Genomic DNA, 111,744 nt, shown 5'->3' with positions numbered 1-111,744 from the left:
AGGGTGATCAGCGTGTCGATGCCGGCGGCCCGGGCGTTGGCGCCCAATTCAGTCACCAGCGTCTCGGCGCTGGGGCCCAATTCCCCCATGGCGCCCAGCACCAGAGTGCGCGGTGACGGCCGCCCGGCCAGCCAGGCGATGGCCGCCCGTACCGAGCCGGGGTTGGCGTTATAGGTGTCGTCCACCAGGGTGCCGCCCTGGCAGTCGATCACGTTCATGCGTCCCGGGACCGGCTTCAGCTGTGCCAGGCGCGGCGCCCGTTCCGTCAGGTCGACGCCCAGCGCCTGCACGGCGGCCAGCGCCATCAGCGCGTTGCTGATCTGGTGGGCGCCCACCAGCGGCAGGCGCAGGGTCAGCCCCAGGGGCTGCAGCACGAAGTCGCAGCCGTGCTCGTCCAGGCGCACCGCGTCGGCGTGCAGGTCGCCCTGCTCACGGCCCACGGTGACGATGTTCAGGCCGGCGGCGCGGGCCTGGTCGGTGAAGAAGGCGGCGTAGTGGTCGTCGCCGTTGATCACCGCGGTGCCGCCGGCGGCGCAGCCGGTGAAGATTTCCGCCTTGGCGCGGGCGATGCCGTCCATGGAGCCGAAGCCCTCCAGGTGGGCGCCGGTGACGTTGGTGATCAGCGCCACGTTCGGCTTCACCAGGCCGCTGGTCCAGGCGATTTCGCCGGGGGCGTTGGCGCCCAGCTCGATCACCGCCTGGCGGTGTTCGGCGGTCAGGCGCAGCAGGGTGAGCGGAACGCCGATGTCGTTGTTGAGGTTGCCGTGGGTGGCCAGGGTGCCCTCGCCCAGCAGCACGGCGATCATCTCTTTCACGGTGGTCTTGCCGGCGTTGCCGGTGACCGCCACACGCGGCACCGGGAACTGGGCGGCGTAACCGGCGGCCAGGCGGCCGAGCCCCTGGCGGGTGTCGGCAACGCGCACGTCGGCGTCGAACACGCCGGTGTCGCTGCCCTGTTCGCTGTCGTAATCAATCAGCGCGGCCACCGCGCCGGCGTCCCGAGCCTGGGCCAGGAAGGCGTGGCCGTCGAATCGCTCGCCCCGCAGCGCCACGAACAGGCTGTCCGGGCCCAGCGTGCGGGTGTCGGTGCTGACCGCGCTCAGGGTGCGGTCGCTGCCGCGCATCTCGCCGGCGGTCCAGTCACGGATCTGGGACAGGCGCATCATGCGGTCCCCCCTGCCGGGGCGGCCGGCACTCGCCACGCGGCCAGGGCCTCGCGGGCCAGGTCGCGGTCGTCCATGGGGTGGCGCTCACCGGCCACCTCCTGATAATCCTCGTGGCCTTTGCCGGCCACCAGCACCACGTCGTCGGCGCCGGCCTGGGACACCGCCAGCGCCACCGCGCGGCGGCGGTCGGTTTCCATCTGCACGGCGCTGGGATCGTCGAGGCCGGCGCGCATCTGGTCGATGATCGCGTCCGGGTTCTCACCGCGCGGGTTGTCGCTGGTGAACAGCACCCGGTCGGCGCCGCGCTCGGCGGCGGCGGCCATCAGCGGGCGTTTGCCGGTGTCCCGGTCGCCGCCGCAGCCGACCACACAGTGCAGGCGGCCGGGGAAGTGCTCGCGCGCCGCCGCCAGGGCTTTTTCCAGGCCGTCCGGGGTGTGCGCGTAATCGACGATGACGGTGGGCTTGCCCGCTTCGCGGACCGGCTCCATGCGGCCCGGCACCGGGGTAATCGCGGCCAGGGCGTCCGCCAGCGCGTGGGGCTCGACGCCGCTGCCGTGCAGCGCCCCGGCCACCGCCATCACGTTGCTGAGGTTGAAGGCGCCGAACAGCGGCAGGGTCACGTTCAGGGCTTCGCCGCCCACGGTGAGCCGCAGGTCCATGCCGTCCGGGTGCGGCTGCCAGGCCACGCAGCGCACGGTGGCGCCGGCCTGGGCGCCGTAGGTGATGCAGCGCACGCCGTCGTTGAGCCGGCCGAGCAGCACCGGGGCGGCGGCGTCGTCGCTGTTGATCACCGCTTCCTGGAGCTCCGGGCGGGTGAACAGCGCCACCTTGGCGAGCAGATAGGCGTCCATGTCGCCGTGGTAGTCCAGGTGATCGCGGCTCAGGTTGCTGAACACCGCGATACGCACCGGGGTGCTGCCCAGGCGGTGCTGGTCGAGGGCGTGGGACGACACTTCCATGGCGACGCTGTCGGCGCCGGCGTCGCACAGGGCGAGCAGCGCTTTCTGCAGGGTAATCGGGTCCGGCGTGGTGTGCCCGGTGCTGTCCTCGTGGCCCTTGAGGCCGACGCCCAGGGTGCCGATCAGACCGCAGGCGTGGCCCAGGGCATTGAGCGCGTCACGCAGGAACCAGGTGATGCTGGTCTTGCCGTTGGTGCCGGTGACGCCGATCACCTTCAGGCGGCGGCCGGGCTCGCCGAAGTAGCGCGCCGCCAGCACGCCGACCTGGCGGCGCAGTTCCGGCACGGTGAGGCGCACGGCGCCGTCGTGCGGATGCACGGCGAAGGTGTCGCCCTCTTCCACCACCACGGTGGCGCCGGCGCGGATCGCCGCGTCGATGAACTGGCGGCCGTCCGCGTTGTGCCCGGGCACCGCCAGGAACAGGTCACCGGGGGTCACCGCGCGGCTGTCCAGGCGCAGTGCGTTGATGGTCAGGTCGCGCAGCCGTTCCGGCAGCGGCTGATCGGGGAGCAGATGCCGCAGTGCGATCATGTGGCGTCCTCCCCGTCCAGGTTGCCGGCGATCAGGCCGTCGGTCTTGTCCGGCGGCACGTGCAGGGTGCGCAGCACGCCGCCGACAATGGCGGAGAACACCGGCGCGGCCACCAGGCCGCCGTAATAGGATTCGCCGCGCGGGTCATCGATCACCACCACGGCGGCCACCCGCGGGTTGGAGGCCGGGGCGATGCCGGCGAACAGGCCGATGTAGCGGTCGTCGGCGTAGCCGTTGGCGGTGACCTTGTGCACGGTGCCGGTTTTACCGGCCACCTGGTAACCGGAAATCTGCGCGCGGCTGGCGGTGCCCTCGATGCTGACCACGGTTTCCAGCATGCGCACGATGGACTGGGCGCTGGCCGGCGCGATCACCTGCTCGCCCTTGGGCGGCTGGTCCACCTTGAGCAGGGACAGCGGCACCCGGCGGCCGTCGTTGGCGAGGATCGCGTAGGCCTGGGCCAGCTGCAGGGCGGTGGTGCTGACGCCGTAGCCGTAGGACAGCGCGGCGCGCTCCACGTCCCGCCAGCGCGCGCGCAGCGGCAGCATGCCGTCGCTCTCGCCGGGGTAGTCGATGCCGGTGCGCTGGCCGAAGCCGAAGCGCTCCAGGTAGCCGGGCAGCACCATGGCGTCCATGGACAGTGCCAGCTTGCTGACGCCCACGTTGGAGCTTTTGGTGAGCACGGTGGTGACGTCGATGACGCCGTAATCGCGGTGGTCGCGGATGGTCTTGCTGCCCACGCGCAGGTAGCCCGGGTGGGTGTTGATCGCCGTGGTCGGCGTCACCAGGCCCTGCTCCATGGCGGCGGCAACGGTGAACGGCTTGATCGTGGAGCCCGGCTCGAACAGGTCGGTGACCGCCCGGTTGCGCAGGCTGGCGGTGTCCAGGTTACCCCGGTTGTTGGGGTTGTAGGCGGGCTGGTTGACCATCGCCAGCACTTCGCCGGTCTTAATGTCGAGCACCACGGCGGAGCCGCCCCGGGCCTTAAAGCGGCGGGTGGCGGACAGCAGTTCTTTGTAGGCCAGGTACTGCAGGCGCAGGTCCAGGCTCAGGGTGATGTCCTGGCCGGGCGCCGCCGGTTCCAGCACTTCGATGTCCTGAATCACGCGGCCGAGCAGGTCGCGAACCACTTTCTTGCGGCCCGGCTCGCCGGACAGTTGCTCTTCGAAGGCCAGCTCCACGCCTTCCTGGCCGCGCTCGTCGATGTCGGTGAAGCCGACCAGATGGCTGGTCACTTCGCCGGCCGGGTAGTAGCGGCGGTATTCGGTGAGCGGGTGGATGCCGGGCACCTGTTTGGCGAGCACGGTCTGCGCCTGTTCCGGCGCCAGGCCGCGGGCCAGGTAGATGAATTCCTTGCCCTTGTGGCTGTTGACCCGGCTGGCGAAGGCGCGGCTGTCGATGATCGGGTTGTTGCCCAGGCGCGCCCACTGCTCCTGGTGCTCCAGGGCTTCGCCGGGGTTGGCCCACAGGGTGGTGACCGGGGTGCTCACCGCCAGCGGCCGGCCGGCGCGGTCCTGGATCACGCCACGGTGGGCGGCCACCGGCTCCACCCGCAGATTGCGGATGTCGCCCTGGTCGGCCAGGAAGTCGTGCTGTACCACCTGCAGCTGCACCGCGCGCCCCACCAGAACACAGGCACAGCCGGCCCAGAACACCAGCATGAAACGCCAGCGCAGGGAGCTGTTGGCCTGGCGCGCCGACGCCTTGGTGGCGGCTTTGCGCGTTGCCTTGGGTGTGGTTCTACGGGCGCCTTTCATGGCCGTATCAACACTCGCTCGTCGGTCTTCGGTAATTTCATGCCCAGCTCTTCACGAGCCAGGCGCTCCACCCGGGCGTAACTGCCCCAGGTGCTGTGTTCCAGCAGCAGCTGGCCCCAGCGGGTTTCCAGCTGCGCCTGCTGCCGCTGCGCCTGCTGGGCGCGGTCGGTGAGGCGGCGCGATTCGTGCACGCTGTAGGCCACGCCCACCGCGGACGCCACCACCAGCACCAGCAACAGCGGCGGCAACCAGCCGGCGGCGAGCACCGAGCCCGTGGCCTGGCCGCGGGCCGCGCTCATGCCACTTTCTCCGCCACCCGCAGCACCGCGCTGCGGCTGCGCACGTTGACGCGCAGTTCGTCCTTGCCGGCGTAGCGGGCCTTGCCCAGCGGCTTCAGCCGCTCCGGCGGTTCGTCCATCATCGGCAACCCGCCCCGGCCTTTCGGCGCCTGGCCGGAGTGATCGCGGATAAAGCGCTTCACCACCCGGTCTTCCAGGGAATGGAAGCTGATAACGACAAGACGCCCGCCGATGGCGAGCGTCTCCAGGGCCTGGTCCAGCGTGTTGCGCAACGCGTCCAGTTCCCCGTTTATATGTATTCGTAACGCCTGAAAGCTGCGCGTTGCCGGGTGCTTGCCCGGCTCGCCGCGTCCCATCACCGATTGAATCAGGCCGGCCAGCTGCGCCGTGGTGCGGATCGGCTGCTGATCGCGGCGCTCGCAGATCGCCCGGGCGATGCGGCGTGATTTGCGCTCATCGCCGTACTGGTAGAGCACGTCGGCGATCTGCTTCTCGCGGGCCCGCGCCAGCCAGTCGGCGACGCTTTCACCGCTGTCCGGGTCCATGCGCATGTCCAGCGGGCCGTCGCGCAGGAAACTGAAGCCGCGCTCGGCGTCGTCCAGCTGCGGCGAGGACACGCCCAGATCCAGCAGCAGCCCGTCGATCTGGCGGTGCTCTTCCGCCACCAGCTCCGGCAGGCAATCAAAGCGGGCGCGGCGAATCCGGAAGCGGGTGTCTTCCAGGGCCAGCTTCTCGCCTTCCAGTACCGCCTCCGGATCGCGGTCCACACCGACCAGACGGGCGCCGGCGTCCAGCCGGGCCAGCAGCGCGCGGCTGTGACCGCCGCGGCCAAAGGTGCCGTCCACGTACAGGCCGTCGGTTCGGGTGGGCCACATTTCCAGTACCTCCTCCAGCATTACCGGCTGGTGTTCGTACTGCCTGTTGTCGCTGTTCGCCATGGCCGGTTGCCCTCGCTTGTTCGCTGCCAAATTCAGAACGAGAGGGACTGCACACTCTCGGGCATGGCGTCCTGATCCAGATCCTGTTGTTCCAACTGATTCCAGGTTTCCTCGGCCCAGATTTCGAACCGGTGCATCAAACCCACCAGCATGGCGTGTTTTTCCAGGCCCACCACGGACCGCAACTCCGGCGGTACCAGCAGGCGGCCGTTGCCGTCCATTTCCATTTCCACGGCCTGCCCCAGGAAACGGCGCTTGAGCGCCCGCACCTGGGTGTGGGAATCGCTTTGCGACGCCACCTGGCGGGCGATGTCACGCCACTCGGGGAAGGGGTACATCACCAGGCAGGCGTCGTAGGGGTGTTGCGTGAGCACAAGGCGACCGCCGCAAGCGCTGTTCAGCGACTCGCGGTAGCGGGTCGGCACGGTAAGCCGACCCTTGGCATCTAGATTGAGCGCCGTACGCCCGTTGAACACTGGCCTTCCCCTTGCGTTGGGATCCGTCCCACTTTGTGCGTTTCTGGCGGCGGGATGGAGGATTTTTCCCACTTCATCCCACTTTCCACCACAATGCGACACTCTAGGTCCACGGGAATTACCAAGTCAAGCTCGGCGAAACCGGCCAATGTAAAAGAAAGTCTTTGCAAATCAGTTTGTTAGCTGCGTCACACTGGGGGTGAGCAAGGCGGGGGAAGAGGAGTTGTCAACGTAATCAGGGCGCTGCGGGGCGCAGCTAAGGAATCACTTTAAGAGTTAGACTATTTTGGAATAAAGAAGGCGCAATAAATGAAGGGAATGCCATACTCAGGGTGAGTGCTGACTCTCGCCGCAGCCCACTGATGGCGGCGGGGGCGCCTTGTAGGAGCGGGCCCGCTCCCACAGGGAGCGGACTGTCGCTTCGAATAAGGTGGATCGGTCGATAAGCCGGGTTCTGTCGTGGACAGCCATTCATCTGGGACCCGCGTCGCCACGGGCCTCAAGCGACCTACCCGGACCCGGCGCGGGCCACGCCCATGGGTCCCTATTTGGTCTTGCTCCGGGTGGGGTTTACCCTGCCACCGCTGTTGCCAGCGGCGCGGTGCGCTCTTACCGCACCTTTTCACCCTTACCCGGTGGCTCGAAAGCCGCCGGGCGGTACCTTTTCTGCGGCACTTTCCGTAACCGCACCGTCACCAGCGCGGCCCCCAGGCGTTACCTGGCACCCTGCCCTATGGAGCCCGGACTTTCCTCCAGCGGCTTGCACCGCCAGCGGCTGCCTGACCGACCCGGGGCGGATCATAGCGGAGACAGTTGATAGTTGATAGTGGACAGTTGATAGCTCGCGGACGATGCCCCGGGAACCTGAGCGGCCGTACCCGCACCCCTTGCGTAAGCGCAAAACGTCAAATGCAAACTCGCAAACCTCCCAGCCCACGCTGTTTTCAGCTATCAACTGTCAATTATCAACTATCAATTGCCTCTAAGTAGTTGTAGAGCTCCTGCCGCTTCAACCCCGTGTGGGCGGCGAGCACCCGCGCCGCCCGAGAGACCGGCAGTTCCGCCAGCAGGGCCTTGGCGAGGGCGCGGTCCTGTTCGCTGAGCTGTTCGCCGCGGGCGGCGGGGGACAGCACCAGCACCAGTTCGCCGCGGCGCTGGTCCTTGTCGCCGCGCACCCACTCGAGCAGTTCTGCCACCGGGCCTCGGCGCACGGTCTCGAAGCGTTTGGTGAGTTCCCGGCAGAGGGTCAGTTCGCGGTCGGCGTCGACCAGGCCGGCCAGGCTTTCCAGCAGCGACACCACGCGGTGGGGGGCCTCGAAGATCACGCTGGTGACGTCCAGGCCCGCCAGCCGGCGCAGGGCGTTTTCGCGGGCGGCGCCCTTGGACGGCACGAAGCCTTCGAACAGAAAGCGATCGCTGGGCTGGCCGGACACCGCCAGTGCCGCCAGCAGCGCGGAGGCGCCGGGCACCGGCACCACCGCCACGCCGGCGTCCTGGCAGGCGCGCACCAGCCGGTAGCCCGGGTCGCTGACCAGCGGCGTGCCGGCGTCGCTGATCAGCGCGCCGCTTTCGCCGTCGCGCAGGCGCGCCACCAGTTCCGGGCTGCGCTCGGCTTCGTTGTGGTCGTGGCAGCTGATCAGACGGGCCTTGATGCCCAGATGGTTGAGCAGCGTCTGGCTATGCCGGGTGTCCTCGGCGGCCACCCAGTCCACCTGGCCGAGCACCTCAAGGGCGCGACGGGACAGGTCGTCCAGGTTACCGATCGGTGTGCTGACCACATACAAAGAGCCGCTCATGGGGGGCGTTTTCCTGATTGGGTGTAAAGAGTTGTGTGATGCCACCGATCCGTTCCGCAATCGTGGACCGTCGGGGGTGATTCGCGACTTGCAAAACGCCTACAATAGCGGCTTCTTTCCCGAAGTAGCAAAGGGGTTACCCTAGAGCCATGGAATTACGACAGGCCCGCCTGGCCGCAATGGCCCTCGTTCTGGTCCTTGCCGGCTGTTCTCAATTACCGAGCCCGAACGGCTCGACCGCCAAGGAACCGGCACCCCTTCGCGATGCGCCGCAACAGGTCGATAACGCCAGCGACCAGCTGGCCGAGCTGGCGGAACCGGTGCGCACCGACACCGCCCTGGCCTGGGCACGTTCTTACCTGGTGAATGAGCGCGCCGACGACGCCGGCGAATTGCTCGACCAGGTGGGCGACGGCGCCCTGTCCCGGGATCAGCGCTTCCGCTGGCTGCAGTTGCGCGCCCAGTCCTGGATGGCCGAGCAGCAGCCGGACCGGGCGGTGGCGTTGCTGGACGACTACCGGAGCGATATCGACGGCTTCGACGCCCAGCGCCGCGCCAAGCTGAACCTGCTGCACGCCGACGCCCAGGCGCTCAACGGCGAGTTGATGAAAAGCCTGCGCCAGCGCGTGGCGGTGGACCCGCTGCTCAATGACGACGACCAGGAATACAACCGCCAGCTGACCTGGGAAGCGCTGATGCGCTTGCCGCTGGAAACCCTGGAAGCCCGCGCCGAGGACACCTCCGGCGAGCTGCGCGGCTGGCTGGAGCTGGCGCTGCTGTACCGCGACCCGCAGGCCAACATCGACAGCCAGGTGCAGCGCCTGTCGCGCTGGCGCGAGGACTGGCCCGACCACCCGGCCGCCCGCCAGTTGCCGGAAACGGTGCGGGCCCTGCAGCGCGCCGCCCGCGAGCGCCCCCAGCGGGTCGCCGTGCTGCTGCCGGAGAGCGGCCCGCTGGCGCCCGCCGCCGAGGCGATCCGCGACGGCATGATGACCGGCTACTACAGCGCCGAGGAAGCGGGCAACCCGACCCCGGACCTGCGTTTTTACGACGTCAGCGACGCGGACGTGCGCTCGGTGTTCCAGCAGGCGGTGGACGACGGCGCGCAGTTCGTGGTCGGGCCGCTGGCCAAGGACAACGTGGCCGAGCTGGCCCGTATGGGCACGCCGCCGGTGACCGTGCTGGCGCTGAACTATCTGGATCAGGACAGCGAGGACGCGCCGATCTTCCAGTTCGGGCTGGCGCCGGAGGACGAGGCCCGGCAGATTGCCCGGCAGAGCCTGGAAGCCGGCGACCGGCTGGCCGGGGTGCTCTACCCGCGCAGCGCCTGGGGCCAGCGCGTGGCCGAGGCGTTCGTGGCCGCCTGGCAGGACGGCGGTGGCCGGATCGTGGTGGAAAGCTCGTTCACCGACGACACCATCGGTGAAACCGTGGAGAGCCTGCTGGACACCGCCCGCGCCGAAAAGGACCTGCGCCGCGACCCCTCGTTCTCGGATCTGGACTCCGAGCGGCCGGAGGAGTGGCCGCAAAGCCTGGATTTCCTGTTCCTGGTGGCCGACCCGAACGAGGGCCGGCAGATTAAACCGGCGCTGAATTTCCATTACGCCCGGGACCTGCCGGTGTTCGCCACTTCCCATCTTTATAACGGCACCCCGGCGCCGCGCCGCGACCAGGACCTGGACGGCGTCTACTTCCTGGACATGCCGTGGATTCTTTACGAAGGCACCAAGCTGCACCGTATGGCCGAGGAAACCTGGCCGGACGGCCACGGACGCTACGCGCGACTGTTCGCCATGGGCGTGGACGCCTACCGGCTGCAGGCGCGGCTGTACCTGCTGCGCAATCTGCAGGACAGCACCCTTCCGGGCGTCACCGGCACTTTGCGGCTGGACGGCGCGCGGCTGGTGCGTGAGTCGGACTGGGCGGTGTTTCGTAACGGTGAGGCGATACCGGTGCCCCGCGTTGGTGAAGGGCGGGGGGACAGCACGCAGTATTAGGATCGGGTGGCTGTAAGCCCCCCTTTCGCGGGCTGGGCCCGCTCCCACAATAGGAGGAAAGGAGGCCTCTATGTACTGGCGCAAGGAACGCGGCCAGCGGGCTGAGCACCGGGCACGACGCTGGCTGGAACAGCGCGGCCTGGTGCCGGTGATCGCCAATTATCAATGCCGCCTCGGCGAGGTGGACCTGATCATGGACGACGGCGAGACGCTGGTGTTCGTGGAGGTCCGCTGGCGTGCCTACAACCGCTACGGCGGCGCCCTTGCCTCGGTGGACGGGCGCAAGCAACGCCGTCTGATTCTGGCGGCGCGGCACTATCTGGGCCGCTACCCTTATCAGGCACAACGGCCCTGCCGCTTCGACGTGCTGGGCCTGGAACCGGATGACGACGGCGAAGTCCGTTATCATTGGGTGCAAAACGCATTTTACGGAGACCAGTAATGAGTGTGGACCGCATCAGACAGTTGTTCGCCGAAAGCATGGAAACCAAGGCCAAGGCCGGCGAAGTGCTGCCCGAGGTGATCGCCGCCGCCGGCCAGGTGATGGTGGAATGCCTGCTCAACGGCGGCAAGATTCTCAGTTGCGGCAATGGCGGCTCCGCCGGTGACGCGCAGCATTTCTCTTCCGAGCTGCTCAACCGCTTCGAGATGGAACGCCCGGCTCTGCCGGCGGTGGCGCTGACCACGGATTCCTCCACGCTCACTTCGATCGCCAACGACTACAGCTACAACGAGATCTTTTCCAAGCAGGTGCGCGCCCTGGGCAACCCCGGCGATGTGCTGCTGGCGATTTCCACCAGCGGCAATTCCGCCAACGTGATCCAGGCGATCCAGGCGGCCCACGACCGGGAAATGAAGGTGGTGGCGATGACTGGCAAGGAAGGCGGCGAAATGGTGAACCTTTACGGCCCCGGCGATATCGAAGTACGGGTCCCGGCCACTTCCACCGCGCGCATTCAGGAAGTGCATCTGCTGGTGATCCATGCGCTTTGCGACTTTATCGATCAACAGCTTTTCGGAGGCTCTTGATGCGTCACCCTGCCCTGCCGGCGTTGCTTGTGATGCTGTTCGCCCTGTCCGGCTGCGCCGCCCTGACCAAGAACATGGCCCAGGAACCGGTCGACCGGGACCACGGCTCGCGCACCTTCGGCGCGTTCGTGGAAGACGGCAATATCGAGCGCAAGATCAAGGTCAATCTGGCCCGCGCCAGCGAGGCCCTGGACCAGAGCCACATCGTGGTGGTGAGCTTTAACGGCAATGTGCTGCTGGCCGGGGAAGTGGCCAGCGACGAGCTGCGCGTGCAGGCGGAAAACATCGCCGCGCGGGTGCGTCACGTGCGCCACGTGCACAACGAACTGAAGCTGTCCGGCGACAGCGGGGTGTTATCCCGGGTCAACGACGGCTGGCTGACCACCAAGCTGAAAACCCGCCTGTTCGTGGACGGCGATGCGCCGGGCATGCGCACCAAGGTGGTGACGGTAAGCGGTATTGTCTATCTGATGGGGCTGCTCACCCGCGACGAGGCCGACGCCGTGGTGGCGCAGGCCCGTGAGGTCGGGGGTGTGCAGAAGATCGTTAAGATTATTGAGTATATTGATTAATCACTTCACGACTTTGAGGTGACTGCCCTTGGAGGGTTTGTCGTCGTCGCTGGGGTCGGTCGGTGACGGCTGCGGCGGCGGGTCCTCGGGTTCGAAGGCCATGCCTTGGCCGTTTTCGCGGGCGAACACGGCCATCACCGCTTCCACCGGCACGCGCACCGTGCGCGGCACCCCGCCGAAGCGGGCGGAAAAGGTGATTTCCTGGTTGCTGGCTTCGAAATTGGTCACCGCCCGCGGGGCGATGTTGAGTACGATCTGGCCGTCCTGCACGAATTCCTGGGGCACTTCCGCCCCGGGAAAATGGGCGTCCACCGCCAGATGGGTGGTCAGGCCGTTATCGCAGATCCATTCGTGCATCGCCCGTATCAGATACGGGCGATTGGGGGTCATGTCATCATTCATGGCTTACAGCTGGCGCAGTTCGCGCTCTGCTTCGGAAAGGCTGGCCTGGAAGGCGTCGCGGTCGAACAGACGCTCGGCGTAGTCCAGCAGCGGCTTGGCCTGCTTGGGCGGCAGTTCAATGCCCAGGGCCGGCAACCGCCACAGGATCGGACCCACCACGCAGTCCACCAGGGTGAATTCTTCGCTCATGAAGAACGGCAGCTCGCTGAAGATCGGCGCGGTGGCGATCATCGCTTCGCGCAGTTCCTTGCGGCGTTTGGTCAGTGACGCTTCCTTTTCGGTGCCCGCCAGCAGGGCGTCCACATGGGCGCACCAGTCGCGCTCGACGCGGTGAATCAGCAGGCGGCTCTGCGCCCGGGCCACCGGGTACACCGGCAGCAGCGGCGGATGCGGGAAGCGCTCGTCCAGGTATTCCATGATCACCGTGGATTGATACAGGGTCAGTTCCCGGTCCACCAGGGTGGGCACTTCGTTGTAAGGGTTCAGTGAGGCCAGATCTTCCGGCTTGTCACCATTGTCCACATCGACGATATCCACGGTGACGCCTTTCTCCGCCAGAACGATCCGCACGCGATGGCAGTAATGATCGTTCGGCGAGGAAAAGAAAGTCATTGAGGAACGTTTTGTCACCACACCCATGGTTGAATCATCTCCACGCTACGTCTCTATATAACACAAACAGGGTAGCCGCTCGCGCGGGTACCCTGTTGCTCGCTGAAAAGCGTTCCGGGCGGTAATTCCCGCTTAGTGAACGTCTTTCCAGTACTCTTTCTTCAGCAGGTATGCCGGAATCAGCAAAATCCCCAGGAACACCAGCACGTACACGCCGATGCGCTCGCGGGTGGGAGCCATCGGCTCGGCCGCGTAGGTCATGAAGTTGGCAATGTCGCCCATATTGGACTTGAACTCTTCCTCGCTCAACTCCTGCTGCATTCCGGCCATCACGTGGGGCATGCCCACGTTGGGGAACACATGGTTGTTGTAACCGAAGGGCCGTTCCTCGTCCTCGTAGAAGCTGATCAGGTAAGAATACACCCAATCGGCGGAGCGGTGGCGGGCGGCCAGCGTCAGGTCCGGCGGGGTAACGCCGAACCACTGCTTGCCGTCTTCCTCGGCCATGCCGTTTTCCATCGGGTCACCGATCTTATCGCTGGTGAAGTTCAGGTTCTCCAACACCAGGTCATCGGGGATGCCCAGATCTTCCGCCATGCGCCCGTAGCGCAGGTACTCCATGCTGTGGCAGCCCATGCAGTAGTTGACGAACAACTTGGCGCCGTTCTGCAGGCTCACCTTGTCCTGCAGGTTCACCGGTGCGTCCACCACGTATTCATTGTTGCCGCCGCCGGCGGCGAACGACATCACCGGCAGGCAGCTGAAAAGCATTACCGCGACTAGCTTTCTCATCAGTGACCCCCCGTTACGCGTTCAGGAACCGGCTTGGCTTTCTCGAATCGGTGCGCCAGCGGCAGCCCGATAAAGAAGAAGGCGAAGTAGTACACCGTGCCGATCTGCGCCAGGGTCTTGGCCAGGCCCGAAGCGGGCTGGGTGCCGAGATAACCGAGCATCACGAAGTCGGCGGCGAACACGAGCAGCAGGAGCTTGCTGAGCCAGCCTTTGTAGCGAATCGACTTCACCGGGTGACGGTCCAGCCAGGGCAGCAGGAACAGCACCACGATACCACCGCCCATGGCGATCAGGCCCCAGGCCTTGGACGACATGCCGAACCAGTCGATGGTGGTGGCCCGCAGCATGGCGTAGTAGGGACCGTAGTACCACACCGGTGCGATGTGATCCGGGGTCTTGAGCGGATCCGCCGGCACGAAGTTGGGCTTCTCGATCAGATAGCCGCCGCCGGTGGGGAAGAAGAACACCACCACGGCGAAGATGATCAGGAAGATGATCACGCCGGGCAGGTCTTTCACGGTGTAGTAGGGGTGGAACGGGATGCCGTCACGCGGAATGCCGTTCTCGTCCTTGTTCTGCTTGATTTCCACGCCGTCCGGGTTGTTGGAACCCACTTCGTGGAGCGCAAGAATGTGCAGGAACACCAGCGCCACCAGCACCAGCGGAATCGCCACCACGTGCAGGGCGAAGAACTTGTTCACCGTGGCGGTGGAGAGCAGGTAGTCGCCGCGCACCCAGGTGGTGAGGGCGTCACCGATCTCCTTGGCGTCCTTCGCATCGATGAACGGCAGGATGTCGAACGGAATCGCGCCGGCCAGGGAGATGATCACCTGGGCGCCCCAGTAGGACATGTTGCCCCAGGGCAGCACGTAGCCGAGGAAGCCTTCCGCCATCAGGGCCACGTAGATCAGCATGCCGAAGATCCACACCAGCTCGCGGGGCGGCTTGTAGGAGCCGTACAGCAGGCCGCGGAACATATGCAGGTAGACCACGGCGAAGAAGGCGGACGCGCCCACCGCGTGCATGTAGCGGATCAGCCAGCCCCACTGCACGTCGCGCATGATGAACTCGACGGACTCGAAGCCCTGGCTGGGGGAGTAGAACATGGTCAGCCAGATGCCGGTGAGCAGCTGGTTGACCAGCACCACCATGGACAGCACGCCAAAGTAGTACCAGAAATTGAAGTTCTTCGGAGCGTAGTACTCCGACATGTGCTTCTTGTAAGAGTTGACGACGGGGAGACGCGCATCCACCCAGTCGATCAGACCGTTCACCATTCTCATGCCTTGGTCTCCCCTTCTTCAGAGCCGACGATAACCACGGACTCGCTCAGGTAGGAATGGGGCGGCACCACCATGTTGGTCGGCGCCGGTACGCCCTGGTAGACGCGGCCCGCCAGGTCGAACTTGGAACCGTGACAAGGACAGAAGAAACCACCCTCCTTGAGTTCCACGGTGGGTTCTTCTTCGTACAGAGGAGAACACCCCAGATGCGTGCAGATGCCGATCAGAATCAGATATTCTTTTTTGATCGAACGCCACAGGCTGGACGCGTAGGCAGGCTGCTGGTCTTGTTCGGATTGCGGGTCCTTGAGCTGGTCGTTGAGCGCGTCGAGCGCCGAGACCGTCTCTTCGGAGCGGCGAATCACCCACACGGGCTGGCCTCGCCATTCCTGTACCACGCGCTGGCCCATCTCCAGCTTGCTGATATCCACCTGGACCGGAGCCCCCGCGTTTTCAGCTTTGGCGCTGGGCTGCCAGGATTTAACAAAAGGAACCGCCGCGCCTAATGCACCCGCGGCGCCGACTGCTGAGGTCAGGCCGATCAAAAAGGTGCGGCGGCTGGTGTTTACGCCGTCATTGCTCATTGAGAAGTTCTCCCCTTAAATCCCACGCTCGGGGGGTGATCCGAGACTCGAGGTCGGTCCTCGTGCTCCGGGCGGAGTAAGGCGGCGCAAATGTTAATGAAAAAGCCCACATCTGACAACCGGTTATTCCCCACGGGCAAACCGCTAAACCCCTGATTTGCACACAAAAAAAGCCCAGCAAAGCCGGGCTTTTTTCGGGCGTAAAACGGCTCTGGACGGCCGTCTTAGCGCTTGGAGAACTGCGGACGCTTACGCGCCTTGTGCAGACCCACCTTCTTACGTTCCACGGCGCGGGCGTCACGGGTGACGTACCCGGCGCGGCGCAGGGAACCGCGCAGCTCGCCGTCGTACTCCATCAGCGCACGGGTGATACCGTGACGGATGGCACCGGCCTGGCCGTTGTTGCCACCGCCGCTGACGGTCACGTAGACGTCGAACCGGTCCAGCGCGTCGGCCAGCTCGAGGGGCTGACGCACCACCATGCGGTTGGTGTCGCGACCGAAATAAACGTCAAGCGGACGACCATTCACGGTGATGTTACCGCTGCCCGGGCGAAGAAAAACACGTGCGGCGGCCGTTTTGCGGCGACCTGTTCCGTAGTCGGCGTTTGCAGTTGCCATCGACTGACCTCTTAAATTTCCAGCTGCTGCGGCTGCTGAGCAGTGTGCGGATGCTCGGTGCCGGCGTAGACTTTGAGTTTGCGCAACATGTCGCGACCCAGGGGGTTACGCGGCATCATGCCTTTAACGGCTTTCTCGATCACCAACTGAGGCTTGGAATTGATCAGCGTCTCGAAGTTGGCTTCCTTGATGCCGCCCGGGTATCCGGTGTGGCGGTAGTACATCTTATCGGTGGCTTTCTTGCCAGTGACCGCCACCTTTTCCGCGTTGATCACAACGATGTAATCGCCGGTATCAACGTGCGGGGTGTATTCCGGTTTGTGCTTGCCACGCAGCCGGGTGGCGACTTCTGAGGCCAGCCGGCCCAGCGTTTTGCCGGAGGCGTCTACCACATACCAGTCGCGCTTTACGCTTTCCGGTTTGGCGCTGTAGGTCTTCATGGGAGTCTTCCCTAAAAATTGTGCCCTGAATTCATAACGTTACGGGTAATACCAACCCTCCGGCGAGAGCCCGCCGGGCAAGAGGGTGCGAATTGTACTGAACGCCCCCGGCAAAGACAAGCGTAAAGACGCCCTTTCGCGGGCTGGGCCCGCTCCCACAATCGGGTATAGTCACCGTTTTGCCGAAGCAAACCTATTATAGGAGGGAGAGCATGGAATACCGTCCGCTGGGCAACACCGACCTGAAGGTGAGCAGCCTCTGCCTGGGCACCATGACCTGGGGCAACCAAAACAGCGCCGAGGAAGGCTTCGCGCAGATGGATCTGGCCCTGGACCGGGGCATCAACTTCTTTGATACCGCCGAGATGTACGCGGTACCCGCCAGCGCCGAGACCTCCGGGCGCACCGAGGAGATCATCGGCCAGTGGTTCGCCAGGACCGGCAACCGCGACAAGGTGGTGCTGGCCACCAAGGCCGCCGGGCCCGGCGACTACGTGAAACACATCCGCGGCGGCCCGCGCCTCAACCAGGACCACCTGGAGCGCGCCGTGGAAACCAGCCTCAAGCGGCTGCAGACCGACGTTATCGACGTCTACCAACTGCACTGGCCGGAGCGCACCACCAACTATTTCGGCCGTCTGGGCTACAAACACCGTGAAGACCAGGACGTGGTGCCCATCGCCGAGACCGTGGCCGCCCTGAAAAAGCTGGTGGACAGCGGCAAGATCCGCCACTGGGGCCTGTCCAACGAAACCGCCTGGGGCACCATGGCCTTTATCCGCGAGGCGGAGAAGATCGGCCTGGCGCCGCCGGTATCGATCCAGAACCCCTACTCCCTGCTCAACCGCAGCTTCGAAGTGGGCCTGGCGGAAGTGGCGCACCGCGAGAACGTGGGCTTGCTGGCCTATTCACCGCTGGCGTTCGGCATGCTCACCGGCAAGTACCGGGGCGGCCAGTGGCCCGCCAACGCCCGCCTGACCCTGTTCAAGCACTTCGCCCGCTACACCAACGACCAGGCCACTGAAGCTACCGAAGCCTACTGCCGTCTGGCCGAGGCGCGCGGCGTCAGCCCCACGCACCTGGCGCTGCAGTTCGTCACCACGCGCCCGTTCGTGACCAGCAACATCATCGGTGCCACCAACCTCAACCAGCTGCGCGAAAACCTGGACAGCGTCGACCTGCCCTGGGACAAGGACCTGGAAAAGGAGCTGGAAGCCATCCACACCCGCTTCCCCTACCCGGCGCCCTGATCGGTGGGTGAGAGCTTGTGCGAGCGGGCCTTGCCCGCGAAAGGCAAGCTCTGCTTGCCGGCGGGATACCAGAGGCCTGCTGAAGTCCCGCTTTCCAAGGTCTCTGGGATCCTGCCGGGAGCTTCGCTCCCTTTCGCGGGCCGGGCCCGCTCCTACAAACCTCGCTCTTGACCGGGCGGCTGGATTGGGTGAATGTGTACGCTGTACACTTCAAGGGAGCGCCCCCACCATGCCCAGTCCGCAGCCCAGTTCCATCCGCGTCGGCCGCCGCTACCGCGCCAACCGCCTGGACGGCCCCTATGACGTCCTGGTGATCGGTTCCGGCATCGGCGGCCTGTGCGCCGCCGCCTGCCTCAGCAAGCTGGGCAAGAAGGTGGCCGTGTTCGAGCAGCACTACACCGCCGGCGGCTTCACCCACAGCTACGAACGCAACGGCTACGAGTGGGACGTGGGCGTCCACTACATCGGCGACATGGGCGCCCGCCACACCCTCAGCCGCCGGCTGTTCGACCACATCACCGACGGCAAGCTGCAGTGGGCGCCCATGGACGCCTGCTACGACCGCATTTTCCTCGGTGACCGCCACTACGATCTGGTCGCCGGCCCGGACGCCTTTCGCGCCGAGCTGAAAAAGGCGTTTCCGGACCAGCACGGCGCCATCGACGCCTATATGAAGGCACTGAACAAAGCCGCCGGCGCCATCAAACCGTTCACCGCCAGCAAGCTGCTGCCCGCGCCGCTTACCCGTGTGGCGCGGCTGGCGCTGAACCGCGGCGCCCTGGGCCACTACAACCGCCCCACCCGCGAGGTGCTCGCCGAGCTCACCGACGACCCGGAGCTGATCGCCGTGCTCACCGGGCAGTGGGGCGACAACGGCCTGCCCCCGGCCCGCTCCAGCTTCCTGATTCACGCGCTGATCGCCCGCCACTATCTGTACGGCGGCTACTACCCGGTGGGCGGCGCCTCGGAAATCGCCCGCAACGTGATTCCGGTGATCCAGCAAGGCGGCGGCGAGGTGTTCACCTACGCCGATGTCACCAACATCCTGATCGAAAACGGCCGCGCCGTCGGCGTGCGCCTGGCCGATGGCCATGAAGAGCGGGCGGCCACGGTGATCAGCGACGCCGGCGTGTTCAACACCTTCACCGAGCTGCTGCCGGACACCACCCCGCAGCACGCGGCCTACCGGAAGCAGCTCGGGCAGGTGCGGCGCGCCATGGCCAGCGCCTGCCTGTACATCGGCCTCAACGACACCGCCGAGAACCTGGGGCTGCCGAAAACCAACTACTGGATCTACCCGGACAACGACTACGAAGGCCAGCTCGACCGCGCCCTGGCCGACCCGGACCACCACGATATTCCGCTCACCTATATCTCCTTCCCCAGCGCCAAGGACCCGGACTTCACCCGCCGCTACCCGGGCCGCGCCACCATTGAGATCGTCGCCGCCGCGCCGTTCGAGTGGTACCAGCGCTGGGCCGACGCCCCCTGGGGCAAACGCGGCGATGACTACGAAGCGAAAAAAGAGGACTTTTCCCAGCGGCTGCTGGAAAAGCTGTTCGAGAAGCACCCCCACCTGCGCGATCACCTGGACTATTACGAACTGTCCACGCCGCTCTCCACGGCCCACTTCTGCCGCTACCCGGAGGGCGAAATCTACGGCCTGGACCACGATCCGGAACGCTTCGAGCAGGACTGGCTGCGCCCGAAAACCAAGGTGCCCGGCCTCTATCTCACCGGCCAGGACATTCTCACCTGCGGGGTGGGCGGCGCCCTGGTCGGCGGCCTGATGACCACCCTGGCGATCAGCGGCCGGCGCGGGCTGCCGCTGGCCAAACGCATGCTGGTGTGAGGCCGGGGACACCATGCGCTTCTGGTTGATGTGCCTGCTGCTGGCGCCGCTGCTGTTCGTTCAGGCGCGGCGCGCCCGCCGGGACACCCCACGCCTGCCGGAGGCCGGCGGCGCCGACCGGGGCCGCGAAGGCAGCGGCGACGGCCCGCCGCTACGGCTGCTGGTGGTGGGCGAATCCACCGCCGCCGGCGTCGGCGTGGCCGAGCACCGCCAGGGCCTGGGCGCGCATCTGGCCCGTGCCCTGGCGGCCCGCCATCAGAACACGGTTACCTGGCAAGTGATCGGTGTGAACGGCATCCGCGCCCTGGGCCTCAACCGGCATCTGGGCGACCGGCCGCCGGCGGAGGCGGACCTGGCCGTTATCAGCCTGGGCGTCAACGACACCACCGGCGTCACCCGCCCGAGCCGCTACCGCCAGCACCTCACCGACCTGATCGGCACCCTGAGACGGCACCGGCCCGACCTGCCGGTGTATCTGCTCGCGGTGCCACCGATGCAGCACTTCACCGCCCTGCCCCGGCCGCTGCGCGACCTGCTGGGCCAGCGCGCGGCCCAGCTTGATCGCACCCAGCAAACCCTGGCGGCGCAGCTCCACGGCGTGCACCACCTGGCCTACCCGGCGATCGCCGACCCCGCCTGCCTGGCCGAAGACGGCTACCACCCCTCGGAGAAAGGCTACGCCTACATCGCCGACCAGGTCGCCGGGCAGCTGCGCCCGACGACGGTCAGCGGCGCCGGAGCGGACATCACGAGGTCACCGTAACCGGCACACGCCGGCGCACTTTCACCACCGGTTCGCGGGCGGGCTCTTCCCCGTCGCTCCCGGAAGGCGCCTCGCCAAAGGCGCACACCACGCTCGCCGATTCCGCGTCCAGCACACCCTGCGGCACACCGTCCTGGTTGTCCGGGTGCGCGCACCAGATTCCGGGTCCGTAGGGCGTGCGTCTCGCCCTGGCATCGCCGTACCGGCAGCCGCTGCAACATTTCAGTTTCATCCCTGGGCTCCCTTCCTTGCGCTGCTGCTATTCATGGTTATCCGTCCCCATTTTCACGGCGAAGATCGCCGCTTCAGGGGAACCCCAAGAGTCGCAGAGCGTGGCAGGCGGCGTAAAGCGGATGTGCGGGTTCGGCAAGGAACGGGTTATCGAGAATACTGTTGATACGGACAGTGTTCTGATGTTGGATGGGAGGTGCGATTTATTGATAAGCGCTGCCTCCGGGTGTTGGCCCACCCGAAAGCAGCTAACCACAACAGACTAGTGAGGAGTCTATTATGGCTGAGCGCAATGTTATGCCAGAGTATCGCGCCACCGAAAGCCCCGCCGAAAAACCGGCCCGGGCATTTCCCTATTGGCGCACCCTGAAGGTACACCGCAGCCGCGACAGCGTGCCCCTCAAACCCTATCAAGGCTTCCAGCCGGCACCCCCGGCGGTACCCCGCGTGCTCTTGAGAGGGCAATGGCTGAGCGAAGCGGGCTTCGGCGCGGACACGTTGCTGGACGTGGAGGTGAGTGAGGGCCGGATCGTGCTTACCGCTGTGGTGAATTGAGAGAGGATGCCTTCTGCCCGGGCATCGCTAGTCGACGCCCGGGCGACCTCCCAACCGTTTCCTTAAGTCCACTCGCTTTCCAGAGCACACATGTCCCCACAACGGTGCGGGCCACGTTGCCAAAAGCCCTTGCGCACAGCACTGGAGCAGCTATATCCCCACGGCAGTGAGGAACACAGGCCAGCATATCCACGCATCCTTCCCGAACCGATTTATCCCCGCAGGTGCGGGGAACACTTGATCGTTCTGCTCAGCTGGAGCAGCTATGGCGGTTTATCCCCGCAGGTGCGGGGAACACGAATCTACCTGGCTGGCCATGTTCCGCGAGCACGGTTTATCCCCGCAGGTGCGGGGAACACTACTCCCCGATCTCGGGAGGCTTCGTGAACTGCGGTTTATCCCCGCAGGTGCGGGGAACACCCAAGTGTAGATGGTTGTTTTTACTAAAGAAAATACAGGTAGGAAAATCCACCAATCACTTAGATCAATAAATGACCATATTTTAAAGGAGCGAAAACTGCGGAAGGAGGCCTACTCAGCAGGCAAGAAAGACACTAAGCGCAGGCCGTCGTGATCGATAGGAACGCGGCGGTTCTCGCCGCAGGTTTGGAAGTCGAACCCGGATTCCGTGTTGGTCGCCCAGCAAAGCGCGACGTTGCCGTCGTCGACCAACGCCTGTGCTTGCTCCCAGATCATCTCGCGAACCCGTTTACTGACATCGCCGACATAGACACCGGCGCGAATCTCCAGCAGCCAGACCGCCAGCCGGCCGCGCAGGCGCGGCGGCACATTCTCTGTAACGACCACTAGCATGCTCATGCCTAGCTCCGGTGACCGCTGTCGGCCATCGACTTAGGCTCAGGGATGGCGGGTGGTTGGCTATCCTCCGGTGGCGGAGGAGGCTCGGTGCCGCCGGCGGCCAGTACGTCTTCAATGGCGGGGATGATGCGTCTGAGCAGCTTGGTCTGTCGGAAAATATCCCGACAAGCAACACGCACAGCGCGATCCGGAGTGGCGGGCCGGGTAGCGGCGATGCGAAAAGCAGCCGGGACCACGGTATCGAACTTGAATAGGTCGGCGATATCGTAGACGAAGGAGAGTGGCTTCCCCGAGTGCACGAATCCAACCGCCGGTGCATAGCCCGCGGCTAAAACAGCCGCCTCGGTAACACCATACAGGCAGGCTGTGGCGGCGCTCAGGCATTGATTCGCCACGTCTGATTTATCCCATTCCTTAGGGTCGTAACGTCGGCCTTGCCAGGGTACGCCATATTGCTTTGCCATCATCTGATAAGTCTTGCGAACCCGTGCGCCTTCGATACCCCGTAGCTGATCCACACTACGCCGCTCCGGGGCCGGCTCGCCGAAGCGTAGCTCGAACATTTTACGGACGACCTTCAGCCGTAAATCCGGATCCAGTGCCAAGTTAGCCTGGTAGAGCAGTTTATCGGAGCGAGCCCCGCCCGGCTGACCGCTGGCGTATAAGCGCACGCCAGCCTCGCCAACCCAGATCAGCAGCGTCCCAGTGACGGCAGCCAGCTTTACTGCCGCATGAGACACCCGTGTTCCCGGTTCCAGCATGATGCAGGCCACCGAACCCACGGGAATATGCATGCGCTCACCATTGACGTCATCCACCACGACGAAGGCGCCGTCTTTCACGTCAATACGGCCGTAAGACACAAACATCATGGAGACCCGCTCCTTCATTGGTATCGGCTTCAAGGGTATGAAGGGCATCGTTGGCTAGCCGCGCTTTACCATGAACAAGCCACAACCAAAGGCACGGCTTCGGCCAACGCCGTGAAACAGCGCATCCCGCAACCGGTCCGGATCGGTCACCGTCATCACACCTTCGTAATCCACCGAGGAGAAGCGGATCTCACGCTTTTTGCGCCGTAACTGGTGCTGGCGGTAGCCGCCAAGCTGAGGGGACGTGGTCAGCTCAAACCCCCAGTCCGTGCTGCGGGCCCGAAGCCATTGCTCCGCACTTTCGTCCATGGCACGGCGAATGCTCCAGGGGTCCACACCGCTCTCGTTTCGGCATCGCCACTTGGCGTCCATGAGTACATCATGGCGACGCCCTCTGGATCCCTCAGCCTGCTTACGAGTGACCGTGGGATTGGCACGCAGCCGAAACAGGAGCCGATCTCCCACCGCCAAGCGAGGGTCGAAGCGTTTGGGTTCGCACTGTAAAAGCCCTGGCAGCGGGTCCGGCTTGAGCGACGACATGACGTAGAAGAGAGGCAAGCCTCGAGGTCGCACCCCTGCATCGAGCTGCTCGTTCTCCATCTCCTGCCGGAACAAAAACGGGCGTGACTCGGCTTCCGGAAACAGGCGCCATAGTAATTGGTGGTTGGCATAGGCATCACCGGACAAAAGCTTCACCAGGGCGTGGCGATCCAGCCCCTGGGTAGCCACTCTGACTCGGGACAAGTACATCAGCTTTCCTCCCTGATCCGAGCGTGATGCTCCTGGCGGCTGCCGAATTGCCAGCGCTCACGGCTGATCACTTCATCCGTCGGTTGCCGAGTGTCCTGCACGGCAATGTCACCGGCATCGCCTTCCCAGTAAAAATCCACACTGTTTTGGAGATGGAGCCAGCGGCCCTGCTGGTCGCAGATGCGTGGCGGCACCGCCGCAAAGGCTTCACGAAGGCCATTCGCCTGGACTTTTTGCGGGGCCAGGGGCGCTGCCAGTGGGCAGGCTTTGCGGCCTAGATAAGGCATGAATACCGGGGAGCGCAAAGCGCCTCCCAGTTCGTCCAGGCTCCAATCGCTTTGTGCATTAAGCAGCACCGCCACTTGCCACAGTCCGTCCTGGCGGTATTCACGGCTGGAAAGCACCGTGTTGAGCTTGTCCTTCGGCACGGCCAATTCGTCCTTACGGGTGAAGTAGCGGGCCTTCTTGTCTCTACCGGGCACCTGCACGGTGTGGTAATCACGCATCAGGCGACCGGCACTGTGTTGCTTCACAGCAAACCGCACTGACGAGGCCAGCGCCTGCTGACCCGGTCCGTCGTCCCGGCGAATACCCAGGGCCGACGCCAGCAGGCCCAGCAAAGCGGCACGGCCCGGATGATCGGAGCTCGGGCGAGTCTCACCCACCGCCGGCGCCCCCCAACTGGCCAGAGGGCCATAAAGTTGGAAAATCAACGCTTCCATGGGCCCCTCCTAGTCGTTTTTGAGAAATGCCATCAACTCTTGGAAGCTGCCTTCACCGGCATGGGCGTTGAGACTGTATCGCTTATCGGCACAGTCGCCATACACCTGATCAAAGCGTCGCGCCTGCTCTTCCAGGCCGGCAATGGCCTCCGCCGCCTGATCCTTCCCCTGCACCGGCTTAAGAAACGCCACAGAGAGTGAGCGCGGCTGTTGCGTGCCCTTCTCCGCCATCACATAGGACGCATAAGCACGCGATCCAAAGCTGTTCTGCTTACCGGTGGGTGATACCTTAATAGCCGCTTCCGCTAGAGCGGCGATAGCCTTATCTGCCAGCTCGACATCACCACGAAGGTTATCGATCAGTTGATCACGGTTGATGCACACATAGCTGTAAAACAGGCCGGCGGCAAAGCCGGTTTCGCCGATGTGAGCCGCGCCCCGGTCTTCATCGCCGCTATTGAGGTCATCTACGGCGGTGAAGTAGTCGTCCTCGATCACCACCGGATGCACGGTAATGGCATGGGCGACTTGGCAGGCGGCCTCCACGTTAAACGCCGGATCATCCGCCAACATCCGGCCAAACAGGCCGATATCCGCCGCAGAGGGGTTCTTTCTAAGTAAATTCAGTTCTTCATCTTTCGGGGCCCGCTTTTCTTCGATCAGGGCATCCGTGAGCGTATCCACGGCCTGACGCTCTTCCGGGCTGATATGAGCCAGTTGTGACAGCTCCACGCTGTCTTTTTCCAGCTTGCCGAACACATCGGCAATTTTCCCCGCCCAATCTTTTGCTTTGCCTTCAGCGACACCGCCATCCAGCAGGCGCTGCATGACTTCCAAACCCAGGCGCTTAGTACGGGTGCCGAGGTTGCCCGCCAGCGCTTCCTGAAACAAATCCGAGGTTCGCCAATGGCGCTTGAGCGATTGTGAGGAGACCCTCAGGCGTTCGGCACCGCCCATGAAGGCAGTCTTCGGCCTGCCCAAATCATCGCGGTTCAAATTGGCCGGCGGATAAGAGGTGAGAAGGTGGAGTTGAATAAAAGTGCTCATGATTTCAGTCCTTTGTGTTTCTCTTTCTCAACTGTGGGTTTGTTTTTCGTAGGCGCTTACCGCCGTGAAATAGTCTGTTGCCCAGCGCACCGCCAGGCGATCCGTAGGCGGGGCGTTCTGGTGGTCCCTTTGCTCGTAAAACCAATGCATAATATTGTCCGACAGGGACAGCACCGGGGCGGTCTTGTTGATCAACGCCAGGGCACGACGCACACGCATCAGAAAGTCATCGCCGCTACGGCTTTTTTGCAGCTGAGCGAAGCGTAGTTCGCTCATGTAGGGTCTGCCGGTTCGTTCCTTTTGCGCGCCGAGGCATTGAGCAAACGTGGCGCTCTCGTTCATTGGCTGTTGGCGTACTTCCGCCAGTGCCGCCGCAACGCAGGCCCAGGCAAGCATGTCCCGCTCCCGGCACTGTCCCGTTTCGAGCAGCGCCTGCCACAGGTTCCGAAATCCCTCGGTTAGAAGCACCGCATCCAAACTTTTGCTGCGACGTAATTCAGCGCGCGCACCGCGCTGATTAGCCTGTTGTGGAGCAGCTGACTTATTGTCGATCCCATGTAGACGTGCCCACCACGTAGCGACCACTTTCCGAACCTGGTCGTCTCTCAGGTAATAGAATTTCCTGCTCATGCGCTTTCCCCTTGTCTTTCCCTGGACGCTTTAGGCTGACCTTTTTCATCCAGGCGCCCAATCTTACGGAGATCTTTCGCCTCCCTACCGGTATGGAGTTTCTTCCGGAAGCCATTACGCGCCTTGGTGATGCGTTTCATATCAAGCTGTTCCGGTGGACCACTAAGGGCCAACTCATCGAACAGAGAGGCCGCTTGACGAGTCACGGTGCGATACCAACTTGCCGCCATTTCGGCGGGAAAACGTTGCGGGGGCGTATCACTTCTCAACAACTCCCCCAATTCCATCACGCGCTGATAAAACGCTTGCTCGGTGACTTGCCATAGGGATGCACCGATGTAGCTCACATCCCCCTTGGCATCCTTGGGCCGGCTGAACCAGGCCTCCTTGACCTGGGCTTGCAACAACCGAGCGCTACTGTCCGTCAGCTCAATCATCTGTCGCAGCCAGAGCTGCGCCAGAGCACGGGCATCCTCCTCCAGCGCCAGAAGCGGCATATGCGCGCCGTACCAACATCGAGCTTTCATGTTGTCCATGTCATAGCCGAACGCCCACAGGCCGGCGACCACCGGCAACGCGACATCCATGTCATCCGCTGTGTCACACTTGAGCGCATAGTCGAGTACCACCCGCGCAGGCAGAAAGCCTTTCTCCTTCTTGTCCTCCATGGTCAGCGCTTCCCAGTGCCGGTAGCCCAGCCCATCCGTCTGCGCTTTGCGCGAATAGGGCAATTGTTCCGGCTTCTTGGGGTCAAACCGATAGGGCGTCAGAGGGTGGGTCCAGGGGCCATCATAGTTAAAACCATAGTTCTTCGTGCGCAGCGACGAGACAGAGTATTCGCTATGCCGCCCACACAGATCACACTCACAGCTCGCCGACTCAATATTCAGTCGCATACGCCGAGGCATGGCCCAATACGAGTGCAAAGCGTGAACGTCGTCCGGATAAGTACCCTGGCCCTTGTCACTGATCTTGGTTTCCCCAAGCCAGGGAAAAACCTTGGCGTCGGAAGGGTTGGGCCTTTCGTAAGCCCAGTCCTCTGTATCCAGAACGTTGAGCCAAAGCCGATGCCAGAGAGAGCGGGTTGAGTCGGCGGGCATCACCAGAGTGGTGAGGGGGCCACCGCCTCGCAACCCGGTCCTGTGACCTTTGCCGCCGGACGGAGCATTAATTTGCAAGGTGAACAATGCTATAGCGGCGCAGTCCAGGCACAGATGCTCTACCCGGCCCGCTTTAACGAAATGATCGGTGTTATTCTTGACGGTAGAGGCGCCCGGGGAGTCAATAAGCAAGGCGGCAATATCCGTCGCTTTCTCTTCCGCTAATGCATCACGATCTTGCATGAACGCCGGGCTATCACTGTCCAGCACAAATGCTGGCGCCCACTTTTCCAGCATTTCAAGGCAGGCCTTCGCGGAGGGCGGCGTTTGATACCACGCCACCCACTCGCTCTTGTCCTCCGGTGCCATCGCCGTTTGCAGCAGGCCAACCAGAAATTGGTAGGCCGCGCCCTGAAAATCCGCGCGCGGCAAAGCCAAATCGACAATGTCAGGGTCCACCATGGCGGTGACAGGAAGAAATTCCTGGCTACCGTCGCGGCGCTTGAATGGCAGCCATGGACTGGTTAGCAAATTCATGTGCGACTCCTTTTTGAAATAGTGCCCATCCCTGGGCACCTTTGTTACTTCCGGGGCTTCCTGCCGGACTTGGCTTTACCACCTATGCGGATGGGCCATGCTTTGTACCCATAATCACGGGCATCCAACACTTCACCCTTTCGGGTGATATATCGCCTGAAAATCACTTGTGGCTTTTTACTGGCCATGTCCCTCACCTCCTTAGAAACAGAGTTTCGCTCCAACCGCGACAGGCATTGCCAGAAAAGCGCTTAAGAACTACCCTTCCGGTGCTACCAACGCGCGCTGCGGTAACACACCTGTTCCCAGCGCGTTTTTATGGAGCAAGGAAATATTAAAGGTTTTAGCTGTTGAAATTCAAACCCCCTCCTTTGCATGCTAAACTTGCGATCTCTTCCTCAAGCACTTGGGGATGAACCTGTTTTTGCTGTTGCCAGTAAAAACAGTCACTTACGTTCCCCGCGCTAGCGGGGTTTCTTATGCAAGCCAAGGACGGCGCTGTAAGCGATTTCCCCAACCCCGGCATCAGCCAACCACAACTGGCTGAACTTCAAGCCTGGAAAGCGTTCCACCAGCGCATCGCGCTGAGCCGCTAGCGGCTGCGGCCATTCGGGCAGACGTCTTGCGAGGGATTCGCGGGCTTGCAGTTGGCTTCGCTCCCAGGAGAACGGCCCCGCGTCGACCCAGGGCTTCAAGGCACCATCCTCATCTTGACGTACCAAGGTGACGGTGATGCTGGGCTCCTCGTTCAGACGGGTACCGATGTCGAGATGCAGGTCATCCATCCAGCCATGGCTAGCCTGGGTGATGTAGCCCTGGTCCATTTTCAAACGGTTGAAGCCCGCCATGGCTCGGCGGCTGCTGCGCTCGCCTTCCTGATCCAGATGGCGTTGTTGCAACCCTTCGGGAATCCAGGACTCAGCGTCTTCACCGAACACGGATTCGATCAAGTGACGGGCGCGACCGGGCATATCAATGCCGCCCTCATCGAGCAGGGTCCGCAGGGTTAGCCAGAGCTGGCCGTGGTCGCGGTATACGGCACCGGTCCCCGGCAAATGGGCGGAAAGCCAGTCAGAGGCCGGCCGGCTTTCATACGGCGGCGTGAACAGATGCAGCACCGGCGATGGGCGCTGATCGTCGGTATCCACGGGATTGCCGCTGCCATCCCGGCGATGTCGGTGCAGACGCCCGGCGCGCTGAATCAGCAAGTCCATGGGCGCCAGGTCGCTGATCATCTGATCGAAGTCCAGGTCCAGGGATTGCTCCACCACCTGGGTGCTAATCAGAATCCAGCCGGCGCGGGTTTCGGCAGTGGACGTCTTGCCGAACCGTTCCAGTGCCGCTTGTTCTATGGTCTGGCGGTCCGCCATGACAAAGCGACTGTGAAAAAGCACGACTTTGTCCGGGTCCGGCGCCCGTTCGCGGAGAGCCTGGTACGCCCAGATGGCATCGTCCACGGTGTTGCGTATCCAGCAACCGCACTGGCCGCTCTCTGCCGTATCCAGCAGATGCTCGATCACCGCCTCCGGTTTGCTGAACATTTCCACCGCCACCCGGCGAATCACGCTGTCACGGGTGGCGAGAGGCGTCTGTTCCAGGCTCTGATCGGTAACCCGGGTGGCCAGCGGGAAAGATGGCTGTTCTTCCACGACCTCCGCAGCCAGGCCCCGGCCTTTTTGGTAAGCCGCAACCAGGTTGCGCTTCATGGAGTGGGGCAAGGTAGCGGTAAGCAAAATGGCGCTGCCGCCCTGTTGGGCGTGGGCCTGCAGGACGGCTTCCAGTAATCCGGCCATGTAGTCGTCACAGGCGTGGACTTCATCCACCACCAGCACCTTGTTGGCCAGACCAATCAAACGCAGGGTCTGGTGCTTGAATGGCAACACCGCCATCAGGGCCTGATCCACGGTGCCCACGCCGACATCCGCCAACAAAGCCTTCTTGCGCGAATCGGCGAACCATTGATTACAGGCAGCGGATGCCGTTTGCTCGCCGTCGCCATAGGCATGATCCCGCGCCTGCTCGGACACCACCGAGTGAGCGAAATCAGTGTTCAGGTGACGCGCCCCATGGGCGAGTACCAGATTGGGCACCTGTTGTTCGTCGAACCAGCGACGGTAGATATCAGCCACGCGCCCATACATGGCGTTGGAGGTGGCCATGGTGGGCAAACCGAAATACACACCCCGCGCCTGGCCGTGCTCCAGAAGACGATGCACCAATGTCATGGCGGCTTCGGTCTTCCCGGCGCCGGTAACGTCTTCCAGAACAAACAATTGCGGGCCGGGCCGCCAGGGCAGATCCTGCGCCCACTGCTGCAACGGCGTCGGCTCAAAACCAAAGAAACGTCGTACTCCCGGAAAGGAAGACGGGGCAAGCGGCGCGCCAAAACCCAGTGCTGCCAGCGCCAGCTCAGCCCTGGGCAGCGCGCTGCCCTGCCAGTAATCACCCAGCGCCTGCGGCGTGGCCTGATAGGGGAATACGGACTGATCAGACCCCAGCCAGTCCGCCAACACCGCGAAACCCGCCAGATGCCAGGTCAGCCTTCTGAACTGCTTGAGCCAATTCCTATCCTGTACAAGCTGCTCAGGCCACTGCGGACGAAGCCAGCTCGCGACTTCGCATGTATATTCCCACGCGGCCTGATGGTCTTCGGAAAACCCCGGCGACGGTGTCCTATTGTTTCCGGCGTCCACCGGCTTGCCGTGGTGCCCGAATGCCATGCCCAACAAGACACGTAGAAAGCTTTTGGCATCACTGCCCGACTCACTCCATCCCCAGGCTCGCAGCCCCTCTCGCTTGAGTTCGTCTTTCAAGAAGGCTTTTAGGAACACGGCGCCCGCTTCACTGTGATGGGGCCATTCCGCCGTACCGTAAGCCAGGGAGGCATCTGGCTTAACCAGTTCCGGCAAGTCCGGGTCGGCCAGGGACTGAAACGCCCGAGCAAATTTACCCAAGTCATGCAGAGCCAGGCTGAATACAAACAGGGACCGTAGTTGTTCCGGCTCCAGCGACATCGCTGAGGCCAGTTCTTGGCAGCGAGCCGTATGCGGCGCCAGTAAGTGATAACCCACCGCCGCCACATCCAGACTGTGGAATGGCAGCAGGTGACAAGGATTCTCACCGTTCTGGTCTCCGCTCGGCTTCGCCTTCCCCCAGTAACGGAAGAAGCACGGTGCATCTTTCCAGTCCAAGTTCACGCCTCAATGTCCGTTGGTCGACAGCAACGTAGCACTCCCTCTGCCCACCAAACGGCATCACTGGATATCCTGCCAGTATTGTGGCTACAATATCGCAAATGTGGCCACAAGAGGGCTCTGTCAATGGATGTCTCGGTACGCGACCTTAAAAACCATCTGTCCGAATACTTGCGCCGAGTACAGGCAGGCGAGGACATCCGGGTTACCTCCCGTGGCCGCGTTATCGCGCGCCTGTCAGGTGATACCCAAGAAGCCGGCGACGAGTCAGACCAAGCGTTCATTGAGCGGCTTGAGTCGCAAACCTGGGTGAACCCCGCCACGACGCCCGGCGAGAAACCGCACGGTGTTCGGCACCCCGCGCCGGCCCGGCCCGGCACCCCTAGCAGTGACGACCTGATTGATTGGGTACGCGAATGATTGTGTATCTGGACACGTCCGCGTTCTTGAAGCTGTACCTCGACGAAGATGGCGGCGACCGGACTCGGGAGGCGATCGATAAGGCGGGCGTAATCTGTACGCATCTGATCACCTACGTCGAAATGCGGGCGGCTCTGGCCAGAGCCCACAGGATGCAGCGCATCACCGACGCGGAACTGATCCAGTATCAAGAGCAATTTGAGCGGGACTGGATCACGGTGCGCACCGTCAATATCGACATACCCATGGTCCGCCGCGCCGGAGAACTGGCCGCCCGCCACGGGCTGCGTGGGTACGACAGTGTTCACTTGGCCGGTGCGGACCGGGTAAGAAGCATTAAACCGATACGCAAACCCATGATCTTCGCCGCTTTTGATAAAAAGCTTCTCGCGGCGGCCCAAGAGCTGGGCCTGTCCTCGTTGTAGCCCCATTTCATAGCCATCGCCCCTACTTATATACGTTCAAAGCGCGATCTAAGCGATCACGCACCCCCTCTCGTAACGCCTTCGGGCCCAACACCTCCACATCCGGACCGTAACGGAGCACCTCCATAGTCAGCTCGGTCGGGTCGGAATACGGTATTCGCAGGTGGTAACCGTCATCCCGCCACTCGCCTGCCTGATCCGGATGCCAGCATTCATCGGCCACCCAGCGCGCCGCCCGAGGCGAAAAGCGCAGGTGTGCCTCGGCAGCAGGCTCACCGGAAAACAGCCCGAAACTGTCGTCCATGAACTGATCCAATCGGTCCACGGAAACCTCACGGGCAGGCTCATCCGAGACCTCAAACGCGACAATCCGGTCCAAGGAAAACAGCCGTAAATCACACGCCTGCTCGCAATCGGCAAGCAGATACCAGTTATGCCGGTAATGCAGCAACCGCTGGGGATGCACGGTCCGCTCACCGTGGTGGTCACGGCTGCGTGGCATATAACGAATGATGAGACGCTTGCTGGCCAGGGTGGCATCGGCAGCGGAAATAAAGATGTGGTTGGCTACCGCACGCTGCTGTACGGCTTGCAGCCGCACTTTGTCGCTCAAACGCTCGGCGTGATCGCCCGCATCACCCAGCAAACGACGAACCCGCTGGCGCAAGGGCGTGAGCCGGTGGCCCATCAAACCAGGTTGCACGGATTCGAGTAGCTGCTCGCAGGCCAGCAGCGCGTATAGCTCGGTGGCGTTCATCCAGAAACCGGGCAGCTCGAATTCCGGGGCTTCCGGGTCGTAGTGGTGGCCGTTGCGTTCACGATCGTAGACGATGGGCGCACCGAAGAAGTCCCGTAGATACTGAAAATCCTGGGTGACGGTATTACGAGTTATCCCCAATTCTTCGGTAAAACGCCGCATGGGTACGGGACGCCGAGCGTGACGCAACATGCCGTGAATGCGATAAAAGCGTTCAAGGCGGGTCACGGCAAATCCTTATGCGTTTTTTATTAGTGGTTTGACTCTAGCTCTTTGTGACTTATGTCACAACTCCCCTGCGGACTGATCTATTCCTGGATCAGCGGGGCGAATTTCATATAATAGCGGCGGCTTGCGCATGTGCCGCCCCCGGCATTAGGGCCACCAGGTGCGCACGCTGCCCACGGGAGCCGGCCCGTGGGGTCTCTTTCGAGCGCTGGGCCAGCAAGAACCAGCAGCGTAATCCCTCCGATCTTTCTCGGCCACCGACTCAGCCTGAGTCTTTTTCTGCTCTCCCAAGAAACCAAAAGCCCGCCGAAGAGACGGGCCAGGTGGCGCTGATAATCCGATCTACCGGCGCAATCTAATGTGCTGTGACGTGCATTCAGCGGTCGACACCGTACCGGTGAAGGAATTGAACTTCACGGCGCACTTTTCGACGTTAACGCCATTATCCCCATCGCTGGAAATGTTCGTGACATAGGGTCCAGCAGTGCTACAACCAGCCAAAACAGCGCACGACGCCAGGGCAAGCAACATCCCCCTCATTGCATCCTCCTTTCGTTTATTGATGTACCGGCTCTATGGCCGCGCGTCAGTGTAAAGGTGCGAACCGGGCTACGAAAGGTCTGCTATATCGCCACGGCTCGCCCTTACTACCCCGCAAGTGCGGGGAACAGATCCGCCTGCGGCCGCTCACTGACGGCATCGACGGTTTATCCCCGCAGGTGCAGGGAACAGTCCTCTCAGGAGTTGTGCGAGGGCTTGTAGTCCGGTTTATCCCCGCAGATGTGGGGAACAGACCCGCGACCGGGCGTTTATCCGCCGGATGTTCGGTTCATCCCCGCAGGTGCAGGGAACAGACCAGCGCCGGCCTCACCAACAACCCCAACCTCGGTTTATCCCCGCCCGTGCGGGGAACAGATCTGCGCGATGAGCTGCTGGTGGAGAATCCGCGGTTTATCCCCGCCTGTGCGGGGAACAGCAACACCACCTGTAGAAACCTCAGTTGGGCCACGGTTTATCCCCGCCTGTGCGGGGAACAGAGCGATCTATCGCCGGCAGCGCGGCGAGTTCCCGGTTTATCCCCGCCCGTGCGGGGAACAGATCTGCGCGATGAGCTGCTGGTGGAGAATCCGCGGCTTATCCCCGCCTGTGCGGGGAACAGAGCGATCTATCGCCGGCAGCGCGGCGAGTTCCCGGTTTATCCCCGCCTGTGCGGGGAACAGGAGCAGCAGATGACCCCACACCAGGCGCTGAGCGGTTTATCCCCGCCTGTGCGGGGAACAGCGGGGTGTCTCTGGGCCGGCATGAAGAGCCTGCGGTTTATCCCCGCCTGTGCGGGGAACAGTGGATGGCATAGGCGCCCGACCGATCCGCGCCCGGTTTATCCCCGCCTGTGCGGGGAACAGGCCATTTCCTTGGTGGCTCGCTTCGGCACCCGCGGTTTATCCCCGCCTGTGCGGGGAACAGACCACATAGAAGAATTGAGGAAAGAAAGCTCGCGGTTTATCCCCGCCTGTGCGGGGAACAGACCACATAGAAGAATTGAGGAAAGAAAGCTCGCGGTTTATCCCCGCCTGTGCGGGGAACAGCCGCCCTAAAACGCTGCCCGCCCGGCTCCCGGAGGTTTATCCCCGCCTGTGCGGGGAACAGCCCCTGATGGACACATTACCCGCTGGAACCCGCGGTTTATCCCCGCCTGTGCGGGGAACAGGACAGGGCCGGGGCGTCGAAGCGAGTGCCCGCCGGTTTATCCCCGCCTGTGCGGGGAACAGGGGAAAGGCCCGATCAGGAAAGCAGCGCCTTCCGGTTTATCCCCGCCTGTGCGGGGAACAGATCTCGCTGGGCGCGATCCCGGAGGGCCAACCCGGTTTATCCCCGCCTGTGCGGGGAACAGACCACATAGAAGAATTGAGGAAAGAAAGCTCGCGGTTTATCCCCGCCTGTGCGGGGAACAGCCCTGGCGCCGGGATATTCGTAGTAATTACCCCGGTTTATCCCCGCCTGTGCGGGGAACAGTAGGTGATCATGCCGGTCTTGCCGTCGGCGGACGGTTTATCCCCGCCTGTGCGGGGAACAGGCACAGTTCCGGGTAGCGGGCTGCCGGAATGTCCGGTTTATCCCCGCCTGTGCGGGGAACAGAGGCGCTGGGTTTCCTGATTTTGAAGCTGGTCCGGTTTATCCCCGCCTGTGCGGGGAACAGCATGGCCGAGGCCGCCTTGGCGTCCATCGTGAAGCGCGATGACCGGATTATCGGTTTATCCCCGCCTGTGCGGGGAACAGCGTTACAAGGTGAAGCGCGATGACCGGATTATCGGTTTATCCCCGCCTGTGCGGGGAACAGATGTGATCTACACGGCGGTGAGTGACTGATGCCGGTTTATCCCCGCCTGTGCGGGGAACAGATCGAATCGGGCGGCGGAACGTGTAAAAGGCGCGGTTTATCCCCGCCTGTGCGGGGAACAGACCGGCCGGCTTACCCACGTTCAGCGCGGTTTCGGTTTATCCCCGCCTGTGCGGGGAACAGCTCGCCCACCCAGGCCAGGCACTGGCTGTAGGCGGTTTATCCCCGCCTGTGCGGGGAACAGGGCTAGTTGTATACCTCGTCGGTATTCAACATCGGTTTATCCCCGCCTGTGCGGGGAACAGAGCTTCATACCCCAAGCGGCCGCAGCTTCGGCCGGTTTATCCCCGCCTGTGCGGGGAACAGAGCTTCATACCCCAAGCGGCCGCAGCTTCGGCCGGTTTATCCCCGCCTGTGCGGGGAACAGACCGGCCGGCTTACCCACGTTCAGCGCGGTTTCGGTTTATCCCCGCCTGTGCGGGGAACAGACCGGCCGGCTTACCCACGTTCAGCGCGGTTTCGGTTTATCCCCGCCTGTGCGGGGAACAGACCGGCCGGCTTACCCACGTTCAGCGCGGTTTCGGTTTATCCCCGCCTGTGCGGGGAACAGACCGGCCGGCTTACCCACGTTCAGCGCGGTTTCGGTTTATCCCCGCCTGTGCGGGGAACAGCGTTACAAGGTGAAGCGCGATGACCGGATTATCGGTTTATCCCCGCCTGTGCGGGGAACAGCGTTACAAGGTGAAGCGCGATGACCGGATTATCGGTTTATCCCCGCCTGTGCGGGGAACAGATGGCAGCCAGCTGCGCGGCTGTCGCGCCTTCCGGTTTATCCCCGCCTGTGCGGGGAACAGGGGCAGCACGCCGCCTTTTTCGGTGACGCCGACGGTTTATCCCCGCCTGTGCGGGGAACAGGGGCCGCACGCCGCCTTTTTCGGTGACGCCGACGGTTTATCCCCGCCTGTGCGGGGAACAGTTTCTTCAGCAGGGGGAGCCAGCTCATTCCGGCGGTTTATCCCCGCCTGTGCGGGGAACAGAGACGCGATGTAGGCGTTCCGGTCAGTGCGATCGGTTTATCCCCGCCTGTGCGGGGAACAGCGTTACAAGGTGAAGCGCGATGACCGGATTATCGGTTTATCCCCGCCTGTGCGGGGAACAGTGCAACAGCATTTCCATCCCTCGTCGCCGTCGCGGTTTATCCCCGCCTGTGCGGGGAACAGTGCAACAGCATTTCCATCACTCGGCGCCGTCGCGGTTTATCCCCGCCTGTGCGGGGAACAGGTCGAAGGCGCACCGGCAAAACCGGTCAAAGTCCGGTTTATCCCCGCCTGTGCGGGGAACAGATCACGCGGGCGCCACGGCGCGGCACCAGATTCGGTTTATCCCCGCCTGTGCGGGGAACAGGTCGAAGGCGCACCGGCAAAACCGGTCAAAGTCCGGTTTATCCCCGCCTGGGCGGGGAACAGTGCCCTTGGACATCCAGCGCTCCGATTTCCGCCGGGCTATCCCCGCCTGTGCGGGGAACAGTGCCCTTGGACATCCAGCGCTCCGATTTCCGCCGGTTTATCCCCGCCTGTGCGGGGAACAGTCTAAATGTACATGATTGTTTTATAAGGGAAAATCGGGAGCGAGATTTTCCACCAAACATCCTGTACGAATTTTGACCGCATTTTTAAAGAGCATCTAACTCGTATCTCAGTGCAGTCAATGCTCTTTTGCAACCAAAGACAGGTTGCGAGCCCATTAGATTGGTTCGGTCGGTCGCTTAAAATCCACCACGCTATTTCGGAGTACCTCAAGAGGAGAGCGCTGATTCCTGCGGCACCTGCGAACCTCCACAACGGGCCTGCCCTGGTCGGTCACCACCACGGTTAAACCGGATTCCTCAATCTTACGAAACAACTCCGAGGCCCGGCTCTTGAACTGTGACTTTGTCACCTGTTGAACATCCATTGCTCTACTCACTCCTGTTTGTATCTCGACGCGTTACACGATACAGTTGAGCCGCATTGATAGGGGAAGTCAATGATTAAGAGTTTTCACCATAAGGGACTGAAGAAGTTTCTTTACCACCGGCAGCACAGTCGGTATTCAGGCAAACCATGCCCCGAAGCTCCGCCGCCAACTGGCCCGACTCAACGTCTGTGCGTCGCCGAAGGAGATGGATTCTCCAGGATGGGGTTTCACTCGCTGAAAGGTGCCTTAGCCGGTCATTACGCCGTCTCGATCAGTGGTAACTGGCGGCTAACCTTTAAATTCGAGGACGGCGACGCCATCCTCGTTGACTATCAGGACTACCATTAGGAGGTCACCATGGATATGTTCAATCCTCCCCACCCCGGAGAAACCCTGCGTGAGGATGTTCTTCCAGCCCTGGGCCTCAGCGTTACCGAGGCGGCCCGTCAGCTTGGCGTGTCCCGGGTGGCCTTATCTCGCGTCCTCAACGGCAAAGCAGCCGTTTCCATTGATCTGGCCCGGCGCCTTGAGATCTGGCTCGGCGGCCCGAAGCGTGGCGCCCGGGCAGAAACGTGGCTTCATGAGCAGATGCAGCACGATCTTTGGAAAGCCCGCCAGCAAGGGGAGCCCGAGGACATTCGCACTGCGGTATAGACGGTACCGGCACAAACAAAAAAGGCGAACCCTCGGGTTCGCCTTTTTAGTGCCCGGCAACGAGAACGCTGCCGGGCTCTTCTCAACGGTGTCGCTTAGAACTGGTAGTTCAACTGCGCGCCGATGATGTCGGCGTCCAGCTCGTAGGTACCGTCCAGTACCGCCGGGGCACGGCCGTCTTTATAGATGTCGGCGTCGTCCACGAAGATGTGGGCGTAGGCGACATCGATGCTGAGGTTATCCGTGGGGTTGAAGCCGGCACCGATGGTGGCCCAGATGCGGTCGGAGTCCGGCGAGATAGCAGAGCGGGTGTCGCTGCTCTGGGTGGACTCTTCCTTGGCCAGGCCGAAGCGCAGCACGGTGTCGTTCTGCAGGGTGTGACGCACGCCCGCGGAGTAGCGGGTGGTGTCTTCCCAGCCGAATTCCTCAATCGCGGGATTGGGAAGCGGAGCCGGGCCAGCATGGTCAATCACCAGCCGATCCAGGCTGCTCCAGTCGGTGCGCTCTACACCCAGCAGCAGCTGGGTACGGTCGGTCAAGTCACCCGCATAGGAGAGCTGCAGCACGGCGGGAAGGTCGAGACTGGTTTCACCGGCATACTGACCGGCCAGCGGACCGGCGGAAGCCGGTTTGAAGGTGATGTCGCCGTCAATGTCGTAGCTGATCTCGGAACGGTAGGCCACGCCGAAGTGGTTGGACTCGTCCGGGCTGTAGGTCAGGCCGACGTTCCAGCCGAAGGCGTCGTCGTCGCCTTCCAGGCGGGTGGCGGCGTTTTCGATGTCGGCGTCGATCTGCTGGTAGTTGACGCCGGCGCCGAGGCGCAGGTTGTCGGTGATCTGGATGCCGACCGCCGGGTTGATGTTGATGGTCTGAACATCGGAGGTCTGGGCGTAGAAGTCACCGGAGGCCGGTACGCCGGTCGGGGACAGGGCGTTACCCCAGTTGTCTTCGTATTCGATCTTGGTGCCGTAGGGGGCGTTGATGCCCAGGCCGAAGGTCACGCGGTCGTTGAACGGCAGGGCCAGGAAGGCGCTGCCGACGAACGGCTCCACGTCTTCGAAATCACCGGGGCCGGAGGCGCCGTTGGCTTCAAAGGTGGTGTCGATCCACACCTGGTGGGCGGCGATGGACACCTCGGCGGTGTTCAGGCCGGCCAGGGTGGCGGGGTTATACCATTGGTTGGTGGCGTCCTCGCTGAGTACGGCGGAGCCGGCATAGGCGGTGCCCATGGCGGATACGGACTGATAAGACACGCCAAAACCTGAAGCGGCGGCGGTACCGGATGCCAGTGACAGCACGGAACCGGCGATCAATGCGCCTCTTATTTTCATAATGTTCTCCATCAAATCGAGCCTAAAACGGTGCCCTGCCCCGTCATTCCGCTGGCGCGGGGCACCATAAATTTACCGGGTTTTACACCGGTGGCGTAAGAATAAACTCGCACCCCGGTAGGGAGAAGGCGGGGAATGTAAAACTGGTGGTTTTTGATCAAATAAAGGCGACCGGTCGGTCGCCTTTTTGGGAAGGCGGTGCCGCCCGCGGCCCCGGGGCGGGGCCGTGGGCGGCGCGGCATCAACCGGCCAGCAGGGCGCGGGCGATGATGGTTTTCATGATTTCGTTGGTGCCGCCGTAAATACGCTGTACACGGGCGTCGGCGTACATACGGGCGATCGGGTATTCCCACATGTAGCCGTAGCCGCCGTGCAGCTGCAGGCACTCGTCGATGATCTCGCACTGCAGGTCGGTGACCCAGTACTTGGCGCCGGCGGCGGTGGGGATGTCCAGCTCTTTCTTGAGGTGCATCTCCAGGCAGCGGTCGACGTAGGCGCGGGCCACGTCGAGCTTGGTGCGCAGCTCGGCGAGCTTGAACTGGGTGTTCTGGAAATCGGCGACGCGCTGGCCGAACGCCTTGCGCTCTTTCACGTAGTCGAGGGTGTGCTCAAAGGCGCTTTCCGCCATGGCCAGGCCGTTGATGGCGATGCCGAGGCGTTCCTGGGGCAGTTCCTGCATCAGATAGATGAAGCCCATGCCTTCGTCGCCGATCAGGTTTTCCGCCGGCACTTTCACGTCCTGGAAGAACAGCTCCGAGGTGTCCTGGGCTTTCATGCCCACTTTCTTCAGGTTCTTGCCTTTCTGGAAGCCTTCCATGCCCTCTTCGACGATCAGCAGGCTGGTGCCCTTGGCGCCTTTGCTGGGGTCGGTCTTGGCCACCACGATCACGATGTCGGCGTTCTGGCCGTTGGTGATGAAGGTCTTGGAGCCGTTGAGGATGTAGTGATCGCCGTCCTTCACGGCGTTGGTCTTAACGCCCTGCAGGTCGGAGCCGGCGCCCGGTTCGCTCATGGCGATGGCGCCGATCAGCTCGCCGCTTACCATCTTCGGCAACAGGCGCTGCTTCATTTCCTCGGAACCGTAGTGCTCGATGTAGGGCGCCACGATTTCGGTGTGCAGGCCCCAGCCGATGCCGGTCAGGCCGGCGCGGGAGATTTCCTCGCTGACCACCACGCTGTAGAGGAAGTCGGCGCCGATGCCGCCGTACTCTTCGCTCACCATGGGGCACAGGAAACCCTGCTCGCCGGCCTTGCGCCAGAGCGCCTTGGGCACCTGGCCGGTTTGTTCCCACTCTTCGTGATGGGGGACGGCTTCGTTTTCCAGGAACTTGCGGACGGTGTCGCGGAACGTCTCGTGGTCGGAACTGAACAGGGTACGGGGGATCATTGTGCTCTCCGGTTGACTCGAACTGGAGACAGAGTGTCTAGCCCCCGGGAACCGGGGGCAATGACCAAAACGCTCAGGCCAGGTGCTCTCGCGCTAGGTACTCCTGCGATTGCATCTCCAGCAGGCGCGAACGGGTGCGTTCGAACTCGAACTCCAGACGGCCGCCGGCGTAGAGGTCCTCGATCGGGGTCTCCGCGGCCACCACCAGCTTCACGCCGCGGTCATAGAATTCGTCGACCAGATTGATGAAGCGGCGCGCGCGGTCGTCGCTGCCGGCGCCCATGCGTTCCACGCCGGAGATCAGCACGGTGTGAAACTCCCGGGCGATTTCGATGTAGTCGTTCTGGCTGCGCGGACCGTCGCAGAGCGCCCGGAAGTCGAACCAGACCACGTCGTCGGTGGATTTCACCGTGGCGATCTTGCGCCCTTCCACCAGAATGTTGCCCTGGTCCCGGTGGCGGCCGTGGCCCGGCGCCAGCGCGGCGAAACGCTCGGCCATGAAGCGGTCCGCCTCGGCGCCCAGCGGGCAGTGGAACAGCTCCGCCTGCTCCAGCAGGCGCAGACGGTGGTCGTGGCCGCCGTCCACGTTCATTACCCGGGTATGCAGCTTGAGCGCTTCGATGGCGGGCAGGAAACGGGCGCGCTGCAGCCCGTCCTTGTACAGGCCGTCGGGCTCGATGTTGGAAGTGGTCACCAGGGTGACGCCCTGATCGAACAGGGTCTGCATCAGGGTGCCGAGAATCATGGCGTCGGTGATGTCGGTGACGAAGAACTCGTCGAAACAGAGCACCCGATAGCGGGCCGCGAATTCCCGGGCGATGCTGGTCAGCGGGTTTTTCTCGCCCTGCCGGTCGCGCAATTGGCGGTGCACTTTCTGCATGAAGCGGTGGAAGTGCATGCGCCGCTTTTCCTCGAACGGCAGGCACTCGAAGAATACGTCCATCAGGTAGGTCTTGCCGCGCCCCACGCCGCCCCACATATACAGGCCCTTGAAGGGCTGGCGCTTGCTCTTGCGCAGGCGCGCCAGCAGCCCCTTGGCGGGCCGGTCTTCAAGCAGGCGGTGGTACAGATGATCGAGCGCGCGAACCGCCTCTTCCTGGGCCGGGTCGCGCACGAATTCAGGGCGGGCCAGATCGGCCTGATACTTCTCGAGAGGCGTCATGATGTCCCGGGATGATGAACGGCGGGTCAATGTAGCGTTCCCGGGCACGGGTGACAAGACGGCCCGGGACGCGCCGGCTCAGGGGAGCCGCGAAGCGGCCACCTCGCGGAGATTGACCAGCTGGCCGTGGAAGAAGTGGCCGCTGTCCGGGAAGCGGATCAGATCCGGGGCCAGCGCGGTGCTTTCCGCCCAGCGGAACACTTTGTCCGCGGGCACCACCTCGTCGTCCTCGCCCTGTACCACGGTCACCGGGCAGCCCACCTTCTCGATGGTCTCGAAGCCGTAGTGATGCACCGGCGGGGCCACCAGGAACAGGGCCGCCGGCGCCTCGCCGTTGGCGGCCAGCACCTCGGCGCCGCGCGCCGCCACGAAGCTGCCGAACGAGAAGCCCGCCAGCCACAGCGGGGTGCCGGGGTACTTTTTGCTGAGCCAGCGGTGCACGGCGATCAGGTCTTCCACTTCGCCGATGCCGTCGCTGTAGGCGCCCTGGCTTTCACCGACGCCGCGGAAGTTGAAGCGCAGGGCGGCGGCGCCCGCGTCCCGGGCGGCGCGGATCAGGGTGGTCACCACTTTGTTATCCATGGTGCCGCCGAATTGGGGATGAGGGTGGCAGACGATGGCGATCATGGCAGGGTTCTCCGTTTCCCCTTCAAGCACCGCTTCCAGGGTGCCTTCCGGACCCTCCAGGGCCAGCCGGTCACGACTCATGGTTTCCTCCCGATACAATTTCCGGGCCGCTTTTCTTGGCGCGGCAACTAGGACTGTGCTGCAATGTGCTGGCTAAGGAGTATGACATGGATATGCTGACAACCCACCTGCTCTCTTTCCTCGCCGGCCTGGTGGCCGGCGCCGGTGTTTTATACTGGCTGCTGCCCGCGCGGCGCCAGGGCAGCCAACTGATTCGCGAGCGTGATGAAGCCCGCAACGCGCTTAATCACTACCGGGACCAGGTGGATCGCCACTTCCTGGAAACCGCCGATCTGGTCAACGACCTGACCCAGTCCTACCGGGCGGTGCATCAGCATCTGTCCCAGGGCGCCCACGGTCTGTGCAGCGAGGCGGGCCGGCGCAAGGCGGCGGCGAAGAACCTGGACGCGGCGTTCGAGCCGGACACCCCGGCTTCGCAACCGCTGGATTACGCACCCAAGGCCCAGGGCACGCTGTCCGAGGACTTCGGCCTGGGCAAGAAGAAGGCCGACGGGCCCTACAGCCCGGTGGGCCGGGACGAGGACGAGCCCGCCGCGGTGGTGGCGCCGCCGCGGGATTACGCGGATGTGGGCAGTGATGATGATGACAGTGATAAGCCGCGCTGAGAAGCGAGTTAAATAGGGCTCTGGGATCCTGCCGGCCGGCTTTGCCGGCCTTTCGCGGGCGGGGCCCGCTCCCACAGGGGCCGCTCCCACAGCGAAGCCATAAAAAAACCCGGCGTTGAGCCGGGTTTTTTATTTGCCTGAAGAGCGCGGGGCTTAGCGGGCCGAGTGGCCTTTCAGCTCCACCTTCACTTTTTCGTGTTCCTGCAGGCCCTGGTAGTAGTTGCGCAGCACTTCCAGCACTTCCGGGCGGCTGAAGTTGTCCGGCACGTCGCCGCCTTCGCTGAGCAGCTTGCGCAGCTTGGTGCCGCTGACCAGTACGCGGTCATCGGCGGTGTGCGGGCAGGTGCGCATGCTGGCCATGGTGCCGCACTTGTCGCACCAGAAGGTCCAGTCGATCTTCAGCGGCTGGGTGATCAGCGCGTCGTTGGGAATCTCGTCGAAGATGTGGTGGGCGTCGAACGGGCCGTAGTAGTCGCCCACGCCGGCGTGGTCACGGCCGACGATCAGGTGCGAGCAGCCGTAGTTTTGGCGGAACAGGGCGTGCAGCAGCGCCTCGCGGGGGCCGGCGTAACGCATGTCCAGCGGGTAGCCGGACTGCACCACGGTGTTCTCCACGAAGTAGTGCTCGACCAGGGTGCTGATCGCTTCCTGGCGCACTTCCGCCGGAATATCACCGGGCTTCAGGTTGCCCAGCAGCGAGTGCACCATCACGCCGTCGCAGATTTCGATGGCGATCTTGGCCAGGTGCTCGTGGGAGCGGTGCATCGGGTTGCGGGTCTGGAAGGCGGCGACGCTTTTCCAGCCGCGCTGTTCGAACATGGCGCGGGTTTCGGTGGGTGTCATGTAGATGCCCGCGTACTTCTCCGGGAAGTCGCCCTGGCTGAACACCTTCACCGGGCCGGCCAGGTTGACGTCGCCCTGGGCGAGCACCATTTTCACGCCCGGATGCTCTTCGTCGGTGGTCTTGAACACCTGCTGACACTCGTGCGTCTTGTCGATGGTGTACTTCTCGTTCACCAACATGGAGCCCATGATGTCGCCGTTACCGTCGACCAGCGCGACTTCCTCGCCTTCGGCCAGACTGTCGGCGGTGGCCTGGTCGGTGGACAGGGTGATCGGGATCGGCCAGAACACGCCGTTGGCCAGCGTCATGTTGTCGCACACACCCTGCCAGTCGGCTTTCCCCATGAAGCCGTCCAGCGGCGTGAAACCGCCGATGCCGAGCATGATCAGATCGCCGCGCTCGCGGGAACTGAGGGTGATTTTCGGCAGCGCACTGGCCGCGGCCAGCGCGCTTTCCCGTTCGGCGCCTTCCAGCAGCCGGATGTTCAGCGTTTCGCTGCCGTGGGGTTTCACCAATTGCGACATGTTCGCTCCCTAATGGTCGGTTGTGTCTGTGATGGCGGCGGATTATACCGGCCCGCGTCCGGGGCCCTCCACCGCTGCTAAGAACTTTCGGTTTGGTGCTTATAGCCGCAAGCTCTGCGCGTTACGCCCAGGGCACGCGCAACTTGACCGGCGCCGGCTCCAGTTCGATCTCGGCGGGCAGCCAGCCCACCGGGTCGCCGTCCGCCTGCACCGGCTCCAGGCCGGGCGCGGTGACGGTGACCTTCTCGGCGCTCAGCGAAGCGACACCGTCGACCCGCTCCATGCGCCCCACCACCAGCGCCGCCAGGCAGCGCAGCAGGAAGCCCAGGCCCGGGCGCTGGAACATCAACACCTGCAGGCTGCGCTTGGCCAGGCCCGCTTCGCGGCTGAGCACGAAGCTGCCGCCGTAGTAGCGGCCATTGGTGATCACCGCGGAAAAGCAGTCCAGCGGGCGGCCGTCCACGGTGATCCGGTACTGCACCTGACCGTAGCGGAACAGCTGGCGGATCATGCTGATCACATAGGCGAGCTTGCCCACCCGGCGCTTGAGAATCAGGTCCACCTGATCGACCACCCAGGCGTCGTAGCCGATGCCCGCCATCACCATGAAGCGGCGGCCGTTCAGCCGCGCCGGGGTGACGTTCAGGGTGCGGCCGTCGAGCACCACCTTGGCGGCGGCTTCCGGGCGGCGCGGAATCGACAACTCCCGGGACAGCACATTGGCGGTGCCGATCGGAAACAGCGCCAGCGCCACGCCCGGGTTGAGGCCGTTGATCACGTCGTTGGTGGTGCCGTCACCACCGGCCGCCACCACCACCTCGCCCTGATCGGCCAGGCCGCGCAGATAACGGGTGGCGTCGCCGGGCGCGCGGGTGTGGTAAAGCCGCACCTTGCCGCCGCCCTCTTCCAGCGCGCGCACGAAATGGCGCAGCCGCCGCTCCCTGCCGCCCCCGGCGGTAGGGTTGTAAATCACCGTGATGTTCATGCGTTCCCGTACTGCCGAAGAGATGCCGCCCTAGACCGGGTTATCGATATCGATGAAGGTATGTTCCAGCCCGTACTCATTGGCGAGCCACTCCCCCACCGCCTGCACCCCATAGCGCTCGGTGGCGTGGTGGCCGCAGGCGAAATAATGAATGCCGGTTTCGCGGGCGAAATGGGTGGTGGGCTCGGAAATCTCACCGCTCAAGTAGGCGTCCACGCCGAGCGCCTGGGCCTGTTCGATAAAGCCCTGGGCGGCGCCGGTGCACCAGGCCAGGGTTTCGATTTCGTCCTCGCCGTCGCCGATGTGCAGCGCCTCGCGCCCCAGCACCGACTCCACATGGACGGCGAAATCGCGCGCGCTCATCGGGTCGTCCAGACGCCCCACGTTGCCGATGGAGAGCGGGTTGCCCGCTTCCATGCCGCCTTCGACGCGCAGCCCCAGGCGACGCGCGAGTTGCGCATTGTTGCCCAATTGCGGGTGCGCATCCAGCGGCAGATGGTAGGCGAACAGGCTGATGTCGTGGCGCAGCAGGCTCTGCAGCCGCTGCTTTTTCATGCCACGAACGCGCTGGTCCTCGTTTTTCCAGAAGTAGCCGTGATGCACGAAGATGGCGTCCGCTTCTTCGACGATGGCCGCGTCGATCAGCGCCTGGCAGGCGGTGACGCCGGTCACCAGCCGCCGCACCTGCTCGCGGCCTTCCACCTGAAGCCCGTTGGGGCTGTAGTCACGGAATCGGTGAGGCTGCAGCTCGTCGTCGAGCACACGCAGCAAATGATCGCGTTTCAGCATGGAGGTCTCCCTGCTACTATTGCGCGCAGTCTACATGATTCGCGGGGGCGGAGGCTTGGATAAGTGTTAACAGGCCCGTTATTAAAACTGTTTCGATTTCTGGCGTTGCCGGTGGTCGCCGGCCTGGCCGTGGGCCTGTCGGTGCTGTGGTGGTACGAGCACGGGCCCGGCGCCCGCGACGCCGGCGCGCCGGCCACCGCCACGGCGCCCCGCGCGGACAGCTACTCGGACGCGGTGGCCCGGGCGGCGCCGGCGGTGGTCAACGTCTATACCACCCAGATCGTCACCCGCGGCGGCGAGCAGCTCAGCGACGACCCGCTGTTCAACCGCTTCATGGAGCGCCCGCGCCGCGAGCGCGCCCTGGCCAGCCTGGGCTCCGGGGTGCTGGTGTCCTCCGAAGGCTATGTGCTGACCAGCTACCATGTGATCCGCGACGCCGATGAGATCCTGGTGGCCCTGCGCGACGGCCGGGACGCCCCGGCGCGGGTGGTGGGCACCGACCCGGAAACCGATCTGGCGCTGCTGCAGATCGCCCTGGAAGACCTGCCGCAAATCGAACTGAACGGCCCGCAGCCGGTGAGCGTCGGCGACGTGGTGCTGGCCATCGGCAACCCGCTGGGCGTGGGCCAGACCGTGTCCATGGGCATCGTCAGCGCCACCGGCCGCACCCATCTGGGCATCGCCACCTTCGAGAATTTCATCCAGACCGACGCGGCCATCAACCGGGGCAACTCCGGCGGCGCGCTGATCAACACCCGTGGTCATCTGATCGGCATCAACACCGCCATTCTGTCCTCGGACGGCAACTGGCAGGGCATCGGCTTCGCCACCCCGGCGTCGATCGCCAGCGAGGTGATGTCCGACCTGATCGAACACGGCCGGGTGATCCGCGGCTACCTGGGCGTCACCGTCCAGGACATCAACCCCACCCTGGCGGAAACCTTCGGCATGGACGACGTGGTCGGCGGCGTGGTCACCGAGGTGGTGTCCGGCAGCCCGGCCCAGGACGCCGGCCTGCAAGCCGGCGACGTGCTGATCGGCATCGACGGCAACACCATGAAGGACGGCTACGAAGCGATGAACCGCATCGCCGGCACCGAACCGGGCACCAAGCTGACCCTCAACGTGCGGCGCAACACCCAGGAGCTGGAGCTGGACGTGACCATCGGCACGCGCCCACCGGCAAACGAATAATCGTAGGAGCGGGCCTAGCCCGCGAAAGGGTGGCTTATAGCCACCCGGCGGGATACCAGAGGCCTATCTAACAGCGGCACAAACAGCGTCTCTGGGATCCTGCCGGGAGCTTCGCTCCCTTTCGCGGGCAGGGCCCGCTCCTACAGGATTTCTTCCAGGGCTTCGGTGAGCTCCCGATTCTGATCGGGGCGCCCCACCGTTATCCGCAAGTGGTCCTGGATGCGTTCGGGTTTGCCGAAGTGGCGGACGATGATGCCGCGCTCGCGCAGCGCCGCCGCCAGGTCGGCGCCGGGGCGGGTGGCGTGGCGGCAGAACAGGAAGTTGGCCGCCGAGGGCAGCACCTGGAAGTGCATCGTTTCCAGCGCGTGGCGCAGGGTTTCGCGCTCCTCGATGACCAGCTCGCGGCCGCGCTGGAAAAAATCCTCGTCCTCGAAGGCGGCCTTGCCGGCGGCGATCGCCAGCCGGTCCAGCGGGTAGGAATTGAAGCTGTTCTTGATCCGCTCCAGCCCGTCGATCAGCTCAGGATGGCCCACCGCGAAGCCGATGCGCACGCCGGCCAGTGACCGGGACTTGGACAGCGTCTGGGTGACCAGCAGGTTGGGGTAGCGGTCCACCAGGGCGATGGCGGTGTCGCCGCCGAAATCCACGTAGGCTTCGTCGATCACCACCACCGACTCCGGGTTGGCGGCCAGCACGGCTTCAATGGCGTCCAGCGGCAGCAGCCGGCCGGTGGGCGCGTTCGGGTTGGGGAAGATAATGCCGCCGTTGGGGGCGGTGTAGTCGGCCGGATCGATGGCCAGGTCGTCGTCCAGCGGCACCGGCCGGTAATCAATGTCGTAGAGCCCGCAGTACACCTTATAAAAGCTGTAGGTGATGTCCGGGAACAGCAGCGGCCGGTCCTGCTTGAACAGACCAAAGAAGATGTGCGCCAGCACCTCATCGGAACCGTTGCCGACGAACACCTGGGCGCGGCTGACGCCGTGGTAGGCGGCGATGGCGTCCTTGAGCTCAGTGGCGTCCGGGTCCGGATACAGGCGCAGGCGGTCGTCGGCGGCCGCACGGATCGCCTCGATCACCCTGGGCGAGGGGCCCAGCGGGTGCTCGTTGGTGTTGAGCTTCACCAGCCGCGCCATTTTCGGCTGCTCGCCGGGCACGTAGGGCTCCAGGTCGCGGACGAAGGGGCTCCAGAATCGGCTCATAGCGGCTTCTTGATCCTCATTTCGGCGCTGCGGGCGTGGGCGGTGAGGCTCTCCGCGCGGGACAGCACCGAGGCGATTTTACCCAGCTCGCTGGCGCCCTCCGGCGAGCAGCCGATCAACGAGCTGCGCTTCTGGAAGTCGTACACGCCCAGCGGCGACGAGAACCGCGAGGTGGCGCTGGTGGGCAGCACGTGGTTGGGCCCGGCGCAGTAATCACCGAGCGCCTCCGGGGTGTGGCGGCCCAGGAAGATGGCGCCGGCGTGGCGCACTTTCTTCGCCCAGACCTCGGCGTCATCCAGGGACAGCTCCAGGTGCTCCGGGCAGACGCGGTTGACCACCTCCATGGCCTGATCCAGGTCGTCCACCTGAATCAGGGCGCCACGGTTGGCCATCGAGGTGCGGATCACGGTTTCCCGCTCCAGGGTCGGCGCCAGGCGCTCCATGGCCTCTTCCACCCGGGCGAGGAAATCCGCGTCCGGGCTGACCAGAATGGATTGCGCCTCTTCGTCGTGCTCGGCCTGGGAGAACAGGTCCATGGCGATCCAGTCCGGATCGGTCTTGCCGTCGCAGACCACCAGAATCTCCGACGGGCCGGCGATCATGTCGATGCCCACCTTGCCGAACACCTGGCGCTTGGCCTCGGCCACGTAGATGTTGCCGGGGCCGACGATCTTGTCCACCGCCGGCACCGTTTCGGTGCCGAACGCCAGCGCCCCCACCGCCTGGGCGCCGCCCAGGGTGAAGAAACGCTCCACGCCGGCCACCGCCGCCGCCGCCAGCACCATGTCGTTGAGCTCGCCGTCCGGCGCCGGGCTGACCATGACGATTTCGGCCACGCCGGCGACCCGGGCGGGCAGCGCGTTCATCAGCACCGAGCTGGGGTAGGCGGCCTTGCCGCCGGGCACGTAGATGCCGGCGCGGTCCAGCGGGGTCACCTGCTGGCCCAGCAGGGTGCCGTGGGCGTCGCGGTAGTGCCAGGAATCCTGCTTCTGACGGGCGTGGTAATCGCTGACCCGTTCGGCGGCCGCTTCCAGGGCCTGGCGCTGCTCGGCGGGCAGACGCTCAAGAGCCGCTTCCAGCTGCGCCCGCTCCACGGTCAGATCCGCCATGGACGCGGCGTCGCGGCGGTCGAAGCGGTTGGTGTACTCCACCACCGCGGCGTCGCCCCGGCCGGCCACGTCACGCAGGATACCGCGCACCCGCTCGCCCACTTCCTCATCGCGCTCTTCGCTCCAGGCGGTGAGCGCCATCAGGCGGGGAACGAAATCCGCGTCGTTGGCGTTTAAACGGTTGGTCTTCATGCTGTTTCCCGGCGTTGCTCCACGGCTTGCTCGAGTTTATCAAGAATCGCCTGAATCGCGGCGTGACGGGTCTTCATGCTGGCCCGGTTGACCACCACCCGGGAGGAAATGTCGTCGGCGATGGTTTCGGTGGGCTCCAGGCCGTTGGCGCGCAGCGTGTTGCCGGTGTCGACGATGTCCACGATGCGGTCCGCCAGCCCCACCAGCGGCGCCAGTTCCATGGCGCCGTAGAGCTTGATGATCTCCGCCTGCTTGCCCTGCTGGGCGAAATACTGGCGCGCCACGTTGACGAACTTGGTGGCCACCCGCAGGCGCCCGCTCACCGGCGGCGCGTCCTTGAGCGCGGCCACCATCAGCTTGCAGCGGGCGATTTCCAGATCGAGCGGCTCGAAGATGCCTTCGGCGCCGTTTTCCATCAGCACGTCCTTGCCGGCCACGCCCATATCGGCGCCGCCGTGCTGCACATAGGGCGGCACGTCGGTGGCGCGGATGATGATGATCTGCACGTCATCGCGGGTGGTGTCGAAGATCAGCTTGCGGGACGCGGACGGGTCCTCCAGCAGCTCGATACCGGCGTGCTTGAGCAGCGGCAGCGTCTCGTCAAGTATGCGGCCCTTGGAGAGGGCGATAATCAGCGGTTTTTCGGACATGTCGGTTTCCATCGGCGCCACGCTTCAGCCGGGTACGCGCCGAATCACGGCGCCCAGCGATTGCAGTTTTTCCTCGATGCACTCGTACCCCCGGTCGATATGGTAGATACGCTGCACGGTGGTGTCGCCCTCGGCGACCAGGGCGGCGATCACCAGCGACGCCGAGGCGCGCAGGTCGGTGGCCATCACCGGCGCGCCGGTGAGGCTGGCCACGCCGCGGCAGATGGCGGTGTTGCCCTGCACTTCGATGTCGGCGCCCATGCGGTTCATTTCCTGCACGTGCATGAAACGGTTCTCGAACACCGTCTCGACAATGGTGCCGGTGCCTTCCGCCACCGTGTTCAGGGCGGTGAACTGGGCCTGCATGTCGGTGGGCATGGCCGGGTACGGCGCGGTGCGCAGGTTCACCGACTTGGGCCGGCGGCCTTCCATGTCCAGGCTGATCCAGTTGTCGCCGGTCTCGATCTTGGCGCCGGCTTCCTTGAGCTTGTGCAGCACCGCGTCGAGCAGGCTCGGGTCGGTGTCCTTGCACTTGATGCGGCCGCCGGTGATGGCGGCGGCGATCAGATAGGTGCCGGTTTCGATGCGGTCGGCGATCACGTCATGGTGGCAGCCGCCCAGCTTGGGCACGCCTTCCACGGTGATGGTGTCGGTGCCGGCGCCGCTCACCTTGCCGCCCATGCGGTTGATGAAGTTGGCCAGGTCCACCACTTCCGGCTCGCGGGCGGCGTTTTCCAGCACCGTGGTGCCGTCCGCCAGTGCCGCCGCCATCAGCAGGTTTTCGGTGCCGGTCACGGTGACCGTGTCCATCACGATGCGCGCGCCCTTCAGGCGGCCGTTGGATTTGGCGTGCACGTAGCCGTTGGCCACCACGATCTCCGCGCCCATGGCCTCCAGGCCGCGCAGGTGGATGTCCACCGGCCGCGAGCCGATCGCGCAACCGCCGGGCAGCGACACCGAGGCCTCGCCGAAGTGGGCCACCATCGGCCCCAGCACCAGGATCGAGGCGCGCATGGTTTTAACCAGCTCGTAGGGCGCGGTGAGCTCCTGGATGGTGGTGGGGTTCACCTCCACGTTGAGCTTGTCGTCGATCACCACGTGCACGCCCATGCGGCCGAGCAGCTCGATCAGGGTGGTCACGTCCTGCAGGTGGGGCAGATTGCCCACCGTGACCGGCTCCCCGGCCAGCAGGGTGGCGGCCAGAATCGGCAGCGATGAGTTCTTGGAACCGGAAATGCGGATTTCGCCGTCGAGACGCCGACCGCCAGTGATGATCAATTTGTCCATGGAGCTTCCTACGCGGAAAAGACGGTACGGTCAGGCAAGGCCCATTTTCTGGGCTTTTTCCCATTCGGCACGGGTAAAGGTCTTGATCGAGACGGCATGAATGGAGTTATCGGCGATCTGCGGGTTGATGCAGCTGTACACGAGCTGCTGTTTCTTCACCGGCATCAGGCCTTCGAAGGCATCGGATATCACGCGGATCAGAAAGCGGTCGCCTTCCCCTTCCACGGCCACATCGGCATCCTCGAAACCGGCTTCCACCAGCGCCTTCACGTCTTCCGATTTCATGATCACTCCTCGTTTCAATGAACGGGTAATGATACGCGAGGGCGCGGTGGCTTGTCATTGTGACGGCCGGCCATCCGGGGGCCGGCCGCCCGGTGGCGGGGTCAGGCGCCGCTGCCGGTCTCCACGTCCACTTTCTCTTCCAGGTCGGCGCTTTCCGCGGACCAGCTGTCGATCACCTTGTCCAGGTCACCGAGCTGCTGCATGGACTGGGCGAACTGGGCCCGGTAGACGTCGCGCAGATCCAGGCCGTTGACGTAGACATTGACCACCTTCCACTGGTCATCGGACTGGAACAGGGTGAAGAACACCGGAATCACCTTGCCGTCGTTGGTGGTGCCTTCCAGCCGCACCCGGGCGTAGTTGCCCTTGCGGTCCTCCTCGCGCATCGGCAGCACGCGGATTTCCTGGCCCTGGTAAAGGGTCACGCCGGAGGCGTAGGTGTTGATCAGGCTGTTCTTGAACACTTCCAGGAACTCGTACTTCTGGTCCCGGCTGGCCTGGTCGAAGTGCTCGCCCATCACCATGCGGGTGATGCGCTTGAAATCCACCAGCGGCACCAGCTCCTCGCGGACCAGCTCACGGGCGTAGCTTTCGTCCTTTTCCAGCCGCTCGCGCTCGGCGTCGATACGGCTGGTCATCCGCTCCACGGTCTCCTGGACCAGATCTCGAGGGTCCTGGGCGGCCTGGGCGAAGCCCGCCGAGACCAGCATAAGCAGCGCCAGCGTGGCCGCGAAGCCTTGTTTGAAGATCATACGTCACTCCCTGTCGTGTCTGAGGATGTTCGTTTCTACGGCCTTGGTCCCGACCTGTCCAGCCAAGGCCTCTACGAAGCACGTTTTGTGCGAGCGGGCCCCGCCCGCGAAAGGCAAGCAGAGCTTGCCGGCGGGATACCAGAGACCTAATCAATTGGAACATCCGAACGCTTAAGGGTTCCAAGGGCAGTCAGCGGCGCTTCGGCCAGTGTATAATCTCCGCCAGCGAGGAGACACGAATCATTATGAGTCATAACCACATCGCCACCGCCCGCCGTGTTCTGGACGTGGAAGCGCGCGCCGTGGCCGCGCTCGGCGAGCGCGTCAGCGACACCTTCGAGCAGGCCTGCGAGCTGCTGCTGGCCTGCAAGGGCCGGGTGATCGTGACCGGCATGGGCAAAAGCGGCCATATCGGCAGCAAGCTGGCGGCCACCCTGGCGAGCACCGGCACCCCGTCGTTCTTCGTCCACCCCGGCGAGGCGTCCCACGGCGACCTGGGCATGATCACCACCGAGGACGCGGTGCTGGCGCTGTCCAATTCCGGCGAAACCGGCGAAATCCTCACCATTATTCCGGTGATCAAGCGCAAGGGCGCGGTGCTGATCAGCATGACCGGCCGCCCTTCGTCGTCCCTGGCGCAGCTCTCCGACGTGCATCTCGACGTGGGCGTGGAAGAAGAGGCCTGCCCGCACAACCTGGCGCCCACCACCTCCACCACCGCCGCGCTGGCTATGGGCGACGCCCTTGCCATCGCCCTGCTCGAGGCGCGCGGCTTCACCGCCGAGGACTTCGCCCTCAGCCATCCGGGCGGCAGCCTGGGCCGGCGCCTGCTGCTCAAGGTCGACGACATCATGCACGCGGAAGAGCGCCTGCCACGGGTCAACCGCGACGCCAGCCTGTCCGACGCCCTGCTGGAAATGACCCGCAAGGGCCTGGGCATGACCACGGTGGTGGACGACGACGGCCGCCTGATCGGCATCTTCACCGACGGCGATTTGCGCCGCACCCTGGAAAAGGGCCTGGATATCCGCCAGGCCGGCATCGCCGACGTGATGTCGCCGCGCCCGGTGACCATGCCGCCCGGGCACCTGGCCGCCGAGGCCCTGCAAATCATGGAGACGCGCAAGATCAACGGCCTGGTGGTGTGTGACGCCGACCAGCGCCCGGTGGGCGCCCTCAACACCCAGGACCTGCTGCGCGCGGGGGTGATGTAGTGACCTTGCTGGTGTCCAGCGCCGACGCGCGCAACCTGAAACTGATGGCCTTCGACGTGGACGGCGTGCTCACCGACGGCCGCCTCTATTACGGCCCCGACGGCGAAGCGCTCAAGGTGTTCAACACCCTGGACGGTCACGGCCTCAAGAAACTGGCCGCCAGCGGCGTCACCCTGGCGCTGATCACCGGCCGCGACACGCCCATGGTGGCCCGCCGCGCCACCGAGCTGGGCATTCAGCACGTGATCCAGGGCCGCGAGGATAAGGGCGTGGCGCTGGCCGACCTGGCCGCCTCGCTGGGCGTGACCGCCCGCGAAACCGGCTACGCCGGCGACGATGAACCGGACGTGCCGGCCCTGCAGTGGGCGCAGATCGCCTTCGCACCGTCCAGCGGCCACGACTGCGCGCGGGCGGCGGCCGACCACGTGACCCGCAACCGAGGCGGCGAAGGCGCGGTGCGCGAGATCTGCGACGCCCTTCTCGAACACCGGGGTGACGCGTGAAACGCCAGGGCCTGCTTAGCGCCTCCGGCATCCTGCTGCTGGGGCTGATCGTGCTGATGACCCTGCACGAGTGGGACAACCCTCTGGAAGAAGACCGCGAGGCGTTTCTCAACGCGCCGATGATCATCGCCGACCGGATCGTCGCCAAAGCCTACGACGAAGAGGACGGCCGGGTGCAATACCGCCTGGTGGCGGATCATCTCGAGCAGTACGAACGGGACGCGCTCACCACCCTCACCGAACCGGTGTTGCGCATGGACAACAGTAACGGCCTGTGGACGATCCAGTCCCGCCGTGGTGAAGTGCGCGACAACGGTGACCTGATTGTCTTCACGGACCAGGTGGAAGCGCGCAGCGAAAGCAACGGCGTCACCCTGGACACCGAGGAACTGCAGTACCACAACGACACCAACCGTGTGGTCTCCCCCGGCGAGCTCGCCATGCGCCACCGCGACGGCCGCACCCGCGCCGGCGCCATGGAAAGCGATCTGACCAGCGGCGAAATGACACTCAAGCAAGGAGTGGTAAGTGAATTCACAGGCAGCACGGAATAGGTCCGCCCTGGGCAAGGCTCTGCTGGCTCTGGCGTTGACCGCGCTGACCGCCGGCGCCGCCGCCCAGCAGCCCACCGGCCCGGTGGAGGTGAGCGCCGATGAGGCCACCTTCGAACAGAGCGCCGGCACCGGCGTGTATCGCGGCAACGCCGAGCTGATCCAGGGCAAGCGGCGCCTGAACGCGGATGTGATCCGCCTGTTCACCGAGAACAATGAACTGACGCGGGTGGAAGCCACCGGGTCGCCGGTGCGCATGGTGGAAGGCAAGGAATTGAACGCCCGCGCCGACAAGCTGGTCTACGACCTGGCGCAGCGCAGCCTGGTGCTCACCGGCAACGCCCGCGTCACCCACCAGGGCAACACCTTCGAAGGCGCCAAGGTGGAGTACAACCTGGATTCGCGCCGCGTGGACGCCAGCAGCGAAGGCGACAAGCGGGTACGCCTGGTGATCCCGGCCAAGAACGCCGAGCAGGCCAGCGAGGACGCCGAGCCGGAGGAGCAGGACAACGGCGAACCGGCCCAGGACGCCCCGGCCGCGCAACCCGATAATGCGGAGACCCCCTGAGATGGCACATCTGAGCGCCCATAATCTGGCCAAGAGCTATAAGAGCACCCGCGTCATCGAGGACGTCTCCCTGGAAGTGGAAGCCGGCCAGATCGTCGGCCTGCTGGGCCCCAACGGCGCCGGCAAGACCACCTGCTTCTATATGATCGTGGGCCTGGTGGCCGCCGACGCCGGCCGTATCGAGATCAACGGCAACGACATCACCCACCTGCCGATGCACGGCCGGGCCAAACGCGGCATCGGCTACCTGCCCCAGGAGGCGAGCATCTTCCGCCGCCTCACCGTGGAGCAGAACATCATGGCGATCCTGGAAACGCGCAAAAGCCTGAGCAAGGCGGAGCGCAAGGAGCAGCTGGAGAAACTGCTGCAGGAATTCCATATCGACCATATTCGCGACAGCATGGGCATGAGCCTGTCCGGCGGCGAGCGCCGGCGCGCGGAGATCGCCCGGGGCCTGGCCACGGACCCGGATTTTATTCTGCTGGATGAGCCCTTCGCCGGGGTCGACCCGATCTCCGTGAACGACATCAAGAGCATCATCCGCCACCTCAAGGACCGCGGCATCGGCGTGCTGATCACCGACCACAACGTCCGCGAGACCCTGGATATCTGCGACACCGCCTATATCGTCAGCACCGGCCATATCATCGCCGACGGCGACGCCGACACCATTCTCGGCAACCAGCAGGTGCGCGACGTCTACCTGGGCGCCGACTTCCGGCTTTAGTAGCGACAAAAGTGGCGGCGACCGCCGCCGCTGCCTTGCGCACCGCCCAAACCCTTGCATATAGTGGACGCCTTCCCGCCGCACTGCCCTACACCCTTCCGCCGGACAAAACAATAGCTGGCATGATTATTGCTTAATTTCGATTGATGCTGCTATGCTCCAACCCTCGGGATCGAGCAACCAGACACGCAGCATGAAACCCTCCTTACAGCTTCAAATCGGCCAGCAGCTGACCATGACGCCCCAGCTGCAGCAGGCAATCCGCCTGCTGCAGCTGTCGACGCTGGACCTGCGCCTGGAGATCCAGCAGGCGGTGGAGACCAACCCGCTGCTGGAAATGGAGGAAGGCGCCGAGGATTTCAGCGCCGATGACGGCGAGTACGACGCCGACGCGGACCTGGACGTGGAGCGCAGCGACGCCCTGGAAGACCTGGTGGACGGCCCGGTGGAGACCGACAGCGACTGGGACGACCTCTACGTGGGCCAGAGCAGCCCCGGCGGCGAGAGCGAGGACGCCGACGCCTGGCAGCAGCGCCACGCCAACCCCGACACCCTGATCAGCCACATGGAGTGGCAGCTCAACCTGACGCCGATGAGTGACCGGGACCGGGTGATCGCCCAGATCATCATTGAAGCCCTGGACGAGCGCGGCTTCGTCACCGTGCCCCTGGAAGACCTGGTCACCACCGCCAATAACGAAATCGCCGACCCGGACGACCCGGTGGAAGACGATGAAGTGGTGGCGGTATTGCACCGGCTGCAGCAGTTCGACCCGGTGGGCGTGGCCAGCCGCGACCTGGCCGAGTGCCTGGGCGTGCAGCTGGCCCAGCTGCCCGAGGACACCCCGCATCTGGACCACGCCCGGGCGGTGCTGGCGCACCAGACGCTGCTGGAAAAACACGATTACGCCGGCCTGCGGCGCGCCCTGGGCGCCACCGAGGAGGCCCTGCTCGCGGCCATGGCCCTGCTGCGCGGCCTGGACCCGGCCCCGGGCCAGCAGATCGGCGGCGAGAGCGCCGATTACGCGGTCCCCGACGTGGTGGTCAGCGCCCACAAGGGCGGCTGGCGGGTGGCGCTCAACGAGGCGGTGCTGCCGCGCGTCAATCTTCACGCCCAGTACGCACAGATGGCCCGCCAGGTGGGCGGCGAGGACGGCCAGTACCTGCGTAACTGCATGCAGGAGGCCAAATGGTTCCTGAAAAGCCTGCAAAGCCGCCACGACACCCTGCTGAAAGTGGCCAGCCGCATCGTCGAGGTGCAGCAGGACTTCTTCAACTACGGTGAAGAGGCGATGAAACCGCTGGTCCTGGCGGACATCGCCGAGGCCGTGGGCATGCACGAGTCCACCATCAGCCGGGTCACCAACCAGAAATTCATGCTCACGCCCAAGGGCGTGTTCGAGCTGAAATATTTCTTCTCAAGTCACGTCGACACGGACGGCGGCGGTGAGTGTTCCTCCACCGCCATTCGTGCCATCATTAAGAAGCTGGTCGCCGCCGAGAGTCCTCGCAAGCCGCTCAGCGACAACAAGCTGGCGAGCTTGCTGAATGATCAGGGGATCAAGGTGGCGCGCCGCACGGTCGCCAAATATCGCGAGGCGATGCGCATCCCGTCCTCGAGCGCCCGCAAGCGTTTGGTGTAGGCGCGCGGAGGATGGGTCTTAACGAGGTATAGGAGCCAGCCATGCAAATAAACATCAGTGGTCACCACCTGGATATCACCGACGCCCTGCGTGACTATGTGGACGAAAAGTTCGCCAAACTGGAGCGCCATTTTGATCAGATCACCAGCATTCAGGTGATCCTGTCTCCGGAGCCCAAATCCCACAAGGCCGAATCCACCATCCACATCTCCGGCGCCGACGTGTTCGCCACCGCCCACGCGGACGACATGTACGCGGCCATTGATGCGCTGACCAACAAGCTGGACCGGCAAATCCTCAAACACAAAGAGAAGACGGTGGACCGTAAACACGGTCATTAACCCTATGCGAGTACGTGAATTGCTCAGCGAAGACCGCACCTATAACGACGTGTCGGTCACCAGTAAAAAACGGTTGCTCGATCAGATCGCCCAGCTGGCCGCGGCCAGCTGCGGCGGCCTCAACGAGCAGGAAGTGTTCGACGCCCTGGTGGCCCGGGAAAAACTCGGGTCCACCGGCATCGGCGAGGGCATCGCCATTCCCCACTGCCGGCTGGGCCACTGCGAGGGCGCGGTGGGCCTGCTGTTGAAACTGGAAGACGCGGTGGACTTCGACGCCGTCGACGGGCGCCCGGTGGATCTGGTGTTCGTGCTGCTGGTGCCGGAGCAGAACCCGGAACAGCACCTCAAGACACTCAGCCATCTGGCCAGCCTGTTCAACGACGATGACTACCGCAGCGACCTGCGACGGGCCCACAGCAACCAGCAGTTGTTCCAGGTGGCGGTGGAATCGGAAGCGGAACTACGCCTCGCGTCCTAGCCCTTACCGGTTGCCCCCTTATGAAGCTCACCATTCTCAGCGGCCGCTCCGGGTCGGGTAAAACCACCGCCCTGCAGGCCCTGGAGGACCACGGTTACTATTGCGTGGACAATCTGCCCCTGGGGCTGTTGCCCACCCTCACGGAACAGCTCGACACCGAGGAACACGCCCCCGAGCGGGTGGCGGTGGGCGTGGACGCGCGCAACCTGCCCCGCCAGCTGCTGGCGTTCAAAAGCATCATCAAGGCACTGAAAAACCAGCAGGTGGAGACCGAGGTGATCTTCCTCGACGCCGACCCGGGCACCCTGCTGGAGCGCTTCAGCGCCACCCGCCGCCGCCACCCGCTGAGCGACGACGACCGCACCCTGGCCGACGCGATTGAGTACGAAGCGCATCTGCTGGCCGACATCCGCATGCTCGCCGACCTGGTGATCGACACCAGCAGCCTGGACGTGCACACGCTGCGCAACCTGATCCGGCAACGGGTGGCCCGCCGCGACGTCAATCTGTCGCTGCTGATCGAATCCTTCGGCTATAAAAACGGCCTGCCCCGCGACGCCGACCTGGTGTTCGACGTGCGCGCCCTGCCCAACCCGCACTGGCACAACGAGCTGCGGCCGCTGACCGGCCGCGACGAGCGCATCGCCGAATTCCTGCGCGGGCACCCGGAGAGCGAGCTGATGCTGGAAGACATTTTCCACTTTCTGAACCGCTGGCTGCCCACCTACGCGGCCAACGACCGCAGCTATGTGACGGTGGCCGTGGGCTGCACCGGCGGCCGTCATCGTTCGGTCTATATCACCGAGCAGCTGGCCCACCGGCTGCGTAACCAGGGCGTGCCCTTGCACGTTCGCCACCGGGAGCTGGATGGATGATTGAACAGGACCTGGCCATCACCAACAAGCTGGGCCTGCACGCACGCGCCGCCGCCAAGGTGGTCAGCGTGGCTTCGCGCTACAGCTGCAGTATTCAGGTGATTCACGGAGAACGCCGCATCGACGCCAAGAGCATCATGGGGCTGCTCACGCTGGGCGCCGCCAAAGGCACCACCCTGCGGGTGTGCGTGGACGGCGAGGACGAACAACCGGCCATGGACGAACTCACCGATCTGTTCCAGCGCAAGTTCGACGAAGGCGAGTAGGCCGCTTTTTTAAAGCTTTGATCCTCCGGTAATGCGCGGTGGTGTAAACTGGCGCACCTAAGGAGGGAACCATGACCGCAGAACAAACCCGCCACCGCCGAAATCTGAAAACGGTCAACCGTGCCCTGGCCAGTGGCACCTTTTCGGAAGTGCGGCAGGTGCTCAACAACCTGCCCGGCGCCGAAGCCGCGCACCTGATCGAGTCCTCCCCGCCCCGCGAACGCGAAATCCTCTGGCAGCTGCTCAACCAGGAGCAGGAAACCGAGGTGCTGCAGTATCTCGGCGAGGAAGTGCGCGTGGAGCTGCTGCGCGACCTGCCCACCGAAGAGCTGGTGGAGCTGATCGAGGACCTCGACACCGACGATCTGGCCGACCTCCTTCAAGAACTGCCGGAACAGGTCACCAGCCGCGTGCTGGCCGGCCTGGACGCGCAGAACCGGGAACGCCTGGAACAGGTGATGAACTACCCGGAGGACACCGCCGGCGGCCTGATGAACACGGACGTGATCACGGTGCGCCCGGAGATCACCTTCAGCGTGGTGCAGCGCTATCTGCGGCGCCTGGGCGATATCCCCAAGACCACCGACAACCTGCTGGTGGTCAACCGCAAGAACCAGTTCGTCGGCGTGCTGCCGCTGACCCGGGTGCTGATATCCGACCCCGGCACCTCGGTGCGCGAAGCGATGATCACCGATGTGGAAGCGATCCCCGCCACCCAGGACGCCCACGAAGTGGCCAAGCTGTTCGAACGGCTGGACCTGGTGACCGCCCCGGTGGTGGACGACAACGGCATGCTGGTGGGCCGGATCACCATTGACGACGTGGTCGACGTGATCATGGAAGAAGCCGAGCACTCGCTGATGGGCATGGCCGGCCTGGACGAGGACGAAGACACCTTTGGTTCGGTCTGGCACACGGTGCGCCGCCGGGCGCTGTGGCTGGGCATCAATCTGCTCACCGCCCTGGCCGCCTCGGCGGTGATCAGCCTGTTCGAGGATACCCTGGAGAAAGTGGTGGCCCTGGCGGTGCTGATGCCGATCGTCGCCAGCATGGGCGGCATCGCCGGCAGCCAGACCCTGACCCTGGTGATCCGCGCCATGGCGCTGGGACAGGTGCAGGCGGGCAACACCCGCTATCTGCTCACCAAGGAACTGGCTGTGGGCGCGCTCAACGGCCTGCTCTGGGCGCTGGTGATCGGCGCCACCGCCGCGCTCTGGTTCGACGACCCGAGCCTGGGCGTGATCATCGGCTGCGCCATGATCCTCAACCTGGTGGTGGCCGCCGGCGCCGGCGCCCTGATCCCGATGGTGATGAAACGGATGGGCATCGACCCGGCCCTGGCCGGGTCGGTGGTGCTGACCACCGTCACCGACATCGTCGGCTTCATGGCCTTCCTCGGTCTCGCCACCCTGCTCTACGCCAACCTGGTGGTCTAAGCGAGTTCGGGCGTCGCTTCCGGCTCATCGTCGGCGCCGAAGATATCCCGGAACGAGGCGTACACCGACACCGTCAGCACCGCCATCAGGAACAGGCCCAGCACCAGCGCCAGCAGGCTCAGCAGCACCATGGCCAGCGCCCCGGAGACACCCGGGCCCAGCAGGGTGCTGGCCAGCACGAACAGCAGCGCGAGCGCGCCGCCCACCGCCAGCATCACCAGCAATACCACCACGCTGTACCAGAGCATCGGCGCCCAGTTCTTGAGCACCGCGATCAGGCTTTCCCCCAGCGCCTGGAAGCCGTTGCGCCCGCCGAAGTAGACCAGCGGCGCCTGGAACCAGATCAGCGCCATATAGGGCAGCGACAGTGCCGTCACCAGCAAGCCGGTGAGCGCCATCTTTGCGCCGTCCAGACCGGCGCTGATCTCCGGCACCGGCTCCAGGGCGCTGCCGAAGGCGGAGCTGAAGAAGGCGGCGATATCCGGGCCGAACGCCACCCACACCAGGGCCGCCATCAGCGCGGTGAAGCCGATCTGCAGCAGCAGCTGCATCAGCCCGGCGAGAAACAACGCCCCGGTGCGGTTGGAAAAGCCGGCGAACAGATCGCCGAACTCGAAGTCGTCGTCGCCCCAGCGCCGCCAGGCCAGATGGAACAGCCCCGCCGCCAGCACCGGCGAAAACAGGGTCGGCACGAAGCTGCCCAACACCGGCACGAACAGGCTCAACAGGCTGATGCCCAAAATCACCGCGAAGAACACCAGCACGGCCAGGCACCAGAGCACCCAGTTGGTGGCCACCAGCGACCAGGCCCGCTTCCACCACAGCCAGCCGTGCCCCACCGGACGGCGGCGGGCGCGGCCCACCGTCGCCTCGCCGGGGCGCGGCGTCTCCAGCAACGCCGCTTGCGGCCCCTGGTAGGGGTTATTCGGGTCCATGTTCGGCACCGTCGGCGGGGTTGGTAAGCACCTGCCGGAACGACACATAGTAGGCGCCGGCCAGAATCGGCATCACGAACAGCAGGCCCAGCAGCAGCGGCAGGGCCGCCACCATGATGATCAGCATCACCACGATGCCGTAGACGATCATCGGCAGCAGGTTCTTCATGCAGGCGCGGAAGCTGACCCCCATGGCGCCGCCCAGCCCCATGCCGCCCAGCATGATCAGCGGCACGGCGAAGTAGAACAGGAACATCACCAGGGTGAACACGATCAGGAACAGCGGCAGCATGATCGCCATCATTACGCCCATGCCGCTGCTCATCGCCTGCGGGTCCATGGACTGCAGCGACATGGAGCCGCCCAGGGAGATCGCCATCAGACCGCCGACCACCAGCAAGGCGCCCAGGTAGACGCCGATCTGCACCAGCGCCAGCAGCAGCAAGGGCCCGGTGCGCTCGGAAAAGCCGGCGAACAGATCGCCGAAATCGGAGCGTCCGTCGGTGGCGATACGGTGGAACAGCTTCACCAGCCCGGCGTACAGCAGGGTGGTGATAAAGGGCTGCGCCAGAGGCCCCAGGAACGGGATCAACTGCAGCCCCATGGTGATCACCATCACCAGCACCAGGGCGCCGATCACCACGCCCCAGTGGCCACTGAGCATTCTCATCCCCTCACCGAGCCAGCCCAGCGCCTGGCCCACGGTGACTTTGTGCGGACCGCCCAGCGTAAAGGTCCCCTCGCCTTGCGGGCTGGTCACGTTGGTTTCCGGTCCTTGGTAAGGATTCACTTCCGTCATGAATATTCCCCTGAGTTTCAAACGAATTAACAACCAATAGAAAAAATGGCGGGTGACGCCGCCGGCGACCTCAGGCGCCGGCGATTTTCATCGGGCTCAGCAACAGCGAGCCGCACGCGATATTGCCGCGGCGGTCCACGTCCGTGCCACTGCCCTGGATGCCGGCGAACATCTCCCCCAGATTCCCGGCAATGGTAAACTCCTGAAGCGGTTTGCGTATGACACCGTTCTCAATCCAGAAACCCGAGGCGCCCCGGGAGTAGTCGCCGGTGACCAGATTAACGCCCTGGCCCATCACCTCGGTGACCAGAATACCCCGGTCGATGCGCCGCACCAGGGCGTCGAAATCCTCGCCGGTATCCGAGATCGACAGGTTGTGCACGCCGCTGCCGTTGCCGGTGGGCGCCATGTCGAGCCGCCGCGCGGCGTACAGGCCCAGCGCGTAGCGGCGCAGCACCCCGTCTTCCACGAACGCCTGGTCCCGCGTCGCCAGACCGTCGCCGTCGAACGGCGCCGAGCCGTTGGCGCCCGGCAGCAACGGCTGCTCGCGCACATCGATGCCTTGCGGGAACAGCCGCTCTCCGAGCCGGTCGCGCAGAAACGAGGCGCGCCGGTAGAGGCTGCCGCCGCTGATCGCGGAGATAAAATGGCCGAGCAGGCCGGCGGCGATCTCCGGCGCCAGCAGCACCGGCAATTCGGCGGTGTCGGGGATTTCCGCGCCCAGCCGCGCCAGCGTGCGCTCGCGGGCCCGCTCACCGACCTGCTCGGCGGAGGCCAGCAAATCCGCGCGGCGGCCGGCGTCGTACCAGAAATTACGCTGCATGCCCTGGTCGTCCTCGGCCACCACCGCGCAACTGCGTGAGTGCATGGTGCCGGCGTAGCCCTGCAGAAAGCCGGCACTGGTGCCCAGCACCCGCAGGCTGCTGCCGGTGGACACCGAGGCGCCCTCGGAATTGACGATGCGCTCGTCGTCGCGGGCCACCGCTTCGCAGCGCAGGGCGTCGTCGATGGCCTGCTCGGTGCTCAGCGCCCAGGGATGGTACAGGTCCAGGTCCGGTATCCGGTCGGCCAGCTGCTCGGGGCTGGCGATGCCGGCGTACTTGTCCTCTTCGGTGTGACGGGCGATGGCGCAGGCGGCGGCCACCGCGTCGCGCAGGCTCTGCGGGCTGTCGTCGGAGGTGGACGCCTGACCCTTGCGCTGGCCGAAGAACACCGTCACCGCCAGGCCCCGGTCGCGGTGAAATTCCACCGTTTCCACTTCGCCCAGACGGACGTCCACGGACAACCCCTGGGCCAGGCTCAGCTGGGCTTCGGCGGCGCTGGCGCCCTGGCGTTTCGCCTCTTCCAGCACCTGTGCCACGGTGTCGCGGGCGGCCCCCAGATGCTGCGGGCCGAGATTCGCTGTCACGCTGGCGTTTTCGGACATAAAATACGTTTTCCATTCAATGCATTATTGGAAGCGCTGCTTCCCTGGAATCATGACCGAGTATAACGATACCCCCGCCAGCAAAACACGCCGCAAGCAGGATATGCAGGCACTCCAGGAAGTGGGCTTGACCCTGATGGGCCTGAAACCGGAGCAGCGCGCCCGCCTGCCGCTCACCGACGGCCTCGAGAAAGCGCTCGACGAAGCGCGCCGCATCACCAACCTGGACGCCCGCCGGCGCCATGCGCTGTTCATCGGCCGCCTGATCTACGACGCCGACAGCGACGCCATCGTCAGCGCCGTGGAGGCCCTGCGGAACCCGCTGCGCCAGCAGCGCCTGCAACACTGGACCGAACAGGTCGCCGCCTGCGACGGCCCCAAGGAGGCGGAGCCGGTGCTGCAGCAGGTGCTCACCGAATACCCGGAGGGGGATCGCCAGGCGCTGCGCAACCAGGCCCGCAACCTGATCAAGGCCCGGCCCGCCGACCCGGACGCCGCCGACGCGGACCAGCGCGCCCGCTTCAAACGCGAGCGCAAACGCTTCCAGAGCCTGCTCAACGATTTGGAAAAGAACGCGCCGCTGTACTAGCTGCAAGCCTCAAGCTGCAAGCTGGGCCGTGCTGGAGTCAGGGCCGTGCCGATACTGAAACGTTAACAAGTTGAAAAGGGAGGCCGTGCCGGCGGCTAGAGCGAGGGCGGCATTCGCCGCCCGATACAGGATGCAGGATTCAGGATACAGGGGCGACGCTGAGCGGGTCCAGATGGCGTTGCTTTTCCGCAAGGCCGGAATTGCGGAAAAGCCAACGTGCGCGGCGTAGCACCGACCCGTCCGCTCCAGCCGGTTCCGCGCTGCATCCTGTATCCTGCATCCTGAACCGCCCGCCGCATGCGCCCTTGTTTTTTCAACTTGCAACTTTCAACTTGCTAACGCCTTGGCAGTGGCACGGCCGTTACTCCAGCAAGGCCCCGTTTGTAGCTTGAAGCTTGCAGCTAACCGAGTGGGGGCATGAACTGAGCGAGGCGGGAAGAGGTCTGGCGCAGGTTCTCGCACAGCAGGCGGGCGATGTTCTCCATCAGCACGGCGGCGGCGCGCGGTTCGCGGCGGCGCAGCTGCTCGAAGCCCTTGCGGGTGAGCACCACCAGGGTGGTGTCCTCGGCGGCGCGCACCGTGGCGGAACGGGGCTGGTGATCCACCAGCGCCATTTCGCCGAGGGAATCACCGGGGTTGAGATGGGCGATCACGGCCGCCCCACTGGCGTTTTGCGCCTTGAGGATGTCCAGGCGGCCGCGCACCACGAAACAGAGGAAGTCACTGCGGTCGCCCTCGCGGCAAACGGTGTCGCCGGCGGCGGCGCGGTTGACGAACACCAGCTTCTCCGCCACCGCCAGCTCGTCGGCGTTAAGACCGTCGAACAGGCGCATGCGCGCAAGGACTTCCGGCACCGACACCGGCATCAGGCGGTGCCGCCCACCGTCAACGCGTCCACCCGCAGGGTGGGCTGGCCGACGCCCACCGGCACCGACTGGCCGTCCTTGCCGCACACGCCGATGCCGGAATCCAGCGCCAGGTCGTTGCCGACCATGGAGATGCGGTTCATCACTTCCGCGCCGCTGCCGATCAGGGTGGCGCCCTTCACCGGGCAGACGATCTTGCCCTTCTCCACCAGGTAGGCCTCGCTGGTGGAGAACACGAAGCGCCCGGAGGTGATGTCCACCTGGCCACCGCCGAAGTTCACCGCGTAGATACCCCGATCCAGGCTGGCGAGAATCTCTTCCGGGTCGGATTCGCCGGGCAGCATGTAGGTGTTGGTCATGCGCGGCATGGGCAGGTGGGCGTAGGATTCGCGGCGGCCGTTGCCGGTGGGCGCCACCCCCATCAGGCGGGCGTTGGTCTTGTCCTGCATGTGGCCGACCAGCTTGCCGTTCTCGATCAGGGTGTTGTAGCCGCCCGGGGTGCCTTCGTCGTCGACGGTGAGCGAGCCGCGCCGGTCCGGCAGGGTGCCGTCGTCGACCACGGTGCACAGGCTGGACGCCACCTGCTGGCCCATCATCTTGGCGAACATGGAGGTGCCCTTGCGGTTGAAGTCGCCCTCCAGGCCGTGGCCCACCGCTTCGTGCAGCAGTACGCCGGGCCAGCCCGGACCTAGCACCACCGGCATGGTGCCCGCCGGCGCCGGTTCCGCGTCCAGGTTGAGCAGCGCCTGGCGCACCGCGTCGCGGGTCCAGGCTTCCAGGCGGCCGTCCTGGCGCAGCCAGTCGTAGGCCACCCGGCCACCGCCGCCGGCGCTGCCGCGCTCGCGGCGGCCGCCCCGCTCGGCGATCACGGAAATATTGAAGCGGATCAGCGGCCGCACGTCCGCCGCCAGGGTGCCGTCGGTGGCAGCCACCAACACCACGTCCTGCTCGCCGCTCAGGCTGACGGTGACTTCCTTCACCGCCGGGTCCAGGGAGCGGGCCAGGCGGTCCATCTCCTGCAGCAGCGCCACTTTCATCTCGCTGCTCCAACCGGGCAGCGGATCCAGCGCCGGATAGCGGGCGGGCATGGTTTTGGCGGCGCCGATGCGCACCGATTGGTCCTTGCCCTGACGGCCGATGGCGGCGGCGGCACTGCCCGCCTGGGTGAGCGCGTCCAGGGAAATGTCGTCGCTGTAGGCGAAACCGGTTTTGTCGCCACTGACCAGACGCACCCCGGCGCCACGCTCCAGGTTGAAGCTGGCGTCGCGCACCAGGCCGTCCTCGAGAATCCAGGCCTCGTGGCGGCTGTGCTGGAAGTAGACGTCGGCGTAGTCGGCGCGCCCGGCCAGTTTGCCGCCCAGCAGGCTCTGCAGCTGGTCGGTGCCCAGTTGGGCCGGGGCCAGCAGAATGTCCGAGGCCAGGGAAAGCCGTTCGCTGTCGGAGGTCCGTTGGTTAGAGATCATAAGGACCGTTCACCTTGAATCGTTGATGGGTGTGCACCGGCAGGCCGGAGCGTACTTGATCGAGCACGGCGGGGTCGACGGTGCCGAACACCACGCCGGGGCGATCCGCCTGGTCGCCTTCGGCGCCGGCCACCACCCGGCCCCAGGGGTCCACCAGCATGGAATGGCCGAAGCTGGCGCGGGTCTCGCTGTGCCGGCCGCACTGGTTGGCGCCCAGCACGTAGCAGCCGTTCTGCACCGCGCAGGCGCGCAGTAACAATGCCCAGTGCGCGGCGCCGGTGGTGGCGGTGAAGGCGCTGGGATAAACGATAAGACCGGCGCCCCGGTCCGCCAGCACCCGCGCGTGCAGCGGAAAACGCAGGTCGTAGCAGATCGCCAGGCCCACCTGCAGGCCGGCGGCGGTGGCCACCACCGCCTGCTCGCCGGGCTCGAACACGTCCGATTCCCGGTACCGGCCCTGGCGGTCGCTCACGTCCGCGTCGAACAGGTGCAGTTTGTCATAGAGGGCGGTGATCTCGCCGTCAGGGCCGGCCAGCACGCTGCGGGTGCGCACCCGGGGCGCCGGCACCGGTTCGCCGCCGGGCCGGGTCAACGCCGGGATGCTGCCGCCGATCACCCACAGGCCCAGGGTCCGGGCGCGCTCGATCAGCCAGCCGCACAGCTCGCCGTAGCGCTCGCCCAGGGCGCGGTAGTCGACGCCGTAGCCGGCGAAGTTCTCCGGCAGCACCGCCAGCTCGGCGCCGCCCTCGGCGGCGCGGGCCAGGGCCTCGCCGGCGGCGCGCAGGTTGGCGTCGGTGTCGGCGCCGCTGGTCATCTGCACGGCGGCCACGCGACAACGCGCCGTTGCGTCCTGCCTGTTACTCAAGAAAGCCCTCCGTCTCCTTCACCTGGGGATCCTGCCAGGGGCCGGATACCTGGTATGTGATGGTGGTGGTTTTATCCAGCTTATCACCCCAAAGGCGTTCCACCACAAAGATACCGGCGCACACCGCCGGGCCGGCGATGCAGCCGGCGTAGAGGTTACTGGACAGCGGCAGCGTCATGGCCACTTCCTGATTGAGGGTCTGCGCGGCCAGATCGGCCTGGCCGTTGATCTCGAAGGCGGCGGACGGCGATTCGATGGACACGTCGCGGGCGGTGAGCGCGGCGCCGTCGAACACGAAGTCGCCTTTGATCGAATCGCAGCTCAGCCCGTCCTGGTAGAGGTCGGAGAAATCCAGACGCAGCCGGCGCTGGATGTTGGCCACGTTAAGCACCCCCAGCACGCGCAGCACCGAGGTGCGCTTTTGCGGATCAGGAATCAGGCACTCGCCGATGTCGAGCCGGGCGTCGCCGGTCAGGGCCAGATAGTCGGGGCTCAGCGGCCAGTCCGGCCAGGACAGATCCAGGGTGGCGCGGGCGTCGTCGCTTTCCAGCAACACCGGCAGGCCCCAGGCGGTGAGGGTGTCCTTTAGATCGCCCGAGACCACACTGCCCTGGTAGCGGGTGCGCTGGCTGCCCGCTCCGGTCTCGGTCCAGGTGAGGTTGCCGTCCACCTGGACGCCACGCCATTCACCGCGCAAAGCCTCGGCGCGCGCGCCGCCGTCCACCGGGCGGATGCGGGTGGACCAGTCGCCCAGCACTTCGCGCCCGATGCGGGCGTCGGTAAGGGTCACGTCCATCACCGGTACGTCCGTGGGCGACGGGCGCCGGCCGTTGTCGCCCGCCTCGCCGTCGGCGCCACCGGTGAGCGGATTATCCGGCAGCCGCAGACGGCTGATGGACAGCGTCATCGGCCGATCGCCCCGGGCCCGGTAGTTGGCGGGCAGGCGCAGCGTGCCGGCCAGAGCCGGCGCCGCCATATTGAATTCCCAGCCGCTCTGGTGGGGCGCGGCGATGAACCGGGCGTCGGACAGGGCCACGCCGAACAGGTCCAAGTCGGCCACCGTGACCGCCACGCGGCGGACCAACGACGGCGACACGGGGCCACCGCCGCCCTGCCCGCCGCCTTTGTTCAGGCCCTGCACGAAGTCCAGCCAGTCGGCGGCCCTGGCGCGCTCCGCCCGGCCTTCGATCACCAGCCCCCGCTCGGGCAGCGCCGGTGGCGCCACGCCGCCCAGGCCCAGGGCGCCGGCGAAGTTGTCGCCGGTGCGGAAGCGGCCGCGCGCCACCTCGCCGTAGTTGACGCTCAGGCTCTGCTCGCGGCCGGCGCGCCACACCAGCCGGCTGCCGCGTAGGCTCTCGGCGCTTTTGCCCAGGGGCGCGGGGGCGTCCACCTTGATCCCTTCCAGGGTGGAGCGCGCCTCCACGCGCAGCGGCATGCCCCGCCAGGGCATGCCCAGGTCCAGCTCCAGCGGCAACCGCCCGCTCACCGGCACCGGCCAGTCCATCCCCGACCAGTCGCGCAGCCGCGCCACCGGCAAGGCGCCGGTGAGCTGCATCTGGCTGTCCGGCCCCCGCGTCAGCCAGGAGCCGGTGAAGCGGCCGCCCAACGCCTTGCCCTCCAGGCTGGGCATATTGATGCCTTCGCGCAGATGGAAATAGACCGGCGCGGTGACATCGGTGACGGTGAGATCCAGAGACTCATTGGCCAGCGTGACGCCGTCGCCCCGGCCGTCGACAATCACCATCGGCTCGCTGCCGTTTTTGGTGAGCGGCAGATCCAGCAGCAGGTGCCCGCCCACCTGGCCGGCGCGGAACCGCCAGTCGAGCAGCCCGTCGGGCAGCTGCCCGGCGAGCGGCGTGTCGTGGAACACACGGTCCAGGTCGGTGGCCGGGCCCTGCACCCGCCCCTGGATCACCAGATGCCGTCGCGAGGGGTCGTCCACCGCCGGCAGGTCCACGGTGACCCGGCTCAGTTCGCTGTCGAACAGGCGCCCGCGGGCCACCTGGCCGCTGACTTCGCGGCCGTCGATCAGCACATCGGCCTGAACGCCGGTGGCCACCGGCCAGTCGGGCAGGAACGACAACGCCATATCACGGCCCTGGAAACGCATCTGGAAGGTGCGGTCCTGCTGCCGTTGCGGGTCGATTTTAATCGGCCCCCGGTAGAGGAAACGGCCCTCGTCCAGTTGCCCGCCACGGAACGCCTGGGCCAGCCATTCACTGAGCGGGTCGGGCAGTCTTTCCATGGGAACGTAGTGCGCCGCCCGCGCCGCGTTGCCGTCGTGCAGGTCAGCGAGCAGGCGCAGCTCCGGCACCGGCAGGCCGTCGCCGCCCTCCAGCCGGAACATGGCGACGCCCCGGGCGTCGGCGTTGGCGGCCATCAGGGTGCCGGTCTCCACCGACCAGCGGCCGGCGTCGCTGAACCAGCGCAGCACGCCGTTGAACCGGGTGCTCAGGGGGTGATCGTAGAGCCGGGGCACGGTGAGCTGCAGCGGGTCGCCGTTGACGCGCGCCACGCCGTGGCGGGGGCCGCCGGCCACCCAGCCGTTCAGGCCGCGGGCGCCGGGCACCCGGTCCAGGGCGTCGGCGGCGAGGCCGGCGAAACGGGCCTGGATGGCGTCCACGCGGCCTTCCACGCCGGCCAGATAGAGCTGCTGCAGCACGCCCCGGGGCTGATGCTCACGCAACCGGTCGCGAATGGTGCCCAGCCCCTCGGGCAGCACGAACGGCCACTCCGACAGTTGTCGGCTGAGCGCGTGGATCGCCAGGTCCTCGCCCTGGAAACGCCAGTGCGCGCCGCGTTCGGCGATCCGCCACCTGAGCGCCACCGGGCCCGGCGCCACCGCGCCGGCCGGCGTCTGGCCGCTCAGCGCGGTCAGCGACAACTGGCCGTCGCCGTTGGGCCGCCGGCTCAGCTGGGCGTCCAGATTGATATCGGTGAGCGACCACGGCTGGTCGCCGTCGGTAAGAGTGACGGACGGCGCGCCCAGGCGCACCTGGGCGGAGCGCACCTGGCCGCCGGAAATGGCGGTCCAGGCGCGCACCCGGCCGTCCAGCCCGGCCAGATCCAGCGGCCAGTCCCGCGCTTCGGGCAACCATTCGTGCAGGCGCTCGCCGTTGACGTCCAGATAGCCGCGCGCATTGAGCTGGTCCAGGCTCAGCGGGTCGCCGTCCACGCGCAGGCGGGCGTCCACCGAGAACGGCCGGTCGCGGGCTTCCACCCGCACCGACACCGCGTGGCCGTCACCGCTGTTGTCCACGGCCAGGGTCAGGGAGGACGCCGCCAGCGGCGGCAGGCCGGGCCAGTCCAGCGAGAAGCGCGCGTCTTCCACCAGAATGCGCTGCTGCCGGTAGAGCGCGCGCAGGCTGTCGGCCGGGTCGCCCTGCTCCCGGTCCTGCAGCGCTTCCAGGCCGCGCAGGCGGATGCCGCCGTCCTCGCCCCGGACCAGGTGCACGTCCACACCCTTGATGCGCAATTCCCGCAGGTAGAGGTCGCGGTGGAACAGGGTCGGCAGAATCGACACGCTGGCCGACACCTGGTCCAGGCGCAGCGCCGGCTCCCCTTCCGCGTGCGGCAGGGTCAGGCCGCGCACTTCGAAGCGCGGGGTGAGGCCGTCCATGCTGCCGTCCAGCTGCTCGATGACGATGGCGAAGCCGAGATGCTCCTCAAGCACCGCTTCCAGCTCCTGGCGGTAATCGGGCACCAGCAGCATCAATTGGCGCGCCACCACCACGTAGGCCGCCAGCAACAGCACCGGAATCGCCACCAGCCACCATAGCCGGCCACGCAGGGGGGATCTCCAGCGAGGGCTTTCGTTTTTCACCGTGGCCTCAGTCGATCAACAGGGTTGCCAGTAGGGCACGCCGGCCCATTCCAGGAGCGGCACCGTTTCTTCCAGGGGTAAGCCGACCACCCCACTGTAGCTGCCGCTCAGCGACGCCACCAGGGCCGCGCCCAGCCCCTGGATGCCGTAGGCACCGGCTTTATCGCGCCCTTCGCCGGTGGCCACGTAGGCGCGCAGGCGCTCATCGTCGAGCGCGCGCAGCCGGACCCGGGTCTCGGAGAGCGCCAGGCGCGGGGTGTCGCCGGCCATCACGCAGACCGCGGAGAGCACCCGGTGTTCCCGGTCCTGCAGGTCGCGGAGCATGGCCAGGGCCTGGTCGTCGTTGTCCGGTTTGCCCAATACCCGCTCGCCGAGCACCACCGCGGTGTCGGCGCCCAGCACCGGCTCCGGGCCGGGCGCGGCGGCCCGGCCGGCGGCGGCTTTTTCCCGCGCCATGCGGGCGACATAGTCGCGGGGGGCTTCGCCGGCGTGGACGGTTTCGTCAATGCCCGGTGCTTTCAGCACCGTGAAAGGCACGCCGATTTGCGCCAACAGTTCCGCCCGCCGGGGCGAGCCGGATGCGAGGTAAAGCATGGAGCGCTCCTTGGTTCCGGGGGCTCAACGGGGCCGCGCTGTCAGCGCACCAGAAAGCGGTGCTGGGTCCAGCGCAGCGCCGTGCACAGCGGCCGCCAGAGCACCGCGCTGGCGGCGGCGGAATAGAGAATCGTATAGGGAGGATACAGGGTCCGGCCGACGGACTCCTGCACCAGGTAGGCGATCAGATTGGCGGAGCCCACCAGCAGGAACACCACGGCGCTTTGCTGCAGCAGCGGAAACACCCGCATGCGCTTGTAGGCGGCCAGCATGAAGTAGGCGCCGAAGGCGTAGGACAGGGCCCACTGGCCGAGAGTGGCGCCCACCAGCACGTCCAGGTAGAGCCCCACCAGGAAGCCCCACAGCACGCCGATGCGGTGCGGCAGCGACAGCACCCAGTACAGCAGCACCAGCAGCATCCATTCCGGGCGCACCCAGTCCAGCGTCTGGTTAAGGGGGATCACTTCCAGCAGGGCGGCGACCACGAAGGTCACCAGAATCACGCCGGTGCCGGCCGGCCGCTCGTTATTCATCATCGGGCAGCTCCTCGGGCGTCGGCTCATCGGAAGGCGACTCGGGGGCCACGTCCGGGATCGACACCGGTTCCATGGACTGCACCAGCAACACATGGCTGACCCGGTCCAGGCGGGCGGTGGGGCGCGCCTCGATGTCGGCGAAGGCGGCGCCGGACTGGTGGCTCACCCGGCTCACCCGGGCCACCGGGTAGCCGCGCGGGTAGAGCTGGCCGAGGCCGGTGGACACCAGCAGGTCGCCCTCCTTGATGTCGGCGGTATCGGGCACGTACAGCAGCCGCAGCCGGCTGCCCTGCCCGGTGCCGGCCAGAATCGCGCGCACCCCGTTACGGTTCACCTGCACGCTCATGGCGTGGCTGGCGTCGGTGATCAGAAGCACCCGGGCGGACAGCGGCCCGGCTTCCACCACCTGGCCGATCAGCCCCTGGGATTCCAGCACCGCCTGACCCTGCAGCACGTCGTCCTGGCCGCCCTTGTTGATCACCAGCTCCTGGCGGTTGGGGTCCGGGTCGACGCCGATGATCTCCGCCACCAGCACCGACGCGTCCAAATTGGCGGAGGAGTTGAGCAATTCCCGCAGGCGCACGTTTTCCGCCTGCAGCACCGCCAGACGCTGGACCTTCTGCTCCAGGATCAGCACCTGGCGCTCCAGGCGCTCGCGGGATTCCATCAGGTTGGAACGGGTTTCGGACAGGCGCCCCAGCCAGCGGGCGGAATCCACCGGCAGGTGGGCCAGATAGTGCACCGGGGCGGTCAGATAGCCGACGCCGTAACGCAGCGGCTCCACCCACTTACTGCGCTGGTCCAGGGCCATCAGAACGACGGCCAGAACCAGCGCGATCAGCAGGCGGTAGGTGGGGTTGGCGGAATACATGGGCGGCGGTGGGAACCGTTAGCCCATGGCCAGCATGTCCAGACCCTGGGTATCCATCAGATCAAGGGCCTTGCCGCCGCCCCGCGCCACGCAGGTCAGCGGGTCGTCGGCGATGATCACCGGCAAACCGGTCTCCTCGGTGAGCAGGCGGTCGATGTCGCGCAGCAGCGCGCCGCCGCCGGTCAGCACCAGGCCGCGCTCGGCGATGTCCGACGCCAGCTCCGGCGGCGAGGCTTCCAGCGCGTTCTTGACCGCGTTGACGATCACCGAGAGGGGGTCCTTGAGGGCTTCCAGGATCTCCTCGGAGTTGAGCGTGAACTGGCGCGGCACGCCCTCGGCCAGGTTACGGCCGCGTACGTCGATCTCGAGGATCTCGCCGCCCGGATAGGCGGTGCCGATCTCGTGCTTGATGCGCTCGGCGGTGGATTCGCCGATCAGCGAGCCGTATTCCTTGCGCACGAAGGCGACGATGGCCTCGTCGAAGCGGTCGCCGCCGGTGCGCACGGATTCGGAATAGACCACGCCGTTGAGGGAGATCAGGGCGATTTCGGTGGTGCCGCCGCCGATATCCACGACCATGGAGCCGCGCGCCTCTTCCACCGGCAGGCCGGCGCCGATGGCGGCCGCCACCGGCTCTTCGATCAGATAGACGTCACGGGCCCCGGCGCCGAAGGCGGAATCCTGGATCGCGCGGCGCTCCACCTGGGTGGATTTGCAGGGCACGCACACCAGCACCCGGGGCGCCGGCGGGAAGAAGCCGGTGTCGTGCACCTTCTTGATGAAGTACTGCAGCATCTTCTCGGTGACGTCGAAGTCCGCGATCACGCCGTCCTTCATCGGGCGGATGGCGGTGATATTGCCGGGGGTGCGCCCCAGCATCCGCTTGGCGTCGGCGCCCACGGCGGCAACGCTTTTCTGCGCGCCATGATGACGAATGGCCACCACCGAGGGCTCATCCAGTACGATACCGCGCCCGCGAACGTAAATAAGGGTGTTGGCGGTGCCAAGGTCGATGGAAAGATCGGTGGAGAACATCCCCCGAATGCGCTTAATCACGGACATCCTGGCCTGTTTCCTGAGGGTCGTGGAGAAAAGAGGGTGTTGCCGGCGGGCCTGTTCACGCCCTTGCAACAGAATGGCGCAACTCTAGCAACGGCGCCGGGTTTCGGCAAGCGAACCCGGTCCCATACGCTCTTCACGGTTTGTCCGCGCCCCGGTCTGTGGTAATTTTGCGCCCTTCCCCAGCCTTTGCGGAGAACGCCCATGGCCATTGATTCCAAGGTGGTGGCGCGCGCGGCCCACCTGGCCCGCCTGCGGGTGGACGACAGCGAGACCGCGGAGCTGTCCGCCCGCCTTAACGACATCCTCGGCATGGTCGACCAGCTCCAGCAGGCGGACGTGGACCAGGTCGAACCCCTGGCCCACCCCCTCGAGGTCAGCCAGCCCCTGCGCGACGACCGGGTCACCGAACCGGACGTGCGCGACAAGGTCCTGCCTCTCGCGCCGGCCAGCGAGGACGGCTGTTTCCTGGTACCCCGGGTGATTGAGTAACCACATGCACGATAAAACACTGACCGAACTCAAAGCCGGCCTGAACGCCGGGGACTTTTCCTCCCGGGAACTCACCGAGCACTTCCTGGACCGCATCAAACGGCACGACGGCGAGCTGAACAGCTTTATCACCGTCACCGAGGAGCAGGCCCTGCGGCAGGCGGACGCCGCCGACCAGGCGATCGCCGCCGGCGACCATCGCCTGCTCACCGGCCTGCCGATCGCGCACAAGGATATTTTCTGCACCGAGGGCGTGCGCACCAGTTGCGGCTCGCGGATGCTGGATAATTTCATCGCCCCCTACACCGCCACGGCGGTGGAAAAAATGGCGACCGAAGGCGCGGTGATGCTGGGCAAGACCAATATGGACGAATTCGCCATGGGCTCGTCCAACGAAACCAGCTTCTACGGCCCGGTGAAGAACCCCTGGGACACCGAGCGGGTGCCCGGCGGTTCGTCCGGCGGTGCCGCCGCCGGCCTGGCGGCGCGTCTCGCCCCCGGCGCCACCGGCACCGACACCGGCGGTTCGATTCGCCAGCCGGCGGCGCTGAACGGCGTCACCGGCCTCAAGCCCACCTACGGGCGGGTGTCCCGCTGGGGCATGATCGCCTTCGCCTCCAGCCTGGACCAGGCCGGCCCGCTGGGTCTGTCCGCCGCCGACTGCGCCCTGATGCTGCAGGCCATGGCCGGCCATGACGAGAAAGACTCCACCTGCCTGAATGAACCGGTGGACGATTACCTCGGCGCCCTGGATCAGAGTGTCGACGGTCTGAAAATCGGTGTGCCGGAGGAATTCTTCCCAGACAATCTGGACGGCGCGATCGCCGATAACGCCCGCGAAGCCATGCGCGAATTGGAAAAACAGGGCGCCAAACTGATCAAGCTGTCGCTGCCCAGCATCAAGCTGTCGGTGCCGGCCTACTATGTGATCGCGCCGGCGGAAGCCAGCTCCAACCTGTCGCGCTTCGACGGCGTGCGCTTCGGCTACCGCTGCGAGGATCCCAAGGACCTGGAAGACCTGTACAAGCGCTCCCGCTCGGAAGGCTTCGGCGCCGAAGTGAAGCGCCGCATCCTGGTGGGCACCTACGCGCTGTCCGCCGGCTACTACGACGCCTACTACAAGCGCGCGCAGAAAGTACGCCGCCTGATCCGCGATGATTTCTCCCGCGCCTTCAAGGACGTGGACGTGATTATGGGCCCCACCTCGCCGGAAACCGCCTTCAAGCTGGGCGCCAAGGCGGACGATCCGGTCAACATGTACATGGCCGACGTCTTCACCATCGCCGTGAACCTGGCCGGCCTGCCGGCGCTGTCCATGCCCAGCGGCTTTATCAACGGTCTGCCCGCGGGCACCCAGGTGATCGGCAACTATTTCCAGGAAGGTCGCATACTGAACGTGGCGCACCGCTATCAAATGGCCACGGACTGGCATCAACAGGCGCCGGGAGGTTTCGCATGAGCCATTCAGGAAACTGGGAAGTGGTGATCGGCCTGGAAGTGCACGTGCAGCTGGCCACCCAATCAAAAATCTTTTCCGGCACCAGCACGCAAACCGGCGACGACCCCAACCGGCACGCCAGCCTGATCGATCTGGGCATGCCCGGCACCCTGCCGGTGGTGAACAAGGAAGCAATCCGCAACGCCGTCCGTTTCGGCCTGGCGGTGAACGCGGACATCGCCCGCCGCTCGGTGTTCGAACGGAAAAACTATTTTTATCCGGACCTGCCCAAGGGCTACCAGACCACGCAGCTGGCGGAGCCCATCGTCGGCGCCGGCGAAGTGGAAATTCAACTGGAAAGCGGTGACAAGAAGCTGGTGCGTATTCACCACGCTCACCTGGAAGAGGATGCCGGTAAATCCCTGCACGAGGACTTTCACGGTCAGACCGGGATTGATCTCAACCGCGCCGGCACGCCGCTGATCGAAATTGTTTCCGAGCCGGACATGAGCAGCGCCGAAGAGGCGGTGGCGTTCGCCCGCAAGCTGCACTCCATCGTCACCTCGCTGGGCATCTGCGACGGCGACATGTCCCAGGGCAACATGCGTTTCGACGTCAATATTTCCGTGCGCCGCCCCGGCGAGCCGCTCGGTACCCGCACCGAAACCAAGAACCTGAATTCCTTCCGCTTTATGGAAAAAGCCATCGCTCTGGAAGTGGCACGGCAGATCGACGTGCTCGAGGACGGCGGCGAAATCGTTCAGGAAACGCGGCTCTATAACGGCGAGACCAACACCGCCCGCTCCATGCGCACCAAGGAAGACGCCAACGATTACCGCTACTTCCCGTGCCCGGACCTGTTGCCGGTGATGGTCAGCGAAGAGGACATCCAAACCCTGCGCGATGAGCTGCCGGAACTGCCGGACGCCCGCAAGGCGCGCTACATCGAGCAGTATCAGCTGTCGGCCTACGACGCCGACCTGCTGTCCGGCTCCATCGCCACGGCGCGCTACTTCGAAACCGCCGCCGAGCACGGCGGCGACGCCAAGCTGGCCGCCAACTGGGTGATGGGCGAACTGGCCGCCAAGCTCAATGCGGAAGACAAGGACATCGCCGACAGCCCGGTGTCCGCCGAGCATCTCGGCGAGCTGATCCAGCGTCTCAAGGACGGCACCATCAGTTCCAAGATCGCCAAGCAGGTGTTCGAAGCCTGCTGGAACGGTGACGGCAGTCCGGACCGGATCATCGAGGCGCAGGGCCTCAAGCAGATGAGCGACAGCGGCGAGCTGGAAAAAATCGTCGACCAGGTGATCGCCGACAGCCCCGCCCAGGTGGAGGACTACCGCAACTCCGACGACGCCAAACGGAAAAAGAAAATCGGCTTCTTCGTCGGCCAGGTCATGAAGGCCACCCAGGGCAAGGCGAACCCGCAGCAGGTCAACCAACTATTGCAGCAAAAGCTGTAGCTGAATGTGGGAGCGGGCCTTGCCCGCTCCCACAGGCGCGCCCTTTCAGCTTTGAACTTGCCGTCCCCAACAGGAACTGCCATGAACGAATCCCGCGTCACGCTCTCGATCAACAACCACATCGCGACGGTATCGCTGAACCGCCCGGAAAAGTACAACGGTCTTGATCTGGAGACGCTCCAGGCGCTGGTTCGCACCGCCAAGGTCGTGAAAAAAAACCGTGACGTGCGGGTGGTGATTCTGCGCGGTGAAGGCAAGGCGTTCTGCGCCGGGCTCGACTTCGCCACCGTCACCAAGACGCCGCTGAAAATGCTGCTGGCGTTCACCAAGTTCGGCGTCAAGAAAACCAACCTGTTCCAGCAGGCCTGCTGGGCCTGGCGGGAACTGCCGGTGCCGGTGATCGCGGTGCTGCACGGCTACTGCTACGGCGGCGGCCTGCAGCTGGCGCTGGCGGCGGATTTCCGCATCGCCACGCCGGACTGCGAGCTGTCGGTGATGGAAAGCAAATGGGGGCTGATCCCGGACATGACCGGAACCGTCACTTTGCGCGAATTAGTGCCCATGGATGTGGCCAAGGAACTGGCCATGACCGGCCGCCGTTTCGACGCCGTGGAAGCCAAAACCCTGCACCTGGTCACGCAGGTGGCGGAACAGCCCGAACAGGCGGCGCGGGCCCTGGCCGACGCCATCCTCACTCGCTCGCCGGATGCGGTCAGCGCCACCAAGGCGCTGTTCCACAGCACCCGCCACGCCGCCGAGGACCAGGCCTTCGATCAGGAATCCAGCCTGCAGTTCAAGCTGCTGCGCGGCCGCAATCAGGGCGAGGCCATGGCCGCCAACCTGAAAAAGCGCGAGCCCCGCTTCCGTCCCCGCCAGCGGGACTACTGACGCCCAGCCCGTCGCCGCGCCGCACCCGGGTCATCAAGATGGCATAATCTCTGCTTAGCCTTTTCAACCCGTCGCAAGCCGTGGAAGTACGCAACGCATGATACCCCTGGGCGAACCGCTGGAAGGCCTGCCCGCTCTGGCCCGACACTACAAACAACTGGGCGACGCCGTGATCCGCGGCCTGCGCCAAACACCACGGAGCCTGTCGCTGCCCGCCACCACCGACGCCCGCCGCGATGGCCTGGCCGCGCAGCGCCTGTACGTGGTGCGCGGCGGCACCCTGGCGGCCTGCTGCCAGGGGCGGCGCCTGTTGCTGTGGGACGAGGGCGACGTGATCGTCCCGGACCCGGACGACGGCATCACCTTTCAGGCGGACGGCGCGGTGCTGCTGGCCGGCTATGATTTCGGCGACCTGCTTGAGGAGATCCTCGCCGTTCCCGAACGGGCGCGCCGCTGGAGCGAGCTGCTGATCACGCAGCAGGCGCTGCTGACCCGTTGCCTGGCCGCGCTGACGCCGGAGGAAAACCATACCGGCTCGCGCTTCGCCTATTTCCACCCCGGCGATCTGATACTGCGCCAGGGCGACCGCGCCGACGGCGTCTACAACCTGTTCGAGGGCGAAGCCGATGTGCTGGTCGACGACGTGGTGGTGGGCCGGGTCACCGAGGGCGAGCTGCTGGGCGCCATCGCGGTGCTCACCGGCGCGCCCCGTGGCGCCACCGTGCGCGCCCGCAGCCGCTGCGCGGCGATGCACATTCCCAGCGACGGTTTCCATCACCTGATCCGCGCCAAGCCGTCGCTGATCCACGGCCTGATGACCGACATGGCGCGCCAGATCACCGAATTGAACGCCCAGGTGGTGACGCTTTCTGGGAGAACGCCATGAAACTGGCCGGCGCCGACCTGAATTCGCTGCAGATTTTCTTCGCCGTGGTGGAAGCCAACGGCATCGCCAATGCCCAGGGGCCGCTCAACAAGGACGCCTCCACCATCAGCCGCGCGCTCAGCCAGCTGGAAAGCCGCCTGGGCGTGCGCCTGTGCGAGCGGGGCCGCCAGGGCTTCCGGCTCACTCCGGAAGGGGAAACCGTGCACCAGCAGGCGCTGCGGCTGTTCACCTCGCTGCGCGGCTTCGAACAGACCGTGGAGGGGCTGCGCGGCGTGGCCAGCGGGCAACTGCGGCTGGGCATTATCGACAACATCATCACCGACCCGAACTGTCCGCTGGTGCCGGCGCTGCGCGCCTTTCAGAGCCCGCCCCGCGATGAGGTGCGCCTGGGCCTGGAGGTGCTGGCCCCGGAAGAGATGGAGCGGCAGTTGCTGGAGAAACGGCTGGACCTGGCGATCAGCGTGTTTGAAAGCCGCCACGACCAGCTTCACTACCAGCCGCTCTATCAGGAAACCGACAACCTCTATGCCGCCGCCGACCACCCGATCGTCGGCGTGCCCGCCGGCCGGCGCCGCGACGTCCTGGCGAAAAGCCGCCTGGTGTCCCGGCGTTTTCTGCACGACCAGGAAATGGCGTTGCTCAATCTCGGCGAGCGCGAGCGCATTACCTTCACCGCCAACCTGGAAGCGATCGCCGTGCTGATTCTCAGCGGCGGCCACCTGGGCTTTTTGCCGGATCATTACGCCGCGCCCTGGGTGGCCCGCGGCGAGCTGGTCGCGCTGGACACCGAACGCCTGCGCCACGCCAGCGATCTGCAGGTGGCGATGCACCCGGACAGCGCCAGCCGGCCGGTTATCCAGGCGTTCGTCGAGGCACTGCTGGCGGCGGTGCGCACGTGAACCTGCACGCTCCGTCATGTTAGCCGGGCCGCCCGCTTTTTATGGTGGAGGCTCGCTTACACTTTCGGGAGATCGTCATGCACGTTAGCGCCAAGCGCCTGACCCGGGGCCCCGCCCTGCTGCTTACCCTGTTGCTCGTGGCCGTCACCGGCCCGACCCAGGCCCGCGAATCCTACAGCGTCGCCTGGACCCTGTACGCCGGCTCCATGCCCCTGGCCTACGCCGAGGAAAACGGCATCCTGGAGAAATGGGGCGACCGCTACGGCTTCGATCTGGAAGCGGTGCAGATGAACGATTACGTGGAAGCCATCACCCAGTTTTCCCTGGGGCAGTTCGACGCGGTGATCGCCATGTCGCTGGATGCGCTCACCATTCCCGCCGCCTCCGGCGTGGACACCACCGTGATCATGCCGCTGAGCACCTCCAACGGCAGCGACGGCATCGTGCTGCGCGGCAAGGACAAAAGCGTGGCCGACCTGGAGGGCACGCGGATCAATCTGGTGGAGCTGTCCGGCTCCCACTACATGCTGGCCCGGGCTCTGCAGACCCAGGGCCTGAGCGAGCGGGACGTGACCGTGGTCAACACCTCGGACGCGGACATCGCCAGCGTGTTCGAGTCCTCGGATACCCAGGCCGTGGCCACCTGGAAACCGCAGCTCAGCGAAATTCTCGCCCAGTACCCGGACACCACCCTGGTGTTCGATTCCTCGGACATCTACGGCGAATTGCTGGACACCATGATCCTGCGCACCGAGGCAGTGCGGGATAACCCGGACCTGGGCCGCGCCATCGCCGGCGCCTGGTACGAAGCCGCCGCCCTGCTCGATCCGGAACACCCGCGCCACGACGCCCTGATGGCGTTCACCGCCGACACCCTCAACACGGACCTGGCCGGGGCCCGCAGCCAGCTGCGCACCATCGACTTCCTGGACCCGGAGCAGGCGCAAGCTCTGATTACCGGCGAAGAGTTCGTCGCCACGCAGAAGCAGATCACCGGCTTCGCGTTCGAGCACGGCCTGCTCGGCGAAGGGGTGCCCAGCGCCGGTTTCGTCGGCATCGAGAGCGGCACCGGCGCCGTCATCGGCAACGCGGATAACGTCAAACTGCGCTTCCCCACCACCTGGCTGGAAGAGGCCGAGGGGAGCGACCAATGAACAGCGTCTCCGCTCCGAAGATACCGCTGGACGCGTTCGACAGCAGCCGCTGCAGCGTGCCCTACCCCTGGCCGGTGGCGGGCCGGTGGCGCGCCGACGACACCGCGCTGCTGGCCATCGACATGCAGAAGGACTTTCTTGATCCGCGCGGCTACTTCGCCAGCCTCGGTGAATCGCTGGAACACACCCGGCGCAGCGTGGCGCCGGCCAGCGACGCCCTCGCGGCGGCCCGGGAACTGGGCCTGACGGTGGTCCATACCCGCGAGGGCCACCGCCGTGACCTGTCCGACCTGAACGACTGCAAGCGTCTGCGCGCGGCCCGCGCCGGCGCCGCCATCGGCAGCCCCGGGCCGCTCGGCCGGCTGCTGGTGCGCGACGAGGAAGGCTGGGATTTTATTGACGAGATGCGGCCGCTGGACGGCGAGCCGGTGGTGGACAAGTGCGGCAACGGCGCTTTCTACGCCACCGACCTGGAGCAGATATTGCGCAGCCGGGGGATTCGCCATCTGCTGCTGCTCGGCGTCACCACCGACGTGTGCGTGTCCTCGACCATGCGTGAAGCCAATGATCGCGGGTTCGATTGTCTGCTGCTGGAAGATTGCTGCGGCGCCGCGCGCCCGGACCTGCATCAGGGAGTGCTGAACAGCCTGGAGCGGGAGGGCGGTATTTTCGGCGCCTACGCCGACAGCCGGGCTTTTTTTGAACAGTACCGGTCGGCCACCGCCGGCTAGCCGGCGCCGCAGACCGGGCAGCCCGGGTCCTTCTTGAAGGCCACTTCGCGCCAGCCCAGGGTGCGGCCGTCGAAAACTCTCAGCACCGGCGCCACCGGGGTGCCGGTGAGCAGGTGGATGGCGAGCAGCGCCTGCAGGGTGCCCACGGTGCCGACCACCGGGCCGAGGATGCCCGCTTCGCTGCAGGCCAGGTCGCCGTCGGTGCCGGCGCCGTACACGCAGGCGTAGCAGGCGCTGTCCGGACGGCGCAGATCAAATACCGCCAGCTGGCCGTCGAGACGGATGGCGGCGCCGCTCACCAGCGGTTTGCGGTGCGCCACACAGGCGGCATTGGCGGCCTGGCGGGTGGCGAAGTTGTCGCTGCAGTCGAGCACCAGATCGACGCCGGGCACGTGCCGGTCCAGCCATTCACGGTCGGCGCGGGCGGCGTGGGGCTCGACCAGCACGTCCGGGTTGAGCGCGCGCAGCTGCGCCGCCAGCGCCCCGGCCTTGCCCTCGCCCACCTGGTCGCCGCGAAAGGCGATCTGCCGGTGCAGGTTGCTGGCGTCGACCCGGTCATCGTCCACCAACAGCAACCGCCCCACCCCGGCGCCGGCCAGATACAGCGACGCCGGATTGGCCAGGCCGCCGCAGCCCACCAGTAGCACGCTGGCGCCGGCCAGCGCCTGCTGGCCGTCGAGGTCGAATTCCTGAAGCAGCAGCTGCCGGCTGTAGCGCAGCAGCTGATCGTCGTTGAGGGCGTCGCCGTGGTAGTCAGACATGGCCCAAGGTTACCCTGTCGCGGCCTTCCAGGTCCTGCCGGGTGGTCACGTCCTGGAAACCCCGTTCGCCGAGCAAAGTGCGCACCGCGCCGCCCTGGTCGAAGCCGTGCTCGAGCACCAGCCAGCCGCCCGGCGCCAGGGTGTCGTGGGCCTGGGCGGCGATCACGCGCAGGTCGGCGAGGCCGTGGTCGTTAGCGGCCAGCGCCGAGCGCGGCTCAAAGCGCAGGTCACCCTGTTCCATATGCGCGTCCTGCGGATCGATGTAGGGCGGGTTGCTGACGATCAGATCGAAGGGGCCGCCCAGGCCGTCGAGCCAGTCGCAGCACACCAGGCCGACCCGGGCGCCCAGGCGCTCGGCGTTGTCCCGCGCCACCGCCAGGGCCGGCCGGCTGGCGTCGGTGAGGGTCAGGCTCCAGGCCGGGCGTTCCAGCGCCAGGGTGACGCCGATGGCGCCGCTGCCGGTGCCCAGGTCCACCGCCCGCAATTCGCTCTCGGGGAGGGTTTCCAGCACCGCTTCCACCAGGGTTTCGGTGTCCGGGCGCGGGATCAGGGTGTGCGGGCTGACCAGAAACGGCCGGCCGAAGAATTCCCGTTCGCCGGTGAGGTGGGCCACCGGCTCGCCCTCGGCGCGGCGCCGCACCAGCGCCTGGAACACCCGCTGCTGGCTGTCGCTGAGGGTGCGCTCCGGCCAGGTGCGCAGGTAGGTGCGCGATTCACCGATCACGCGGCAAAGCAGCAGTTCCGCGTCCAGGCCCGGGCTGGGCGAAGCGGCCAGCTGTTCGCGGGCCTGGCGCAGGGCGTCGTCCAGTCGCACGGCGACCGCCTAGCCCTGCCCGTCGGCGAGGGCGGCGAGCTGGCCGGCCTGGTGCTCGGACAGCAAGGCACCAATCACTTCGTCCAGGTCGCCGGCGATGATCTCGTTGAGCCGGTACAGGGTCAGATTGATGCGGTGGTCGGTGAGCCGGCCCTGGGGGAAATTATAGGTGCGGATGCGTTCGGAGCGGTCCCCGGAGCCGACCATGGATTTGCGCTCGGCGGCCTGTTCGGCGTGGGCCGCGGTTTCGCGGGCGTCGAGCAGCCGCGCCTTGAGCAGCGACATGGCCTTGGCCTTGTTCTTGTGCTGGCTGCGCTCGTCCTGGCACTCCACCACCACGCCGGTGGGCAGGTGGGTCAGGCGCACCGCCGAATCGGTGGTGTTGACGTGCTGGCCGCCGGCGCCAGAGGAGCGGTAGGTGTCGATGCGCAGATCCTCGTTGCGGATCTCGATGTCGCCGGCGTCCTCCGCCGCCGCCAGCACCGCCACCGTGCAGGCCGAGGTGTGGATGCGGCCCTGGGACTCGGTGGCCGGCACCCGCTGCACCCGGTGGGCGCCGGACTCGAACTTGAGGCGCGAATAGACGTCGTCGCCGGACACCTGGGCGATCACTTCCTTATAGCCGCCGTGTTCGCCCTCGCTGGCGCTGACGATCTCCACTTTCCAGCCGCGCTGGTCGGCGTAGCGGGAGTACATCTTGAACAGATCGCCGGCGAACAGCGCCGCCTCGTCGCCGCCGGTGCCGGCGCGGATTTCCAGATAGACGTCGGCGCCGTCGCGGGGGTCGCGGGGCAACATCAGGCGCTGCAATTCTTCGTCCAGCTCGTCGATGCGCTGCTGGGCGTGGCGGGCTTCCTCGGCGCCCATCTCGCGCATTTCCGGGTCGCCGTCGTCGAGCAGGGCGCGGGCGCTTTCCAGTTCCTGTTCGCTGGCCCGGTAGGCGCGGTAGGCCTTCACCACCGCTTCCAGCTCGGCGTACTCCTTGGACAGGCTCCGGAATTGCTTCTGATCGGCAATAATATCCGGATCGGAAAGCAGGCCGCTGACCTCCTCGAACCGCTCCATCAGTTTTTCCAGTTTGCCGTTCAGCGATGCTTGCATGGGGTTCCCGCTATTCTGGATCGGATTCCTGATCGGATGGCTGGTCGTCCAGGTTGTCCTGGTCGAGCAGTATTTCCCGCGCCATGGCGAGCGCCTCGGCGCGGCCTTCGGCGGCCAGCCGGCGCAGGCCCACGCTCGGCTGGTGCAGCCATTTGTTGACCAGGCTGTGTTTGAAGCGGCGCAGCACCTGTTCCGGGTCGCCGCCCTTTTCCAACTGCGCCAGGGCCCGCTGCAGCTCCTGGTCGGCCAGCTCGGTGCCCTGGCGCCGGTAGTCACGCAGCACCCCCACGGCCCGCTGTTCGCGGCGGCTGCGGTGGTGGCGGCGAATCGCCTCGTCGATCAGGGCGCCGGCCTGCTCGGCGGCTTCCTGGCGGGCGCGCACGTTTTCCTGGATCGCCTCCTGGAGGTGATCCACGGTGTACAGATAGACGTCGTCCAGTTCGCCGACTTCCGGCTCGATGTCGCGGGGCACGGCGATATCCACCATGAACATCGGCCGGTGGCGGCGGCGCTTGAGCGCCCGCTCCACGGTGCCCTTGCCCAGCACCGGCAGCGGCGAGGCGGTGCAGGAGATCAGAATGTCCGCGTGCTCCAGCGCCACCGGCAGCTCTTCCAGGCCGATGCCGCGCCCGCCCACCTGGGCGGCCAGGTCGTCGGCGCGGCCCTGGGTGCGGTTGGCGATCACGATTTCGTGCACCTGCTGTTCTTCCAGGTGCCGGGCCACCAGCTCGATCATTTCGCCGGCGCCGATCAACAGGGCGCGGCTCTGCTTCAGGTCGGCGAAGATATGCCGGGCGAACGACACCGCCGCGTAGGCCACCGACACCGGGTTGGCGCCGATGCCGGTTTCCGTGCGGATGCGCTTGGCCACCGAGAACACGTCCTGGAACACCCGGCCCAGCTCGCCGTTGATCAGCCCCGCCTCGTGGGCCCGGGCGTAGGCCTCGCGCAGCTGGCCGAGAATCTGCGGTTCGCCGAGCACCATGGAATCCAGGCCGCCGGCCACCCGCATCAGGTGCTCCAGGGCTTTTTCGTCCCGGTAGGTATAAAGGACCCGCCGCAGGGTCTCCACCGGCATGCGCCGGGCCTGCGCCAGCCACTCCCCGAAATCCGGCGTTTCGCCGTCGATCAGGCAGTACACTTCAGTACGGTTGCAGGTGGACAGCAGCGCCGCTTCGCGGATACCGGGAAGCTCGCGCAGGCCAACCAGGGCGTCATCCGCTTGAGCGGCGGAAAATGCCAGCTGCTCGCGCAGCTCCACATCCGCGGTGGTGTGATTAACGCCGACTGCGATGAGATTCATAAGAAATGATGACGACCCGATGGGGTTAGGCCCTGATACGCGCAAGGGTGTCGCATTTTGCGCGAAAGCGCCCCGCAAAACAACGTCACCCCCGCCCTTGGGGCCGGCGCGCGCCTGTGCGATAGTAGCGGCTCAATGTCCTTTGATAGCCAGCCGATGAAATCACGCCCATCGCTCCTCGCCGCCGCCCTGTTCGCCCTGGCCGGCTGCTCGCAGATGCCGTCCACACCGCAAGACCCCGCCCCGGCCGCGCCGCCCCGGGACCTTCCGCCGATCCAATACGACGGCGAAACCCTGGGCGATCTACTGGTGGCGGAAAGCGCCGCCCAACGGCAAAGCCTGCGCGTCACCATGGCCTATTACGCGCGGGCGGCGGAAACCACCCACGACCCGGAAATCATCGGTCAGGCCACCAAGCTCGCCACCTATCTGGAAGAGCATGAGCAGGCCCGTCACCTGGCCGGTCTGTGGCTGGAGCGCCAGCCCGACAACGCCGACGCCCTGCGCCTGGCGGCGCTGGCCGACATCCAGTTGGAGCGCCCGGAACAAGCCACCGAATCCATCGACCGGCTGCTCGCGGTGCACGGCAGCGAAGCGCTGATCCCGCTGGTGGCGGAGGCGCGCGGCCTGGACGAAAGCGCCAACCAACGGCTGCTCAACGCCCTGTCCGGGCTCGCCGAGCGCTACCCGGAGCAGGCGCCGCTGTGGTACGCCCGCGCCCTGGACCGGCGTCAGCAGAGCGATCTGGACGGCGCCCTGGAGGCGGTGGACACCGCCCTGGACCAGGACCCGGACCACGGCGAAGCCGCGCTGCTGCGCACCCAGATCCTGTTTGAGCAGGGCCGCCGTGACAAGGCGCTGGGCGAGCTCAGCGATATCGTCGACGAGGCCCCCGACGCGCACCGCCCGCGGGTCGCCTATGTGCGCCTGCTGCTGGCCGCCGGCCGCTACGACCGGGCCAGCGAGCAGCTGACCATCCTGGCGGAACAGAACCCCCGCGACCTGGACCTGCAGTATTCCCTGGCCCTGCTGGCGCTGGAATCCGGCGCCATGGATTCCGCCGAGGCGATCCTGCAGCGGCTGCTGCGCCAGGGGTACCGCCCCAATGAAATGCGCCTGCACCTGGGCCAGGCGGCGGAGCAGCGCGGCGACAGCAAAGGCGCCATCGAATATTATTTGAAGGTCAAGGGCGGCGAAAGCCTGCAGGCCCAGGTGCAGGCGGCGCGGCTTATGTACAGCGAAGGCCGTGGCGATCAGGCCCACGCGCTGATCACCAGCCTCACCCATCAGTACCCGGAACAGGCCACCCTGCTGTGGATCAGCGAGGCCGACATGCGCGCCGCCAACGGCGACCCGGAATCCGCCCTGGCACTGCTCGACCGGGCCCTGGAAACCGCCCCGGACAACCCGGAACTGCTCTACGCCCGGGCGATGACCGCCGGCGGCCTGGGAAACTATGAAGCCATGGAAGCGGACCTGCGCCGGGTGCTGGAACAACAGCCCGACGACCCGGCGGCGCTGAACGCCCTGGGCTACACCTGGGCGGACCAGGGCGTGCGCCTGGAGCAGGCCCGCGACATGATCCGCCGCGCCCTGGAACAGCAGCCCAACGACCCGGCGATTCTCGATTCCATGGGCTGGGTGCTGTACCGGCTGGGCCGCCCGGAGGACGCGCTGCCGTTCCTGCGCCGCGCCTACGCCCAGTTCCCGGACCCGGAAGTGAGCGCCCACCTGGGCGAGGTGCTGTGGGTGCTGGGGGAAGAAGATGATGCCCGCCGGGTCTGGGCCACGGCGCTGGAGCAAAGCCCGGAAGCCGAGCCGATCATGGAAACCCTGCAACGCCTGGAGGTGACACTTTGAGCAATGCGAGCCGTTTTTGGTGGCTGCCCCTGGCGCTGCTGCTGAGCGCCTGCCAACAGGCCCCGGTGGCCCCCACGGACTTCACCCGCGCCGACCAGATCCAGCGTTGGGAAATGAGCGGCAAGCTCGGCTACCGCACCGCCGACGACGGCGGCTCCGCCAGCTTCGACTGGCAGCAGGCGCCGCGCTACGGGGAAATCCGCTTTTCCGGCCCGCTCGGTTTCGGCAGCGCGGAACTCACCTGGCAGCCGGGCATGGCCCGCCTGGAAACCTCCCAGGGCGAATGGCAGGCCCGCACCCCGGGCGAACTGGCCTGGCACCTGACCGGTTTCTGGCTGCCGGTGTCGGCGCTGGAATACTGGAGCCGCGGGCTGGTCTGGCCGGGGGCGCCGGCGCAGTCGGAGGAAAACGACGACGGCCGGCTCAGCCAGCTGAGCCAGCTGGGCTGGGACCTGGAATTCGACCGCTACGAGACCGTGGGCCGGGTGGCGCTGCCCCACCGCATCAAGGCGCGCCAGGGCGCCGACAGCTTTACCCTGCTGATCCGCGAGTGGCAGCCGCTGCCCAGCCAGCCCTGATCATGGCTCCGTTTTCCCTGCCGGCGCCGGCCAAACTCAACCTGTTTTTGCACATCAACGGCCGGCGCCAGGATGGCTACCACCTGCTGCAGACCCTGTTCGTGCTGCTCGACCACGGCGACACTCTGGACTTCCAGCCCGCCGATACCCTCAGCTTGCGTTGCGACAACCCGGCGCTGCCGGTGGACGACGACAATCTGGTGCTGCGCGCCGCCCGACTGCTGCAACAGGAGACCGGCCACACCGCCGGCGCGCGCCTGCATCTGCGCAAGAGGCTGCCCGCCGGCGGCGGCGTGGGCGGCGGCTCCTCCGACGCCGCCACCGCGCTGTGGGGGCTGAATCTGCTCTGGGGCCTGGACCTGGACGTGGATACCCTGGCGCGGCTGGGGCTGAGCCTGGGCGCGGACGTGCCGGTGTTCGTGCGCGGCCGCAACGCCTGGGCGGAAGGCGTGGGCGAACGCTTGCAAGCCGTTGAATTGCCGCCACTCTGGTTTCTGGTGGTCGATCCCGGGGTCTCCGTTTCAACCGCTCGAATTTTCGGCGACGGGGAATTGACAAGGCACACCCCCGCCATTACATTACCGGCCTCGCTTGGGGCGGCCACTTTCGAGGCCTTCCTGAAGGAAGGGCACAACGACTGCGAAGCCGTGGCCCGGCGCCTTTTTCCCGCCGTGGATAAAGCGCTCGACTGGCTCCAAAGCGAAGCGGGCAACGCCCGCATGACCGGTACCGGCGCTTGTTGTTTCGCACACTTCGCCGACCAGCAAGACGCGCATAACGCACTGCGGCACTTGCCGGAATACTGGACAGGTTTTGTGGCTCGAAGCACTGAAATCTCACCTCTCCATGAGGCACTGGCGACGCTTCGAGCCAGACAGAATTCAGGGCCGGCGTGACACGCCACCTGAGCAAGTTAGTGTTGGGGTATAGCCAAGTTGGTAAGGCAGCGGGTTTTGATCCCGTCATTCCCAGGTTCGAGTCCTGGTACCCCAGCCATTTCTTTCCGTAAGGACAAACCCTAAATTCATTACTTGAAAGCCAGGGGACGCCAGTGTCCAAACTCGTTATTTTCGCCGGCAACGCCAATCCCGAACTGGCCAGCTCCATGGCCGAGCAGATCAACATTCCCCTCGGCGATGCCGACGTCGGCGTTTTCAGCGACGGCGAAGTGGCCGTGGACATTCAGGAAAACGTGCGCGGCAAGGACGTTTTCATCGTCCAGTCCACCTGCCAGCCCACCAATAACAACCTGATGGAACTGCTGGTGATGGCGGACGCCCTGCGGCGCTCTTCCGCCGGCCGCATCACCGCCGTGATCCCCTACTTCGGTTACGCCCGCCAGGACCGCCGGGTGCGCTCCGCGCGGGTGCCGATCACCGCCAAGGTGGTCGCCGACATGATCACCGCCGTGGGCATCGACCGGGTGGTGACCGTGGACCTGCACGCCGACCAGATCCAGGGCTTCTTCGACATCCCCGTGGACAACGTCTACGGCACGCCCCTGTTCGTGGCCGACATCGAGCGTCAGAAGCACGACGACCTGATGGTGGTGAGCCCGGACGTGGGCGGCGTGGTCCGTGCCCGCGCCCTGGCCAAGCAGCTCAACGACGCCGATCTGGCGATCATCGACAAGCGCCGCCCCAAGGCCAACGAATCCCAGGTGATGCACATCATCGGTGAGGTGGAAGGCCGCACCTGCGTGCTGGTGGACGACATCGTCGACACCGCCGGCACCCTGTGCAAAGCCGCCCAGGCCCTGAAGGACCACGGCGCCGCCAAGGTGATCGCCTACTGCACCCACCCGGTGCTGTCCGGCCCGGCCATCGACAACATCAGCAACAGCGCCATGGACCAGCTGGTGGTCACCGACACCATCCCGCTGTCCGAGCAGGGTCGTCAGTGCGACAAGATCCGCGTGCTGCGCCTGGCGCCGATGCTGGCGGAGACCATCCGCCGGGTGAACAACGAGGAATCGTTGTCCGCCATGTTCGACCGCCTGGAACTGGTGTAGGCCGGGGATTTCCGGCATAATCCGCCCCCTCCCCGTTCCGGGGACGCCCGTTTCGGGCTTATCGCAACCTTTTCGGTGCGCCTGGTCGCGGGGTGCCGGAGAGCTTAATGGAGACAGGACCATGTCCAACGAATTCGAATTGACCGCTGAAAGCCGCAGCGACACGGGGAAAGGTGCGAGCCGCCGCCTGCGTCGTCTGCACGGTCGCGTACCGGCCATTATCTATGGCGGCCACGCCGACCCCGTGATGATCTCACTGGAGACCCGTGAGCTGAAGAAAGCCCTGGAAACCGAGGCCTTCTACAGCCACATCCTGACGCTGAAGCTGGACGGCAAGAAGCAGCAGGCGGTTCTGCGCGATCTGCAGCGCGATCCGGCCCGCGGTTTCCCGATCCACGCCGACTTCATGCGCGTGGAAGCCGGCCATGAAATCACCATGACCGTGCCGCTGCACTACACCAACGAAGAAGCCTGCATCGGTGTGAAGAAGCAGGGTGGCGAAATCCACCACAACATTTCCGAAGTGGAAATCAGCTGCCTGCCCAAGCACCTGCCGGAATACATCGAGGTGGACATGAGCGCCGTGGAGCTGGACCAGGTGCTGCACCTGTCCGACATCAAGCTGCCCACCGGCGTGACGCTGACCCAGCTGGCCTACGGTGAAGACCACGACCAGCCCATCGTTGCCGTACACACCCCGAAAGTGCGTGCCAGCGAAGACGATGAGGACGAGGACGGTCAGGAAGACGCCGCCGAGAAAGACGGCGGCAAAGGCGAAGAGAAGCCGTCCGAAGACTGAGAGCGATGATGGCGGAACCGGTACGACTGATCGTGGGCCTGGGCAATCCGGGCCCCGAATACGACGCCACCCGCCACAACGCCGGAGTCTGGTATGTGGATGCCCTGGCCCGTGCCCAGGGCATCTTTCTCAACGAAGACAAGAAATACTTCGGTGCCACCGGCACCTTCACCTTCGAAGGCGAAACCATCCGCCTGCTGGTGCCCACCACCTATATGAACCGCAGCGGCCAATCCACCTCGGCCCTGGCGAACTTCTTCAAGATTCCCGTCACGCAGATGCTCGTGGCCCACGATGAACTGGACCTGCCCCCCGGCGTGGCCCGCTTCAAGCAGGGCGGCGGACACGGCGGCCACAATGGTCTGCGCGATATCGTTGCCCGCCACGGCAACAGCAAGGACTTCTACCGTCTGCGTATTGGTATCGGCCATCCGGGCAGCGCCCAGCTGGTCACCCCCCATGTGCTGAACAAACCCTCCGCCGCCGACCGTGAGCTGATCGAACGGGCCATCGACGAAGCGGTGCGGTTTACCCCGGATATGCTGCGCGGCGAATTCAGCCACGCCATGAACGGCCTCAACGGCTTCCGCGCCTGAGCCAGGTTTACCGGTCCTCGGCGTAGCGTGCCAGCACCCATTGGCCCGCCGGGCGCTCGCGCAAATCGTCCAGCTGCTTCTGCAGCGCCGCGGGCAGCGTGCCTTCCTCGAAAATGTCCCAGGGCGTACCGGCCGGGCTGACCAGCGGCGCCAGCAGGCCGGCGGCGGTGATGTCCGCCAGGGTGAGCCGCTCGCCCACCAGGTAGCGGCCGTTGCCGCGCCGCAAGGTCTCCTCCACCAGTTCCAGCCCCTCTTCCAGCCGTTGTCCGGAGTGGGCCACCGCCTTGGGTTCGATGCGGTACAGGCGGCGCACCCCTTCCCGGGTAACCGGCGCCAGCACCTTCTGTACCGGTGACGGCAACCGGTAGGGATCGAGCATGGCGTCCATCACTTCCGGACGGTCGATAATCTGGCCGTAGAGCCAGCGGCGCACATGCACCGCCACCCGGTCGAGTTGCTGTTCCAGCTCGATGACCCGGGCGCGGGACTCCGCGTCGGTGGGGATCAGCGAGCGTTCCGGGTAGTGCTTTTCCAGGTAGTAGGCGATTTTGGTGGAATCCCCCACCACCCGCTGGCCGTCACGCAGTACCGGCAGAGTGTTAATGCGCGCCATCCACTGGGTGCGCAGCCGGTGCGGCCCCGGCAGCAGGTTGCGGGTGCGGTATGCCAGCCCTTTATAGTCGAGCTGCCAGCGGGACTTTTCGCAGTAATGGGATATCGGAAATTGATAGAGGATGCGTTCGGTCATGGTGTCCTTCCCTCCTTTATGGCGCCAGTCTAGCGGTGCCCCCGGCCGCGCTGAGCGGCGGCAGCGCCCCCCGGAGCCGGCTCCCTGGCAACCCGTCGTTTCTCGCCTGTCGCATTTTGGCCCGCGCTTGAGTAGCATTGCGCCCTCGAAAACGGAGGTGCAGTTATGGGTATTCAGTGCGGTATCGTGGGCCTGCCCAATGTGGGCAAATCCACCCTTTTCAACGCCTTGACCAAGGCCGGCATCGACGCCGAGAACTTCCCGTTCTGCACCATCGAGCCGAACACCGGCGTGGTCCCGGTGCCGGACCCGCGGCTGGACAAGCTGGCCGCCATCGTCAGCCCGGAGAAGGTGATCCCGGCGACCATGGAGTTCGTGGATATCGCCGGCCTGGTGGCGGGCGCCTCCAAGGGCGAGGGCCTGGGCAACCAGTTCCTGGCCAACATCCGCGACACCGACGCCATCGCCCATGTGGTGCGCTGCTTCGACGACGAGAACGTGATCCACGTGGCCGGCAAGGTATCGCCGCTGGATGACATTTCCGTGATCAATACCGAGCTGGCGCTGGCCGACCTGGATTCCGTGGACCGCGCCCTGCAGCGCGCCCAGAAAGCCGCCAAGGGCCAGAACAAGGACGCCCAGGCGCTGATTCCGGTGCTGGAGAAGCTGCTGCCGCTGCTCAACGAGGGCGAGCCGGCGCGCGCCGCCAACCTCAGCGATGACGAGCGCAAGGCGATCCGCAGCCTCAACCTGCTCACCCTTAAACCCACCATGTACATCGCCAATGTGGAAGAGGACGGCTTCGACAACAATCCGTTGCTGGACCTGGTGCGCGAGCAGGCGGAGAAGGAAAACGCCTCGGTGGTGCCGATCTGCGCCAAGATCGAATCGGAGATCGCCGAACTGGACGACGAGGAGAAAGCCGACTTCCTGGCCGACCTGGGCATGGAAGAACCCGGCCTCAACCGGGTGATCCGCGCCGGCTATGAGCTGCTCGGCCTGCAGACCTACTTCACCGCCGGCAAGAAGGAAGTGCGCGCCTGGACCGTCAAGATCGGCGCCACCGCGCCGCAGGCGGCCGGCGTGATCCACACCGACTTCGAGAAGGGCTTCATCCGCGCGCAAACCATCGCCTACGACGATTACGTCGCCGGCAACGGCGAACAGGGCGCCAAGGAAGCCGGCAAAATGCGCGCCGAAGGCAAGGACTATGTGGTCAAGGACGGCGACGTGCTGAACTTCCTGTTCAACGTCTGACACACCCGATCCCGGAGGGCGGGGCATGGCTTCCGACACGCAAAAAGGCACTGCCCTCGCCCTGCTCGCCAGCGCCCAATGGGGCGCCACCGGCATCTGGGTGGCGCTGCTGCGCGACCTGCCCACCGGCACCACCCTGGTGTTCCGGTTTCTCACCGCCGCGCTGCTGCTCACCGTCCTGCTCACCCTGACCCGGGGTTTTCAGCGTCCCAATCAGCGGACGCTGTACGGCGGTGTGCTGCTCGCCGCTTACTATGTGCTGGCCACGGTGGGGTTCTATCTCAGTGACGTGGTGAGCGTGTCGTTGCTGGTCTCCACATCGCCGTTCTTCGTGATGCTGCTGCGAGTGCTGCGCCGCCAGCCGGTGGCCGGCCGCGAGGTGCTGGGCGGTCTGCTGGCGTTCGCCGGGCTGGCGGTGGTGTTGCTGGGCGGGCCGGTCACGGCCCCGGACGCCGACCAGGGCCGCCTGATCGGCGACGCCTGCGGGCTGGCGGCGGCGATGGCGATGGCGCTGTACTCGCAGGCCGGCACCCGGCTGCAGGGCCAGGGCTGGAGCGTGGTGCTGATCGGCTGCGTGCTCGGCCTGCTGGTGAGCGTGCCGTTCGCCAGCCCGGCGGCGGCGGTGCCCGATGCCGGCCAGTGGGGCCTGTTCCTGGGCCTGGCGGCGGTGTCGACGCTGGCGCCGGGCTACCTCTATCCGCTGGCGTGCCAGCACATCACCCCCACCGCCGCCACCGTGGTGCGCCTGTCCACGCCGTTCTTCACCGCCCTGTTCGCGTTCCTGGTGCTCGGCGCCGCGCTCGGCGGGCACCATCTGCTGGGCGCGCCGTTGCTGATTGTCGGGGTGTACCTGACGCTGCCCCGCGAACGGCACGGCTAGCGGCAGATCCGGAAACCTCTCAGACCCAGGTGGAAGTGGTCCGCGTGGGCCTGGTTGTAGTCCGGCCCCAGCACGGTGCCGAAGTACTCACAGGCCCGGTTTTGCAGGCTGCGCAGGAACGCGGCCTTGTCGCCCTCCCCGTCCCAGTCGTCCTGCACTGAAATGCGGGTGCCGTCGGCCAGGGTCAGCGCGGCCAGGTCCAGCGCCGAGGCGGTGGCGTGATCGCTGCGCCGGTCCTCTTCCCGGTTGTAAATATTGCGGCAGGAAAAGGTGCCGTAGTGCCACACCGTCCGGACCGGCTGACCGAACTGTTCGCGGGCGGCGGGCTGAAGGCCGTGGCGCTCGAACATCACCCAGGCCAGCGCCAGCGGGCAGCGGGCCACGAAGCTGTTGTTGAAGGTGACCCCGGTGCGGCGCACCCGCACCACGTTGGTCAGCGGGCAACTCTCCACCGGGGTGTAGTCCTCCAGCGGCAGGTGGTCGAGGGCGTCCTCCGGCGCGGTGTTTAACGCGTCCAGGCAGGCCTGCGGCCGGTCCTCCAGTCGCGACAGCTTCCAGCCGGTCACCGGCGTCACCGGATCGGTGACGTGCAGCGGCATGAAGGGGTTCCAGTGACGCGGCACCGACCACCACTGCTGGTGCAGGCCGAGCACGAACAGCGGCGCGGCGATCAGCAGCAACAGCACGAGGATTTGGGAGAGACGTTTCATTAAGGGTCAGTCTGCCAGCCCGGCGGCGCTCCGGCAGGCCGCATTACCGTCTTTTACGGTTGCCGGCGCCGCCAGTACCAGGCCAGCACCGACCCGGACAGATTGTGCCAGACGCTGAACAGCGCCCCGGGCAGCGCGGCGCCGGCGGAGAAGTGCTTCACCGCCAGGGCCACGCCCAGGCCGGAATTCTGCATCCCCACTTCGATCGCCAGCGTGCGGGCACGGCGCGGGTCGAGACGCATCAGCCGGGCGCCGCCGTAACCCAGCGCCAGCCCCAGGCCGTTGTGCAGCACCACCGCCAGCATCACCGCCGCGCCACCCACCGCGATGCGGTCCCGGTTGAGCGCCACGATCACGCCGATCACCAGCACGATGGCGGCCACCGACAGCAGCGGGAACACCGCCCGCACCGGCTCCAGCGGGCGATGAAACAGGGAGTTCAGCAAGGTGCCGGCGATCACCGGTAGCAGCACGATCTGCACCAGGGAGCCGAGCATGGACATCACCGGCACTTCGATGCTCTGGCCCTGGTAGACCCACACCAGCAGCGGCGTGGCCACCACCGCCACCAGGGTGGACACCGAGGTCATGGTGATGGACAGCGCCACGTCCGCCCGCGCCAGATAGCAGATCACATTGGACGCGGTGCCGCCCGGGCAGGCGCCGACGATCACCAGGCCCAGCAACAGCTCCGGCGGCAGCGCCAGCAACAGACCCACCGCCAGCGCAACCAGCGGCATGACCAGGAACTGCAGCAGCACGCCCAGGCCAATCACCGCCGGGCGCCGCGCCACATCGGCGAAATCCGCCCAGGTCAATGTCATGCCCATGCCGAACATGATCAGCATCAGCAGCGGCACGATCGCCCAGGACAGCTGCGCCAGCCCGCCCGGAAACAGAAACGCGAATATCGAAAACAGCACCGCCCACAGCGGGAACAAGCGCGTCAGAGTCTGAATCATCCAGGTGTCTTCAGTCGGTGCCGCCGCGCGCCTTCACCGGCTCGAAGTCCTCGGCGTTGAGCTCTGGCAGTTTCTCGTCGCAGCCCTGGATGCCCTGGCGCTTGAGGTTGTCGCACACCCGGTCGAGCTTGCCGTCCACCGCGTGCATGTGGTCCAGCAGCGCGCCGATGGCCTCGGCCACCGGGTCGGGCATGTCGTTGCTGACGCCGTAGGCCTGGAAGCCGATTTTCTCGGCCATTTCCTGGCGGTTCTTCTCCTGCTCGCTGACCGGCCGGCCGATCACCCGGCCGGGGATGCCGACCACGGTGGCGCCTTCCGGCACTTCCTTGGTGACCACGGAGTTGGAGCCGATCTTGGCGTTCTTGTGCACGGTGAACGGGCCCAGCACCTTGGCGCCGGCGCCGACCACCACACCGTCTTCCAGGGTCGGGTGGCGCTTGCCTTTGTCCCAGCTGGTGCCGCCCAGGGTGACGCCGTGGTAGAGGGTGACGTCGTCGCCGATTTCCGCGGTTTCACCGATCACCACGCCCATGCCGTGGTCGATGAAAAAGCGCCGGCCGATCTTGGCGCCGGGGTGAATCTCGATGCCGGTGAGCCAGCGGCTGAAGGTGGACAGGACCCGGGCCAGCTGTTTGAGGTTGTGGTGCCACAGCCAGTGCGCCAGACGGTGGAACAGCACCGCGTGCAGGCCCGGATAGTTGAGCAGCACTTCCAGGGTGTTGCGCGCCGCCGGGTCGCGGCTGAAAACCGATGCGATGTCCTCTTTCACTTGCTTGAACATAATTACCTCTGCCTGGTCCCCGGCTCGTCGTCGCGGGGCGTGTCCGCCGCCTGGCGAGCGGCGTGCTTCTGTATCGCCACCAGCGTACCGCGCAGGATGCTGATTTCCATTTTGTCCGGACGAGCGCGCAGGAACAATCGCCGCATGCGCGTCATCACCTGACCGGGCTGCTCCGGGTTCAGGAAGCCGCTCTCGGTCATCACCTGTTCCAGGTGATCCAGAAAGCCGGCCACCGCCTGGTTACTGGCCGGCGGCTCATCCCAGAACATTTCCGGCAGCGGCATGGCCTCGCGGCGGGCGCGGGCCTCGGGCAGGTCGGCGTCCTCGCCGACCAGCGCCAGCCGCAGTTCATAGGCGATCAGCTGCACCGCCGACGCCACGTTTAGCACGCCGTAGTCCGGGTTGGCGGGCACCGTCACGTGCAGGTTGCAGCGGCGCAGTTCGTCGTTGGTCAGGCCGCGGTCCTCGCGCCCGAACAGCACCGCGATGCGGGTGCTTTCCGGCTCGCGTTGCAGCTGGGCGCTCAGTTGGCGCGGCGTCAGGCAGGGCCAGGGAATGCGCCGCTGGCGCGCGCTGGTGCCGATCACCAGGGTGGCGCCTTCGAGGGCTTCGTCCAGGTCGGCGCAGACCCGCGCGGCGCTGAGCACATCGCCGGCGCCGGAGGCGCGGGCGGTGGCCTCGGCGCTGGGATAGACCGCCGGGCTGACCAGACGCAGGTCCGCCAGCCCCATGGTCTTCATGGCTCGGGCGGCGGCGCCGATGTTGCCGGGGTGCGTGGTTTCCACCATCACCACGCGCACGTTCTCTAACATGAGGTATCCGAATCCGGGAATGGAGAGCGCGTTAGTCTAGCAGATTCTGATCTGCCCTCCTCCCTCCGGCTCTGTTACAATCCGCCTCCCGAAACGCCCGCCGGCCCCGCCGCAGCGGGTGATCGCGCTCTTTGAACCCGACAGGATGATTGCATGCACGCGCCGCAAGTGAACATTGCCCTGCGAGCCGCCCGCCAGGCCGGCAACCTGATCCGCCGCGCGGCGGAGAACAACGACCCCCTGTCCGTGGACCGGAAGGCGGCCAACGACTTCGTCACCCAGGTGGACCGGGCCGCGGAAGCACGCATCATCGACGCCATCCGCAAAGCCTACCCCGAGCACGGCATTCTCGCCGAGGAAAGCGGCGAGCAGCCGGGCACCGGCGCCGGCGCCGATTACCTGTGGGTGATCGATCCGCTCGACGGCACCACCAACTTTATCCACGGCCTGCCGCAGTACGCGGTGTCCATCGCCTTGAAAGTCAAAGGCAAGGTGGAGCATGCGGTGGTCTACGATCCGCTACGCGAGGAAGAATTCACCGCCAGCCGGGGCCGTGGCGCGGCCCTCAACGGCCGCCGCCTGCGCGTCACCAACCGGGCCGGCCTGGACGGCGCTCTGATCGGCACCGGTTTCCCGTTCCGCAACGACCAGATGGCCTACATGGACGCCTACATGGGCATGTTCCGTGCGGTGGCGGAATCCACCGCCGGCCTGCGCCGGCCCGGCGCCGCGGCGCTGGACCTGGCCTGGGTGGCCGCCGGCCGCATGGACGGCTTCTTCGAGCTGGGCCTGCAGGAATGGGACATGGCGGCGGGCACGCTGCTGATCACCGAGGCCGGCGGCCTGGTGGGCGACGTGGCCGGCGGCCACAGCCACCTGCAGCGCGGCAACATCGTGGCCGGCACCCCGAAAGTGTTCAAAGGCTTGTTGCAGAAGATCAAACCGCACCTGACCGACAGTCTTAAGCGCGGCTGAGCCGGGCCTGTGGGAGCGGGCTGTGGGAGCTTGCTTGCAAGCGAAAGGCCGGCAAAGCCGGCCGGCAGGATCCCAGAGGCGTCTCTAACGGTGGTGCCAACAACGCCTCTGGTATCCCGCCGGGTGGCCAGGGCCACCCTTTCGCGGGCAAGGCCCGCTCCTACAAGCCACTCCGTAGCACGACCTGCTTGCCGCTTGAGGCTTGCAGCTGTTTCTTCCTCTCGCCCCGATGCGTAAAACCCATCCATAAGGGATAGGCCTGGGCGCCGAGCTCTGCTAGCGTTGAAGCATTGATTTTTTTCGCGCTAAGAACGCTTTCAGGAGAGCTCCCGATGACCCAGTTCAACCTCAAGGATCCGTCCCTTTTCCGCCAGCAGTGCTTTATCAACGGCCAGTGGTGCGACGCCGAGGACGGCGCCACCATCGACGTGGACAATCCCTCCAACGGTGAGATCATCGGCACCGTGCCGCGCATGAAGGAAGCGGACACCCTGCAAGCGATCGCCGCCGCCGACAACGCGCTGCCGGCCTGGCGTGCCAAGACCGCCGGCGAGCGGGCCGACCTGCTGTACGCCTGGTACAACCTGATGATGGAGCACCAGGACGACCTGGGCGCGCTGATGACCCTGGAACAGGGCAAGCCGCTGGCGGAATCCAAGGGCGAGATCGCCTACGCCGCGTCGTTCATCAAGTGGTTCGCCGAGGAAGCCCGCCGCGCCTACGGCGACACCATCCCCGGCGCCAAGCCCGGCCAGCACATCGTCGTGATCAAGCAGGCCATCGGTGTGACCGCCGCGATCACGCCGTGGAACTTCCCGGCGTCGATGATCACCCGCAAGGCCGGCGCCGCCCTGGCGGCGGGCTGCACCATGGTGGTCAAGCCCGCCAGCGCCACCCCCTATTCCGCCTTCGCGCTGGCCGAGCTGGCCCAACGCGCCGGCATCCCCGCCGGTGTGATCAACATCATCACCGGCTCCGCGGCGGCCATCGCCGACACCATCACCAGCTCGCCGGTGGTGCGCAAAGTGAGCTTCACCGGCTCCACCGAGGTGGGCAGCCAGCTGATGGCCAACTGCGCCGAGCACATCCAGAAGGTGTCCCTGGAACTGGGCGGCAACGCGCCCTTCCTGGTGTTCGACGACGCCGATCTGGACAAGGCCGTGGAAGGCGCCATCGCCAGCAAGTTCCGCAACACCGGCCAGACCTGCGTGTGCGTGAACCGCTTCCTGGTGCAGGACGGCGTGCACGATGCGTTCGTGGAAAAACTCAAGGCGGCGATGGAGAAACTGAAAGTCGGCGACGGCTTCGAGGAAGGCGTCACCCAGGCGCCGCTGATCAACGCCGGCGCCGCCAAGAAAGTGCTTGAGCATATCGAGGACGCCAAATCCAAGGGCGCCAAGGTGGTGCTCGGCGGCGGCGCCCATGAGCGCGGCGGCAACTTCGTTCAGCCCACACTGATCACCGGTGCCACCGCCGACATGGAATTCTGCCACGAGGAAACCTTCGGCCCGCTGGCGGCGGTGATCCGTTTCAAGGACGAGCAGGAAGGCATCCGCATCGCCAACGACACGCCGTTCGGTCTGGCCTCCTATTTCTACAGCGAGAACATCCACCGCGTGTGGCGCGTGGCCGAAGCGCTGGAAGCCGGCATGGTGGGCATCAACGAAGGCCTGATTTCCAACGCGGCGGCACCGTTCGGCGGCGTCAAGGAGTCCGGCCTGGGCCGCGAAGGCTCCCACCAGGGCATGGAAGAGTACATGGAGGTGAAGTACCTCTGCATGGGCTGAAAAAACGATGCAGGTTGCAGGATTCAGGATACACAGGAGTCCCCTGTATCCTTCATCCTGAATCCTGTATCGCATTTGGCCCACCACGAACGGACAGCCATTTGGGGAGAGGCGCATGGTCAACACATTGCGAGTAGCGCTGCTTCCTGGCGACGGCATCGGCCAGGAGGTGATGGCCGTGGCCGAGGCGGTGCTCAAGACGCTGATCCACGGCCACGACCTGCCCCTGGCGTACGACGTGCTGCCGTGGCCGGCCACCGACTGGCACCGGCGCCACGGCGCCATGATGCCGGAGGACGCGCTGCCACGGCTGCGTGAGTACCAGGCCCTGCTGCTGGGCGCCCTGGGTGACCCGGGGCCGCTCAGCGATCCGCAACGTTACTGGCTTCCCGACGGCGTCTCCCTGGCGCCGTTGCTGACCCTGCGCAAGGGTCTGGACCTGTGGGCCTGCGAACGGCCCGCCCGCTTTTACCCCGGCACCGTTCAATACCTGGCCGATGATCGCGCCCGCGATCTGGATATGCTGGTGATCCGTGAAAACAGCGAAGGCGAATATGTCGGCCAGGGCGGCCGGCTACGCGCGGACACCCGTGAGGAAATCGCCACGCAGCTGGAGGTTTTCACCTACACCGCCACCGAGCGGCTGATACGCCACGCCTTCGAACGCGCCCGGCAGCGTGCCGCCGAACGGGCTGCTTCGGACAGCCCACGCCGCTTCGACGGCGCCGACGGCGAGCCCCGTGAATCGCAGGTGTGCCTGATCACCAAACGCAACGCCCAGGCGTTCTGGGGCACGCTCTATGATCGGGTATTCGAGGAAGTGGCCGCGGACTACCCGGACGTGGCCACCCACCATGAACTGGTGGACGCGGCGGCGATGAAATTCGTGCAGGCGCCCTGGCGCTTCGACGTGGTGGTGGCGAGCAACCTGCACGGCGACATCCTCACCGATCTGGCGGCGGTGCTGGCCGGCGGTCTGGGCGTGGCGCCGTCGGCCAACCTGAATCCGGCGGACCCGTCGCAGCCGGCACTGTTCGAACCCACCCATGGTTCGGCGCCGGACATCGCTGGCCAGGGCATCGCCGACCCGCGCGCCACGCTTTTCAGCCTGGCGTTGATGCTGGAATGGATGGGGGAAAAAGAGCCGATTTTTTATGGCGCGGCCCAGCATTTGCATGAGACGCTGGTGTCGGACCTCGCCGCCGGGCACCCGGCGTGCGGCACCGACGAAGTCGGTGCGCGGATTCAAGGCGCCCTGGGCGGGGGCCGCTGAATCTCAGCGGATACCTCCGCCCGGGAATCGGGTATGGAGGAGCAAGCCATGAATCATCTGTCTCCACTTTTGGTGCAGTCCAGCGGGATCTGCGCGGAACGGGGCGAAGGAAGCTGGTTGTTTGACGGCGAAGGCCGTCGCTGGCTGGATTTCACATCGGGCATCGGCGTTACCGCCACCGGCCACTGCCACCCCAAGGTGGTGGAAGCCGCCCGCGATCAGGTCGGCAAACTGGTGCACGCCCAGTACGCCACCGTCACCCACCCCAATATGCTGCGTCTCACCGACCGGCTTTACGAGCACCTGCCGCGCAACCTCGACGCGGTGGCGTTCTCCAACTCCGGCAGCGAAGCGGTGGAGACCGCGCTGCGTCTGGCCCGCCAGGCGTCCGGTCGGCCCAATATCATCGCCTTCACCGGTGGCTTTCACGGCCGCACCCTGGCGGCGGCCTCGATGACCACCTCCACCACCAAGGTCCGCACCGGCTGGCAACCGCTGATGGCCGGCGTCAGCTTCAGCCCCTTCCCGCACAGTTACCGCTACGGCTGGAGCGAGGACGAGACGGTGGATTTCTGTCTGCGCGAGCTCGACCACGTGCTGATGACCCAGTCCGCGCCCTCGGACACCGCCGCCATGATCATCGAGCCGGTGCAGGGGGAATACGGCTACTACCCCGCCACCAAGCGCTTCATGCAGGGCCTGCGCGAACGGTGCGACCGGCACGGCATCCTGCTGATCGCCGATGAGATCCAGGCCGGCTACGGCCGCACCGGACGCTTTTGGAGCCATGAACACTTCGACGTGCGCCCGGACATGCTGATCACCGCCAAGGGCCTGGCCAGCGGCTACCCGTTATCCGCCGTCGCCGCCAGCCGGGCGCTGATGTCGAGCGGCGCACCGGGTTCCCAGGGCGGCACCTACGGCGCCAACGCGGTGGCCTGCGCCGCCGCGCTGGCGACCCTGGACGTGATGGAACAGGAAGACCTGGTCGGCCACGCCGCCAGCGAGGGGGCCTATCTGCTCGAACGTCTGCAAGCGCTGCGCGACCGCCACGACTGCATCGACGAAGTGCGTGGCATGGGCCTGATGCTGGGCATGGAAATGGTCAAGGCACCGGGCCAGCCCGACGGCGACCGGGCCGCCGCCCTGCTCAAGGCGTGCGAACAGAACGGCCTGCTGTTGCTGCGTTGCGGCATTCACGGCCAGGTGGTTCGCTGGCTGCCGCCGCTCACCGCCAGCCGTCAGGAGATCGATCAAGCAGTGGACCTGTTCCAGGACGCGCTCGAAGAAACCCGCTGAATGAAAGGAGACGCCATGAGCGCAGGCGCATTGCGAGAGCCCCGGGTGACCGTTCTGCTGGCCGAGGACGAACCCGCCCTGCCCGGCCTGGAACGGTTGCGCGGGGAGGCGACGATACGCGAAGTGCGGGGCGACAACGGCCTCGTCGAGGCGTTGGCGGAAACCGACATCCTGGTGGTGACCGATTTCCGCGTCGAGGCCCTGGAGGCCGCCTGGCCCGACCCCTGCCCGATACGCTGGGTGCACGCCACCAGCGCGGGCGTGGACGCCTTGATGATCCCGCCGATCCAGAACGGCGATTTCCCGGTCACCAATGCCTCGGGCATTTTTGATCGGGGCATTGCCGAGTACGTGCTCGGCGCGGTGTTGCTGTTCGCCAAGGACACCCTGACCAATCTGGCGCTGCAACGGGAGCGGCGCTGGCGGCATAGGGAGACCACCCTGATCCGCGGCGCGCGGGCGCTGGTGGTGGGCGCCGGCTCAATCGGCCGGGAAATCGCCACCGTGCTGGGCGCCCTAGGCATGGAGGTGATCGGCACCGCGCGCCGGGCCCGTCAGGATTCGGCTTTCGCCCGGGTGCACCGGCAGGAAGATCTGCCGGCTCTGCTGGGGGACGCGGATTACGTGATCGTGGCGGCGCCGCTTACCGAGGACACCCGGGGCCTGTTCGATGACCGTCATTTCCGCCTGATGAAACCCGGCGCGGTCTTCATCAACGTGGGCCGGGGCGCCGTGGTCCGCACCGGCTCCCTGCTCGGTGCGCTGGACAGCGGGCGGCTGGCCGGCGCCGCCCTGGATGTGTTCGAGGAAGAACCGCTGCCGCCGGAGCACCCGCTGTGGCGCTATCCCAATGTGATGCTGTCCGCGCACATGGCCGGTGATTTCGTCGGCTGGCGGCAGGCGCTGGGCGAACAGTTCGTCGATAACTTTCAACGCTGGCGGCGCGGGCAACCGCTGGCCAACCCGGTGGATACGGCACGCGGCTATGGTCGCCGCTGAAAAGGAGGCACATTCATGAGCGAGGAACTGCGGACCCTGAGTGCGCTGGAATTGAAGAAGGCGTTCGAACGCCGGGAGCTGTCACCGGTGGAGGTGGCGGCGGATCTGCTCGATCATGTGCAGCATCACGACCACGCTATCAACGCCTGGTGCCTGATCGACCGTGACACCACGCTGGAGATCGCCAGGGCGTCGGAACAACGCTACATGAAAGGCGAGGTCCAGGGATTGCTGGACGGCATTCCGGTGGCGGTGAAGGATGTGTTCTTGACGCCCATGTGGCCCACGCTGAAAGGCTCCCGCACCATCGACGGGGCGAGCACGCTGAATAAGCGCTCGCCGGCCACCGCGGCGCTGGAGCGCCACGGTTACGTGCCGCTGGGCAAGACCACCACCCCGGAGTTCGGCTGGAAAGGGGTCACCGACAGCCCGGCGTGCGGCCCCACCAACAATCCCTGGGACCCTTCCAAAACCGCCGGCGGCTCCAGCGGCGGGTCCGCCGCGGCGGTGTCCGCCTGCATGGCGCCCCTGGCCCTGGGCACCGACGCCGGTGGCTCGATCCGTATTCCGGCCGGGTTCTGCGGCATCGTCGGCCACAAGCCCACCTTCGGTGAAGTGCCGCACTGGCCGGCCAGCCCGTTCGGCACTCTGGCCCACGCCGGCCCGATGACCCGCACCGTGGCCGACGCCGCGCTGATGATGCAGGTGCTCTGCGAAACCGACCCGCGCGATTCCCAGGCGGCGCCACGGCGCGGCACCGATTATCTGGGTGCCCTGGAGGGCGACCTGTCCGGGCTGCGCATCGCCTACAGCAATAACCTGGGTTACGTGGACGTGGACCCGGACATCGAACGGGCCTGCGCCGCCGCCGTGGAGGTGTTCCGCGACCTGGGCGCCACCGTGGTGGAAGTGGACCCGGGCTTCAGCAACCCGCTGGCCGCCTTCGGCCACCTGTTCTACGGCGGCGCCGCCAACGCCTGCCGCGACCTGACGCCGCGCCAGCGCGAACAGATGGACCCGGGCCTGATGCAGGTGGTGGCCAAGGCCGAGCGCCTGTCCATGCTCGACTACCTGGCGGCGGTGAACGAACGCATGGCGCTCTCGGAGCGGATGGCGGTGTTCCATCAGAAGTACGATCTGCTGATCACCCCGACCCTGCCGATCACCGCCTTCGAGACCAACCGGGAGGTGCCGCCGGACTGGCCCAACACCCGCTGGCCCACCTGGACGCCGTTCACCTACCCTTTCAACATGACCGGCCAGCCGGCGCTGTCCGTGCCACTGGGACTGGCCGGCGACGGCCTGCCCATGGGGCTGCAGATCGTCGGCCGCCGCTTCGCGGACGAACAGGTGCTCAAGGCCGGGCATTTGTTCGAACAGCTCCGTCCTTTCACCGACCGTCCATCGCTGGCTCTGGCCGGCGCAACCGCATGAACCGTCTTTAACAAGGGAGCGGTGATATGAGCAGCATCAACCTGGACACGGACTTTTACGAAACCGAAGACCCGATCTGGAACCCGGCCCTGCTGACCATCCCGGTGCCCGGCATCCGCCGCATGGTGAACCTGGCGTCGACCATGGAGGACGTGATCCATTTGTCCATCGGGCAGCCGGACCTGAAGCCGCCGGAGCATGTGGTGGAAGCGGCGGTGAACGCCCTGCACGCGGGCCAGACCGGCTACACCATGGACGCCGGCCTGCCCGAGCTGCTGGAAGCCCTGGCGGAATACTACGGGGAACGCTACAACCGCACCCTGGTGCCGGAAAACATTATGATCACCACCGGCGCCACCGAGGCGCTGTACCTGGCGCTCACCGCCACCTCGGCGCCGGGCCGGGAGTTCATCGTGCCGGAGCCCTCGTTCATGCTCTACGCGCCGCTGATCCGCATGAACGGCGGCGTGGTGAAATCGATCCCCACCCATGCGGAGAACCAGCACCAGCTGGACCCGCAGGAAGTGATCGACGCCATCGGCCCGAACACCTACGCCATCGTGCTCAACTCGCCGAGCAACCCCACCGGCACCATCTATCCCCGCGACACCGTGGAAGCGATCGTGCAGGAAGCGGCCTACCGGGGCGTGTACGTGATCAGCGACGAGGTCTACGACCATCTGGTGTACGACGGCAAGGAGTACCCGAGCGTGCTGTCCTGCTGCTCGGACCTGGACCATGTGATGGTGATCTCCAGCTTCTCGAAAACCTTCAGCATGGCGGGCATGCGCATCGGCTGGTTGATGGCCAGCCAGGGCGCGATCAAGAAATTGCGCCGCTACCACATGTTCACCACCACCGTGGCCAACACGCCCTGCCAATGGGCCGGGGTGGCGGCGCTGCGCGGCGAGCGCACCTTCATCGACAACATGCTGGTGGAGTACCAGCGCCGCCGCGACCGGCTGGTGGACCTGGTGAAGGCCACACCACACCTTACCGGTTACCGGCCGGACGGCGCCTTCTACCTGTTCCCGTCGCTGCCGGAAGGCGTCAACGGCGGCAACGTGGCGCTCAAACTGCTGCGCGAAACCGGCGTCTGCACGGTCGCCGGGGAAACCTTCGGCGACAGCTGCAGCAACGCCCTGCGCATCAGCTACTCCACCTCCCTGGACCAGATCGAAGCCGCCTTCGAACGCATCATCCCCTGGATGGAAAAACAAGACTGGTGAAGAGCAATGGACAGTTGATAGTTGACAGTTGATAGCTGAAAAACAAAAAAAGGCCGTGCCAGCGTTCATTCGCGGGCACGGCCTTTTTCGTGATGACAACGCTCGACGCGTCGTTTAGCTATCAACTATCAACTGTCCACTATCAACTGCTTTTAGGGCATTTCGTCGATTTCTTCTTTTTCGACGACCAGGAAGTCTTCCTTGGTGACGTTGAGGGTGAAGATCAGGTTGGCGACCACGTAGATGGACGAGTAGGTACCCACGACGATGCCCACCAGCAAGGCTTCCGAGAACGAGCGCATCACTTCGCCGCCGAAGAAGAACAGCGCCAGCAGCACCAGGGCGGTGGTCACGGAGGTGTTGATGGTGCGGTTGAGCATTTCGTTGATGGCGTCGTTGACGATTTTTTCCGGGTCGGTTTCCCGGGTGTTGCGGAAGTTCTCGCGTATCCGGTCAGCGACCACGATGGAGTCGTTCAGCGAGTAGCCGATCAGGGCCAGGATCGCCGCCAGCACGGTCAGATCGAAGTGCCACTGCAGCAGGGAGAACAGGCCCAGCACGATGATCACGTCGTGCAGCAGCGCGGCCACGGTGGCGACCCCGAACTTGTTGGTGAACCGGAACCACACATAGACCAGCATCAGGCCCAGCGCCATCAGCATGGCGAGGCCGGACTGGTCACGCAGCTCGTCGCCCACCTGGGGGCCGACGAACTCCACCTTGAGCAGCTCCAGGTTGTCGATCTCGGCGTTCACCGCCTCGAACACCATGCCGCCCACCTGGTCGGCTTCCACGCCTTCGGTGGGCGCCACGCGGATGCTGACTTCCCGGGCGGAGCCGTACTGCTGAACAATGGCGTCGCTGAAGCCGCGCTCGGCGACGGCGCCGCGCACCTGGTCGAGGTCCAGATCCTGCTCGCTCTTCACCACCACCGAGGTGCCGCCGGTGAAGTCCAGGCCCAGGTTCAGGCCGCGGGTGGCGAGCAGCGCGATGGAGATCACCACCAGGGCGATCGACAGTATGCCGAGCACCTTGCGCGGCGCCATGAAGTTGATGTGCTTCGCGGGAGCCTTACTCATAACCGCCTCAGATACTCAGTTTGGCCGGCGCGCGGGCGCCCCGGCCGTAGGTCATTTCCACCAGCGCGCGGGTACCGATGATGGCCGTGAACATGGAGGACAGAATGCCGATGAACAGCGTCACCGCGAAGCCCTGCACGGAGCCGGTGCCCGCGGAGAACAGGATCACCGCCACGATCATGGTGGTGATGTTGGCGTCCAGAATGGTGGTGAAGGCGCGGCCGTAGCCCTCTTCGATCGCCTCGCGCGGACGCCGGCCGTTACGCAGCTCCTCGCGGATACGCTCGTAGATCAGCACGTTGGCGTCCACCGCCATGCCCACGGTCAACACGATACCGGCGATGCCCGGCAGGGTGAGCGTGGCGCCGGGGATCAACGACATCACGCCGACGATGATCACCAGGTTGCCGAGCAGCGCCACATTGGCGAACAGGCCGAACACCTTGTACCAGATCACCATGAACAGCAGCACCAGGGCCATGCCCAGCGCCATCGACTTGAGGCCGGCCTCGATATTTTCCTGGCCCAGGCTGGGGCCGATGGTGCGCTCTTCAACGATGGTCACCGGCGCCGCCAGGGAACCGGCGCGCAGCAGCAGGGCCAGCTCCGAGGCTTCCGCCGGGCTGTCCAGACCGGTGATCCGGAAGCGGCTGCCCAGGGTGTCCTGGATGGTGGCCACGTTGATCACGTACTGGTCGGTGGTGCTTTCCGGCACCTGACGGCGCTCGCCGTCCTCGTCCTCGACGGTTTTCATCACCGTCTTGGTCTCGATGAACAGCACCGACATGGGGTTGCCCACGTTCTTGCTGGTCACCCGCTGCATGCTGCGCGCGCCGGTGGAGTCCAGCTCCACGTTCACCTGGGGCGTGCCGCTTTGCTGGTCGAAGCCCATCTGCGCGTTGGTGACCTGATCACCGGTGGCGATCTTGGATTTCTCCAGAATCACCGGCCGGTCGTTCTGGGATTTGAACGGGAAAATCTCGGTGCCCGGCGGCGCGATGCCGGTGCTGGCCCGGCTGGAGGAGTACTGGTCGGCGACCAGACGGAATTCCAGGGTCGCGGTGCGGCCGAGAATACGGCGCGCCTGGGAGGCGTCCTGCACACCGGGCAGCTGCACCACGATGCGGTCGGCGCCCTGGCGCTGCACCACCGCGTTGCCCACGCCCAGCTCGTTGACCCGGTTGTTCAGCGCGGTGCGGTTCTGGTCGACGGCGTAATCCTGCAGCTCATCCAGCGTGCTCTGGTTCAGCGTCAGGGTCAGCCGGGGCCGTTCCTCGGACTGGTCCAGGGTGAACTCCGGCAGCGCGGTGCGCAGCGGCGCCCGCGCCGCGTCGGCGGCGATCTGGTCGTCCAGGGTGATGACCAGCTTCTGGCCTTCGATGTCCACGCTGCGGTAGCGGATGCCCTCGTTGCGCAGCGTTAGCTTGGCCTGGCCGGACCAGGCGTCCATGCGCTGCTCGATCACCGTGGCCATGTCCACCTGCAGCAGGAAGTGCACCCCGCCACGCAGGTCCAGGCCCAGGTTCATGGGCGAGGCGCCCACCGCGCGCAGCCAGTCCGGCGTGGTGGGGGCCAGATTAAGCGCCACCACGTACTCTTCGCCGAGCAGGCTGGAAATACGCTCGCGGGCCCGCAGCTGCGCGTCCGTGCTCTCCAGGCGCACCATCCAGGAATTGTTGATGGTTTCGCCTTCGCCGTGTTCGATGCCGGCGTCGTCGAGGGCGCCCAGCACCCGGTCGCGAACCGGCACCGGCACCTGGCCGCCGGCGTCGTTGGCACTGATCTGAATGGCCGGAACGTCCGGATAAAGATTGGGCAGCGCATAGAGGCCGCACCCCAATAGCACGGCCAGGAGCAGGAAAAATTTCCAGCGCGGATAGCGGGTCATAATGGTCTTCCGGTTCGGCCGGCGAGGACTTATATGGATTTAATGGTGCCTTTGGGCAACGTGGCCTGGACACTCTGTTTCTGCAGTTTGATCTCGAGGTTGCCGCTGATTTCCAGTACCACGAAATCGTCGGTGACCTTGGTCACCCGGCCGAGAATGCCGCCGCTGGTGATCACTTCGTCGCCTTTGTTCAGGCTCTGGACCAGATTCTTGTGTTCCTTGGCGCGCTTTTGCTGCGGACGGATCAGGAAGAAGTAGAACACCGCTACCATTACCACCAGCATGATCAGCTCGATACCGCCGCCGCCAGGAGCGGCCCCACCGGTTTGAGCGTGCGCGGGTGAAATCAACCAGTTCATGACGTTACTCCACGTTATCGTCGTTAAATCGCGGGTACGGGACGGCCCAAAGCCGCGTAGAAGTCGCTAATAAAGGCGCTCAATGTACCCGCTTCGATAGCCCCCCGCAATCCGGCCATCAGCCGCTGGTAATGGCGCAGATTGTGGATGGTATTGAGTTGCGCGCCGAGCATCTCGTTGCAGCGATCCAGATGGTGCAGATAGCTGCGCGAAAAATGCCGGCAGGTATAGCAATCACAGTTTTCGTCCAGCGGCCCCAGGTCATGCCGGTGCCGGGCGTTGCGGATCTTGAGCACGCCTTCGCCGACGAAAATATGGCCGTTGCGCGCGTTGCGCGTGGGCATCACGCAGTCAAACATATCCACGCCGCGCCGCACCGCTTCGACAATGTCCTCGGGCCGCCCTACCCCCATCAGATATCGGGGCCGGTCCTCGGGCATGTGCGGGGTCAGCGCGCCCAGGGTGCGCAGCATCTCTTCCTGGGGCTCGCCCACGCTCAGGCCGCCCACCGCATAGCCGTCGAAGCCGATATCCACCAGCCCGTCCAGCGATTCGCGGCGCAGGGCGTCGTACATGCCCCCCTGTACGATGCCGAAACAGGCCGCATCGTTCCCCAGATCGTCGAAATGGGCCTGCTTGGAGCGTTTCGCCCAGCGCAGGGATAGGCGCATGGAGTCGGCGGCCTCGGTCTCGGTGGCCGGGTACGGCGTGC

110 protein-coding genes, 1 tRNA gene, 1 other RNA gene and 1 CRISPR repeat array (2 of these 113 running past the window's edge) are annotated in these 111,744 nt (G+C 65.6%); of the genes, 50 read left to right on the top strand and 62 right to left on the bottom strand.

Annotation, left to right across the window (positions count from 1 at the left end; all coding sequences use genetic code 11):
• The 8 genes from ISO4_RS03010 to rsmI all read right to left on the bottom strand — a co-directional run.
• Positions 1-1,166, bottom strand: partial view of a UDP-N-acetylmuramoyl-tripeptide--D-alanyl-D-alanine ligase gene (locus ISO4_RS03010; RefSeq protein ID WP_194855095.1) — the 5' portion only. The gene continues 187 nt to the left of window position 1, outside the view; only the first 1,166 of its 1,353 coding nucleotides appear in the window; the start codon lies at positions 1,164-1,166; its stop codon lies beyond the left edge, outside the window.
• Positions 1,163-2,656: a UDP-N-acetylmuramoyl-L-alanyl-D-glutamate--2,6-diaminopimelate ligase gene (locus tag ISO4_RS03005; protein ID WP_194855094.1), complete on the bottom strand. Its 1,494-nt coding sequence runs from the start codon at positions 2,654-2,656 to the stop codon at positions 1,163-1,165. Before ISO4_RS03005 ends, ISO4_RS03010 begins: the two co-directional genes overlap by 4 nt.
• Entirely contained in the window at positions 2,653-4,317 is a 1,665-nt protein-coding gene (locus ISO4_RS03000; protein ID WP_407647912.1) for a peptidoglycan D,D-transpeptidase FtsI family protein, read from the bottom strand. Before ISO4_RS03000 ends, ISO4_RS03005 begins: the two co-directional genes overlap by 4 nt.
• Before the next feature lie 92 nt (positions 4,318-4,409).
• Positions 4,410-4,712 (bottom strand): cell division protein FtsL, encoded by a 303-nt coding sequence (gene ftsL / locus ISO4_RS02995; RefSeq protein WP_142948037.1) that lies wholly within the window; start codon positions 4,710-4,712, stop codon positions 4,410-4,412.
• Positions 4,709-5,650: a 16S rRNA (cytosine(1402)-N(4))-methyltransferase RsmH gene (gene rsmH / locus ISO4_RS02990; RefSeq protein WP_194855092.1), complete on the bottom strand. Its 942-nt coding sequence runs from the start codon at positions 5,648-5,650 to the stop codon at positions 4,709-4,711. Before rsmH ends, ftsL begins: the two co-directional genes overlap by 4 nt.
• Positions 5,651-5,682: 32 nt before the next feature.
• The gene (gene mraZ / locus ISO4_RS02985; protein WP_142948035.1) at positions 5,683-6,126 is read right to left on the bottom strand and encodes a division/cell wall cluster transcriptional repressor MraZ; all 444 of its coding nucleotides are present in this window, start codon (positions 6,124-6,126) and stop codon (positions 5,683-5,685) included.
• Positions 6,127-6,553: 427 nt separating this feature from the next.
• An RNA gene (gene rnpB / locus ISO4_RS02980) (RNase P RNA component class A) lies at positions 6,554-6,917 on the bottom strand.
• Between the two features lie 174 nt (positions 6,918-7,091).
• Positions 7,092-7,922 (bottom strand): 16S rRNA (cytidine(1402)-2'-O)-methyltransferase, encoded by an 831-nt coding sequence (gene rsmI / locus ISO4_RS02975; protein WP_194855091.1) that lies wholly within the window; start codon positions 7,920-7,922, stop codon positions 7,092-7,094.
• A gap of 149 nt (positions 7,923-8,071) precedes the next feature.
• Between rsmI and ISO4_RS02970 the strand changes: the two genes are divergently transcribed.
• The 4 genes from ISO4_RS02970 to ISO4_RS02955 all read left to right on the top strand — a co-directional run bounded on the left by ISO4_RS02970 (position 8,072) and on the right by ISO4_RS02955 (position 11,520).
• The gene (locus ISO4_RS02970; RefSeq protein ID WP_194855090.1) at positions 8,072-9,919 is read left to right on the top strand and encodes a penicillin-binding protein activator; all 1,848 of its coding nucleotides are present in this window, start codon (positions 8,072-8,074) and stop codon (positions 9,917-9,919) included.
• Between the two features lie 70 nt (positions 9,920-9,989).
• On the top strand, positions 9,990-10,361 hold the full coding sequence (locus tag ISO4_RS02965; RefSeq protein WP_067610774.1) for a YraN family protein: 372 nt from the start codon (positions 9,990-9,992) through the stop codon (positions 10,359-10,361).
• Positions 10,361-10,948: a phosphoheptose isomerase gene (locus tag ISO4_RS02960; protein ID WP_067607112.1), complete on the top strand. Its 588-nt coding sequence runs from the start codon at positions 10,361-10,363 to the stop codon at positions 10,946-10,948. The genes ISO4_RS02965 and ISO4_RS02960 overlap by 1 nt, the downstream gene beginning before the upstream one ends.
• On the top strand, positions 10,948-11,520 hold the full coding sequence (locus ISO4_RS02955; protein ID WP_142948031.1) for a BON domain-containing protein: 573 nt from the start codon (positions 10,948-10,950) through the stop codon (positions 11,518-11,520). The genes ISO4_RS02960 and ISO4_RS02955 overlap by 1 nt, the downstream gene beginning before the upstream one ends.
• On the opposite strand, the gene ISO4_RS02950 is transcribed toward ISO4_RS02955, so the two are convergent.
• The 7 genes from ISO4_RS02950 to rplM all read right to left on the bottom strand — a co-directional run bounded on the left by ISO4_RS02950 (position 11,521) and on the right by rplM (position 16,253).
• A complete protein-coding gene (locus ISO4_RS02950; protein WP_194855089.1) occupies positions 11,521-11,910 on the bottom strand; it encodes a ClpXP protease specificity-enhancing factor in 390 nt (129 codons plus the stop codon).
• Between the two features lie 15 nt (positions 11,911-11,925).
• Positions 11,926-12,561, bottom strand: a complete 636-nt coding sequence (locus tag ISO4_RS02945) for a glutathione S-transferase N-terminal domain-containing protein (RefSeq protein WP_194855088.1) — start codon at positions 12,559-12,561, stop codon at positions 11,926-11,928.
• A gap of 105 nt (positions 12,562-12,666) precedes the next feature.
• The gene (locus ISO4_RS02940; protein WP_194855087.1) at positions 12,667-13,326 is read right to left on the bottom strand and encodes a cytochrome c1; all 660 of its coding nucleotides are present in this window, start codon (positions 13,324-13,326) and stop codon (positions 12,667-12,669) included.
• Complete coding sequence (locus ISO4_RS02935; protein WP_228547875.1) at positions 13,326-14,609, bottom strand: cytochrome b; 1,284 nt, start codon at positions 14,607-14,609, stop codon at positions 13,326-13,328. Before ISO4_RS02935 ends, ISO4_RS02940 begins: the two co-directional genes overlap by 1 nt.
• The gene (petA, locus tag ISO4_RS02930) at positions 14,606-15,193 is read right to left on the bottom strand and encodes a ubiquinol-cytochrome c reductase iron-sulfur subunit (RefSeq protein ID WP_142948027.1); all 588 of its coding nucleotides are present in this window, start codon (positions 15,191-15,193) and stop codon (positions 14,606-14,608) included. The genes ISO4_RS02935 and petA overlap by 4 nt, the downstream gene beginning before the upstream one ends.
• A gap of 224 nt (positions 15,194-15,417) precedes the next feature.
• Entirely contained in the window at positions 15,418-15,813 is a 396-nt protein-coding gene (gene rpsI / locus ISO4_RS02925; protein WP_067607123.1) for a 30S ribosomal protein S9, read from the bottom strand.
• An 11-nt stretch (positions 15,814-15,824) separates the two neighbouring features.
• Complete coding sequence (gene rplM, locus ISO4_RS02920; RefSeq protein ID WP_067607125.1) at positions 15,825-16,253, bottom strand: 50S ribosomal protein L13; 429 nt, start codon at positions 16,251-16,253, stop codon at positions 15,825-15,827.
• Between the two features lie 212 nt (positions 16,254-16,465).
• Here rplM and ISO4_RS02915 point away from each other — a divergent pair, with 212 nt between their 5' ends.
• The 3 genes from ISO4_RS02915 (at position 16,466) to ISO4_RS02905 (ending at position 20,118) form a co-directional block, all read left to right on the top strand.
• Positions 16,466-17,503 (top strand): aldo/keto reductase, encoded by a 1,038-nt coding sequence (locus ISO4_RS02915; protein ID WP_194855086.1) that lies wholly within the window; start codon positions 16,466-16,468, stop codon positions 17,501-17,503.
• 229 nt (positions 17,504-17,732) lie between these two features.
• The gene (locus ISO4_RS02910) at positions 17,733-19,355 is read left to right on the top strand and encodes a phytoene desaturase family protein (protein WP_194855085.1); all 1,623 of its coding nucleotides are present in this window, start codon (positions 17,733-17,735) and stop codon (positions 19,353-19,355) included.
• 13 nt (positions 19,356-19,368) lie between these two features.
• Positions 19,369-20,118 (top strand): SGNH/GDSL hydrolase family protein, encoded by a 750-nt coding sequence (locus ISO4_RS02905; protein ID WP_194855084.1) that lies wholly within the window; start codon positions 19,369-19,371, stop codon positions 20,116-20,118.
• On the opposite strand, the gene ISO4_RS02900 is transcribed toward ISO4_RS02905, so the two are convergent.
• Positions 20,102-20,350, bottom strand: coding sequence for a hypothetical protein (locus ISO4_RS02900; protein WP_194855083.1), 249 nt, complete (start codon positions 20,348-20,350; stop codon positions 20,102-20,104). The genes ISO4_RS02905 and ISO4_RS02900 overlap by 17 nt on opposite strands.
• A 278-nt stretch (positions 20,351-20,628) precedes the next feature.
• Between ISO4_RS02900 and ISO4_RS02895 the strand changes: the two genes are divergently transcribed.
• Positions 20,629-20,904: a SymE family type I addiction module toxin gene (locus tag ISO4_RS02895; protein WP_194855082.1), complete on the top strand. Its 276-nt coding sequence runs from the start codon at positions 20,629-20,631 to the stop codon at positions 20,902-20,904.
• A gap of 531 nt (positions 20,905-21,435) precedes the next feature.
• Here the strand turns inward: ISO4_RS02895 and cas2e are convergent.
• The 8 genes from cas2e to cas3 all read right to left on the bottom strand — a co-directional run bounded on the left by cas2e (position 21,436) and on the right by cas3 (position 30,572).
• Entirely contained in the window at positions 21,436-21,723 is a 288-nt protein-coding gene (gene cas2e, locus ISO4_RS02890) for a type I-E CRISPR-associated endoribonuclease Cas2e (protein ID WP_194855081.1), read from the bottom strand.
• 2 nt (positions 21,724-21,725) lie between these two features.
• Positions 21,726-22,613: a type I-E CRISPR-associated endonuclease Cas1e gene (gene cas1e, locus ISO4_RS02885; protein WP_267254075.1), complete on the bottom strand. Its 888-nt coding sequence runs from the start codon at positions 22,611-22,613 to the stop codon at positions 21,726-21,728.
• 36 nt (positions 22,614-22,649) lie between these two features.
• Positions 22,650-23,345 (bottom strand): type I-E CRISPR-associated protein Cas6/Cse3/CasE, encoded by a 696-nt coding sequence (gene cas6e / locus ISO4_RS02880; protein WP_194855079.1) that lies wholly within the window; start codon positions 23,343-23,345, stop codon positions 22,650-22,652.
• The gene (cas5e, locus tag ISO4_RS02875; RefSeq protein ID WP_194855078.1) at positions 23,345-24,067 is read right to left on the bottom strand and encodes a type I-E CRISPR-associated protein Cas5/CasD; all 723 of its coding nucleotides are present in this window, start codon (positions 24,065-24,067) and stop codon (positions 23,345-23,347) included. The genes cas6e and cas5e overlap by 1 nt, the downstream gene beginning before the upstream one ends.
• A 9-nt stretch (positions 24,068-24,076) precedes the next feature.
• The gene (gene cas7e, locus ISO4_RS02870; protein WP_194855077.1) at positions 24,077-25,114 is read right to left on the bottom strand and encodes a type I-E CRISPR-associated protein Cas7/Cse4/CasC; all 1,038 of its coding nucleotides are present in this window, start codon (positions 25,112-25,114) and stop codon (positions 24,077-24,079) included.
• A 27-nt stretch (positions 25,115-25,141) separates the two neighbouring features.
• A complete protein-coding gene (gene casB / locus ISO4_RS02865; protein ID WP_194855076.1) occupies positions 25,142-25,744 on the bottom strand; it encodes a type I-E CRISPR-associated protein Cse2/CasB in 603 nt (200 codons plus the stop codon).
• Positions 25,741-27,381 carry a type I-E CRISPR-associated protein Cse1/CasA gene (casA, locus tag ISO4_RS02860; RefSeq protein ID WP_194855075.1) on the bottom strand — a complete coding sequence of 547 codons (1,641 nt, stop codon included), beginning with the start codon at positions 27,379-27,381 and terminating at the stop codon, positions 25,741-25,743. The genes casB and casA overlap by 4 nt, the downstream gene beginning before the upstream one ends.
• 464 nt (positions 27,382-27,845) lie before the next feature.
• The gene (cas3, locus tag ISO4_RS02855; protein WP_228547874.1) at positions 27,846-30,572 is read right to left on the bottom strand and encodes a CRISPR-associated helicase Cas3'; all 2,727 of its coding nucleotides are present in this window, start codon (positions 30,570-30,572) and stop codon (positions 27,846-27,848) included.
• Between the two features lie 129 nt (positions 30,573-30,701).
• Here cas3 and ISO4_RS02850 point away from each other — a divergent pair, with 129 nt between their 5' ends.
• Both ISO4_RS02850 and ISO4_RS02845 read left to right on the top strand, forming a co-directional pair.
• Positions 30,702-30,995 carry a type II toxin-antitoxin system Phd/YefM family antitoxin gene (locus tag ISO4_RS02850; protein ID WP_194855073.1) on the top strand — a complete coding sequence of 98 codons (294 nt, stop codon included), beginning with the start codon at positions 30,702-30,704 and terminating at the stop codon, positions 30,993-30,995.
• Complete coding sequence (locus ISO4_RS02845; protein ID WP_194855072.1) at positions 30,992-31,420, top strand: type II toxin-antitoxin system VapC family toxin; 429 nt, start codon at positions 30,992-30,994, stop codon at positions 31,418-31,420. The genes ISO4_RS02850 and ISO4_RS02845 overlap by 4 nt, the downstream gene beginning before the upstream one ends.
• A 22-nt stretch (positions 31,421-31,442) precedes the next feature.
• Here the strand turns inward: ISO4_RS02845 and ISO4_RS02840 are convergent, their stop codons facing one another.
• Complete coding sequence (locus ISO4_RS02840; protein WP_194855071.1) at positions 31,443-32,405, bottom strand: helix-turn-helix transcriptional regulator; 963 nt, start codon at positions 32,403-32,405, stop codon at positions 31,443-31,445.
• 703 nt (positions 32,406-33,108) lie between these two features.
• Positions 33,109-36,331: direct repeats of the CRISPR family, unit length 29 nt; unit sequence CGGTTTATCCCCGCCTGTGCGGGGAACAG.
• A 437-nt stretch (positions 36,332-36,768) separates the two neighbouring features.
• Between ISO4_RS02840 and ISO4_RS02835 the strand changes: the two genes are divergently transcribed.
• A complete protein-coding gene (locus ISO4_RS02835; protein WP_228547873.1) occupies positions 36,769-37,047 on the top strand; it encodes a type II toxin-antitoxin system RelE/ParE family toxin in 279 nt (92 codons plus the stop codon).
• Between the two features lie 9 nt (positions 37,048-37,056).
• Complete coding sequence (locus ISO4_RS02830) at positions 37,057-37,353, top strand: HigA family addiction module antitoxin (RefSeq protein ID WP_194855070.1); 297 nt, start codon at positions 37,057-37,059, stop codon at positions 37,351-37,353.
• A gap of 95 nt (positions 37,354-37,448) precedes the next feature.
• On the opposite strand, the gene ISO4_RS02825 is transcribed toward ISO4_RS02830, so the two are convergent.
• The 4 genes from ISO4_RS02825 to ISO4_RS02810 form a co-directional block, all read right to left on the bottom strand.
• Positions 37,449-38,684, bottom strand: a complete 1,236-nt coding sequence (locus ISO4_RS02825; protein WP_194855069.1) for an OmpP1/FadL family transporter — start codon at positions 38,682-38,684, stop codon at positions 37,449-37,451.
• Between the two features lie 241 nt (positions 38,685-38,925).
• Positions 38,926-40,071 carry an acyl-CoA dehydrogenase family protein gene (locus ISO4_RS02820; RefSeq protein WP_142948896.1) on the bottom strand — a complete coding sequence of 382 codons (1,146 nt, stop codon included), beginning with the start codon at positions 40,069-40,071 and terminating at the stop codon, positions 38,926-38,928.
• Between the two features lie 73 nt (positions 40,072-40,144).
• Positions 40,145-41,233, bottom strand: a complete 1,089-nt coding sequence (zapE, locus tag ISO4_RS02815) for a cell division protein ZapE (RefSeq protein ID WP_142948897.1) — start codon at positions 41,231-41,233, stop codon at positions 40,145-40,147.
• Positions 41,234-41,311: 78 nt separating this feature from the next.
• On the bottom strand, positions 41,312-41,941 hold the full coding sequence (locus tag ISO4_RS02810; RefSeq protein WP_194855068.1) for an alpha/beta hydrolase: 630 nt from the start codon (positions 41,939-41,941) through the stop codon (positions 41,312-41,314).
• A gap of 86 nt (positions 41,942-42,027) precedes the next feature.
• On the opposite strand from ISO4_RS02810, the gene ISO4_RS02805 reads away from it, so the two are divergent.
• A complete protein-coding gene (locus ISO4_RS02805; protein ID WP_142948900.1) occupies positions 42,028-42,546 on the top strand; it encodes a YhcB family protein in 519 nt (172 codons plus the stop codon).
• Positions 42,547-42,699: 153 nt separating this feature from the next.
• On the opposite strand, the gene sat is transcribed toward ISO4_RS02805, so the two are convergent.
• The 3 genes from sat to ISO4_RS02790 all read right to left on the bottom strand — a co-directional run bounded on the left by sat (position 42,700) and on the right by ISO4_RS02790 (position 45,688).
• Positions 42,700-43,914, bottom strand: coding sequence for a sulfate adenylyltransferase (sat, locus tag ISO4_RS02800; RefSeq protein WP_194855067.1), 1,215 nt, complete (start codon positions 43,912-43,914; stop codon positions 42,700-42,702).
• A 121-nt stretch (positions 43,915-44,035) separates the two neighbouring features.
• A complete protein-coding gene (locus ISO4_RS02795) occupies positions 44,036-44,899 on the bottom strand; it encodes a diacylglycerol/lipid kinase family protein (RefSeq protein ID WP_194855066.1) in 864 nt (287 codons plus the stop codon).
• Between the two features lie 30 nt (positions 44,900-44,929).
• On the bottom strand, positions 44,930-45,688 hold the full coding sequence (locus tag ISO4_RS02790; RefSeq protein WP_323745326.1) for a Nif3-like dinuclear metal center hexameric protein: 759 nt from the start codon (positions 45,686-45,688) through the stop codon (positions 44,930-44,932).
• Positions 45,689-45,751: 63 nt separating this feature from the next.
• Between ISO4_RS02790 and ISO4_RS02785 the strand changes: the two genes are divergently transcribed.
• Positions 45,752-46,882 carry a S1C family serine protease gene (locus tag ISO4_RS02785; protein WP_194855065.1) on the top strand — a complete coding sequence of 377 codons (1,131 nt, stop codon included), beginning with the start codon at positions 45,752-45,754 and terminating at the stop codon, positions 46,880-46,882.
• Between the two features lie 140 nt (positions 46,883-47,022).
• Here ISO4_RS02785 and hisC read toward each other — a convergent pair whose 3' ends face one another.
• The 6 genes from hisC to ISO4_RS02755 all read right to left on the bottom strand — a co-directional run bounded on the left by hisC (position 47,023) and on the right by ISO4_RS02755 (position 52,356).
• On the bottom strand, positions 47,023-48,081 hold the full coding sequence (gene hisC / locus ISO4_RS02780) for a histidinol-phosphate transaminase (protein WP_194855064.1): 1,059 nt from the start codon (positions 48,079-48,081) through the stop codon (positions 47,023-47,025).
• Positions 48,078-49,382, bottom strand: a complete 1,305-nt coding sequence (gene hisD / locus ISO4_RS02775) for a histidinol dehydrogenase (RefSeq protein WP_194855063.1) — start codon at positions 49,380-49,382, stop codon at positions 48,078-48,080. Before hisD ends, hisC begins: the two co-directional genes overlap by 4 nt.
• Complete coding sequence (hisG, locus tag ISO4_RS02770) at positions 49,379-50,032, bottom strand: ATP phosphoribosyltransferase (RefSeq protein ID WP_142948909.1); 654 nt, start codon at positions 50,030-50,032, stop codon at positions 49,379-49,381. Before hisG ends, hisD begins: the two co-directional genes overlap by 4 nt.
• 24 nt (positions 50,033-50,056) lie before the next feature.
• Positions 50,057-51,319 (bottom strand): UDP-N-acetylglucosamine 1-carboxyvinyltransferase, encoded by a 1,263-nt coding sequence (murA, locus tag ISO4_RS02765; protein WP_194855062.1) that lies wholly within the window; start codon positions 51,317-51,319, stop codon positions 50,057-50,059.
• Positions 51,320-51,349: 30 nt separating this feature from the next.
• Positions 51,350-51,604, bottom strand: coding sequence for a BolA family protein (locus tag ISO4_RS02760; RefSeq protein WP_067605985.1), 255 nt, complete (start codon positions 51,602-51,604; stop codon positions 51,350-51,352).
• Between the two features lie 101 nt (positions 51,605-51,705).
• The gene (locus ISO4_RS02755; protein ID WP_194855061.1) at positions 51,706-52,356 is read right to left on the bottom strand and encodes an MlaC/ttg2D family ABC transporter substrate-binding protein; all 651 of its coding nucleotides are present in this window, start codon (positions 52,354-52,356) and stop codon (positions 51,706-51,708) included.
• 245 nt (positions 52,357-52,601) lie between these two features.
• On the opposite strand from ISO4_RS02755, the gene ISO4_RS02750 reads away from it, so the two are divergent.
• The 11 genes from ISO4_RS02750 (at position 52,602) to mgtE (ending at position 60,957) form a co-directional block, all read left to right on the top strand.
• A complete protein-coding gene (locus ISO4_RS02750; RefSeq protein ID WP_194855060.1) occupies positions 52,602-53,570 on the top strand; it encodes a KpsF/GutQ family sugar-phosphate isomerase in 969 nt (322 codons plus the stop codon).
• Entirely contained in the window at positions 53,570-54,073 is a 504-nt protein-coding gene (locus ISO4_RS02745; RefSeq protein ID WP_456151255.1) for a KdsC family phosphatase, read from the top strand. Before ISO4_RS02750 ends, ISO4_RS02745 begins: the two co-directional genes overlap by 1 nt.
• Positions 54,070-54,627, top strand: coding sequence for an LPS export ABC transporter periplasmic protein LptC (lptC, locus tag ISO4_RS02740; protein WP_194855059.1), 558 nt, complete (start codon positions 54,070-54,072; stop codon positions 54,625-54,627). Before ISO4_RS02745 ends, lptC begins: the two co-directional genes overlap by 4 nt.
• Complete coding sequence (lptA, locus tag ISO4_RS02735; RefSeq protein WP_323745325.1) at positions 54,602-55,192, top strand: lipopolysaccharide transport periplasmic protein LptA; 591 nt, start codon at positions 54,602-54,604, stop codon at positions 55,190-55,192. Before lptC ends, lptA begins: the two co-directional genes overlap by 26 nt.
• Before the next feature lies 1 nt (position 55,193).
• Positions 55,194-55,919 carry an LPS export ABC transporter ATP-binding protein gene (gene lptB, locus ISO4_RS02730; protein ID WP_142948916.1) on the top strand — a complete coding sequence of 242 codons (726 nt, stop codon included), beginning with the start codon at positions 55,194-55,196 and terminating at the stop codon, positions 55,917-55,919.
• Positions 55,920-56,112: 193 nt separating this feature from the next.
• A complete protein-coding gene (locus ISO4_RS02725) occupies positions 56,113-57,561 on the top strand; it encodes an RNA polymerase factor sigma-54 (protein WP_194855058.1) in 1,449 nt (482 codons plus the stop codon).
• A gap of 41 nt (positions 57,562-57,602) precedes the next feature.
• A complete protein-coding gene (gene hpf / locus ISO4_RS02720; protein WP_142948920.1) occupies positions 57,603-57,902 on the top strand; it encodes a ribosome hibernation-promoting factor, HPF/YfiA family in 300 nt (99 codons plus the stop codon).
• A 4-nt stretch (positions 57,903-57,906) separates the two neighbouring features.
• Complete coding sequence (gene ptsN, locus ISO4_RS02715; protein ID WP_142948922.1) at positions 57,907-58,380, top strand: PTS IIA-like nitrogen regulatory protein PtsN; 474 nt, start codon at positions 57,907-57,909, stop codon at positions 58,378-58,380.
• Positions 58,381-58,400: 20 nt separating this feature from the next.
• The gene (gene rapZ, locus ISO4_RS02710) at positions 58,401-59,255 is read left to right on the top strand and encodes an RNase adapter RapZ (RefSeq protein ID WP_142948924.1); all 855 of its coding nucleotides are present in this window, start codon (positions 58,401-58,403) and stop codon (positions 59,253-59,255) included.
• Positions 59,252-59,521, top strand: a complete 270-nt coding sequence (locus tag ISO4_RS02705) for an HPr family phosphocarrier protein (RefSeq protein ID WP_067610995.1) — start codon at positions 59,252-59,254, stop codon at positions 59,519-59,521. Before rapZ ends, ISO4_RS02705 begins: the two co-directional genes overlap by 4 nt.
• 71 nt (positions 59,522-59,592) lie before the next feature.
• Entirely contained in the window at positions 59,593-60,957 is a 1,365-nt protein-coding gene (gene mgtE / locus ISO4_RS02700; protein WP_194855057.1) for a magnesium transporter, read from the top strand.
• Here mgtE and ISO4_RS02695 read toward each other — a convergent pair.
• The 3 genes from ISO4_RS02695 to pmbA form a co-directional block, all read right to left on the bottom strand.
• Positions 60,954-61,892 carry a BPSS1780 family membrane protein gene (locus ISO4_RS02695; protein ID WP_194855056.1) on the bottom strand — a complete coding sequence of 313 codons (939 nt, stop codon included), beginning with the start codon at positions 61,890-61,892 and terminating at the stop codon, positions 60,954-60,956. The genes mgtE and ISO4_RS02695 overlap by 4 nt on opposite strands.
• Complete coding sequence (locus tag ISO4_RS02690; protein WP_194855055.1) at positions 61,879-62,691, bottom strand: BPSS1780 family membrane protein; 813 nt, start codon at positions 62,689-62,691, stop codon at positions 61,879-61,881. The genes ISO4_RS02695 and ISO4_RS02690 overlap by 14 nt, the downstream gene beginning before the upstream one ends.
• Before the next feature lie 70 nt (positions 62,692-62,761).
• Positions 62,762-64,117: a metalloprotease PmbA gene (gene pmbA / locus ISO4_RS02685; protein WP_142948930.1), complete on the bottom strand. Its 1,356-nt coding sequence runs from the start codon at positions 64,115-64,117 to the stop codon at positions 62,762-62,764.
• Positions 64,118-64,169: 52 nt separating this feature from the next.
• Here pmbA and yjgA point away from each other — a divergent pair, with 52 nt between their 5' ends.
• On the top strand, positions 64,170-64,706 hold the full coding sequence (gene yjgA / locus ISO4_RS02680) for a ribosome biogenesis factor YjgA (protein ID WP_194855054.1): 537 nt from the start codon (positions 64,170-64,172) through the stop codon (positions 64,704-64,706).
• A gap of 401 nt (positions 64,707-65,107) precedes the next feature.
• Here yjgA and ISO4_RS02675 read toward each other — a convergent pair whose 3' ends face one another.
• The 8 genes from ISO4_RS02675 to ISO4_RS02640 are packed head-to-tail and all read right to left on the bottom strand — an operon-like array spanning position 65,108 to position 74,780.
• On the bottom strand, positions 65,108-65,572 hold the full coding sequence (locus tag ISO4_RS02675; RefSeq protein ID WP_194855053.1) for a cyclic nucleotide-binding domain-containing protein: 465 nt from the start codon (positions 65,570-65,572) through the stop codon (positions 65,108-65,110).
• A complete protein-coding gene (gene tldD / locus ISO4_RS02670) occupies positions 65,572-67,035 on the bottom strand; it encodes a metalloprotease TldD (RefSeq protein WP_194855052.1) in 1,464 nt (487 codons plus the stop codon). Before tldD ends, ISO4_RS02675 begins: the two co-directional genes overlap by 1 nt.
• A complete protein-coding gene (locus tag ISO4_RS02665) occupies positions 67,025-67,900 on the bottom strand; it encodes a carbon-nitrogen hydrolase family protein (protein ID WP_228547872.1) in 876 nt (291 codons plus the stop codon). The genes tldD and ISO4_RS02665 overlap by 11 nt, the downstream gene beginning before the upstream one ends.
• Positions 67,893-71,723 (bottom strand): YhdP family protein, encoded by a 3,831-nt coding sequence (locus ISO4_RS02660; RefSeq protein WP_323745324.1) that lies wholly within the window; start codon positions 71,721-71,723, stop codon positions 67,893-67,895. Before ISO4_RS02660 ends, ISO4_RS02665 begins: the two co-directional genes overlap by 8 nt.
• Before the next feature lie 15 nt (positions 71,724-71,738).
• Positions 71,739-72,317: a Maf family protein gene (locus tag ISO4_RS02655; protein WP_142948937.1), complete on the bottom strand. Its 579-nt coding sequence runs from the start codon at positions 72,315-72,317 to the stop codon at positions 71,739-71,741.
• A gap of 41 nt (positions 72,318-72,358) precedes the next feature.
• A complete protein-coding gene (gene mreD / locus ISO4_RS02650; protein ID WP_228547871.1) occupies positions 72,359-72,853 on the bottom strand; it encodes a rod shape-determining protein MreD in 495 nt (164 codons plus the stop codon).
• Positions 72,843-73,724, bottom strand: a complete 882-nt coding sequence (gene mreC, locus ISO4_RS02645; protein ID WP_142948938.1) for a rod shape-determining protein MreC — start codon at positions 73,722-73,724, stop codon at positions 72,843-72,845. The genes mreD and mreC overlap by 11 nt, the downstream gene beginning before the upstream one ends.
• A gap of 18 nt (positions 73,725-73,742) precedes the next feature.
• Positions 73,743-74,780: a rod shape-determining protein gene (locus tag ISO4_RS02640; protein ID WP_194855120.1), complete on the bottom strand. Its 1,038-nt coding sequence runs from the start codon at positions 74,778-74,780 to the stop codon at positions 73,743-73,745.
• Between the two features lie 207 nt (positions 74,781-74,987).
• Between ISO4_RS02640 and gatC the strand changes: the two genes are divergently transcribed.
• The 8 genes from gatC (at position 74,988) to ISO4_RS02600 (ending at position 82,737) form a co-directional block, all read left to right on the top strand.
• Positions 74,988-75,275 carry an Asp-tRNA(Asn)/Glu-tRNA(Gln) amidotransferase subunit GatC gene (gene gatC, locus ISO4_RS02635; RefSeq protein ID WP_067604856.1) on the top strand — a complete coding sequence of 96 codons (288 nt, stop codon included), beginning with the start codon at positions 74,988-74,990 and terminating at the stop codon, positions 75,273-75,275.
• A 4-nt stretch (positions 75,276-75,279) separates the two neighbouring features.
• Positions 75,280-76,734 carry an Asp-tRNA(Asn)/Glu-tRNA(Gln) amidotransferase subunit GatA gene (gene gatA, locus ISO4_RS02630; protein WP_194855050.1) on the top strand — a complete coding sequence of 485 codons (1,455 nt, stop codon included), beginning with the start codon at positions 75,280-75,282 and terminating at the stop codon, positions 76,732-76,734.
• Positions 76,731-78,179 carry an Asp-tRNA(Asn)/Glu-tRNA(Gln) amidotransferase subunit GatB gene (gatB, locus tag ISO4_RS02625; RefSeq protein WP_194855049.1) on the top strand — a complete coding sequence of 483 codons (1,449 nt, stop codon included), beginning with the start codon at positions 76,731-76,733 and terminating at the stop codon, positions 78,177-78,179. Before gatA ends, gatB begins: the two co-directional genes overlap by 4 nt.
• 81 nt (positions 78,180-78,260) lie before the next feature.
• Entirely contained in the window at positions 78,261-79,067 is an 807-nt protein-coding gene (locus ISO4_RS02620; protein ID WP_194855048.1) for a crotonase/enoyl-CoA hydratase family protein, read from the top strand.
• A 97-nt stretch (positions 79,068-79,164) separates the two neighbouring features.
• Positions 79,165-79,953 carry a Crp/Fnr family transcriptional regulator gene (locus ISO4_RS02615; protein WP_194855047.1) on the top strand — a complete coding sequence of 263 codons (789 nt, stop codon included), beginning with the start codon at positions 79,165-79,167 and terminating at the stop codon, positions 79,951-79,953.
• Positions 79,950-80,852 carry a LysR family transcriptional regulator gene (locus ISO4_RS02610; protein ID WP_142948946.1) on the top strand — a complete coding sequence of 301 codons (903 nt, stop codon included), beginning with the start codon at positions 79,950-79,952 and terminating at the stop codon, positions 80,850-80,852. The genes ISO4_RS02615 and ISO4_RS02610 overlap by 4 nt, the downstream gene beginning before the upstream one ends.
• A 77-nt stretch (positions 80,853-80,929) precedes the next feature.
• Positions 80,930-82,006: a putative urea ABC transporter substrate-binding protein gene (locus ISO4_RS02605; protein ID WP_194855046.1), complete on the top strand. Its 1,077-nt coding sequence runs from the start codon at positions 80,930-80,932 to the stop codon at positions 82,004-82,006.
• On the top strand, positions 82,003-82,737 hold the full coding sequence (locus ISO4_RS02600) for a cysteine hydrolase family protein (protein WP_194855045.1): 735 nt from the start codon (positions 82,003-82,005) through the stop codon (positions 82,735-82,737). The genes ISO4_RS02605 and ISO4_RS02600 overlap by 4 nt, the downstream gene beginning before the upstream one ends.
• Here the strand turns inward: ISO4_RS02600 and ISO4_RS02595 are convergent.
• The 4 genes from ISO4_RS02595 to hemA are packed head-to-tail and all read right to left on the bottom strand — an operon-like array spanning position 82,734 to position 86,716.
• The gene (locus ISO4_RS02595) at positions 82,734-83,498 is read right to left on the bottom strand and encodes a HesA/MoeB/ThiF family protein (protein ID WP_142948950.1); all 765 of its coding nucleotides are present in this window, start codon (positions 83,496-83,498) and stop codon (positions 82,734-82,736) included. The genes ISO4_RS02600 and ISO4_RS02595 overlap by 4 nt on opposite strands.
• Entirely contained in the window at positions 83,491-84,312 is an 822-nt protein-coding gene (gene prmC / locus ISO4_RS02590) for a peptide chain release factor N(5)-glutamine methyltransferase (RefSeq protein WP_142948951.1), read from the bottom strand. Before prmC ends, ISO4_RS02595 begins: the two co-directional genes overlap by 8 nt.
• Before the next feature lie 9 nt (positions 84,313-84,321).
• Positions 84,322-85,413 carry a peptide chain release factor 1 gene (gene prfA / locus ISO4_RS02585; RefSeq protein ID WP_194855044.1) on the bottom strand — a complete coding sequence of 364 codons (1,092 nt, stop codon included), beginning with the start codon at positions 85,411-85,413 and terminating at the stop codon, positions 84,322-84,324.
• A 10-nt stretch (positions 85,414-85,423) separates the two neighbouring features.
• Complete coding sequence (gene hemA / locus ISO4_RS02580; RefSeq protein WP_194855043.1) at positions 85,424-86,716, bottom strand: glutamyl-tRNA reductase; 1,293 nt, start codon at positions 86,714-86,716, stop codon at positions 85,424-85,426.
• A gap of 135 nt (positions 86,717-86,851) precedes the next feature.
• Between hemA and ISO4_RS02575 the strand changes: the two genes are divergently transcribed.
• The 7 genes from ISO4_RS02575 (at position 86,852) to pth (ending at position 92,560) form a co-directional block, all read left to right on the top strand.
• Positions 86,852-88,576, top strand: a complete 1,725-nt coding sequence (locus tag ISO4_RS02575) for a tetratricopeptide repeat protein (protein ID WP_228547869.1) — start codon at positions 86,852-86,854, stop codon at positions 88,574-88,576.
• Positions 88,573-89,154: a lipoprotein insertase outer membrane protein LolB gene (lolB, locus tag ISO4_RS02570; RefSeq protein ID WP_067605333.1), complete on the top strand. Its 582-nt coding sequence runs from the start codon at positions 88,573-88,575 to the stop codon at positions 89,152-89,154. The genes ISO4_RS02575 and lolB overlap by 4 nt, the downstream gene beginning before the upstream one ends.
• 2 nt (positions 89,155-89,156) lie before the next feature.
• Positions 89,157-90,050: a 4-(cytidine 5'-diphospho)-2-C-methyl-D-erythritol kinase gene (ispE, locus tag ISO4_RS02565; RefSeq protein WP_194855042.1), complete on the top strand. Its 894-nt coding sequence runs from the start codon at positions 89,157-89,159 to the stop codon at positions 90,048-90,050.
• A 24-nt stretch (positions 90,051-90,074) separates the two neighbouring features.
• Positions 90,075-90,150, top strand: a tRNA-Gln gene (locus tag ISO4_RS02560).
• Between the two features lie 55 nt (positions 90,151-90,205).
• Complete coding sequence (locus ISO4_RS02555) at positions 90,206-91,165, top strand: ribose-phosphate pyrophosphokinase (RefSeq protein WP_067610391.1); 960 nt, start codon at positions 90,206-90,208, stop codon at positions 91,163-91,165.
• A 121-nt stretch (positions 91,166-91,286) separates the two neighbouring features.
• Positions 91,287-91,964 (top strand): 50S ribosomal protein L25/general stress protein Ctc, encoded by a 678-nt coding sequence (locus ISO4_RS02550; protein WP_142948956.1) that lies wholly within the window; start codon positions 91,287-91,289, stop codon positions 91,962-91,964.
• A gap of 8 nt (positions 91,965-91,972) precedes the next feature.
• Positions 91,973-92,560 (top strand): aminoacyl-tRNA hydrolase, encoded by a 588-nt coding sequence (gene pth / locus ISO4_RS02545; RefSeq protein WP_142948958.1) that lies wholly within the window; start codon positions 91,973-91,975, stop codon positions 92,558-92,560.
• A gap of 7 nt (positions 92,561-92,567) precedes the next feature.
• Here pth and ISO4_RS02540 read toward each other — a convergent pair whose 3' ends face one another.
• Entirely contained in the window at positions 92,568-93,308 is a 741-nt protein-coding gene (locus ISO4_RS02540; RefSeq protein ID WP_194855041.1) for a glutathione S-transferase family protein, read from the bottom strand.
• Between the two features lie 165 nt (positions 93,309-93,473).
• Between ISO4_RS02540 and ychF the strand changes: the two genes are divergently transcribed.
• Positions 93,474-94,565, top strand: coding sequence for a redox-regulated ATPase YchF (gene ychF / locus ISO4_RS02535; protein ID WP_194855040.1), 1,092 nt, complete (start codon positions 93,474-93,476; stop codon positions 94,563-94,565).
• 25 nt (positions 94,566-94,590) lie between these two features.
• Positions 94,591-95,445 carry a DMT family transporter gene (locus ISO4_RS02530; RefSeq protein WP_194855039.1) on the top strand — a complete coding sequence of 285 codons (855 nt, stop codon included), beginning with the start codon at positions 94,591-94,593 and terminating at the stop codon, positions 95,443-95,445.
• Here the strand turns inward: ISO4_RS02530 and ISO4_RS02525 are convergent.
• From ISO4_RS02525 to ISO4_RS02510, 4 genes are read right to left on the bottom strand one after another with little or no spacing between them, the layout of a single operon-like run.
• Positions 95,442-96,155: an extensin-like domain-containing protein gene (locus ISO4_RS02525; RefSeq protein WP_194855038.1), complete on the bottom strand. Its 714-nt coding sequence runs from the start codon at positions 96,153-96,155 to the stop codon at positions 95,442-95,444. The two genes, ISO4_RS02530 and ISO4_RS02525, sit on opposite strands and share 4 nt — an antisense overlap.
• A gap of 53 nt (positions 96,156-96,208) precedes the next feature.
• Positions 96,209-97,117: a bile acid:sodium symporter family protein gene (locus ISO4_RS02520; protein WP_142948967.1), complete on the bottom strand. Its 909-nt coding sequence runs from the start codon at positions 97,115-97,117 to the stop codon at positions 96,209-96,211.
• A gap of 10 nt (positions 97,118-97,127) precedes the next feature.
• Positions 97,128-97,898 carry a serine O-acetyltransferase gene (gene cysE, locus ISO4_RS02515; protein WP_142948969.1) on the bottom strand — a complete coding sequence of 257 codons (771 nt, stop codon included), beginning with the start codon at positions 97,896-97,898 and terminating at the stop codon, positions 97,128-97,130.
• Between the two features lie 2 nt (positions 97,899-97,900).
• Positions 97,901-98,710 (bottom strand): RNA methyltransferase, encoded by an 810-nt coding sequence (locus ISO4_RS02510; RefSeq protein WP_142948970.1) that lies wholly within the window; start codon positions 98,708-98,710, stop codon positions 97,901-97,903.
• 153 nt (positions 98,711-98,863) lie between these two features.
• Here ISO4_RS02510 and suhB point away from each other — a divergent pair, with 153 nt between their 5' ends.
• The 7 genes from suhB to ISO4_RS02475 all read left to right on the top strand — a co-directional run bounded on the left by suhB (position 98,864) and on the right by ISO4_RS02475 (position 107,706).
• Positions 98,864-99,685 (top strand): inositol-1-monophosphatase, encoded by an 822-nt coding sequence (suhB, locus tag ISO4_RS02505; protein WP_194855037.1) that lies wholly within the window; start codon positions 98,864-98,866, stop codon positions 99,683-99,685.
• 332 nt (positions 99,686-100,017) lie between these two features.
• Positions 100,018-101,472: an NAD-dependent succinate-semialdehyde dehydrogenase gene (locus ISO4_RS02500; protein WP_194855036.1), complete on the top strand. Its 1,455-nt coding sequence runs from the start codon at positions 100,018-100,020 to the stop codon at positions 101,470-101,472.
• A 115-nt stretch (positions 101,473-101,587) separates the two neighbouring features.
• Positions 101,588-102,745 (top strand): isocitrate/isopropylmalate dehydrogenase family protein, encoded by a 1,158-nt coding sequence (locus tag ISO4_RS02495; RefSeq protein ID WP_194855035.1) that lies wholly within the window; start codon positions 101,588-101,590, stop codon positions 102,743-102,745.
• Positions 102,746-102,793: 48 nt separating this feature from the next.
• Complete coding sequence (locus ISO4_RS02490; protein ID WP_194855034.1) at positions 102,794-104,044, top strand: aspartate aminotransferase family protein; 1,251 nt, start codon at positions 102,794-102,796, stop codon at positions 104,042-104,044.
• Positions 104,045-104,059: 15 nt separating this feature from the next.
• Complete coding sequence (locus ISO4_RS02485; protein WP_228547868.1) at positions 104,060-105,043, top strand: D-2-hydroxyacid dehydrogenase; 984 nt, start codon at positions 104,060-104,062, stop codon at positions 105,041-105,043.
• A 15-nt stretch (positions 105,044-105,058) separates the two neighbouring features.
• Entirely contained in the window at positions 105,059-106,477 is a 1,419-nt protein-coding gene (locus ISO4_RS02480; RefSeq protein ID WP_194855033.1) for an amidase, read from the top strand.
• 26 nt (positions 106,478-106,503) lie between these two features.
• Positions 106,504-107,706, top strand: coding sequence for a pyridoxal phosphate-dependent aminotransferase (locus ISO4_RS02475; RefSeq protein WP_194855032.1), 1,203 nt, complete (start codon positions 106,504-106,506; stop codon positions 107,704-107,706).
• A 152-nt stretch (positions 107,707-107,858) separates the two neighbouring features.
• Here ISO4_RS02475 and secF read toward each other — a convergent pair whose 3' ends face one another.
• The 4 genes in view from secF to tgt are tightly spaced (at most 29 nt apart) and all read right to left on the bottom strand, a layout consistent with a single transcriptional unit that may run on beyond the window.
• The gene (secF, locus tag ISO4_RS02470) at positions 107,859-108,785 is read right to left on the bottom strand and encodes a protein translocase subunit SecF (RefSeq protein ID WP_194855031.1); all 927 of its coding nucleotides are present in this window, start codon (positions 108,783-108,785) and stop codon (positions 107,859-107,861) included.
• Between the two features lie 7 nt (positions 108,786-108,792).
• Positions 108,793-110,673 (bottom strand): protein translocase subunit SecD, encoded by a 1,881-nt coding sequence (gene secD / locus ISO4_RS02465; protein WP_194855030.1) that lies wholly within the window; start codon positions 110,671-110,673, stop codon positions 108,793-108,795.
• 29 nt (positions 110,674-110,702) lie between these two features.
• Positions 110,703-111,032 carry a preprotein translocase subunit YajC gene (gene yajC / locus ISO4_RS02460; protein WP_142948983.1) on the bottom strand — a complete coding sequence of 110 codons (330 nt, stop codon included), beginning with the start codon at positions 111,030-111,032 and terminating at the stop codon, positions 110,703-110,705.
• 23 nt (positions 111,033-111,055) lie between these two features.
• A protein-coding gene (gene tgt, locus ISO4_RS02455; RefSeq protein ID WP_194855117.1) for a tRNA guanosine(34) transglycosylase Tgt crosses the window boundary here: on the bottom strand, positions 111,056-111,744 show its 3' portion. It continues 433 nt past the right edge of the window; 689 of the gene's 1,122 nt are visible here — the last part of the coding sequence; the start codon falls outside the window, past its right edge; it ends in the stop codon at positions 111,056-111,058.

Source organism: Alloalcanivorax venustensis ISO4 (assembly GCF_015356855.1).
In the GTDB taxonomy this organism is placed as follows: Bacteria; Pseudomonadota; Gammaproteobacteria; order Pseudomonadales; family Alcanivoracaceae; genus Alloalcanivorax; species Alloalcanivorax venustensis.
This window is presented reverse-complemented; position numbering and strand designations above follow the sequence as displayed.

Excerpts from the sequence above, each read along its gene's own strand:
- ISO4_RS02835 (WP_228547873.1), top strand. The coding sequence starts at position 36,769 with ATGATTAAGAGTTTTCACCATAAGGGACTGAAGAAGTTTCTTTACCAC.
- mgtE (WP_194855057.1), top strand. The coding sequence starts at position 59,593 with ATGACCGCAGAACAAACCCGCCACCGCCGAAATCTGAAAACGGTCAAC.
- ispE (WP_194855042.1), top strand. The coding sequence starts at position 89,157 with ATGGCTCCGTTTTCCCTGCCGGCGCCGGCCAAACTCAACCTGTTTTTG.
- mreC (WP_142948938.1), bottom strand. The coding sequence starts at position 73,724 with ATGTATTCCGCCAACCCCACCTACCGCCTGCTGATCGCGCTGGTTCTG.
- pth (WP_142948958.1), top strand. The coding sequence starts at position 91,973 with ATGGCGGAACCGGTACGACTGATCGTGGGCCTGGGCAATCCGGGCCCC.
- hisD (WP_194855063.1), bottom strand. The coding sequence starts at position 49,382 with ATGAAGACCAACCGTTTAAACGCCAACGACGCGGATTTCGTTCCCCGC.
- ISO4_RS02955 (WP_142948031.1), top strand. The coding sequence starts at position 10,948 with ATGCGTCACCCTGCCCTGCCGGCGTTGCTTGTGATGCTGTTCGCCCTG.
- tldD (WP_194855052.1), bottom strand. The coding sequence starts at position 67,035 with ATGATCTCTAACCAACGGACCTCCGACAGCGAACGGCTTTCCCTGGCC.
- cas7e (WP_194855077.1), bottom strand. The coding sequence starts at position 25,114 with ATGAGCACTTTTATTCAACTCCACCTTCTCACCTCTTATCCGCCGGCC.
- secD (WP_194855030.1), bottom strand. The coding sequence starts at position 110,673 with ATGACCCGCTATCCGCGCTGGAAATTTTTCCTGCTCCTGGCCGTGCTA.
- hemA (WP_194855043.1), bottom strand. The coding sequence starts at position 86,716 with ATGAATCTCATCGCAGTCGGCGTTAATCACACCACCGCGGATGTGGAG.
- ISO4_RS02485 (WP_228547868.1), top strand. The coding sequence starts at position 104,060 with ATGAGCGCAGGCGCATTGCGAGAGCCCCGGGTGACCGTTCTGCTGGCC.
- ISO4_RS02510 (WP_142948970.1), bottom strand. The coding sequence starts at position 98,710 with ATGTTAGAGAACGTGCGCGTGGTGATGGTGGAAACCACGCACCCCGGC.
- ISO4_RS02850 (WP_194855073.1), top strand. The coding sequence starts at position 30,702 with ATGGATGTCTCGGTACGCGACCTTAAAAACCATCTGTCCGAATACTTG.
- ISO4_RS02540 (WP_194855041.1), bottom strand. The coding sequence starts at position 93,308 with ATGACCGAACGCATCCTCTATCAATTTCCGATATCCCATTACTGCGAA.
- ISO4_RS02820 (WP_142948896.1), bottom strand. The coding sequence starts at position 40,071 with ATGATCCCCCGTACCCTGTTCAGTTCCGACCACGAGACGTTCCGCGAC.
- ISO4_RS02825 (WP_194855069.1), bottom strand. The coding sequence starts at position 38,684 with ATGAAAATAAGAGGCGCATTGATCGCCGGTTCCGTGCTGTCACTGGCA.
- secF (WP_194855031.1), bottom strand. The coding sequence starts at position 108,785 with ATGAGTAAGGCTCCCGCGAAGCACATCAACTTCATGGCGCCGCGCAAG.
- cas1e (WP_267254075.1), bottom strand. The coding sequence starts at position 22,613 with ATGAAGGAGCGGGTCTCCATGATGTTTGTGTCTTACGGCCGTATTGAC.
- ISO4_RS02725 (WP_194855058.1), top strand. The coding sequence starts at position 56,113 with ATGAAACCCTCCTTACAGCTTCAAATCGGCCAGCAGCTGACCATGACG.
- ychF (WP_194855040.1), top strand. The coding sequence starts at position 93,474 with ATGGGTATTCAGTGCGGTATCGTGGGCCTGCCCAATGTGGGCAAATCC.
- cas6e (WP_194855079.1), bottom strand. The coding sequence starts at position 23,345 with ATGTACTTGTCCCGAGTCAGAGTGGCTACCCAGGGGCTGGATCGCCAC.
- ISO4_RS03000 (WP_407647912.1), bottom strand. The coding sequence starts at position 4,317 with ATGCTGGTGTTCTGGGCCGGCTGTGCCTGTGTTCTGGTGGGGCGCGCG.
- ISO4_RS02695 (WP_194855056.1), bottom strand. The coding sequence starts at position 61,892 with ATGGACCCGAATAACCCCTACCAGGGGCCGCAAGCGGCGTTGCTGGAG.
- ptsN (WP_142948922.1), top strand. The coding sequence starts at position 57,907 with ATGCGAGTACGTGAATTGCTCAGCGAAGACCGCACCTATAACGACGTG.
- petA (WP_142948027.1), bottom strand. The coding sequence starts at position 15,193 with ATGAGCAATGACGGCGTAAACACCAGCCGCCGCACCTTTTTGATCGGC.
- ISO4_RS02500 (WP_194855036.1), top strand. The coding sequence starts at position 100,018 with ATGACCCAGTTCAACCTCAAGGATCCGTCCCTTTTCCGCCAGCAGTGC.
- rplM (WP_067607125.1), bottom strand. The coding sequence starts at position 16,253 with ATGAAGACCTACAGCGCCAAACCGGAAAGCGTAAAGCGCGACTGGTAT.
- ISO4_RS02755 (WP_194855061.1), bottom strand. The coding sequence starts at position 52,356 with ATGATCTTCAAACAAGGCTTCGCGGCCACGCTGGCGCTGCTTATGCTG.
- sat (WP_194855067.1), bottom strand. The coding sequence starts at position 43,914 with ATGTCGCAATTGGTGAAACCCCACGGCAGCGAAACGCTGAACATCCGG.
- prfA (WP_194855044.1), bottom strand. The coding sequence starts at position 85,413 with ATGCAAGCATCGCTGAACGGCAAACTGGAAAAACTGATGGAGCGGTTC.
- ISO4_RS02950 (WP_194855089.1), bottom strand. The coding sequence starts at position 11,910 with ATGACCCCCAATCGCCCGTATCTGATACGGGCGATGCACGAATGGATC.
- ISO4_RS02675 (WP_194855053.1), bottom strand. The coding sequence starts at position 65,572 with ATGCCGGTGTCGGTGCCGGAAGTCCTTGCGCGCATGCGCCTGTTCGAC.
- ISO4_RS02690 (WP_194855055.1), bottom strand. The coding sequence starts at position 62,691 with ATGACGGAAGTGAATCCTTACCAAGGACCGGAAACCAACGTGACCAGC.
- ISO4_RS02475 (WP_194855032.1), top strand. The coding sequence starts at position 106,504 with ATGAGCAGCATCAACCTGGACACGGACTTTTACGAAACCGAAGACCCG.
- zapE (WP_142948897.1), bottom strand. The coding sequence starts at position 41,233 with ATGACGCCTCTCGAGAAGTATCAGGCCGATCTGGCCCGCCCTGAATTC.
- ISO4_RS02655 (WP_142948937.1), bottom strand. The coding sequence starts at position 72,317 with ATGCTTTACCTCGCATCCGGCTCGCCCCGGCGGGCGGAACTGTTGGCG.
- hisG (WP_142948909.1), bottom strand. The coding sequence starts at position 50,032 with ATGTCCGAAAAACCGCTGATTATCGCCCTCTCCAAGGGCCGCATACTT.
- ISO4_RS02595 (WP_142948950.1), bottom strand. The coding sequence starts at position 83,498 with ATGTCTGACTACCACGGCGACGCCCTCAACGACGATCAGCTGCTGCGC.
- ISO4_RS02495 (WP_194855035.1), top strand. The coding sequence starts at position 101,588 with ATGGTCAACACATTGCGAGTAGCGCTGCTTCCTGGCGACGGCATCGGC.
- ISO4_RS02620 (WP_194855048.1), top strand. The coding sequence starts at position 78,261 with ATGAACGAATCCCGCGTCACGCTCTCGATCAACAACCACATCGCGACG.
- ISO4_RS02790 (WP_323745326.1), bottom strand. The coding sequence starts at position 45,688 with ATGCTGAAACGCGATCATTTGCTGCGTGTGCTCGACGACGAGCTGCAG.
- ISO4_RS02530 (WP_194855039.1), top strand. The coding sequence starts at position 94,591 with ATGGCTTCCGACACGCAAAAAGGCACTGCCCTCGCCCTGCTCGCCAGC.
- pmbA (WP_142948930.1), bottom strand. The coding sequence starts at position 64,117 with ATGTCCGAAAACGCCAGCGTGACAGCGAATCTCGGCCCGCAGCATCTG.
- ISO4_RS02915 (WP_194855086.1), top strand. The coding sequence starts at position 16,466 with ATGGAATACCGTCCGCTGGGCAACACCGACCTGAAGGTGAGCAGCCTC.
- murA (WP_194855062.1), bottom strand. The coding sequence starts at position 51,319 with ATGGACAAATTGATCATCACTGGCGGTCGGCGTCTCGACGGCGAAATC.
- ISO4_RS02905 (WP_194855084.1), top strand. The coding sequence starts at position 19,369 with ATGCGCTTCTGGTTGATGTGCCTGCTGCTGGCGCCGCTGCTGTTCGTT.
- rapZ (WP_142948924.1), top strand. The coding sequence starts at position 58,401 with ATGAAGCTCACCATTCTCAGCGGCCGCTCCGGGTCGGGTAAAACCACC.
- yjgA (WP_194855054.1), top strand. The coding sequence starts at position 64,170 with ATGACCGAGTATAACGATACCCCCGCCAGCAAAACACGCCGCAAGCAG.
- ISO4_RS03005 (WP_194855094.1), bottom strand. The coding sequence starts at position 2,656 with ATGATCGCACTGCGGCATCTGCTCCCCGATCAGCCGCTGCCGGAACGG.
- ISO4_RS02525 (WP_194855038.1), bottom strand. The coding sequence starts at position 96,155 with ATGAAACGTCTCTCCCAAATCCTCGTGCTGTTGCTGCTGATCGCCGCG.
- lptB (WP_142948916.1), top strand. The coding sequence starts at position 55,194 with ATGGCACATCTGAGCGCCCATAATCTGGCCAAGAGCTATAAGAGCACC.
- ISO4_RS02910 (WP_194855085.1), top strand. The coding sequence starts at position 17,733 with ATGCCCAGTCCGCAGCCCAGTTCCATCCGCGTCGGCCGCCGCTACCGC.
- ISO4_RS02705 (WP_067610995.1), top strand. The coding sequence starts at position 59,252 with ATGATTGAACAGGACCTGGCCATCACCAACAAGCTGGGCCTGCACGCA.
- rsmI (WP_194855091.1), bottom strand. The coding sequence starts at position 7,922 with ATGAGCGGCTCTTTGTATGTGGTCAGCACACCGATCGGTAACCTGGAC.
- ISO4_RS02940 (WP_194855087.1), bottom strand. The coding sequence starts at position 13,326 with ATGAGAAAGCTAGTCGCGGTAATGCTTTTCAGCTGCCTGCCGGTGATG.
- ISO4_RS02605 (WP_194855046.1), top strand. The coding sequence starts at position 80,930 with ATGCACGTTAGCGCCAAGCGCCTGACCCGGGGCCCCGCCCTGCTGCTT.
- ISO4_RS02965 (WP_067610774.1), top strand. The coding sequence starts at position 9,990 with ATGTACTGGCGCAAGGAACGCGGCCAGCGGGCTGAGCACCGGGCACGA.
- ISO4_RS02610 (WP_142948946.1), top strand. The coding sequence starts at position 79,950 with ATGAAACTGGCCGGCGCCGACCTGAATTCGCTGCAGATTTTCTTCGCC.
- ISO4_RS02935 (WP_228547875.1), bottom strand. The coding sequence starts at position 14,609 with ATGAGAATGGTGAACGGTCTGATCGACTGGGTGGATGCGCGTCTCCCC.
- mreD (WP_228547871.1), bottom strand. The coding sequence starts at position 72,853 with ATGATGAATAACGAGCGGCCGGCCGGCACCGGCGTGATTCTGGTGACC.
- ISO4_RS02900 (WP_194855083.1), bottom strand. The coding sequence starts at position 20,350 with ATGAAACTGAAATGTTGCAGCGGCTGCCGGTACGGCGATGCCAGGGCG.
- ISO4_RS02550 (WP_142948956.1), top strand. The coding sequence starts at position 91,287 with ATGTCCAACGAATTCGAATTGACCGCTGAAAGCCGCAGCGACACGGGG.
- ISO4_RS02945 (WP_194855088.1), bottom strand. The coding sequence starts at position 12,561 with ATGGGTGTGGTGACAAAACGTTCCTCAATGACTTTCTTTTCCTCGCCG.
- ISO4_RS02750 (WP_194855060.1), top strand. The coding sequence starts at position 52,602 with ATGAGTCATAACCACATCGCCACCGCCCGCCGTGTTCTGGACGTGGAA.
- ftsL (WP_142948037.1), bottom strand. The coding sequence starts at position 4,712 with ATGAGCGCGGCCCGCGGCCAGGCCACGGGCTCGGTGCTCGCCGCCGGC.
- suhB (WP_194855037.1), top strand. The coding sequence starts at position 98,864 with ATGCACGCGCCGCAAGTGAACATTGCCCTGCGAGCCGCCCGCCAGGCC.
- rsmH (WP_194855092.1), bottom strand. The coding sequence starts at position 5,650 with ATGGCGAACAGCGACAACAGGCAGTACGAACACCAGCCGGTAATGCTG.
- hpf (WP_142948920.1), top strand. The coding sequence starts at position 57,603 with ATGCAAATAAACATCAGTGGTCACCACCTGGATATCACCGACGCCCTG.
- cas5e (WP_194855078.1), bottom strand. The coding sequence starts at position 24,067 with ATGGAAGCGTTGATTTTCCAACTTTATGGCCCTCTGGCCAGTTGGGGG.
- ISO4_RS02795 (WP_194855066.1), bottom strand. The coding sequence starts at position 44,899 with ATGAACATCACGGTGATTTACAACCCTACCGCCGGGGGCGGCAGGGAG.
- ISO4_RS02960 (WP_067607112.1), top strand. The coding sequence starts at position 10,361 with ATGAGTGTGGACCGCATCAGACAGTTGTTCGCCGAAAGCATGGAAACC.
- casA (WP_194855075.1), bottom strand. The coding sequence starts at position 27,381 with ATGAATTTGCTAACCAGTCCATGGCTGCCATTCAAGCGCCGCGACGGT.
- ISO4_RS02575 (WP_228547869.1), top strand. The coding sequence starts at position 86,852 with ATGTCCTTTGATAGCCAGCCGATGAAATCACGCCCATCGCTCCTCGCC.
- ISO4_RS02895 (WP_194855082.1), top strand. The coding sequence starts at position 20,629 with ATGGCTGAGCGCAATGTTATGCCAGAGTATCGCGCCACCGAAAGCCCC.
- ISO4_RS02490 (WP_194855034.1), top strand. The coding sequence starts at position 102,794 with ATGAATCATCTGTCTCCACTTTTGGTGCAGTCCAGCGGGATCTGCGCG.
- casB (WP_194855076.1), bottom strand. The coding sequence starts at position 25,744 with ATGAGCAGGAAATTCTATTACCTGAGAGACGACCAGGTTCGGAAAGTG.
- ISO4_RS02830 (WP_194855070.1), top strand. The coding sequence starts at position 37,057 with ATGGATATGTTCAATCCTCCCCACCCCGGAGAAACCCTGCGTGAGGAT.
- ISO4_RS02970 (WP_194855090.1), top strand. The coding sequence starts at position 8,072 with ATGGAATTACGACAGGCCCGCCTGGCCGCAATGGCCCTCGTTCTGGTC.
- gatB (WP_194855049.1), top strand. The coding sequence starts at position 76,731 with ATGAGCCATTCAGGAAACTGGGAAGTGGTGATCGGCCTGGAAGTGCAC.
- yajC (WP_142948983.1), bottom strand. The coding sequence starts at position 111,032 with ATGAACTGGTTGATTTCACCCGCGCACGCTCAAACCGGTGGGGCCGCT.
- ISO4_RS02760 (WP_067605985.1), bottom strand. The coding sequence starts at position 51,604 with ATGAAATCGGAAGACGTGAAGGCGCTGGTGGAAGCCGGTTTCGAGGAT.
- cysE (WP_142948969.1), bottom strand. The coding sequence starts at position 97,898 with ATGTTCAAGCAAGTGAAAGAGGACATCGCATCGGTTTTCAGCCGCGAC.
- rpsI (WP_067607123.1), bottom strand. The coding sequence starts at position 15,813 with ATGGCAACTGCAAACGCCGACTACGGAACAGGTCGCCGCAAAACGGCC.
- ISO4_RS02480 (WP_194855033.1), top strand. The coding sequence starts at position 105,059 with ATGAGCGAGGAACTGCGGACCCTGAGTGCGCTGGAATTGAAGAAGGCG.
- ISO4_RS02810 (WP_194855068.1), bottom strand. The coding sequence starts at position 41,941 with ATGAGTCGTGACCGGCTGGCCCTGGAGGGTCCGGAAGGCACCCTGGAA.
- ISO4_RS02600 (WP_194855045.1), top strand. The coding sequence starts at position 82,003 with ATGAACAGCGTCTCCGCTCCGAAGATACCGCTGGACGCGTTCGACAGC.
- ISO4_RS02520 (WP_142948967.1), bottom strand. The coding sequence starts at position 97,117 with ATGATTCAGACTCTGACGCGCTTGTTCCCGCTGTGGGCGGTGCTGTTT.
- ISO4_RS02615 (WP_194855047.1), top strand. The coding sequence starts at position 79,165 with ATGATACCCCTGGGCGAACCGCTGGAAGGCCTGCCCGCTCTGGCCCGA.
- gatC (WP_067604856.1), top strand. The coding sequence starts at position 74,988 with ATGGCCATTGATTCCAAGGTGGTGGCGCGCGCGGCCCACCTGGCCCGC.
- gatA (WP_194855050.1), top strand. The coding sequence starts at position 75,280 with ATGCACGATAAAACACTGACCGAACTCAAAGCCGGCCTGAACGCCGGG.
- ISO4_RS02845 (WP_194855072.1), top strand. The coding sequence starts at position 30,992 with ATGATTGTGTATCTGGACACGTCCGCGTTCTTGAAGCTGTACCTCGAC.
- cas2e (WP_194855081.1), bottom strand. The coding sequence starts at position 21,723 with ATGAGCATGCTAGTGGTCGTTACAGAGAATGTGCCGCCGCGCCTGCGC.
- hisC (WP_194855064.1), bottom strand. The coding sequence starts at position 48,081 with ATGAGCCGATTCTGGAGCCCCTTCGTCCGCGACCTGGAGCCCTACGTG.
- ISO4_RS02805 (WP_142948900.1), top strand. The coding sequence starts at position 42,028 with ATGGATATGCTGACAACCCACCTGCTCTCTTTCCTCGCCGGCCTGGTG.